We start from the raw sequence: 110,016 nt of genomic DNA on the forward strand, positions 1-110,016 counted from the left end.
TCAGTGGGGTCGCATTATAGGGAGCCGCGAATTTAACGCAAGCCTTTTTTAGCTAAAAAAGTGATTTAAATTGCACCCCAAGCAAGCGCACACCCTAAACACAAGTTACTCACAAAACCCTGTGCATAACTTTACTTTTTAAGCTGATTTTCTCTGCTTTAACATCTAAGAGTCATCAATAAAAAAGCACCTTTAATAAAGGTGCTTTTATTTAGCCGAACTTATAATCAGCTTTTAATATAAAATACTGTATAGCTTTCTACGGTATTTAGCTGCGAGCGCATCGCCATCTGGTAGAGAAGCTATTATAGCTAAAAAGCTTGGTTTAGCTTCGTTATAGTTAAGGTCCTTTTGTAGTACTTTGAATAGCACTTCTAATGCCTCTTCTTTTCTTCCTGCTTCGTTTAATAAAGCACTGAGCTCTTCTTTAAGTTCTAAATCGTTCGGATACTTATCTACTTGCTGTTGCTTTTGTTGTATCTCTGGAGAATCTTTTGCATCTAAAGCAGCTTCGCATTTTGCTTTGATGTTATTGAAGTACGCATCTTGATCTTGCGAATCAATCGTTTCTATTAATGCTTGAGCTTCATCTAATTTGTGAATTTGAATACAAATATCTGCAAGCACTAATTTAATACGTACATTAGTATTATCTATTTCGTATGCTTGCTTTGCATAATTAAACGCTGCATTGAGGTCTGATTTAAGTAGAGCCTGCTTAGCTTGTTCTAATAGCAAATCCTGTTGAGCAGGTAAGTGCTTAGATAGGGCTTCCCGTATTTGTGACTCAGTTTGAGTACCTGCAAGCAAATCGACAGGGGCAGAGTCTTTTAATAGCACAAGCGTAGGCAGCGTTTGTAAGCCAACCTGTTGTGCTAATTGTGAAGCTAATGCTTGCTCTGCATCACAATCTAAATTCGCTATTACTATATGGCTTGTATATTCAGCTGCTATTTTATCTAAAATTGCAGCCTGCCCAATACAATCAGGACTTTGAGGTGAGAAAAAGTTAAGTAATACTAATTTTTGTTGTGATGTTTCCCCAAGGACCTGTTGAAGGTTTTGTGCATTAATACTTACTATATTACTCATTGAATTGATTGCCATACTTATCTATTTAGGGTTTTATATGGTGATTAACATAATAAATACAAGTCGTATAACTAAATCACTCGGCATACATTACCAATTAATGAGGCAAATCATGAAACTATCTTACCTTAGCGCTGCATTTTTATTTGCAGCTCCGCTTTTGCAAGCCAAAGGACTTGACCTAGACCTAAACAAAACAATGCCTAGTATTGAAAAGTTTTACCTCGATTTACATCAATCGCCAGAACTTTCATACAGCGAAAAAAAGACAGGTAAAAAAATAGCTAACCAACTTAATATGCTTGGATTCGAGGTTACAGATAATGTAGGTGGGTATGGTGTTGTTGGTATTTTTAAAAATGGCAATGGCCCAACAGTTATGATACGCACTGATACGGACGGTTTACCTATTACCGAGCAAACAGGTAAACCCTACGCTTCAACTGTAAAAGTTGTTGACGAGCATGGTGCAAAAGTTGGTGTTATGCATGGCTGTGGCCATGATATTCATATGAGCTCATTTATAGGCACTGCCGAGCAACTCATTACTCATAAAAATAAATGGAAAGGTACATTAATGATGGTTGCACAACCTGCAGAAGAGGTTGGAGGTGGAGCTAAAGCGATGTTAAATGAAGGTTTATTTAGTAAATACGCAAAGCCCGACCACGTTATTGCATTGCATGTTAGTGCCAGTGTCCCTGCTGGTAAAGTAACTATGAAAAATGAATATACCATGGCAAGTGTGGATTCTGTTGATATTAATATAAAAGGTAAAGGTGGCCATGGCGCGTACCCTCATACCACTATTGACCCGGTAGTTATTGCTGCGCGCACAGTACTTGCTTTACAAACGATTACAAGTCGCGAACTTTCACCTTTAGAACCATCTGTTATAACAGTCGGTTCTATACATGGCGGCTCTAAACATAATGTTATTTCTGATGAAGTGAAACTGCAACTTACACTGCGTAGTTACAACCCAGATGTACGCAATGCGCAAATAGCTGCAATAAAACGCATAACCGCAGGTATTGCGCAAAGCGCTGGGCTTGATGAAAGTGATTACCCTGCTGTTATAGTCCATGAGGATGAATCAATTCCATCTACTTATAATAATCCTTCGCAGACTAATATAGTGCGAAGTGCTATTAAAAATGCGATAGGCGACACAAACGTACTTGAAACCCAAGCCGTAATGGCAGGTGAAGACTTTGGTCTTTATGGCCGTACCGACGAAAATATCCCAATTACATTATTTTGGTTAGGCGGAGTTAACCAACAACAATATGCAAAAGCGATGAAAAATAACGAAACACTTCCTTCATTGCACTCAAGTAAATTTGCACCAGATTACAAAGTAGCTTTACCTACTGGTATAAAAGCCATGAGTAATGCGGCAGTTGCATTATTTAATACAAAATAAATCCCACTTAAGGGCTCAGCCATTAAACTTTTGTTGAGCTCTTTTTATAATTAGATTTTTTAAATGGTGCTTTTTTACTGCGCTTGGCAAAACGATTTTTAGGCGGTGTTTGGGGCAGTTTTGAAAATACATGGCTATCGCAATTAGCTGCTTGCATTACAAAGCCTTCAAGCTCCACCAGCAGCGGTTGTAAAAATTGTTGGTAGCTCATTGCTTGTTGAGCAATGCTGCCTAAACTCGCCTCCCACTTTGCTGTTAAGTCAGGACTTGCTAAGCCTTCAGGCAAAACACTAATTAATGCAAGGCCTGTTTCGGTGGCTTTGATTGTTTTGCCTTCACGCTTTAAAAAACGCCGTTTAAATAGCAACTCTATAATGCCTGCACGAGTAGCCTCTGTACCTAAACCATCAGTATCTTTTAATATTTTTTTGATATGTGGATCTTTTACATAACGGCTAATCCCCGTCATAGCACCTAGTAAAGTTGCATCAGTAAAATGAGCGGGAGGTGAAGTAAGCTTTTCTACTACATCACCTTGTGTACATACCAGGTCCATCCCTTTTTCAAGGTAAGGTAAAGTAGCCTCTTCTTTTAATTCTGATTTACCCATTAATACCTTAAACCCCAAACTGACTTCTTGTTTAGCGTTGGCTTTAAATAACCCACCAGCAATTGTCACCTCTGCTTTAGTTTCGTTATAAATATAGTCTGGGTAAAACTGGATCAAATAGTGCCTACAAATAAGCTGATACACTTTTGCTTCATCCTTGGCTAAGCTAGCTGACTTTAATTGCTTTGCCGTAGGTACTATAGCGTGATGCGCAGCTACTTTTGAGTCATTAAAGCACTTACTGCGCTGCTTAGTATTTGCACCATTTACTAACTCCACTTTTTGACCGTCATTAGTTGCAATTGCTTTTAAAATTGAAGGTGCATCTAAATGATGTTCTTTAGGCAAATATCGATTATCTGAGCGAGGATAAGTAATTAATTTATGGCGCTCATAAAGTGTTTGGCAAATATCAAGCACCTGTTGGGCAGCCATACCAAATGCCTTTGCTGCATCTATTTGCAGTGCTGATAGATTATAAGGTAGAGGTGCACTTTGCTTTTTTTGTTTTTGTTCAAGCGATGTCACCTCTCCTGTTTGATTAGTGATACGCGAAGCCACGTTTTCGGCCAATGCTTTATTTAGCACTCGCCCCTCTTCATCTTGATAAGGTTCGCAAGCTTTACTCGGTACCCACTTTGCTTTAAATACCTGCTTCTCAGGAGTAACTAAACTAGCTAGCACCTCATAAAATGGTTTTGATATAAAATTAGCTATTTCTGTGTCACGATTTACCACTAAGCCCAAAATTGGCGTTTGTACGCGCCCAACTGATAGTACATTACCAAACCCTGCTTTTTGTCCCGCTAAAGTATAAGCCCGAGTGAGGTTCATACCAAAAAGCCAATCAGCTCGTGAACGTGCAAGTGCTGATACACTTAGTGAAATAAATTCCCGATTAGAGTGCATACTACCAAGCGCTTTTTTAACTGCAGCTAAGTTTAAATCGCTTATAAGTAGACGCTGAATACCTTGCTTTTTAGCTTTGCTTATTTTGGCTTGTTCTATCACTTCATCTACAAGTAACTGCCCTTCACGGTCGGGATCGCCAGCATGAACTAACGTTGATGCCTGTTTGATTAGCTTTTTTAAAATAGTTAATTGCTTACGAGTTTTAGGTTTAGCTTTTAACTGCCATTGCTCAGGTACTATAGGGAGATGTTCTAATTGCCATTTTTTATAGCGTTCATCGTAATCATCAGGTTCAGCTTGTTCTAACAAATGGCCAATACACCACGAGACACAATCACCATTTGCGACTTCAATGTAACCGTCGTGTTTTTTATGTGGTTTTGGGAGCGCATCTGCAATTGCACGTCCAAGTGATGGTTTTTCTGCGATGTAGAGTTTCATGCGCCGGCCTACAACTGGTTATATAAACAGTATTTTAGCATAACTATTTTAAAGAGGGGGAGTTTTTGATTTATTGTCGGTTCAATAAATAGAGACTGGTAATAATTTGTAAAACTCAAAGCTGGGCTACTAATTAAGCCCAGCTTTATAATTTGAGAATTACCTCACATCAATAGGGTCAGACTCTTTTGCTTTACCTTGTAATATAGATATTTCAACTCGGCGATTCCTGCGCCGGTCTTCATTTGTCTCGTTAGGCACAAGCGGCCGAGTTTCAGCCCGCCCTACAACCATCATTCGTGTTTTATCAAACCCTTGAACTGTTTGCAATTCGCTAGCAACAGCCACTGCACGCTTAGACGACAAATCCCAGTTATTTACGTATAACTCATTTGATACCTGAAAATCATCTGTATGCCCTGATACTGTAATTTCACCTGGTACGTCTTTTAAAAGTTCGCCAATGTCTTGGATAATCGGTTTAAACTTAGGTTGTAAAAAAGCACTGCCCGAAGGAAACGAGCCATTTTCTCTAATACGAATAATAATTTGCTGACCTAATGATTCAAGTTCTATTGCACCATCTATTATTTGCCTTTCTAACTGCTGCGCTATTTTTTTAACTAGCTCATTTGTTTGCTCTTGATCTGCAGCGGATATTGCTTGCTCTGATGATTGCTCTTGTGAGGTACTTCTAGATTCACCACCACGTTTATCGCCTCGCTGTTCTTGCCTGCCGCCCGCTGAACTTTCATCACCAGCCTGAAATTCTAGCATTTGTTGTGTCATTTCAACGGTTTGCTGTTGAATAGTTTCAATGGGTGTAGGCTCTGGCTTACCTGGGGTAAATTCCATAGCGATAACCGATGTCCCTTTTGGGATATCTTTAACTTCGATTTTATTTTGCACACCAAAAGCAAACTTCATAGAACCTGCAATTTGCTTGAATTTAAGTACATCCATTTCTGAGAATGCCAATAAGAGTACAAAAAAGCACATCAATAGCGACATTAAATCAGCAAATGTACCCATCCAAGCAGGCAAACCCGGTGGTGGGCATTTGCACTCTTCATCAGACATGGTTACTCCTCGGTATCAACTTTACGCTTAGACTCAGCCAAGTAGTTTTTCAAAATACCTTCAATAACTTTGGGGTTTTGACCATCTTGAATTCCTAAAATAGCATCAAGAATCAAACGTTGATTCATCGCTTCTTCGTCTTTACGCAGCTCTAGTTTTACCTGAATCGGAATTGCTACTACATTCGCCAAAAATGCACCATATAGAGTGGTCAATAGTGCCACGGCCATTGCAGGTCCAATAGCTTTGGGGTCGTCCATGTTTGATAACATGGCAACGAGGCCTATCAATGTACCAATCATTCCCATTGCGGGAGCTATGTCGGCAAGTGCTTTAAATAAGCCAGCACCTAGTTCATGACGGGTCGTGGTTAGGGAAATATCTTTTTGGAGTGTAGCGCGCACAACATCTGCGTCATGACCGTCAACAAGCATGTCAACGCCTTTACGCATAAATGGGTTTGGGATTTCAGCTTCTTCGAGCGCTAAAAAGCCACCTTTACGAGCAGAGTCCGCAAGCTCTACTGCTTTTTCTATTAACTCTTCAGGCGACTCAATTTTAAACATGAATGCCTTACCAACCACCTTACCTATCCCTAAAAACTGAGACATAGTGAAGTTTGATAAAACAATAAACAGCGAGCCACCAAATACAATTACACTTGAAGGCGCATCGGCAAACATGCCCATTTCACCGCTACTACTCATAAACATAGACATGACAATTAAGCCTATTGCGCCTAGGATCCCTATTATGGTTGCTAAATCCACATTTCCTCCAGAGATTTCATGTTTAAATGCCTTATCATAAACTTTTTATTATTAACTGCTTATCGGCAACATACTGAATTGCTTAAGTCATTTTTGAAAATAAACATAAAAGTTATATTTATTATTTTATATCAAGTTAGACGCTCTGCCTAATTATCGAGTTTTCCTGACTAATAACACTGATTAACACGCGATTAATCGTGCTAAATGTAAAAAACTCATATCATCCTTTGACCTAGTTTAGCATTCCCCCTAAAATTGGCTCCTAAATTTATCATGTAAGCTGAAATAAAGATGGCGACTAAAAAACCTGAAAACTTAAGTTTCGAAAAAGCACTAGAAGAATTATCAACAATTGTTAGTGAAATGGAACAAGGTGATTTATCGCTTGAACAATCATTAAAGCAGTTCGAGCGTGGTATTGCACTCGCTGGTGCGTCATCTGAAAAACTACAGCAAGCAGAACAAAAAGTATCTATTTTAATGGGTAATAGCGAAAAGTCAGCACTTACAAACTTTAATAATGATATGGAATAGTTGTGAGCATAAAAGACTATATTGAACGTGCTCAGATAGATGTAGCTACTACACTCAATAGCTACTTTGAACAACCGCTCGATAGCGATAAAACAATAAAAGAAGCCACTCATTACAGCTTATTTAATGGTGGAAAAAGGCTGCGCCCTTTTTTGGTGTACGCTGTTGGTGAAATGCTAGGCGCTAAAAAAAGTGACTTAGACGTTTTGGCTGCAGCCATAGAATGCATTCATAGTTATTCATTAGTACATGACGACCTACCAGCTATGGATGATGACGATTTACGCCGCGGCTACCCCACTTGCCATATTGTGTATGGCGAAGCGCAAGCCATTTTAGCGGGTGATGCATTACAAACTCTCGCCTTTGAACTTATAGCCACACATAACTTTAATTGCTCAGCGCAATCACAAGTAAAAATGATTGCTGCACTTGCACATGCATCAGGTATTGAAGGGATGGTGGCAGGACAAGGTTTAGACATTGCCGCAACTGACAAAGTTGTTTCTGTACAAGAGCTTGAGCGCATCCATAAGCTAAAAACCGGTGCACTAATTAACTGTGCTATAACACTAGGTGCACTGTGCAGTGAAAAAGCAGATGAACAAACTTTAGAAAACTTGAGCGTTTTTGGGTATGCTATAGGGCTGGCATTTCAAGTACACGACGATATTTTAGACGTGGAAGGTGACACCTTTATACTAGGTAAACCACAAGGCTCAGATATAGAAGCGAATAAAGCGACATACCCGGCGTTATTAGGTATGCTAGGCGCTAAAGAAAAGGCGCAAAATTTAATAACACAAGCCCACGAAGCGTTAGCACTTATTGATGCAGATACTACGCTTCTTGCGTCGCTGGCAAATTACCTTATTGAACGTGACCACTAGTCACAGTTTAAGCGTATTGCAAATAGCACTGACATTATTACTTAACATTCGTTGCTCACTCCCATTTGAAAGCGAATGTGATCGAAGGATATAAAAAAGCCATGACACTTGATAGTAGCAAGTATCCATTACTTAACTTGGTTGACAAACCAGCTCAATTACGAGACTTAGCGCAAGATAAACTTCCCGAGTTTAGCAATGAGCTACGTGAGTATTTACTTAACTCTGTATCGCAAAGTAGCGGTCATTTAGCGTCTGGTTTAGGCACAGTTGAGCTTACAGTTGCACTTCATTATGTATATAACACACCAGAAGATCGTGTAGTGTGGGATGTTGGGCATCAAGCCTACCCGCATAAGATCTTAACGGGTCGCCGCGACCAAATGCATACTATTCGCCAAAAGGATGGTCTGCACCCATTCCCATTTAGAGATGAAAGTGACTACGACACATTCAGTGTTGGCCATTCTAGCACCTCAATTTCTGCAGCTTTGGGCATGTCAATTGCTGCGCAAAAAGAAGGCGCAGGGCGTAAAACGGTTGCAGTTATTGGTGATGGCGCTATTACTGCGGGTATGGCATTTGAGGCGATGAACCATTTAGGCGATGTAAAATCAGACATGCTTATTATTCTAAATGATAACGAAATGTCGATTTCAGAAAACGTTGGCGCATTAACCAACCACTTTGCGCGTATTCTATCTGGGAGCTTTTACACCAACATTCGCGAAGGAAGTAAAAAGTTACTGTCTGGCGTACCGCCTGTTAAAGAGCTTGCCAGCAGAATGGAAGAACATCTTAAAGGCATGGTTATCCCTGGTACGTTTTTTGAAGAACTTGGCTTAAATTATATTGGCCCAATTGATGGGCACGATGTAAACATGCTGGTTGATACATTACGTAATATGCGTAATTTAAAAGGCCCACAACTTCTTCATATAAAAACGCAAAAAGGTAAGGGTTACAAGCCAGCTGAAGCCGACCCTATTGGTTACCACGGCGTTCCTAAGTTTGATCCAAACACATCTAGCTTGCCTAAATCAAAACCGGGCGCCCCTACTTTTTCAAAAGTATTTGGCGACTGGCTATGCGACATGGCGCAGCAAGATGATAAGTTAATGGCTATCACTCCTGCCATGCGTGAAGGCTCGGGCATGGTGCGCTTTTCAAAAGAACATGCTGATAAGTATTTTGACGTCGCGATTGCTGAACAACATGCCGTAACCCTAGCCGCAGGTTTTGCATGTGAAGGCTTAAAGCCTGTTGTTGCTATTTATTCAAGCTTTTTACAGCGCGCATACGATCAACTCATTCACGATGTTGCATTACAAAACCTCCCTGTATTATTTGCCATTGACCGAGCCGGTATTGTTGGTGCCGATGGCGAAACACATCAAGGCGCATACGATCTCAGCTTTATGCGTTGTATACCTAATATGGTTATTATGGCACCTAGCGATACTAATGAATGCCGCCAAATGTTGTACACCGGTTACAAAGCTAATTGCCCGGTTGCTGTTCGTTACCCTCGCGGAAGCGCTGGTACGGCAGATATTCAGAGCGATATGCAACTTTTCGAAATTGGTAAAGCAAATACAGTAAAAGAAGGTTCAAAGATTGCCATTTTGTCATTTGGTACATTGCTTGAAAACGCACAACTTGCTGCAAATGAACTTAATGCAACGCTTGTTAACATGCGCTTTATAAAGCCGCTTGATACTTCACTGTTAAACGACATTATTAAAAATCATGATGTCATTGTTACACTTGAAGATAATGCCATTGCCGGTGGTGCAGGCTCTGCGGTTAACGAATACTTAGCCAGCCAGCAGGCCAATGTTAAAATACTTAACTTAGGTATTCCTGATGAGTTTATTAAGCACGGCACGCAAGACGAAATGCACGATGAAATGGGCTTAGGCGAGCAAGGTATTTTAAGTTCAATAAGGTCATTTACTGCTTAGTTAATTATTTTAACTGTTTATAAAAAGGAGCCTGTTGGCTCCTTTTTCGTTTTTATCATTATTTTTGCATCCAATTTAACTTTTAAGCCGTTATTGCTGTGAGGTTAACATGTAAATAATCAGTGCTGCTTAGTCTGTGCTTTATAAGCAAGCCCTTTATTTACCTAAATTTAATGGAATATTTAGAAGGTAAAAATGATGAATAACGCTAATTTAACAACTCATTCAGCACAAAAAAACGCATTGAAACATACGCTTAGTTTTTCAGCGTTAACACTTGCAGTATTAATTGGCATTACAGGTTGTAGCTCAGACGATGGTAAAAACGGCGTAGATGGTATTGCAGGCACCGACGGACAAAATGGTACCGATGGAACAAATGGCAACCCAGGCTTTGCATCAGCCACTTTTATTTTGGCAAACAATGGAGAAACCAACACGGGTACCATTGATTTAATTGACCAAAGCGCTTCTAAATTAAAAACTTTTAACACAACAGCTAACGAAGGCGTCGCTTTTGATAGCTTAGGTAATTTATTACAAGCAAGCGACAGCGAAAGTGGCAGTATTAAAACTATCTGTCAGCTTGCTAACCGTGCTGATGGCAGCAGCTATGATGCAAATACTGATCGCGAAATAACAGGTGCTAACACTACGCTCGTAAACCCTAAAGGAATTGCCGTAGCACAAAAAAGTGGCCTTATTTTTATTGCTGACTTTGGCGCGATGCAGGTAACGACTTTTGGCGCTACAGCCGCAGGTAACGCAATGCCATTAGGCACAACCATAACAGAAGCTGCACCGTGGGATGTTGATTATGATGAAACAAATGACCGTCTTTATGTAGCACTTACAAATGGTGATGTAGCCGTTTACGATAATTTTGTTGGTGGTGAATTTGCCGCTATGCCAAGTCGTACAATTACCCCTAGCAATAATGATGGTACGCAAATATCTGTAAATATTCATGGCATTGTTTATGATTCAAATACTAATAAACTTATTTTATCTGATGTAGGCAGTGCCTCAGATGCAACCGATGGTTCGTTATTTGTAATCAATAATGCATCAACCGCAGACGGCTTAGTGAGCGTTGCACGCAGTATTGCCGGACCAGCAACAATGCTTGGTAACCCGGTTGATATTAGCCTTGAAGGGAGTGATTTGCGTGTAGCCGAAAAATCAAATGATGCTGTTCTTGTATTTAGCAATATTTTTTCAGGTGAAAGCGGCGATATTACTCCTGACTTAATCACTTCAACTATTAAACCTGAGTCAATTACTAAAGTGGGTATGCAAAATGTAATAGCTGACATTTCAGATAGCGATACCGCTAATATGACGCTACTTGGGGTTGCAGTTAGCAGTAACCCGGGTACTACAGGTGCAACAACTGGGCAAATTAGTCGATTAAGCTCTCAACTTAACACTGAAATTGGCAACTATAATGCGGGTCAAACTATCGAGAGTGTAACTTTTGATAAAGCGGGTAATAGCTATACAACGTTCGATAACAGTACAACTTCTATTGGCGGTATTGTCATTTCAAATAAAGTGGCAATAAACAGAGATGGGCAAGCGTATAATACAAACCAAGACAGTATTATTACTGGAGCAAATACAGGCCTTATATCTCCTAAAGGTCTTGATGTAGCTTCTGATAGCGGTATGATTTTAGTTGCAGAAAATAATGCAGATACACCAAGTATCTCAATATTTTCAACGTGTACCACAGGAGATGCAAGCCCATTAATGACGCTTACTTTTGCTAACGGTGCGCGTCCTTGGGATGTTGATTACGATGTAAACACTGACCGTGCTTTTGTCGCACTCACAAATGGAACCGTTGCTGTATTCGACGAAGTCAAAAGCAAGCTTATGGCTGGAAATGTAAATATTGCTGTTGAAGATAGGCTTATAACACCTGCTAATGCTGGAACCGCGGTAGAAGCGCCAAGCAATATACATGGCATCGATTACGACTCGCTTAGTGGCTCGTTAATTCTCTCTGATGTGGGTAGCGCCGCGGTTGCTGACGATGGAAAAGTATATGTATTAAATAACGTGGCAATGGCATCGGGGTTGGTAAACATCAGCACCACGATTAGCGGCCCAAATACCCTACTGGGTAACCCTGTCGATATTATGTATACCGGGACAGATTTATACGTAGCTGAAAAATCAAATAATGTAGTTATGCGTTTTAACAATATTTTAAGTATTACCGGAGGCGACATTAGCGCCGATGCAAGCACTGCATTTACGGCACCTGAGTCAGTTGCAATATTACCAGCTTGGCTTAATCAATAGCGTTAACCTCACCATACCTGACCAATCACTTTGGTCAGGTATTATCGCATCCACACTTTTATATCGGCCAAACCATTTCTCTGTAGCATACCCAGTTGCTGCTCTACATTAGAGTTTTGTTCAAACTCAAATGCATCTAGCTGCTCGTCGAAAGTAATATGCGCTACACCGTCTCCACCGCGTTTTTTAACTTGATGAAGCGAAATGTCAGCTAAATTAATAGAGGTTTCCCAACTAATTACTTGCCCACCAAGTAAGGGTAATGGGTAGAAAGACCAACCAATTGAGGCTGTTATATTTGTCATATTTCCGTTAGGTAATTGGAAAGAATACTCTGCAATCGCTTTACAAAGCTCTGAAGAGTAACTGTCTATTTTATTGCACTTAAAGTCACGTAAAAGTAATAAAAACTCATCACCACTCCAGCGCGCTACGTAGTCAGAGCCCTGCGTACGCGAGTTTAATAGCGCAGCCATTTGCTGCAAACAGCTGTCACCAGCAATTGGACCAAAGGCATCATTTATACGGCTAAAGTTATCTAAATTAATAATAACCAGTACAAGTGATTTGCCTTGAGCCTGTAATGACTGTGAATTACGTTGAAAATGCTCAATATCTTTGGGTAATTGATCAAACAAGAAACGACGGCTACGCAAACCTGTAAGCTCATCAGAGTGGCTTACAAGTTTAAGTTGTGAGTTAACTTGCCCAAGCTTATCATTCGCTTGTCGAAGCTCTAACGTACGCTCTGTAATTAAACCTTCAAGCACTTCTTGTTTTCTGCGCTCTTGCGCTTTAAGCACCCAAAATACTAAGTAAAGAAGTAAAATAAAGCCACTGGTGATCAGTAATCTAAAGTAAATCGTTTCATCAAACCGCTCTGGCACAATAAACTCATACTCTACGTATTGCGCCTTTGACCAATCTTCACCTTGGCGTTTTGCCTCTAACTGAAATAAAAATGCCCCAGCTGGTAAATTGGTATAAATAGCCTCGCGGCGCGTGTTTGCATAACGCCAATCATTGTCCAAACCACTTAACTGATACCTAAACTCAATACTGTTTGGCGCATAATAGTCTATCGCCGTATAGGTTAGTGTTATGTCTCGCTCGTCAGTTTCTAAAGTCGGCTTTTTACCTAGCGCAGCCGTTGTTAAATTACGCTCAGGAGTTGTAATTGTTTCAATAGTTGGTTTTAACGACAACACCCCAAATAGCTCTACATTTTTAGGTATCTCAACAACACCTTGTAGGCTCGGATACCACATTGAGCTGCCCATATTGACAACTGCATCATGGCCTAAACCACTACAACACTGGTTAGCTTTGCCGTCAAGCTGGCGATCGAATGACGAAATCACCTCTTCTACTTTTAAACTTTCTATGTTTGTTTTGAACTGCTCCGCTGGCATTCTGTAAACACCTTTCATGGTGCTCACCCACACGTTATTTAATTTTTCGTCGTACTCCAAGCTAAATATAGAGCCATACGGTAACCCATTTGCGGCATCAAGCTGTCGCCATTGGCCCTGCGTGCTTCGGTAAAATAATCCATCATTAAGCGAGCCTATTAAAATACCCACGCCATCAATATGCAAAACACTTGTAATATAAGCACTTTCAAGTGAAGTTTGATCCCCGACCTTTTCGATACCGCGATCAGTAAAGTAATACGCACCTTTACTGGTACCTATGACACCAAAGTTTCCTTTGTCTAGTACATAAGTTATAAATTTACTGCCTAAAAAGGCGTTATAAGCAAAGGGAGTTAAACCTGCAAAGTTGAGCCTGTAAAGCCCACGGCCGGTGCCAATCCAAAACCCGCCTTTACTAGAGCGACTTATAGCAAAAACGGGATTATCACGCAGTGCGCGCCCAGGCACACTAAAGAGTTTATCGTCTTCGTATACGAACAACCCTCGCCCTGTGGCGATGTATACGCGCTCTCCATCAAACTGTAAATCGTGTACTGAGGCACGCCCATACTGACTACTTGGAATTAAGTTAATATAACTTTTATTCAAGTCAAAATAACCAACACCACTTTTATTAGCGACCCATAATTTACCATCTGGAGCTTGGCTCAGCGCCATAACCGCTTCAGTCATTTGTGAAACAGCAGCGTGCCTTTCTACTCGCCCTTCGTGAGCAAGCCACAACCCTTCACTGAAGCTTGCTAACCAAATATTATTTTTATCATCTCTAAAAATATCAGCAAACCAAATACTTTGATCTAGCTGGCTCGGCTCAACCCATTGCCATTGGCTGGATTTATCTCTGAATAACAAGCGCCCATAGGTGGAAATCCATAAACCACCATCGCTGTCACTCATAAATTTATACACAGCAGAGTTATTCGCGTTGGGTAATGGAAAGGGCCTTAGCTCGTCGTCTAAATCTAAAAAGTAAGCGCCTAGCTCCGAAGCTAAATATAAATTCCCATTTAAAAATGCAAGATCATGAACGATCGTTTGAGCTAAACGCTCGGGTAACGATATTTTAGCAGTAAGTTCTAAACGCAGTTTGGCAAAATCGGAGGAGTTTTTAGTTAAGCGTAACAAGTGACGATCGTTTACAAGCCAAATACCTTCTGGCGAAAGCGCCATTTGGCTCACTGAACCCACTATTTGAGTTATAACGGTTGCATTAGCCGTTGGTAAAATAGCTTTAGATTGACCGCGTAAGTTAACTTGACCACGACCAACGTAATATAACCCGTTTGCGGCTATCCAAGTGCCCCCTTTGGAGTCTTCTAGAATATCCCTTACAGGGCCTTTAATGTTAAATGCCTGCGCTGCAAAGGTCGCTGGGTTAATAACCACTAAACCACTTCTAGTACCAACCCAAAGTAATCCATTCGAATCGATTAAAAGCTTATTAATGCCATTGCTTGGTAAAAAAGCGCTATTTTGGGTATTGTAGTTTGTAAACGTAGTGCCATCAAAGCGGCTCAAACCAAACTGTGTGCCTAGCCAAATGTAGCCTTGCTGATCTTGCACTACGCTTTTTAATGATTGTGACGGTAAGCCGTCTTTAATATTCCATTGTTTAACAACATAGTCAGTAATTGAAGCCCCACTTGGCATTGCGCACAACATCAGTACACACACCAGTAAAAATCGCATCATACGCTGCCACCTAGTTAAACTAATCAAATATAAACACTAAAAGGGTAGTAAACCTGCTTTTATTAATGCTTGCAAACAAATCAATGAAAAAATACCCGCTAACACGTCATCCGCCATAATACCAAAACCACCATGTACGCGTTTGTCTAACATACGAATCGGGCCTGGTTTTGCAATATCAAAAAAGCGAAAAAGTAAAAAGCCAACTAATAAAGTTTGCCAATTTAATGCTGCACCTATCATGGTGATGTAGTAGCCAGCGACTTCATCCCACACAATAGCAGGATGGTCATGCACACCCAGATCATCAGCTGTTTTACCGCATGCCCAAATACCAAATACACTGATCACAACTGCAAATACTATTTGTAACCAGATTGGATAATGCATTGTTATAAATATAAATGGCAATGCTGCAAATGTGCCAAATGTACCCGGCGCTTTTGGTGCAAGGCCAGTACCAAACCCTAAACCAAAAAACTGGTGTGGGCGTTTTAAGTTAAATAATCGGTTCTTATTCAAACCTGCTCCTTTGTAAAATGCTCAAAGCCCTGTTGCTCAAAGTTAAACATTTCACCATTTTGTAAAAGCTCAATCTTACCGTTACCACTTTTTATCTGCCCAATACAGGTAATATCCACACCATATTGGCTTAGCTTTAAATCAAGCATACCTTTATTGTTATCGGGAACAGTAAAAATTAATTCATAGTCATCGCCGTAGCTAAGAATAAACGGTAATTGCTTATTAAAATCTAAGCTTGCTTTCATTGCCTCTGATGTAGGAATACTCTCAACATTAATCTCTGCATTTACTTGGGACATTTCAAGAATATGTGTTAAATCGGCAAGTAATCCATCTGATACGTCAATAGCTGACGTTGCAAGCCCACGGATGACCTGACCCGCAGCAACGCGCGGTGTTGGGTAGTCAAATCGATTGTTTAAGTATTCTAAATGCGTAGGATCTATATTAATACCTTGCTTCCGTGCTTCAATAGCAAGACCCGCGTCCCCTAAAGGACCCGTAACATAAATCCAATCACCTACTTTTGCACCACTTCTGCGTAGTGCCTTACCTTCCGGCACGGTACCTTTTGCACAAATAGTAATGGTAAGTGGCCCTTGAGTGGTATCGCCACCAATAATTTGTACATTAAAGTATTCTGCAATTTCATGCATGCCTTCAGTAAATTCTGCAATCCACTGAGAATCTATTGTCGGTAACGTTAGTGCAACAGATACCCACGTAGGTTCAGCACCCATTGCAGCTAAATCACTTAAATTAACAGCAAGCGCTCTATGCCCCAATGCGCGAGGAGAAATATCTTCAAAAAAGTGCACGCCTTCAACCAAAGTATCGGTTGTGACTGCAAGTTGGCAGTTTTGTGGAACAGTGACAAGCGCGCAATCATCCCCTATACCTAGGTTAACATCACGACGAGAAATACCGCGACCTTTAAAGTAGCGGTTAATTAATTCAAATTCCTTCATACACAAAAAAGCCGACCTATGCCGGCTCTCCTTTTAACGGTTATATAAAGTAAATCTCTGAAAGCAAAGTCAGAGAAAAATACTATTACTTGCGTAAATGCTTTACAGCTTTATCAAGTACACCGTTTACAAATTTATGACTATCCTCTGCGCCAAATATTTTGGCAAGCTCAATACCTTCGTTGATAGCAACTTTGTAAGGTACATCTTCACGGAACTTAAGTTCGTAGCTGCTTAAACGTAAAATTGCTCGCTCAACCATATCTAAGTCATCAAATGGACGCGTTAAATGAGGTGATACTGATTCATCAAGTAGCTTATAATTTACAGCTACACCTGAGGCTAAATCTTTAAAGTATTCAACATCAATTTTAGTAACGTCGTTTTCGATCAACATTTGTTGCTCGATGTCGGCAATTGCATTACCGCTTAATTGCCAAGAATAAACGGCTTGAAGTGCTAAGATACGTGCTTTACGTCTTGCTGCTGGTTTCACAAAAATTCCTTAAACTTAAATTTTATCTAACACATTAACCATTTCAAGCGCACCCAAAGCAGCTTCGCCGCCTTTGTTACCCATTTTGGTACCTGCGCGCTCAATAGCTTGTTCAATGCTTTCAGTGGTTAATACGCCAAATGCAACCGGTATATCATACTCAAGTGATACTTGCGCAAGACCTTTGTTTGACTCGCCAGCAACTAGGTCAAAGTGTGGTGTTCCACCTCTGATCACTACGCCTAAAGCGATGATTGCATCATACTCTTTTTTTGCTGCAACGCGTTTTGCCGCTAAAGGTAATTCAACTGCACCCGGTACATAAATCACAGTAATGTCGTCATCAGATACACCACCTGTACGTTTTAGCTCATCAACAGCACCTTCAAGTAGGCTGCTACCAATAAAGTCATTAAAACGAGAAATGACAATGGCAAATTTTTTGCCCGGTGCGTACTTATTACCTTCAATAATTTTCATTTGATAACCCTAAAAATAAGTTCAAGCGGTTGCGATTGCGCAAAAATTGCTGCGCATCATACCATAATAATAATAAAATAGCCTAGTTTAAGCGTTTGCCTATTGTGGCTCAATGTAATCAATAACTTCTAAATGAAAGCCCGAAAGTGCATGGTATTTTTTAGGGCGGCTCATTAATCGCATTTGCTCAATTCCTAAATCTGCAAGAATTTGTGAGCCTACACCAACAGTACGAGAAGTACCTTGAAATTTACGCGGTGTAACATTTTCACCAGCGTCTGCAGCAGCAAATGCTTTAACTGTTGATTCAAGCTCTTCAGTACTTTCTTGTTTACCTAAAATGACTAGCACACCGTCATTTTTAGCTATATATGCCATTGCATCCGATAAGCCCCAGCTTCTGTCTGCGCTTCTATCAGAAAGTAAAATATCGTTAAATGTACTTTGTAAATGCACACGCACCAAGGTTGGTTCTTGCGCTTTAATTTCACCCTTGAGTAGTACGTAATGTAACTGACCGTCAATCGTGTCTTTGTACGTGACTAAGTCAAATTCACCATGCTCTGTTGGCAGTTTACACTTAGCCACTTTTTCGATTGTGGTTTCGTTTAAATTGCGGTATTCAATTAAATCAGCAATTGTGCCAATTTTAATGTCGTGCTCTTTAGCAAAAACTTCTAAATCAGGGCGGCGTGCCATGGTGCCATCAGCATTTAAAATTTCAACAATAACAGAAGACGCTTCAAGCCCTGCTAAACGCGCTAAATCACAACCGGCTTCTGTATGACCTGCACGTGTTAATACACCACCTGGCTGTGCCATAATCGGAAAAATATGACCCGGCTGTACAATATCGCTAGGAACAGCACCTTTAGCGATAGCTGCTTGTACCGTGCGTGCTCTATCTGCTGCTGATATACCTGTGGTTACGCCTTTTGATGCTTCTATCGACATAGTAAAGTTAGTTGAAAACGCAGCGCCATTATTTTTAACCATTAAAGGCAAGTCTAGTTGCTCACAACGCTCTTGTGTCATCGTTAAACAAATTAAACCACGGCCATGAGTAGCCATAAAGTTAATTGCTTCTGCGCTAATATGTTCCGCAGCAATGATTAGATCACCTTCATTTTCTCTGTCTTCATCGTCCATTAAAATAACCATTTTACCGGCTTTAATGTCATCTATAATTTCTTGTGCGCTGTGTAAATTCATAAATTCGCTCGTGTAAGTTGTCAGTTTCGTTATTTAATAAAGCCCGCTTTTGCGAGTAAGCTCATTGATATATCTGCGCCGGTTGGCTGCTCTGCGCCTTTGATAAGACGCTCTAAATAACGTGCAATTTGATCGACTTCTAAATTAACTTGAGTGCCTACTTTAAAGTCAGCAATCGTTGTTTGACCGCTGGTGTGCGGCACAATTGTTAATTTAAATTTATTACCTTCAACAGCGTTAACTGTCAGGCTTATACCATCAATACATACCGACCCTTTGTACGGTATGTATTTCATTAAATTTTCATCGGTTGTCAGCCAATATTCAGTAGCTCTTGCATTAGCTGTAATTGCCGTTATTGTTGCAATACCATCAACATGGCCAGACACTAAATGTCCACCTAAACGCGAAACCGGTTGCATTGCTTTTTCAAGGTTAACTGTTTGCCCTATTGAATAATGTGCAAAACCAGTTAAATGAATTGTCTCGTTAGATAAATCAGCGCTAAAACCATCAACATGTTTATCAACTACCGTTAAACACACGCCATTTGTTGCAATACTGTCACCCAGCTTTACGTCACTCATATCAAGGTCGGCGCTTTGGATACGAATGGCTAAATCGCCTTGTTTTTTTTGTAATAAAGCAATTTTGCCTGTGGCTTCTATTATCCCAGTAAACATAGCGCTACTCTTCTTTGTTAAATGATTTTAATGCGTGCGTTTTTAACGCGTTGATACGTAAATCGTCACCAATGCGAACACACTCATTAAAAGATAAATCGATAGTATCTTGCATACTCGTCAATTCAGGGAAGTTTACTAAACTTTTAGCATCATAACCCATCAGTTTTGGTGCGATATAAAAAACATACTCGTCAATTAAATCAAGCTCGGTCATTTTCCCCGCAAGGGTTGCCCCAGCTTCCAGCCATATATTATTAAACTGATGCTTTGCTAGTGTTTGTAATACATCGGTTAAATCAACCTTACCCTGTTGCTCGCGCACCGCTATGTGCTTAACAAAATGCGGCCACTGCATTGAATTATCAACCTTGGTAGTAAATATAATTATCGGGTGCGCTATTTTAAATAGCGCAAGGTCAGGTGTTAATCTGTTTTGCGAGTCTATTATAACACGCACCGGCTGACGTAGCGGTAAGTTGGTTGGTAATGAATACGGTAACTCACTTGGTCGAACATTGAGTTTTGCATTATCAACAAGAACCGTATCGGCCCCCGTTAAAATGGCACAGCTTTGAGCGCGGTATAGCTGCACATCTTTTCGTGCAGCAGGGCCTGTGATCCACTTACTTTTTCCGTTTTTTAGCGCTGTTTTACCGTCTATACTGGCTGCTAATTTACAAGTTACGTAAGGAAGCCCCTGCTCCATACGCTTAAAAAAGCCAAAGTTTAATGCGCGCGCCTCTTGTTCAAGCAACCCATGAGCAACTTCTATTCCGGCGTCACTCAATATTTTAAGGCCTTTACCTGCCACTTGCGGGTTGGTATCAACCATGGCTGCAATCACCTTTTTAATACCAGCAGCCTTGAGTCCTTCAGCACAGGGGGGCGTGCGCCCGTAATGGCTACAAGGTTCAAGTGTTACATAGGCAGTTGCACCCTGTGCTTTTTCGCCGGCTACAGCAAGTGCATTTACCTCTGCATGTCCTTGCCCTGCTAACTGATGAAACCCTTCACCAATTATTTGATTATCTTTTACAAGTACACAGCCAACATTCGGATTAGGTGTTGTGGTAAACCGACCTTTTTTAGCAAGCTCAATAGCACGCGCCATATATAGTTTATCGTGCTCAGTAAATGCTGATTGGCTGCTCATGCTTATTCCCCTAAACGGGCAATTTCTTCGCCAAACTCTCGTATATCCTCAAACGAGCGATATACTGACGCAAACCTTACATAAGCGACTTTATCTAACTTTTTAAGCGCTTCCATAATGCATTCACCCACCAAATGGCTTGAAATTTCTCGCTCACCCGTTGCACGTAATTGCGACTTTATTATATTGACTACTTCATCAACTTGTTCTGTACTGACGGGGCGCTTCTCAAGCGCACGATTTAAACCATTTAGTAACTTATCTTCATTAAATGGTTCGCGACTGCCGTCTTGTTTTACAACACGCGGCATAACCAGCTCTGCCCCTTCAAACGTGGTGAAACGTTCATGGCAATCGTTACATTCACGACGGCGGCGAACTTGATGGCCACCGCCAACAAGGCGGGAATCTATAACTTTGGTGTCTTTTGCTGTACAAAATGGGCAATGCATAACTAAAGGTATCCGTTTTAAAAACAAAAAAGCCGCTAAAAAGCGGCTTTTATAATAGCATGATTGCTTATGTGATCTAAATTACCGTTTTACTTTATTAAGCGTAAACAGGTAGTTTTGCACAAATTGCTTTCACTTTTTCTTTTACTTGTGCTTGAACAGACTCATCAGCAATGTTGTCTAGTACATCACAAATCCAGCCAGCAAGCTCTTTAGATTCAGCTTCTTTGAAACCACGGCGCGTGATTGCAGGAGAACCAATACGTAAGCCAGACGTTACAAACGGAGAACGCGGATCATTAGGAACTGAGTTTTTGTTAACCGTAATGTTCGCATTACCTAATGCTGCATCAGCATCTTTACCCGTAATATCTTTATCGATTAAATCAAGTAAGAACAAGTGATTGTCTGTTTTACCAGAAACAACTTTGTAGCCACGCTCTTGTAATACGCTAACCATTGCTTGCGCATTTTTAACAACTTGTGTTTGGTATTCTTTAAACTCTGGTTGTAAAGCTTCTTTGAATGCCACTGCTTTTGCAGCAATAACGTGGCATAAAGGACCACCTTGGCCACCAGGGAATACAGCACTGTTAAGCTTTTTGTAAATTGCTTCGTCGCCACATGCAGAAATAATTAAACCGCCACGAGGGCCCGCTAATGTTTTATGCGTTGTTGTAGTAACAACATGTGCAAATGGTACTGGGCTTGGGTAAACACCCGCAGCAATTAAACCTGCAACATGCGCCATATCAACAAACAAGTAAGCATCTACTTTGTCTGCAATTTCGCGAAACTTAGCCCAATCAACAATACCTGAATAAGCAGAAAAACCCGCGATAATCATTTTTGGCTTGTGCTCTAGTGCTAACGCTTCAACTTGTGCGTAATCAATTTCGCCAGTCTCTTCGTTTAGGCCATACTGAATTGCGTTATATGTTTTACCTGAAAAGTTTACGTGTGAACCATGAGTTAAATGGCCACCGTGTGCTAGGCTCATGCCAAGTACTGTATCAAGCGGGCTTAATAAGGCTTGGAAAACAGCGGCATTGGCTTGCGAACCTGCATGCGGCTGAACGTTTGCGTAGTCAGTACCAAACAATTCGTTTGCACGGTCAATAGCTAATTGCTCAACCACGTCTACGTGCTCACAGCCACCGTAGTAACGCTTGCCAGGATAACCTTCCGCATATTTGTTAGTAAGTTGAGAACCCTGTGCTTCAAGTACGCGTGGGCTACAGTAGTTTTCAGATGCAATTAACTCAATGTGCTCTTCTTGACGTGATGTTTCTTTACTCATCGCGTCAAATAACTCTGGATCAAAGTCCGAAATATTCATGCTACGTTCTAACATTGGGGGCTCCTGGGCAACGTGTATGGTATTTTTTAGAGGCTATATTGTACGCTTAAAACCGCACTTTGCCTACGTTCTTAAGTTGAGGATATTTAATCAGGGATTGAAACTATTTCACACCCTTTTTAAGATGATATTTTTAAATAACTTACATAATTATTTTAAATGTTTTTTATTTATTACATTTAATTAGTTAATTAAAAAAGCTATTTCACGGTTTAAAATGTGCAAAAAAGCGGCCATAGCCGCTTTCGTGTTTACTTAATATTTAAGCTAACTTAGCCAGTATTTCTGTACGCAAAGCGTCGTAATCGGCGTTTATGTCGCTTGCAAGACATGGTTTAGCCAAAGCGTCGCTCAATGGCTTTGGCATATCAAGTTCAATATTTAGTATACCTTCTACACTTTCTTTAAACTTAGCTGGATGTGCAGTTGCTAAAAAGATGCCCGCAGCACCCGGAGCTCGGTTATTGACTAAACCTTGGTAGGCAATTGCTGTATGTGGCTCTGCAACATACCCTGTTTGATGAATATTTTTCATCACCGTTTGAGTGTTTTCTTCGTCAACACTAATTGAGTAAAAGTTGTCGTAACTAAACCAGTTGTTGTCCAACATAGTTTGCACACGTGGCCAGTTATTCGGCTTACTCACGTCCATCGCATTTGAAAGCGATTCAAGCGTTGCATTAGGCAACCAATTTTTATCAAGTATAAAACGAGGAACGGTGTCGTTTTGGTTGGTTGTTGCACTTAACTTTCCAACTGGCAACCCTATTACAGCGCCAATCATTGCAGCGCATACATTACCAAAGTTACCACTTGGTACAGAAATATGCGCTGTTGCACGCTTTTCTTTTGGCAGTTGTGCAATCGCTTCAAAGTAATAACACACCTGAGCGACTAAGCGGCTTATGTTTATTGAATTTGCTGAATTTAAGCCAAGTGTAGACTTAACTTCTTCATCTAAAAACGACTTTTTTACAAGTTCTTGGCAATCGTCAAAACTGCCATCAACCGCGTAGCAGTGAATATTGCCACCTAATGTAGTAAATAGCTTTTGCTGAGCAAGTGAAATTTTTCCTTTGGGATAAAGAATAACCACATCAATGTTTGGTTTATTGTAAAATGCATGTGCAACCGCTGCACCAGTATCACCTGATGTTGCTGTTAAAATAGTCACCTTTTCACCTTGGTTAAACTGCGCTAAGCATTCAGCCATAAAGCGCCCACCAAAATCTTTAAAGGCAAGCGTAGGACCATGAAATAGCTCCAAACAATAGGTGTTTTCTTCTACCTCGACTAACTTAACAGGAAAATTAAACGCATTTTTAACCATGTCGGCAACAGTGCTACTTGGCAACTCATCACCAATTAAATGTGATAAAATTTTGCTACTGCGCGTAACAAAATCCATATCAAGTAATGCGTCAACATCAGTCATAGGCGCTAACGATTCAGGAAAAAACACACCTTGGTTACGTCCAAGTCCTGTTTTTACTGCTTCAACAAACGACACTTTTTGTGAGTTATCTTTTAAATTATGTAATTGCATGACTTCTAATCCTATAAAACATTTAATTGACGCGTGCCGTCGTTATCTAACTTACAAATATGGCAAAAACCTTGCTCATTTATATAATTATCTTTTAACCATTTAGCGCATTGCTCGGCCGCTTCAAGTGTTTTACATACAGTAAATAAGGTAGGCCCTGCGCCTGAAATACTAACTACCTCAGCTCCAAGAGCGGGTAAACTTGCTTTCGCCTCGCTAAAACCAGTAATAAGCGGTGCACGGTAAGGTTCTGCTATTTCGTCTTTCATTATGCTTAATGCATCGTCAAAACGTGCTGTTAATAACAAGCTACTAAAAGATGATAAACGCTGCGCAAACTCAACGCTTGCATGCATGCTAAGATCTTTTGGCAAAACAGAACGCGCTTTTGCCGTATTAAGTGAAAAGCCTGGAAACGCCGCAACGTAATACCAGTTTTCATCAACCGGTAGTTCTATAGATTTATTAGGAATTAAATCGCCAGTTAGCTGCAAACCGCCCAAATAACAGGGCGTAATGTTATCGTAATGGCGTCCGCCACTTACAACTGCTTCAAAATCTGCCATCAACTCAATTAGCTGTACTTGACTTAACTGTGTTTTTGCAAATTTATCAAGCGCTGCAAATGTAGCAACCACCGAACAAGCGCTCGATCCTAATCCAGAACCAATTGGCAGGTTTTTTTTAAGCTCTAGCTTTACCGTTGGCATATCTGGGGCGACATGAGCTCTAAAGTGCACTAAACACTGATATGCTAAGTTTTCTTTCGCATCGCTTGGCAATTTATGAGCATATTCACCTGAACAAACAAACTCATCACAATGGGCTGCGCTAACAAGTGCTACATCCCCCAATAAACTACCATCAATTGGCGCAAGAGCAGCACCTAGCGCATCAAATCCAACTGCAAAATTACCAATAGATGCAGGCGCATATACTTCAATCATTTTCGACTCCTAGCGCGATAATGTTTTTAAAACGTCTGCAAATACACCTGCAGCAGTTACTTCAGAGCCAGCGCCGTAACCACGAATAACAAAAGGACGTGGTTGGTAGTATTGACTTAAAATTGCAAGCGCATTTTCACCATCGCGAATAACATTAAGCGCATGTGATGAATCAACAGCCTCAATACCTACTTTACAGTGGCCTTCTTTAATTGTGCCAACGTAACGAAGAACTTTCCCTTCACTTGCCGCTTGCTCAATACGTGCGTTAAAGTCAGCGTCTAAGCTAGGTAATTTTGCCATAAACTCATCAATACTGTCTCCTTCGGCAAACCCTTGTGGTAATACCGACTCTACTTCAATGTCGGTTAGCTCTAATTTCATACCGGCTTCACGTGCAATAATTAACAACTTACGCGCAACATCAGTTCCCGATAAATCATCACGAGGATCTGGCTCTGTAAAACCACTTTCTTTTGCTTTAATGGTTGCCTCTGACAGTGATAAACCATCTTGCAAAGCGCCAAACATGTATGACAATGAGCCCGATAAAATACCGCTAAATTCAAGTAATTCATCTCCTGCACCAAATAAAGACTGCAAATTATCGATAACAGGAAGGCCTGCACCTACGTTTGTCTCGTATAAAAACTTGCGGTTATTTTTTTGTGTAGCAGCAATCAAATCTTGGTAATACGTATATGAGCTGGTTGTTGCCTTTTTATTGGCTGCAACAACATGAAAACCCGCATTTAAAAAGTCAACATATTGCGCTGCAAGTGCATCAGACGATGTACAATCCACCAGCACAGGATTAACTAAGTGATTTTGCTTAACAAATTGCTCAACCAGTTTTAGGTCAAATGACTGCTCTGATACTGCTAATTTTTGCTGCCAATCACTAAAGGCGATACCCTCGCTATCAAGATGTAACTGACGAGAGTTAGCAACGCCGTACAAATTAAGTTTAATGTTACGCTTTTCAAGCCATGCTTGTTGGCGCTCTAATTGAGATATCAGTTCTTGCCCTACTAAGCCACACCCTAGTAAAAACACATCAATTGAAGGCACATGCGTGAAAAAGTTCTCATGGCATATTTTCACTGCGTCGTTACATAACTCACCGTCAATCACAGCTGAAATAGCACTTTCAGTAGAATCTTGTGCAATTGCCACAATATTTACTTGTGCTTGAGAAAGGGATGCAAAAAACTTAGCGGCTAAACCACGGTGTGCGCGCATGTTATCACCCACAAGCGTTACTATGGCTAAATTACGCTGTACTTGAACAGGCTCAATTAAACCTGCTTGAGATTCAAGCTCAAACGCTGTTTGTAAAGCAGTTAAAGCAAGGGCTAAGTCGCTCTCATGTACACAAAAGCTAATGCTAAATTCACAAGACGATTGCGTGATCAACACAATAGATACGTTATCGTGGGCAAGCGCATTAAAAACTTTAGAGGCCATGCCTACTTTGCCTTTCATTCCTGGACCCGAGACAGTCAGCATAGCTAAATCTTGCAGGCTTGAAATTGCTTTTACGGGCTCGTCTGATGAATAATCATTTCCGATTAGCGACCCTTGGGCATCAGGGTTATGCGTATTTTTTATTTCACACGGCACGCCAGCTTTGGCACAAGGCAAAATAGTTTTTGGGTGAAGTACTTTAGCACCAAAGTAAGAAAGTTCCATTGCCTCTTTGTATGACAAAAAGTCAACTTTAGTGGCTTTTTTGATATAACGAGGATCTGCGCTGTAAACACCATCAACATCAGTCCAAATTTGGCAAACATCTGCCTCTAAACACGCCGCTGCAATAGCCGCTGAGTAATCAGACCCATTGCGCCCCAGTGTTGTAAGCTCGCCTTTATCATTGCTTGCTGTAAAACCGGGCATAATATAAATCGTGGCTGGCTTTTCTTTTAATGCCGCTTGAAAATGCGCTTTACTTGCAACTAAATCAACTTCAGCATCAATAAAACCACCTGTTGATGCAACGCAACTTGTCGCCTCTAAATAAACCGCCTTATGTGAGTTTAATAAGCGCTGCATAAGCGACACACTCACTCGTTCGCCAAAGCTTATAACAAACGCACGCACTTGATCGGGGCAGCACTTAATTAAAGATACACCATCAAGCTTATTTTTTAGTTCTTCAAAATTTGGCCAGTGGTCAATTGGGCCATACCCTTTTTCCACGGCTGCTTTTAGCTCGTTACAACGACTCGTTAAAGCCTCCCATAAAGAGCTAAAGTCTTGGCCTTGTTCTGCCGAACTCGCTAGAGCAACTAGTGAGTCGGTCATTCCACCGGGCGCCGATAATACCAAAAGCATTTCATCTTTTAATTGTGCTTTAACTAATTGAGCTACCTGCTCAAGGCAGGCAAAGTCGGCAAGTGATGATCCACCAAATTTTAAAACGCGCATTGTTTATGTTCCTCATCCCATAAAACGAAAAAAGGCCTGTGCTCTAAGTGAACACAGGCCTTTAAATTTGTTGCACCGACCTATGCCACTATCCAGAAAGAATGGTGGTTGTAATAATAATGGTCAGTACGCGATTAATTGTTTTCATGGGGTAAGACTGCCTTAACAAAGGCTATGCTGTCAAGTGCAAATTAAAAGATAAAACAGCCTTTTTCGATATAAAAAAACCTAATGAATGCCAAATTTATGCAAAATATTGTCCATTCTTGTTTTATCTATTGGTTTATTAATAAAATCGATAGCACCTAACTGGGCTACACGTAATTTCATTTTCTCTTGTATATCAGCAGAAATTACAAGTACAAAACACTCAATCTTGTTTGTTTTTATGTATTCAAGAACGCCAACGCCGTCAATCTCAGGCATAGTTAAATCCAAGCATAACAAATCAAAGCGGTTAGTTTTCAGTAATTCAATAGCTTGTGCGCCATTTGTAGCTTGCTGAATATCTGCATCTATACACTGTTGCAAACATCTGATTACTTGTTTTCGTGCAACTGTTGAGTCATCACACACTAAAATAGAAAAATTCATATTATAAAACTACTAAATAAGCATAATTAATGTCGTTAAGAGCGGCTGTCGTTGGTAAGCTCATATCCCGGGTAATAGTACCTATATTTACAACATAATACCTGGGCTTTTTGTCCACATTTTGTAACAATCTATTATTGAATAAACTTAACAAGCCAAAAGGGATAGTTTATTATTACTTAAAAGTATAAAAAACAAACAAAAACCAGTTAATCAATAATATACAAACACTCTTAAGCAGTTAGTATGTGGCAAATAAAAGCAAAAATCAGCCCTTATTTATCATAAAATAAATCATTTATTATTTGTTTTTAAGCATTTATTGACTAAATTTTAAATAGTAGTGTAAATACTTAATTATATCTCAAGGAATTGTTGACCTCTCATGCTACAGAAAAGCCTTTCTAAAAGATTACTGACCAGTGTGTTATCGGTCTATTTTTTGCTTACCTTTGTAGTGACATGCGGGCAGGTGCTTGCTGAGTATTTAAACACTAAAGATTACATAAAAGATGAATTAGCAACCTTACAAAAAACCTTCAGCCGTAGCTTAACACGAGCTATTTGGGAGCTTAATACAAAACAAACAATCACCACCGCAGAAGGGCTACTCGCTATCCCCATGATAGAAGGGATCATAGTGCGTGATGACAGTGGTGAAGTTATTTCGCAGCTTGGTCGCTCTTTAGATATTCATAAACTTTATAGCCAGCAACTTGTCCAAGAAGAAGCCATGCTAGAAGACTCTAAATCAGGCTTGTTTGGGTATACATTCCCACTCATATTCGAATTTTCAGGACGAGCCACACAAGTCGGTGATGTTACGTTATTTTCAAGTCGAGAAGTTGTATTAAGTAGAATAATGGTTTCAATCTACTTTTTGATTGGTAATGCCATGATTAAGACTACATTTTTAATTATCTTATTTTTAATGGCCTTTAGAAAGCTACTTACCGACCCGCTTTATCAGCTCACCGAACAAATTGAAAACCTGCAACTCGATGAGCTAGAAGGGCAACACATCGAAATTGAGACCGAAGAACACAATGAGCTTAAGGTAATGGAACACTCGTTTAATAACTTAATCGATAAGGTGGTTCAGTACAGAAAAGAGCTTGAACGAACTCAAAATAAATTAATTGTTAGCAACGAGAAGTTAGACCAACATAACATACAATTAGAGCAGGATGTTGCGCGTAAAACGTCTAACTTAAGTCAAGCAATGATGGAATTACAACAGCAAAAATATGAATTAGAAAAACAAAAAATAGTATTAACAGATGAGGTAGACCTTCGCCGCAGTACCGAAAAAGAACTGATCACCAAACAAGCGGAATCTCAACGCTATATTGATGAATTAAAACTGGCTCAAGAGCGACTCGTTGGTACAGAAAAAATGGCGGCATTAGGCGGCCTCGTTGCAGGTATTACACACGACATAAACACGCCTATTGGCATCGGCGTTACTGCAGTATCATTTTTAGAAGAGCGTTTAAATAAGTTAGAAAGTGCCTATGCTGAAAAAACACTTTCCCCTAAGGCGTTGGAAGAGTTTATTAACGAAGCCAAACAAAGCACAAGCTTGCTTACAACAAATTTAGATAGAGCCTCTGACCTTATTGCAAGTTTTAAGCAAATTGCTGTAGACCAAGCCAGTGAAGCTGTGCGTACCATAAACTTTAAAGATTATGTAAATGAAGTAATTCGATCGCTTCACCCTAAATTGAAAAAAACATCGCACACTATTAATCTACAATGCCCTGATGACCTAGTATTAAATTTGCCAGCCGGCGCCATAAGCCAAATATTTACTAATCTCATTGTTAACTCACTCATTCATGGTTTTGAAGGTAAAGACAATGGTGTTATGGACATTAACATCACAAGTGACGAAACCAACCTAACCATTAACTACAAAGACAACGGCAACGGAGTCACCGCTGAGCAGCTTGAAAAATTATTCAATCCGTTTTTCACCACAAAACGAGATGAAGGTGGCAGTGGTTTGGGCACTCACATAATGTTTAATTTAGTTAAACAGACACTAAGCGGCTCAATTGAAGCGACAAGCGAGCCTGGCCAAGGACTGCACTATTTTATACAATTTCCTAAAAACATGGCTAAGCCTCTGTCTATATTCAATCAAAGCTAATTTAAATAGTCGTTAATCAGTCATTTCGAGGAACGACTTTTATTGCTATGATTGAGCAAATTTTTCAGATGGATTATCTCCCCTATGTGGTTTAGTAACCTTATTTGTTACCGCTTTAAACAAGATGTTTCGTACACACAAGAAGACTTTGATAAAGCATTAGAACAAGATCTATTTCGTCCTTGCACAGGTCAAGAGCTCTCTACGTTTGGCTGGACGAAAGCATTTGGAAAGCATAGCGAAGCACTTTCTCACTTCTCTCAAAAAAGTATTTTAGTGTGTGCTAAACGCGAAGAAAAAGTATTACCCGCATCAGTCATCAACGAATTAGTTGCCGAAAAAGTTGACCAAATCGAAGCTGAAGAAAACCGCCCCGTTAAAAAGAAAGAAAAAGACGAACTTAAAGAAAATATTCTTCACTCCCTACTTCCGCAAGCATTTAAAAAGTCGAGCTTACAATTTGCATTTATTGACCAAGAAAACGGTTGGGTTGTGGTTAATAGTGCAAGCTTTAATAAAGCTGAAGAGCTGTTAGCACTGTTACGTAAATCGTTAGGTACGCTTCCAGTTGTGCCTGCATTTGCAAATTATGACCTTGATGTATTTTTAACTGATTGGCTAACTAACTTCAGCACACCTGAAGGCTTTGCAATTGGTTCTGACGCTGAGCTTGAAGAAGCTGATGATAGTGGCGCGCAAGTTAAATTAAAAGGCCATGACTTGTCATGCGATGAAGTTAAATCACATCTTGAAAGTGGTAAACGCGTTACTAAGCTTGCACTTGATTGGCAAGAACGTGTTAAATTCATGCTTCAAAATGATGGGTCAATTAAACGTCTAAGTTATTCAGATACACTGAAAGAAGAAAACGCTGACATACCTAAAGAAGATATGGCAGTAAAACTTGATGCTGACTTCATTTTAGCATCAGAAGAAATTAAACAGTTGCTAGAAGAGCTAACCCAAGGTTTAGGTGATGCAGATGATTTAGCCAATCCATAACCGACAGTTTAATAGCAATAAAAAAGCACGATTAAATCGTGCTTTTTTATTGCGCTAAATTTAAGGCTTAATTAGCTAAACATGTCTTTTACATCTGCGAGCATTTCATTGTATTCATCGCTTGAGAACAACTGCATAGATGAAATAACACCTTTATCTATATACGTTTGTAAAGCAGCTGATTTATCAGATACCTGTAAAGTCCCCTCTAAAATAGCCCCAATTCGAATAAAATCTACATAACTTATTTGTTCTGGTTTATAGCTTGGATCTGCCCAACTTAGTGCTACATCGGAGAACTCTGCAGGAAATTCCCACGCATCCATGATTGATGAGCCAATTTTACCACTTAGTTTTTGAATGGCATGTGCTAAAAAGCTAGGATTTGCAAACACTTCAGGGTGACGCTCAGCCTCAGTTAAAATAGGCAGCACACCAATATTATAAACTAAGGCAGCTAAGGTAATTGAGTCGCGATTTAACGAGGTACGTTTATTATTTTGTAAGTAAAACTCCATTAGCGTAATGGAATGACTCGCCACAGTTAATGTTTTTTGCCACGCCTTACCCATATAGCCTTTAATAAGGTCGTTGTTAGAAACAAATAGTTGTTCCATTGCCATCGCTGTCGCTATATTTTTAATTTGGCGCAATCCAATACGGGTGACTGCTTGATGTAAGGTAGATACCTTAACCGCACGTCCCATGATTGCACTATTAGCCACTTTGATCATACGAGCAGATAACGAAGGGTCTTGTGAAATAACTTCCGACATTTGCATCAAATTAACTTCAGGATCGTCTGCAGCTTGGCGAACTTTAATCGCAACCTCAGGGAGTGTAGGTAATACAAGCGTATCGTTATTTATTCTATCAACTAATATTGTTAATAATGCATTCTCTGTAGACATAAAGCAGTCATCCTTTTTAGTTGTAATATTACTACACGCTACAACAGTTAATTTTTATAATAATGAACTTATAATCAGTATTGCCTAAGTTACCGTTAAAGTTAAGAAAATTTTATAACTTTATTTCTCTCTCTTATTTTCAACGACACTATTGCCCATACACCGCCTAATACTTGCTATTTACTGTTTAGGTTTGCTTTAATGCTGGCATAATATAGTAGCGTGCCGTCAACTAGCCTCCCAACAAGCATCTACTTATCATTAAATTAACTTTTAAATAGGCAAAATAATGATCTTAAATAAAATTAGCCAAGCCATTTTACTCTCTGGTATTGTTTTTCTGAGTGCGTGTTCAGATAAACCTTCGTCACCTGCCGAGACCACATCGCAAACACCCGTAAAAGTAATGGGGCCTGAGCTTATTAATGTTGATGAACAACGCTTAAATATATACACCGACTTTAGCTTACAAAGCGATTTATCACACTTAAGTGACAATCAAAAAGCAATGATTGCCATCCTTATAGATGCATCAAAAATAATGGATGCCTTATTTTGGAAACAAGCATTTGGTGAAGATAAAGAGACATTTTTAGCAAAGCTAACCGATCAACAAATTCGCAAATTTGCTGACATAAACTACGGCCCGTGGGATCGTTTAAATGGCGATGAAACGTTCCTTTCAGGTTATAAAGAAAAGTCATTAGGTGCGCAGTTTTACCCAGCGGATATAACTAAAGAAGAGCTTAACAACGCAGACGTTGAAGACAAAACAGGCTTATACTCAATTATCAAACGCGACGAACAAGGCAAGCTTTACAGCGTGCCTTACTCAAAAGAGTACGCAACAGAACTTGCAAAGGCAGCCGACCTTCTTCGCCAAGCCAGCAAACTTGCCGACAATAAAGAATTTGCAAATTACTTAAATCTTCGTGCGGACGCGCTGCAAAAAGATGACTTTCAGGTCTCTGATTTTGCGTGGATGGACATGAAAAATAACCCCATTGATGTTGTTATTGGACCAATTGAAACTTACGAAGATCAACTCTTTGGCTACCGTACTGCCTATGAATCTTATGTATTAATCAAAGATTTAAAGTGGAGCGAACGTCTTGCCAAGTTTGCAGCCTTTTTGCCTGAACTTCAAAAAGGTTTACCTGTTGATGACAAATACAAACACGAAGTACCTGGTTCAGATGCTGACTTAAATGCCTACGACGTTGTTTATTATGCAGGTCATTCAAATGCAGGCAGCAAAACCATTGCAATCAACTTACCTAACGATGAACAGGTACAGTTAGAAAAAGGCACGCGCCGCCTACAACTTAAAAATGCTATGCGCGCTAAATTTGATAAAATTTTAGTGCCTATTTCAGAGCAGTTAATCGTGCCTGAACAACGAAAGCACATTACCTTTGATGCTTTTTTTGCAAACACCATGTTCCATGAAGTAGCGCATGGTTTAGGTATTAAAAATACCATTACGGGTAAAGGAACGGTTCGCCAATCATTACAAGAGCACGCAAGCGCACTTGAAGAAGGTAAAGCCGACATTTTAGGTTTATACATGGTTGAGCAATTATTAAATAAAGGCGAAATCAGCGAAGGAACCATTGAAGATTACTACATTACTTTTATGGCCGGTATTTTCCGCTCAGTGCGCTTTGGCGCGTCAAGTGCACACGGTAAAGCAAATATGATTCGCTTTAACTTTTTTGCACAAGAAGGCGCATTTTCTAAAAATGAAGAAGGCTTTTACCGCGTTAATATGGAAAAAATGAGTATTGCTATGGCGAAGCTTTCTCGTCTAATTTTAACTTTGCAAGGTGACGGCGATTACCAAAAAGTCGACCAGCTGATTGCAACCCACGGTGATATTAAAGAGTCTCTCACCAAAGATTTAGAAAAACTAAGCCAAGCAAACATCCCTGTAGATGTGACCTTTAAACAAGGTAAAGACGTACTTGGTCTTAACTAAAACTAAAAGGCGTTACAGTTAACCTTGTAACGCCTTTATTTTTATTTGCTTATAACATCACGCACTTTAGATTCAAGGCTTTTCATCCCCCAACGTCTTCCTTTATCGAGTGCTTCGTCAACGCTTAATCCGTCTTCATGGGCTGATATAGCGATTAAAGCACCGACCCGATTACTACTTGCACAATGAACCAAAACTGGCTCACCGTTTAGCTTTTTAAGTAAACTGGCTAAGTTGCGGGCATTTTCTACTGTAATATCTTGCGCGCCAGAAATAGGTAATGCGTGATAATCCATACCAAGCGCCTGAACAAACTCGCCTTCATCCCAATCTTGTTCATTTGCTCCACGTAAATTTATAACGTGCTTCACATCTGCTTTAGACAATTGCTTTAATTGATCTTTACTAGGCTGCGCAGCCGAATACACAAGGTTGCTATGAGCAGCAAAGTTCTTAATATCTGCCTTTTTTACAACCTCAGTATTATTTAGCGGCTCAGTAGCTGTAACATAACCGCCCGATAGCGCAATAATAAATAAGCTAGTACTCAGGGTTTTAAGTAATTTCATATTAATCCTCACTTGTGTAAATGTTTTGGCTTTTAAAAGCGTGCTTTTATTTTTTCTATTTGTTCTTCAGTGTAAGGGACTGCCGCAAACTTACCCCATATTGGCGCAGGCCACGCTTTATCAGTTTTAAATCGTGCAATATGATGAATGTGTAATTGCGGCACCATATTCCCCAAAGCCGCGACGTTTAATTTATCTGGGTTAAAAACCTCAATAAGTAACTTACTTAGTTTTGCAGACTCTTTTAAATACACTACTTGATCGTCTTCAGATAAGTCGATGATTTCTTTTAAACCAGCTTGCCTTGGCACTAATACAAACCACGGGTATAGGCTATCGTTTAATAAAAGCACCTTGCACAGTGGCCAATCGGCTAACTCTATACAATCTCGTTTAAGTTCAACGGCCAGTTCAAAGTCGCTATCTGTCATTGTGTTTTTCCTTGTTAATCTTTAATAATTGCTACTTTATAGCATTTAGTTGCAGTTGCACACGCTTGGCTTTACCATTCAAAATAATATTTATACTGAGCTAAGGTAACCTTGTGCTAAAAAAAATAAAACACCTCTCACTCGCTGTACCACTGATTGTGGGCGCTATCAGTGTTCAAGCAAAACCTTTATCGCTAGAACGCATTTTTGATGATCCAAGCCTATCAGGTAAATCTCCCGTTCAACTTAAATTCTCACCTGATGGAAGCCGTGTAACTTACCTACAGGGTAAAACTGACGACTACAACCGCTACGATTTGTGGGAATACAACCTAGAAGATAACACTAATCGTGTATTGGTCGATTCAGCCGAATTATTTTCTGGCCCTGAAAACCTATCAGACGAAGAAAAAGCACGCCGCGAACGCCAACGTATTTTTGGCAAAGGTATTCTAGAGTACACATGGTCAACCGATGGCAAAGCACTTTTATTTCCGCTTAATGGCGATCTGTACTACTACGACTTAGCCTCAGCTAAAAGTAAAAAGCTAACTAACACAGATGCATTTGAAACCGATGCTCGCTTTTCGCCAAAAGGAAACTATGTATCGTTTATACGCGAACAAAACCTATACGCATTAGCTCTTAATTCAGGTAAAGAAATTCAATTAAGCCAAGACGGTGGCGGCGTTATTAAAAATGGTATGGCCGAATTTGTAGCGCAAGAAGAAATGAGCCGCATGACTGGCTACTGGTGGTCGGGCGATGAAACTAAAATTGCTTATACACGTGTTGATGAGTCACCTGTTAAAGAAGCTATTCGCAACGAAATATACGCTGACGAAGTAAAGCTCTTTAATCAACGTTATCCATTTACCGGTACCGACAACGTTAAAATTCAACTCGGTGTGGTTAAATTAAACGATCAACATGTTGATTGGATTGATTTAGGTAAAGACGAAGATATATACATTGCTCGCGCTAAATGGTTAAAAGACAGCAAAACACTTTCTTACCAATGGCAAAACCGTTCGCAACAAACACTCGAACTTCGCTTTTATGACTCTGAGTCTAAAAAGCAAAAAGTAGCCCTAACCGAAAACAGCGATACATGGATCAACCTACATTTTGACCTCGTTTTTTTAAAAGACAAAAAACACTTTGTGTGGGCTTCTGAGCGTGATGGATTTAAGCACCTTTATCTTTACCGCACAAATGGACAGTTAGTTCGTCAAATTACATCGGGTGACTGGGCTGTTGATAGCCTAAAAGGCATTGATGAGAAAAAAGGCATTGTGTACTTTGCTGGCAGAAAAGACACACCACTTGAAAGCCACTTATACAGCGCACCTTTATTTAAAAAAGGTGACTCTAAACGTATTACTGAAGAAGGCCAGTACCACAACGTAGTGCTAGCAAAAGATAATAAAACCTTTATTGACACAAGTTCTTCTGTTAAAGAGCCTAAGTCGGCAGCACTGCGTAAAGTTAACGGCGAATTTATTACTTGGCTTGAAGAAAACAAGCTAGATAACAGCCACCCACTTACACCTTATTTGAGCAATTTAGCAACACCTGAGTACGGCACGTTAAAAGCCGACGATGGACAAATAATGCATTACCGCTTATTCAAACCAACCAATATGAGTGCGGGTAAAAAGCACCCAGTCATTGTTAACGTATACGGCGGCCCGCATGCTCAACGCGTTACAAACAGCTGGCGCAGTAAAAATTTATACTTTCAATATATGGCGCAGCAAGGTTATGTAATTTTTCAACTTGATAACCGTGGTTCGTACAACCGTGGTAAAAAGTTTGAAGACGCTATATATAAAAACCTAGGTGACGTTGAAGTAAGCGACCAAATTAAAGGCGTTGAATTCTTACGTACACTTGACTACGTAGATGCTAAACGCATTGGTATTTACGGCCATAGCTACGGTGGCTATATGGCGCTTATGACCATGTTTAAAGCTGGTGACTACTTTACTGCCGGTGTATCAGGAGCTCCGGTAACTGATTGGGCATTATACGACACTCATTACACAGAGCGTTATTTAGGTCACCCTGATACGAATGCAAAAGGTTATGAAGCTAGCGCAGTATTTCCATATACCGATGGTCTTAAGGGACCACTAATGATTTATCACGGTATGGCAGACGACAATGTATTGTTTACTCATGCAACTAAACTATTTAAACAACTACAAGACAGTGAAAAACAGTTTGAAATGATGACCTACCCAGGTTCAAAACATAGCTTGCGCGGTAAGCAAGTTCAAACTCATTTACACCAAACTATTACAAATTTCTTTAACCGTCATTTTGATGTTAAATAACAAACAGTAACTAACTTATTGAGGCTGATTTTTAATCAGCCTTTTTTATTTAAAAAGAGTCTTAAACTCAGCCTTAGTTAAATGCCTCAAATACAGCTTTAAATTTAACCTCGAAATATAAACTAGCCCTAGATTAAACGCATATTTTTACTAAACTTATTTGGTGCACTTTTTTGTGCAAATAATTAAAGGATACGCACATGCTTAATCTTCGACGTTTTAGTATTTTTCAGCGTTTTGCTATGTTGGTTGGCATTGTTATTTTTGGCTTGATTGTATTGAGTGTTTCTAGCTTAAACAACCAATATAAAGCCCTTAAATACGAACAATACCTAAAAACACAAAATGTAGTGGAAACCGCTTATAGTATTATTGAACACTTTCACACACTTGAACAAAACAACACACTCACACAGCAGCAGGCACAAACGCAAGCAATGAATGCAATTCGTGCTTTACGCTATGACAAAACTAATTATTTTTGGATAAACAACTACCAACCAGAAATGGTAATGCACCCAATAAAACCCGCCCTTGAAGGTAAAGATTTAACTAACAATAAAGATCCAGACGGTAAAGCGTTGTTTGTTGAAATGGTTAATATTACTAAAAAAGATGGCGAAGGCTTTATTCCTTACAAGTGGCCAAAACCCGGTGAAGAACAACCCGTTGATAAAGTTGCCTTTGTAAAAGGGTTTAACCAATGGCAGTGGATAATTGGCTCAGGTGTATATTTAGATACCATAGATGCTGCTTTTTCGTCTCAACGTAACCTTATTATTTTAAACGCCGTAGTGATGATCATAGCTGTTATTGTGTTTAGTTACTTTATAGGACGTAGTGTATTACTACCAACGCGACTTGCCGCCAACATGATGAAAGATATTTCGCAGGGTGAAGGCGACTTAACCCGCACTTTAAATGAAGAAGGTAACGATGAAATTTCGAAGCTATCACATTCATTTAATTTATTTGTTTCAAAAATGCGTGAATCGTTGGTACATGTATCGCAAAGCGCAAACGATGTTAACGAACACGCCCATACCGTTGATGACTCAACAAAAACTAGCCAATCATTCATAGAACTACAAAACGACAGCTCGACACAAGTTGCAGCGGCAATGGAGCAAATGACCCATCAAATACATGATGTGAGCAGCAACGCAGAAGCCGCAGAGCAAGCCGCTAATGATGCGGCACATAACGCATCAACGGGTAAACACGTAGTCGCAGAAACAATAACCGCCATAGAAACACTCTCGGCAAACATCGAGACAGTAAGTCGTGTAACAGAAGACTTAGCAAATGAAAGTCAAAACATAGGCTCTGTACTGGATGTAATTAGAAGTATTTCTGAACAAACAAACCTACTCGCGCTTAATGCTGCGATTGAAGCCGCACGTGCTGGTGAGCATGGTCGGGGCTTTGCAGTCGTTGCCGATGAAGTACGTACGCTTGCCAGTAGAACAGGACAAAGCACTGACGAAATTCAATCAATGATCAGTAAACTACAAGAAGGCACCCGAGCGGCTGTAGACGCAGTTAAAGCCAGCCAAACGCTTTCTGTATCAACCGTTGAACAGGCATCCTCTGCAAATAACTCACTCAATGAAATTGAACGACTCGTATCTGTTATCACTGAAATGAACAGCCAAATTGCACGTGCAACAGAGCAGCAAACTCAAGCTGCAGATGAGGTGAACCTGCGCATAAACGATTTATCTCAATCAACTGAGCAATCGTTAGATAATACCAAGCAGCTCAATAGTGCCAGTGACAAGCTCAAACAAAGTAGTACCGAACTTTCATCTATTGTTAATCGATTCAAATTAAACTAAGTAAAAAAAAAGCCCTGTTGAACAGGGCTTTTTCATTTAAGTAGTTAACTGTTTATAAGCAGTAACAGGCAAATAAACTAGCAACAGATGCGGCTGTTGGTTTGCCATGTTGCCAATCACCACCTTCAACACCACTACCGGCAATATCCATATGCACGTATGGCAACGGCTGTGTAGAGTCTGTTCCGTGCTTGTCTAACCCGCCAACAACAGCTAAAAACGCCATAGGGAATTGGTGACCACGTGCCGTTACTGCAGAAGCTGCGTTGTTACTTGAAAGCACATCATCCGCCAACGTACGTGGCTTTATAAAGTCGTAATCTTCACGGCGCGATCGCGATACTTCTGCACCATCAGCCCATAAATCGCCAAAATCAGCAATTTGGCGCGAAACTTTAGCAAGCCTTGCTGGGCCATTTTCTACATAGGCACCATAAGGGCCCATTGCCCGTGCGGCATGACCTGTAAGCGTTGCAACGGTAAATAATGTAGGGTTAACCTCTGTTTTAGCTAAATCTTTCATTTCGCTTAGTAGATCACCCATTGCCAAGCGCCCTTCAGCATCCGTGTTACCAATACGTACGCGCACACCTTCACGGCTTGTAATTATCTCATCTGGTACAAAACAGTCAGACCCAATTGAATTACGCACAACCGCTAGGTAAGCAATAACCTTCACACCTTCTGGTTGGTATTCAGCCACGGCTTTCATAAACCCTGCAACCGAGGCAGCACCGCCTTTGTCACGGCTCATACCCGCCATATAACCACCCACTTTTAGATCTGCACCGCCGGTATCGTAAACTAGGCCTTTACCAACAAACATAAGAGTACGGGTAACTTCGCCCTCAGGCACATACTCAAGCTTCACAACTCTAGGATGATGACGCTCAACCGCATAAGATGCACGCGCAACCGTACTTAACATGGGGTAATGTTTATCAATAGCCGTAATATCATCTATTACATCAACGGCTATATTTGTGCCTTTAAATAAATCAACACAATAATCAGCAAAGCGTAGTGGCGCCATGCGCTCAGGCTCGGTACCACATAAATCACGAGCAGCATACTGGCCAGCCGCAATAGCATTAACAGCTTTAACTGTTTGTGAACTGGCATTAATTAACCCAATAGTGGCTATCGGCTCAATCTCTTCGCCGTGGTACTCACGCGCTTCTAAAGGCTGCCAAAGTGCTTGGCACATACCTAAAAATGAAACTTCTAACGCATGCTGATAACGGCTATCGCCTGACAAACTTGGTAAAAACAAGGCTGGATTAACACTACCTGATAACTTGGCTTCATTGATTGCCAGTTTAGCGGCATCAAAATAACGACGAACATCGTCGTAGTCTCTATTTAGCGGCCCCGTTGGCGCTAAAATTACACGCTTATTTTCAATAACAAGTAAGGTTACCTGCTTGCCAATGCGCGCATCAATTTTTGACTGAGCTAAAACGGCATCGCGAAGAGAATTATTAGGTAATTTAGAAAAGTCATCACTTATGATGATCAGTGCGTCATGTGATGCACATTCAAGACTAGCGCTTGTTAATTGGGCTAACACAGCTTTAGGGTATGCCATAAATACAGATCCTGTTAAAAACATAGACCTTTATTATCGTCGATTTGTATATTGAAGACCAGTAAGATGCGATAAGCGTTTAATTTATCTAAAACGCTTTGTAAAAGCGTCACGCATCAATCCAAAATACTCAGTTGTAAGTTATGCTCAGGCTGGCTTTTAATACCGACGCCAATACCTAATAACCTAACAGGTTGCTGCAAACCACGTTGATACGCTTTAGTGAGTAACTGAACAAAAATTTCGGTATTTAATTGATGATAAGCCTGATCGGCTGAGGTCACCACAAAATTAGCAAACTTCACTTTTACACTTAATTTATTAATACGATTTTGTAATTGTTGCTTATCAAGCCTACGCGTTAATTCATCTATTAAGCTAGGGATCTGATCCAAGCATTCTTGCAGACTGGTTTTATTGTATTCGTAGGTATGCTCAACGCTTAAAGACTTACGTATTCGCTCGGTTGAAACGCTACCAATGTATTCTCCCGCACATTTTTGATAAAGCGACACACCAAAATTACCAACGTGTTGCTGCATCCAGTTCACCCCTTTTTCACGCACATCTTTCCCTGTATAAAGCCCTTTAAGATTTAATCTCTCTAATGTCACTTTACCCACACCGGGAATTTTTCCTAGCGGCAGCTGTTCTAAAAATGGGTCAACCTCATCAGGCAGTACAACAAATTGGCCATTTGGCTTATTTTCGTCACTGGCTATTTTGGCAATAAATTTAACTGGGGCCACACCAGCAGAAGCGGTTAGCCCTGTTGCGTTGTATATATCAGCTCTTATTTGCTGAGCAATGAGTGTCGCACTGCCTTTACATGCTTGGCTGTCAGTAACATCAAGGTAGGCTTCGTCAAGAGAAAGTGGCTCTACAAGGTGGGTGTAACGACTAAACACCTCGCGTATTTGGCTCGATATTTCTTTATAAACAGCCATACGTCCGGGCACAATAACCAAATCGGGACATAATTGCTTAGCATGGTAATTAGACATCGCAGAGCGCACGCCGAACTCTCTGGCTATATAGTTAGCGGTAGATAACACGCCACGCCGACTGTTGCCGCCAATAGCAAGCGGTACATTTGCGAGCTTTGGGTTGTCTCGCATTTCTACCGCCGCATAAAAGCAGTCCATATCTATGTGTATAAACTTTTTCATCACCACAATAAAGACTGTTTATTTATACAGTCATTATTATGTAATCCCTATTTATAATCAAGCTCAGTGGCAATTAAAAAAGACGTTTAGTGCTTTCTTGCTCTTTCATACTTCGTAGCCAAAGCAAAACTTCAAAAAAGAACCCTGCCAAAATAAGAATAATAGCACCAGAGGCGTTACCCATTGCATAACAGGTAAACGACGCTATAAAAACTAAACTAGCTAATAACCAATTAATTATATTTTGCATGTGTGTGCTCCTGTGTGTGTTTTTTAACTGTATACCAAAATCAATTGGTTACAAAGTTTTTTAAAACCACCTAATTATAAATTCCCTTGAGCTCACTAGTTCATATTGATAATCTAAGTGCTTTAAAGTTAAGAGCTATAAGTACATGCAAAGGTTCAAAGATAATCACCCTATTCATACCGACATCACTGTAGCATGGGCCGACATGGATGCCCTTCAGCACGTTAACAACGTGGTATACCTGCGTTATTTTGAAATAGCCCGAATAGACTTTTTAAATAAACTAAACTTATTCGACACCATTAAACCCGGTGGAGTTGGCCCTGTTATAAGTGAAAATACTATTCGCTATAAACGCCCTGTTACCTTTCCCGACACTCTAACTGTTGGGGTCACTATTTCAGATATTAAAACCGACCGGTTTGTAATGAATTACAGTGTATTTAGTCACGCACAAGGTGCGATAACCACCACGGGCACATCAAAAGTAGTGATGTTTGATTTTAAAACGGGTGCAAAAGCCCCCATTACAGAACCACTTTTATCAGCCTTACTAAAATACGCACAAGACGAGTCATAAGGAATTCCTATGCAATACAGCCCACTTGGTAGCAGCGGGGTTAACGTTTCAAGAGTCTGTCTAGGCAGTATGACTTGGGGCGTTCAAAACACTCAACGCGACGCAGACGATCAAATAGCCTATGCATTAGAGCGTGGCGTAAATTTTATTGATACAGCTGAAATGTATGCCGTACCTCCCTCGCCTGAAACCTACGGTAAAACAGAGCAAATTATTGGCGACTGGCTTTCTCGTAATCAACAAAAACGAAGCGACATAGTACTGGCAACAAAAGTAGCGGGTAATGGCCTATCGTGGGTACGAGAGGGTGGCGATATAACCCGCCAAGCAGTTATAGAGGCGGTTGATAATTCCCTTAAGCGCTTGCAAACCGATTATATTGATTTGTACCAATTACATTGGCCTAATCGTTCAACACCGCATTTTGCAAGACAGTGGCCAGGAATACTTAAATTTAGTGATGTAGATACACAAGCTCACCAAGCTGGCATGCTTGATATTTTAGAAGGCCTTAACGACTGTGTTAAAGCGGGCAAAATTAAACATTGCGGACTTTCTGATGATACACCTTGGGGGATCAGCCAATTTGTAAGTTTGGCAAAAGAGCACAACTTGCCACGCATGGTGTCGATTCAAAATGAATTTAGCTTAGCTCATGCTAAAGATTGGCCTTATTTGATTGAGCAATGTGTACATGAAGATATTGCTTACCTGCCTTGGTCGCCTTTAGCAGCCGGTTTGCTAACAGGTAAATACCTAGAGGGTGCTCGTCCTAAAGGCTCGCGGTGGAGCTTCGCACAACGTAATGGTATTTTTAGAGATACCCCTAATGCCCAACAAGCAACCAAGTTATATGCAGAGCTTGCACATGCAAACAATATGACGCCAGCACAACTTGCTCTTGCGTGGTGTAATCAGGTGGATGGAGTAACGTCTTCTATAATTGGCGCCACGACTATGGCGCAGTTAAAAGAGGACATAGACGCTTTTAATATCACTTTAAACGACGAAACCTTAACGAGCATAGGGACTATTTTCAAAAACTATCCTATGCCTTACTAACTTTAGTTTTTTAAAAGGTATAAAAGCAGGTAAATCACTACCTGCTTTTTTAACTAATAAAAAATGATTGTTTATTATTGTTAATTACTATCTATACTAAAAAGTATTACTTTTTAAAGAAAGTTTATGCAATGGTAAAATGCGTATTAATAATTAGTTTGTTATTCTCATCGTTCACAGCACTTGGCAAAACTAAGCAAGCAGAGGCCATTAAAGAAATAATTTGGCTACAAAGTTACACACCTCCTTTTCACATAACTAAAAGCGATAAAGCGCCACAAGGTGGGCTTTGTGACAACCTAACAGAGCAACTAATTAATACAATTACTGATGTAAAGCATACACGGCTTGTTGTGCCACAGCAGCGTATAAATAAATATTTAAATGAAGGTAAAAATGTATGCTTTCCATGTGTTATCTACAAAGAAAAAAGTAGTGATATATTCAAGTTTTCAAAGCCTACAACGGTATACCCGCCATTTTCCATATTAACAACCACAGAATTAGCCCCTAAATTGACCAAAAAACACGGCTCACCTATTAGCTTAATGAATTTATTAGCTGATCAGCATTACGTTTATGGCCAAGCCGCGGCGCGTAAATTTTCAAATAGAATTGACACACTTATAAAAAATATCATGCATGATAATAGCTCGTCATTTAGTTGGAGTAGCGAAAACGAAAGCCAAGCAGTGATTGCGCGCTTAAGCCGTGGCTTTTTAGACTACTCTATTGATTACCCATTTATGGCTGACTACTTTAATAAACAAGGAAGGTTTAACAACATAACCAGTATCCCTTTGGCTGAAGAGGAGACTGGCTTTATACGTGGTGCCATAGGCTGTGCTGTAAAAGCAAAAAATAACTTTGCAACCCAAGCAATAAAAAAGATTAACAATGCATTAAAAACAACCATTTTACAGTCACCTGAGTACATAAAAAGTCAGCATACTTTTTTAAACTCTAGTTTTGCTGACTTTAACAAACACTATCAACAGCAGGTTATTAACTTTAAGTTACCTGCCACTGATGCTCAATCAAACACTGTTCATTAGCGTATAGAGCAACAGAAAAAGTACTGTTTTCAGCCACTTCACCAACACCTGAAGGCGTACCAGTCATGACTACGTCACCATCGTCTAAGCTCATAAACTCGCTGATTTCTTGTAAAATAGCCTCTGGTTTATTTAGCATAAAGTGAGTATCACCTTGCTGAATAACTGCACCGTTAATTTTTAACTCAAACGTAAAGTCGTGTGCGCTGCCACTTAATGCAACAAACTCACTAAAAACAACAGAGCCATCAAACGCCTTTGCGCGCTCCCATGGTAATCCTTTATTTTTTAGTTTACTTTGTACGGTGCGTTTTGTTAAATCAAGCCCAAGACCAACACCTACAAACTTTCTGTTTTTTACTACAAAGCATAACTCTGTCTCGTAGTGCAAAACATCGCCATTGTGCTGAGCTCTTAGCGTGTGTGTAATTGCGCTGTTAGGTTTATTAAATAACACCATTTCATCGGGAGTTTCGTTATTTAACTCTGCAATGTGGGCCGTATAATTCCTGCCAACGCAGACGACTTTTGAAGGCGTTAATCTTTCAGAGTCTAGTGTTATAAACTGCATATAATTTAAACCTCACGCTTTAACTTATAAGTGTTTCTAATAAACCTAAATTAATAGGTTTTAATAAAACACGATCAATATTTAAATCTTTTATCTCTGTAGGATCCGGTTCCGCACCACTTACAATAACTAATCGCAGCTCAGGGTATCGTTCGTTAACCTGCTCACCTAAGTCAATTCCGCTGCCATCTGGTAAATGCATATCTAACAATACTTTATCAAATTGCTGATCGTGGTTAAGTATTTGCAAACACTGCGCACAGCTTGACGCTATAACCGTCTCTACTCCTAAGCTTTCTAAAAGCAACTGGGTTATTTGTGCAGCATCGTCATCATCTTCTACCAATAAAAAGCGCTGCCTTTTTTCATTTAGCGCTTTGACTTGAATATCTTTTGCCTGAGGCGCATTTTCAGGCGAAACTAAGTAATCCTGAAGGCATTGATATAGCGCACTGCTGTCAACTGGTTTTGGTATTACATCATTAAAACCAAGTGCTGCAAGCTCTTCATGTATCCCTTTCATGGTTGCTGCAGTAAGCGCTATTATTGGTCCTTTGTAGCCCATTTTTCTAAGCTCAATGGTTGCTTCTTTACCACCCATTATTGGCATATGAATATCAATAAAAATAATATCGTATGGCGCTTTATAGGCGTCGGCTATACGCACTTTTTCAAGCGCTTGCTGGCCATGCTCTGCGTAGTCTACTCGCGCACCGCAGCTACTGATCATATGCCCTACCAGCATTCGTAGGTCGCGCAAATCATCAACAACCAGTACTCGCCCGTGTACTTTACTGGGTGTTAATTTACTTTGTAGCTGTGGGGCACTGCTAAAGTTGAGCACTTGTCGCTCAACACCACTTATATCACCTGGGTATACCGAAATAGTAAAGGTAGAGCCTTTGCCTATTTCTGAATGCAAACTTATATTGCCCTGCATACGAGACAATAGCTCGGCACATATTGCCAAGCCCAAACCTGCACCGCCAACTGAACGCGACTCTACATCGGCTATTTGTTCAAATGGTTTAAAAATAAGTTGCTGCTTTTCAGGGGCAATACCCATGCCTGAATCTTTAATGCTAAAAAAGAGCATCTCTGTGCCGTCAACATGCTGCGTCCAAGCCTTAACAACTATCTCGCCTTTATCTGTAAACTTAACGGCGTTATTAATTAAATTTATTAGTATTTGACGAACACGCGTCGCATCAAGGCGGGCAACTAGCGGGAGCGCTTGGTCCGATTCAAACTTAAGTGCTAACCCTTTATCAAGCACTGATACACGCATTAACGTGTATACATCTGCAAGCATGCTATCGAGGTTTACTTCACTGGGTGTGAGCTCTAGTTTATCTGCGGCTATTTTTGATAAGTCTAATACGTCATTAAGCAGGCTAAGTAAGTGTTTACCATTTCTGTAAATAACCCCTAACTCGTTTTCGGCTTGTTGACTAAAGTCGCTTTGCATTAACAATTCTGTGTAACCTAAAATTGATGAAAGCGGTGTACGTAACTCGTGGCTTAAATGTGCTAAAAAACGGTCTTTTGAGCGGTTTTCAGCTTCCGCTTTTAAGCGCTCTACGCGCTCCCCCTCTACATCTTTTCGGGCAAGGGCGTAACGAATTGCACGGGCAAAACGGCTTGAGCTCATTTCTCCTTTAATCAAGTAATCAACAGCTCCAGCGTCAAGTGCCGCAGAATCTAGTTCATCATCCGATTGCCCCGTAAGCATAATAATAGGCCCGCTAAAGCCATTAGCTATCGCTTCTTTTAAAACATCGAGCCCATTAGATGCCCCAAGGCGGTAATCAAGCAAACAAATATCGTGCTCGTTTTTACTTAGCGTTTCTATTGCTTGCTCTGGAGAGCTTACCCATTGAACGTTAAACGTATGTGAGTCTAATTGCTCCAAATAGTCGCAGGTGAGTATGTAATCATCTTCATCGTCTTCTACAAGTAGCAACTGAGTCACTTTATCTAACATACTATCTCCATTAATCGTTAAACGTACTTGGCAACTCTACAAACTCAACCCAATATTTCCCAAGGGTTTTCATCAAATCAACTAAGCCATCAAAAGTAACAGGCTTAGTAATGTAAGAAGCTGCACCTAAGTTATACCCTTTAACCATATCTTCTTCTTGTTTCGATGTGGTTAAAATAACAACTGGAATCCCTTTTAAATTTGGGTTTGCTTTAATCGCCTCTAACGCCTCGCGGCCATCCATTCTTGGCATGTTCAAATCAAGTAAAATTAGCCCAGGACGCGGCGATACTTCTTTATCAGCAAACTTTCCTTTGCGCTCCAAATACTCAAGTAATTCAACACCATCTTCTACAAAGTGCAGCTCGTTAAGTACTCGGCTTTCAGCAAGTGCATCTTGCGTTAATAAACGATCATCTTCGTCGTCATCTGCCATTAAAATAGTAATTGGTTTAACTTTTGTGTAGGGCATTTAAGCCTCTCCTTGCAAAGTGAAAAGCGCAGCTTCCACTGGTAGTTTTATAATGAAGGTTGCACCTTCACCGTCTTTACTTTGAGCTGTAATAGTACCGCCATGGCGCTCTGCAATCCGTCTGCACACAGAAAGACCAATACCTGTTCCTTTATACTGTGAGCGACCATGCAAACGCTGAAACGGTACAAATATTTTATCAGCATAGTCTTGAGAGAACCCTATGCCATTATCCTTTATGGTAATTACTTGAAAGCTTAATTCCGCATTGTGATCTTCATTAAAAATAGCCTCATGTTCGTAACTAATTTTTATATGCGGACTCACATCTGGACGTCTAAACTTAACCGCATTTGAGAGTAAGTTTAAAAAAAGTTGCTGCATTTGGCTTTTATCTGCTTGAATAACAGGCAACTCTGCCACTTCAATTTGTGCATCTGACTCTTTTATTGCAATCTCTAAGTCGCTAAGAATATCGTCAACTACTTCATTTAAGTTAGTATCATCAAAGTCTTTACCACGCGTAGTAACACGCGAAAACTCTAACAAGTCGTTAATTAAGTTCGACATTCGCTGTGCGGCGTTTTTCATACGGCCAATATAATCTAAGCCTTTTTCGCCTAAATCATCTTTGAACATGGTTTCTAACCGGTCACTAAATGCTTGAATTTTACGAAGAGGTTCCTGCAAATCATGGCTTGCCACAAAAGCAAACTCTTCCAACTCCCGGTTACTTCTGCTTAACTCGTCTGAATACAAGGTTAGCTCTTGCGTGCGTTCAGATACTTTACTAGCCAATGTTTCGTTTTGTTTCTCAAGGTCAAATCGATATTGAGCGGCATTTCTGAGGTTTAAGCGTGTCATTACAAACATGCCTATAATCAGTATTGCACTAGTAATAGCGGTAATCGCAAACGTAATTTTGGCCTCGTTTTTGATTTGAGCAAGCTTTGAAAAATGGCTCACTTTAAACAGTAGTTCGCGGTCTTGAATATCATTAACGCGTTCACGAATTTGCTTGTAAAGCTCTCGGCCGTTGTGGGTATTTAAAATAGCTAAAGCACGGCGCTCTTTGTCATCAAGCGCTAAGTTAACTGTTTTTTTAAGCTCTTTAATTTTACTTTGTACTAAAACAAGCAGCTGGGCTATTCGTTCAGACTGACCATCAATTTCCGAATGCAGTGATTTAACATGGTCTGTTTGTGCTTCTAACTGGCCAATTGCATCGAAGTAAGGTGTAAGGTAATCATCTTCTTCCGTTAATAAATAGCCACGCTGCCCAGACTCGGCCTGTACAATAGATAAATGCAATTGCTCTATTGCCGAACTTAGCATGCTAGTGTTGTCTAAGCTTTTTTGTGTTTGGGTTAACCCTTGAATTGTATTTAATGCCAAAAATGCATTACCCACAATAATAGATAACACCACAACTATAAAAGCCGCCCACGTAACATTCGCTTTACCTTGTTGTTTTTGCATGCTTATTTAGTTTCCTGTTTGCGCATAAAACACGCTTTCATCATTGTGAATCAACAATTTTTTGTAAGCTTTCACTGCATTGTTGGCAATTGCTAATAATTTTATTTAGTGCCTCGAGTGCCTTTTCTTTTGGCATATCGTTTTCAAGTACTAGCTTAATTAGTTCAGCATTCATTGAAATACGATTTAAAGGGGCTCTTGCGTCATGAACTAATTTATTAAGCGGCTCCGGTTGATTGTTCTGTGTCATGTTACCTCTCAACTTATTTATACTCGCCAATACCACCGTAAGCATTAAGGCGGTTATAAAGTGTTTTAGTGCTTATACCTAGCATTTGTGCGGCAAGTGTTTTATTCCCTTGTACCTTGTCGAGCGTTGCATGAATGAGCTCTTTTTCAACTTCTTCTATGGTTTGTCCAGCCGACACTGCGTTATCAGCACTTTGATTATTTACACGTGAAAATGGCGACTCTAGATTATCTGGAAGTGTCACTTCGCCTGATTTAGGGTCACTCATGATAAAAGCGCGGTGAATAGCATGGCGAATTTCGCGCACATTGCCCGGCCACTCATAACTTTGTAGCTCTTTAAGCTGTGCAGCAGTCCAACTAAATGCGGTGCCATTCTCATCGTTTAGCTGATCTAAAAATGCTTTTGCTAACAATGGAATATCGTCTTTTCGATCTCTTAAAGGCGGTATATCAATAGGAAACACTGCGAGTCTAAAGTAAATATCTTCACGAATAACGTTGTTTTGAGCCAAGTCTTCTAACGTTCGGTTAGTTGCAGAGATTACTCGACAATTGGTTGGAATTTCTTTATTGCCCCCTACACGCGTTACTTTTTTAGTCTCAAGAACACGCAATAAATTAGGCTGCATATCAATTGGCATTTCGGTTACTTCATCTAAAAACAAAGTACCGTCGTTTGATTGCTCAAATACCCCTTCTTTACGCGCAATTGCACCTGTAAATGCGCCTTTTTCATGGCCAAATAATTCACTGCCAATTAGCTCTTTCGAAAGTGCACCACAGTTACTAGCCACTAATGGGCCTTCGCACTGGCTTGCATTGTGTATCGCCTGAGCCACAACTTCTTTACCTGCGCCACTTTCGCCCATTAACATGACATTGGCATTTGTTTTGGCTACTCGCTCAATCATATTGTACAGTTTGTGCATTGGCTCTGACTCGCCAATTAAGCTGCCAAAATGACGCGTAATACCACTGGTTTTTGCCTTTTTAACGGCTACTTTTTTAGGGCCATTTAAAACAAGCTCTAAATCTTCGCGTTGAAGGGGTTTTAGAAGGTGCCCAATATTAGGCTCACACATATCAGCCAATATTCCCTTCACTGAAGGATGGCCCGATATGAGTGTAATTTTTGGAGACTGGCCAATTATTTTTAAATGGTCAAGCAAATGAAGTCCACTTCCATCAGGTAACATGAAATCAAGTAACACATGATCAAAGGTGTTATTTTCAAACCATTGGTGTGCTTCTTTTAAACTGGTTGCGGTGCTTATATTGTGGCCGAGGAATTCGACTATGTGGCAAACAACGTCACTAAATTCAACGTCATCATCTACTAAAAGTATGTTTAACATGATAAATCCCTGTTCTTTTTTTTTATTCTACGCACCCTAAGAACTAATTTAAAGGTGCGTATTGAGCTAATCTTTTAAAATAACTTAAATGATTTATTGTCCTATTATATCAACCCTCTATTTACGTAAGCTGAAAGCATAACGATCACAATAAAAACAATTTTTATTTGCAAGTAACACTTATACAGCTGATATACTCGTATGTTAATAAAAGGAGATGAAATGCAGCAATTAAAAACCTTAATCCACTCTGGTATTAATTTAAACCAAGGCACTCATTTCACACGCATTACCGCTCGTGCCATTGTAATAAAAAACAATAAAATATTACTTATGTACACAAATCGTTATGAAGATTATAGCCTACCAGGCGGTGGCGTAGATGAGGGCGAAAGCATTGAACAAGGCTTAATTCGTGAGTTGAGCGAAGAAACCGGCGCTAAAAATATTACTGTGGTTAAAGATTTTGGTCTCTACGAAGAGTATCGCCCTTGGTATAAAAACGACTTTGATATTATTCATATTAAATCGTATTGCTACGTGTGTAATATTGCCGATGAATTTGGCAAAGCAAAATTAGAGCACTACGAACAGCAAAATGGCATGACCGCAAAGTGGGTTAATATAAACAATGCAATTGCACATAACGAACGCACATTAGCCAATAGTGAAAAACAAGGCCTTTCTATTTTACGAGAAACCTACCTGCTCAAACAAATTGCACAAACGCTATTTTAAAGCCAAGTATAATTTATTAATCAGTTTGTAAATTTTGCACTAACCAGTACTTTTTACTTTATCTAATTTACAAAATTATAAATTAAAAAAGTAAAACAAGACTTTAAAAATAAAATAACCAATAACAATCAATAATTTAAAGCAAAATCATTCGTGCGATTATATTGGCCTTTGATTTGCACCTATCTGCTTACATAAATTGTAAGGAGATAGGAATGAGCAATACAGTTAAAACGATTAATCCGGCAACTGAGCAAACCATCGATACCTACACGCTACTTTCTCAACATGAGGCTGAGCAAATAATCGAAAAATCTCACGAAACATATTTAAAGTGGCGTTTAACGTCATTTAGCGAACGCGCAAAACATTTAAATGCCCTAGCAACACTTTTTGAAGAACAAAAAGAAGCCATTGCTAAATTAATGACCGAAGAAATGGGTAAAGTGTATGAGCAAGGCTTTCAAGAAGTTGAACTATGTGCCGGAATTTGTCGTTATACTGCTGAAAACGGCCCACAAGTTTTAGCGGATGAAGAACGAGACATGGACGGTGGCCGCGCCATTATTAGTTACCAACCTACGGGCGTTTTATTAGGCATTCAACCTTGGAACTTCCCGCTTTATCAAGTTATTCGCTACAGCGTAGCTAACATTATGGCCGGTAACACGACCGTGCTTAAGCACGCAGGTAACGTTTTTGGCATGGCTGAAAAAATCGAAGCCCTATTTAAACAAGCCGGTTTCCCGGAGCATTGCTTTAGCAATTTACTTATTGATGGTAAAACAGCAAGCAGCCTAATTGCCCACAAAGCAATTAGCGGTGTAACCTTTACAGGCAGTGATGGTACGGGTAAAAAAGTAGCCGAAGAAGCCGGTAAACACGTTAAAAAAACAGTACTGGAGCTTGGCAGTAACGATGCTTACTTAGTACTGGATGATGCCGATTTAGAACTTGCCGTTAAAACCTGTGTAACAGGACGTATGATCAACAACGGTGAAACCTGTGTATCAGCAAAACGTTTTGTTGTAGTTGAGTCACTTTACGATGACTTTAAAGCACAAATTAAAGAACAATTTGAAGCGTTAAAAATGGGCGACCCCATGGCCGATGACACAGACCTTGGCCCAATGGCACGTGAAGATTTACGCGACGGTATTCATGACCAAGTCATGCAATCGGTTAAAGCAGGTGCAAATATTGTAACGGGTGGTGAAATTCCATCGCAAACGGGTTACTACTACCCGCCTACAATTCTCGATAACTTATCGCCGGGTATGCCCGCATACGACGACGAATTATTTGGCCCTGTCGCTTCACTTATTAAAGCAAAAGACAACGACGATGCTATGCGCATTGCCAACGACTCTCGCTATGGTTTAGGCGGTGGTATTTTTTCAAAAGATGAGAAAAAAGCCATCGAACTGGCTAAAAATCACTTTGATACCGGTATGATCAACATTAACGGTTACGGACTTGCACAGCCTAATCTACCGTTTGGTGGTGTTAAAGAAAGTGGCTACGGCCGAGAGCACGGTGGCTTTGGTATGCGCGAATTTGTGAATATTAAAAGTATTATGATTGCCAACGCATAATACAATGCAACATACCTGTTATTGAATAAAATAGTAGCAATAAATATTAAGCCTAAAAGCGAACTGCCGCTTTTAGGCTTTTTTATGCTTAACAAATAAAAGCTCGCTAAGCGCTAATAATCAAAAATAGTTTAGCAAACATACACTGTTACAAATTTAGGGTTTTAAGCCAGCTTAATGGCTGCTAACTTATTTACTACTTATTAAATATTTCATAAAAAGCTGAATGCCTTAACAGCAAAAGTCTCAATAAAGTGCAGCAGCATAAAGGATTAAACATGAATAAAACGATAAAAAAATTAGTCGTTATTGCAGCGGTAGCATTATCAGCAGGTGCTTTAGCACAAACCTACAATGCATATAACCACAAAAAAATGGCTGCAATTGAATGCGGTGGTGAACAAAACATAAAAAGCGTTACAAGTAAAAAGTTTGAATGCATTGAGCAAGCTAGAAAAACACTATAAATGCGACAAAATCAGAGCTTAAAAATCAGATAAAAACCCAAGGGTTGACCAAAAAGGCAACGATGAATTCACAATGCAAAGCAACCTTGACCTAGGTGAGCGCTAGTTTGGGAATAATAAGAGGAGACTTTCCTTTTTTCTACATGCTTAAATAACCTACATTAAGCATAATATTTATAGCTGGCAATAAGTTACACTATTTGCTAATAATAGAAACTCATAAAATAAGGACCTTTTTACGCAAATATGGGAAAAGTGCCCTTTGATTAAATTGTTAGGAGTACTGATGAGGCTGCATATTTTTCTACTATCGTTTCTAATGTCAGCTACGGTATTTGCAGTTGATAAAAGTAAATATGCACCAGAGTAATTGTTCGTGATCGGTACTGAGTTATTTAAAGAAGAAAGAAAGGAATTTAATCCTAATTTGGGACTTGAGTTTCTATTAGAATCAGCGAAGTTTAAATACGAATTAGCTCCTTTTGGTTTATGTGTTTCGTTATCAACTGAAAAACCAATACTAGACTTACAAGAAGCTTATGCTTGGTGTTATGTCGCCGAAAAGATAGGAAATAAATACTCAAATATGGCTTCTCAAAGAAGCGATGAAATTTTGGGTAAAATCCTTATAGATAGTGGTGTTTCAGCAGTCGATAAAGCTAAAGCACTTGCTGTTTCTAGATATCAGGAGTAAGTACTCCTAACAAAGCATTAAAGCAGGAAAATTTACAGTTGGCTGTTTTCACTGCGTTCAACATTTTAGCCAACTATAAATTTCCTCTTAATGAGGCTACATGGACTCCCCTTTGTCAAGCAATAGCATCTCTGACAACAAGAAGATCTGACAGCAGCTCTACATTCGGCGTTTATTAGCTTTGTTACGCTATCGCTCTGGTGATTTGCGCTTGAGCAATGCCTCATTCATTAAACAGAGTATTAATTAATAATCTCTTCCCGATTAAACAGGCTTTTTTGCTCTCGGTCTGACCGTGTTATCGTCAATTGCTAATGCACAGACTCGGTGGGGTTAACCTTTTGGTTTACCTTACTACTTTAAAAAATCATTTCACATAGTCAGCCTGATACTCTTTTTCTGAGTGTAATAGAGCCCATATTAGACGGACATTTTTAGCGGCCAGCGCAACAGTGGCACGTTTGAACCCTCGTCGTTCAATAAGGTCTTTTATCCACATACTCGTACGGTCGGTTTTGTTTTTACAGTTAGCAATAACAGCTCTTGCGCCATGAATAAGTGAAGTGCGGATATGTTTTTCACCGCGTTTGCTAATTCGCCCTAGGTGCGCTTTTCCGCCTGTTGAATATTGCCGCGGAACTAAACCAATCCATGCAGCAAATGATCTGCTGCTATTAAAATGCTTAGCGTGATTAACGGTCGCTACAACAGCTGTTGCTGTAATTTCACCAATACCAGAAATACTCATTAAACGTTTGGCATCTTTCATTTGTTTGGCTAACGCATAAAGTTTTCTATCGTATTTGAGTATTTCTTCATTCAGGGTTTTAATATTGAGCCATAAGTCATTAAGTAACTCTCTGGCAAGAAATGGAAGATTATTCTGGGCATCTTCCAGTATTTCAGAAATCGCTTTTTGTGCTGGGTAGCGACCTTTAGGCATGATAATGCCAAACTCAGCAAGCAATCCCCGTAATCGATTAATACGTGCAGTTCTGTCTTTTATAGCGCCTTGCCTAATGCGATGTAAACATAAAACGGCTTGTTGCTCTTCACTTTTGATACTGACAAAGCGTGTTTTAGGTCTGGTAGCGGCCTCACAAATAGCCTCTGCATCATTCGCGTCATTCTTTTCATTTTGACGATAGGGGATAACAAACTTAGATGCCATAATACGAACATCGTGACCAAGTTTGGTAAACTCTCTCGCCCAGTAATGCGCGCCAGAGCAAGCTTCCATGCCAATTATACACGGTGGTAATTTAGCTATTTCAGCTAATAGGTTGTTTCGTTTAACAGTTTTGCGAAATTTGCACTTGTCATGCTCATCAATAGCGTGAATACTAAACACTAACTTGGCTAAATCAATGCCAACAGCTTTAATTACAGACATATGGACTCGTCATATTTGAAGCTTATAATCAACTTCACTATGGCACATTGGTAAAAATGTGCTGAGTGGGGAGTCCATATCATTCGTTATGAGTTAGTCAGATTTCAATGGAGATTTTAAGTTTGAACGGAACTATTAATTTTTACTCTTTGCTAGCAATAATTTTTGCCTTTAATATTCTTGCAGGGTGCAAGTCTACAGATACAAAATCTAAAGATTGGAATATCGAAATGGGCGATTGTCAGTCTAGGATACATCCTACCAAAACCAATCCAACTGCTGACTATAAAGCTTGTTCTTTTAACTTTAATAAAGTCAAAGATGAAGTTAACACATGTATGCTTGATCAAGGTTGGTCTGAAATGCATGTAATATCATGTAATAAAACGAATAAGTTTTATTCGAGTGAACAGATTAATGGTTGTCTAAATTCTTCAAATGAAAACAATAAAATAAACCATGAAAAAATGAACTATTGTCTGGCTAAATTTGAAGAATACGAAGTAGACTCAGAGAAAACTAAAGCTACAATTAAGGAAATTCTGGATGAGCGTACGAATTAGCTCATAACAAGCTGTTAAACAAGGACAATGCTCCTCACCCGATTTAGTGGACACCTCCTCATCACTTTGAGGAGGCTAAAATGCCCAGATATACCCAATCTAGAAAGACATGTTTACCCCGTTAATTTCAAAATCAAAGCAGTCGAGCTAAGCTTACGAGACGATGTCATGTCAAAAGACGTTGCCGAGGCGCTAGATATTCATACGTTAATGCTTAGTCGTTGGCGCTTCGCTTATCCGACCTACACAAGCTAATAACAATTACTATTTTTCAAATCTGGGGACTTTTCGCTTATCGGCTTTGCTCATGGTAAGTTCTGCAACTTCCTCTTGCTTTAACTCGTCGGGTTTGTCCTCTAATGACTGCTGACTAGCATTTTCATAAGAAAGCTCGGTAAGCAGCGCAAAGTGGTCTGAGCCATATTTGGCTAAGCGCTCAATACGCTTAACCTTAAAACCTTGGCTATGAAATAGGTGGTCGAGCGGCCAGCGCATAAAAAAGTAACCCGCGTGGAATGTGTTATAAAAGCCGCGACCTTTACGGGGATCTAAAAAGCCACTTATTTGCATAAATAATCGCGTACTGCGCGACCATGCTACATCATTTAAATCGCCCGCTACGATTGTTGGACGAGTTGGGTTTTTAACTGCTTTGGCAACCATTATTAGTTCTGAGTCGCGTGGGCGCGATGAATCTTCTTCAGTTGGGCTTGGTGGTGCTGGGTGAATAAAGTGCCCTTGCATTTCAAGGCCTTCGTCGTTTTCAAATAAAATATGAATTGAAGGAATATCATCTTCAATGAGCTCACATATTTGCGCATCGAGTAATTTAAATTTGCTGTATAAGTGCATGCCATAGCGATTGTCTTTAGGGCATTCAATATAATGAGGGTAGTTTTTTTTAAGCACCGATAGCTTTTCTTCCCACCAGCTATCGCTTTCAAGTGTAATAAGTAAGTCAGGTTTATGCTGATTCACCAACGCTATTAGTTGCTCACTATTGTGGTTTGACATAAGCACATTAGCCGACATTATTCTTATACTGTGCTCGCTGTTTTTGCTCGCGCTTTGTACTTCTTTTTTTGCAAGCCAAGTATAAGGAAAGATCCACTTACCTTGTAAAACCATAATAATTACAGATGCGAGCGTAATATAAATATAGTGCGTATCACTATTTAGCCACAACAAAAATAGTGAACTAGCAAATATAAAACCAGCAATATATAACACTTGCAAACGAACAAAATCGCAACTTCTAACCAAGTAGTGCTGGCTGTATGACATGGGTAGTAAAGTTACCAGTAAAAAAAAGCCAGTAGTTACAGCCAACAATGTAAGCATTACTTAAATCCCTTTAAATTAATTTAGCGACTCAAAATTGATAAGATTTCTCGTGTATCGTGTACTAAGTGGATAATATTACGGTCGATTTCGATACTTACAGTACCATTATTTCTCGAACGTTCAACAACCCTACCACGTTTGTATATATCAACCTCTAGAATATCACCAGTATGGTAACGCTTATTTTTACCTGGCGGAGTCCACCCTGCACGAAGTAGCTGCTTTTTCTCTTTTTTAGAAAGAGAGTTATGATCATGATGCTTGTGCTTTTTATGGCCAACCTTTTTACCTTGGTGCTGGCCATGATTGTTTTTGTTTGGGTTAGCTTGTGCCCCAACAGATGACAGCGCAAGTGTGATGAGTGTGGCATAAATAGCTGCTTTCATAAGTATCTCCAGTGCTAAAAGTCATCTAAGACTAACAAGCTAGGATGAACATCAAATGAAATAGCGCTTAAATTTACGGTGTTAACGGTGTTTGTACTGAGTTTTACAATGACTGCGCATAATAGCGGGATCGCGTAACTTTAAGTGCTTAGTTTTACGCCCTGCGTGGCGCTTACGCCACACTTTAAAGCTCCCTTTAGAGATGTGCTCTCGCATAAAAACGACGAGCTGAGGGTATTTTAATCCGTATAGTTGTTCAATAGCCTCGAAGGGCGTTCTATCTTCCCACGCCATTTCTATAATGCGTGATTGCTGCTCTGCGTCAAACATGGTGTGTTCCAAAAAATTAAATTTATACGCGACTTAAAAGCGCGTAGATCATCAATTTCATCACTCACTTTAAAATTAAAAAATAGCTTATATACTTAAAAGAAAATGGATTTGATAGTCATGCGTTTTATTTTATTAATCTTCGCTTTAGTGGCGTCATCGTTAGCACTTGCCGAGTCAGGTAAAACATTACGCTGCGTTACAACTCACTACCCGCCTTATACTATTTTTGATGAGCAAAAAAACACATTTACGGGTTCAGACATTGATCTGATAAATTACTTAAATCAAAGCTTAGGCTTAAACATTAAAGTAATACACTTACCTTGGGCACGCGTAAAAAAAGAAATGACCCTTAACTATTACGACTGTTATTTCTCTTTAGCAACAAATACCCTACGTGAAAAGCATTTAGAGTTTACTCAGCACCCTACACATGTGACCAAATTTGGATTATTTGCTTTAGATAAAAGTACCCTAAATAACAAAGACTTTTCTAGCACTAGAATAGCTATGCTCCGAGGCGTTGCCTTACCTAATGAAATAGCTGATAAATACAATATATTGCCTAAAAATATAATGCATACACTTTCAACGTCAGATTCTTTCAAGTTATTAGAAAAAAAGCGTGTTGATTTTATAATCACTAATTATCAAGCTGGGCTTTGGTTTGCAAAAAACAGTGTCGGCATTCACGCTCGTCAGTTCCATGAATCCAGCTTACCTGTTTATATTGCATTTAAGCCGGGTGTAGTCGATATAAATTTAATTGATAAGCAAATAAAGCAATATTACGAACAATAATTTACGGTTATACATGCACTTTAACGCAACAAGTTTAAAAGCCTATAAAAACCACATATCATTTAACCAAGCTATTTCCCCAAACGTTTTAGGTATGTATGAAATATTATTGTTTGCCGCTCATTTTGCCGTTTAGCCAAGCTGTTGTTGCTGATCAGAAAAGTACAGACTCAATTGAAGTTATTACCACCACAGCATCAAGGGTCGAAGCGCTTTCTACACCCCTTCCATTGTCTATTTCTACCTTAACCGAGGCGCAACTTAAGAGCATTGCACCCACTCACATTGAAGAAGCCCTGCAACGCGTTGCTGGTGCTAATGTACAACGCGGCAATGGACAAGAATATTTGCCTGCGCTTCGCTCGCCAGTTTTGTCTGGGGCTGGCGCATGTGGTGGTGTGCTAACTTTAGAAGATGGTATTCCTCTTCGCGCTGCGGGCTTTTGTAATATTAACGAGCTATTTGAATCGCATAGTGAGATGGCCCAACGTATTGAGGTGTTAAAAGGGCCGGGTTCAGCTTTATACGGCTCAAATGCTGTGCATGGTGTTATTAATGTAATAACACCCGACACAACTCAAGGCGGCGGTTTATTGGGCGTAGATTATGGCTCATATGGCTATGCACGCGTTAAATTACGTGCAGGGCAAGACTATGGGAACAGCGGAATTGGCATAAACGCCAGTATTACTGACGATACAGGGTACCGTGATGATGAAAGTGTTAAACAACAAAAAGTAAATATACGCCATCGTCTAGAGCGCGATAATCTATTGCTCACATCGGGTATAACTTATACACATTTAGATCAGCAAACAGCTGGTTTTATTACTGGATTTGAAAGCTATAAAAATGAAGATATAGCACAGCAAAACTTCGATCCTGATGCATTTAGAAAGGCAACATCTTTTCGAGCGTGGAGCAATGCAACATGGCAATTAGCCAATAACGATGTACTTTCTACTACTGTGTATATGCGCGATCAAAGTATGGACTTTTTTAAGCACTTTTTACCAGGTACACCGCTTGAAAAAAACAGTCAAACAGGTATTGGGGTTCAATCGCTTTATAAGCACAGTATAAATAACAATGTAACTCTGAACCTAGGCTTAGATGGCGAGTACACCCAAGCCGACTTTTTACAAAGCCAAAACGAGGCAACGCAAGGCTCGGCATTTTTAGCGGCTACCGTGCCACAGGGTAAACATTACGATTACGACGTCAATGCCACACTTTATGCACCATTTGCATCCGTGAATTGGCAATTAAATAAATGGCTATTAACAGCCGGGGTTCGTTACGAGCACATGCAGTACGACTACACAAATAATATGCTTGCGGGCAGAACAAAAGAAGATGGTAGCGAGTGCGGGTTTGGTGGGTGCCGATACAGTCGTCCTGCTAGCACTAAAAATAGCTTTAGTAACGCCTCACCTAAACTTGGAATAAGTTACCAGTACAACAGTAATAACACGTTTTACGCTAACTTTTCTCGCGGTTACCGAGCGCCACAAGCTGCTGAGTTATATCAATTACAACGGGAGCAAACCACCGCTAATTTAAACCCAGAAATAGCTAACAACGCTGAGTTTGGTATAAAAGGATTATACAGTGCATTTAATTACGGCTTATCTGTATATGCTATGAGTAAACACAATACTATTTATCGTGATAGCGACTTTTTCACTGTAAATGATGGCAGCTCTCGCCATCGAGGGGTGGAACTTGAGCTTAATTATCAATTACCCAATAACGTGTCGGTTAATTTTGCAGGTACACATGCTAAACATAGTTACACTAACAACCAAGTTATTAACGGCCTAAACATAAATGGCAACGACATAGATACCGCACCACGCAACATTGCTAATATTGATATTACGTGGCAAGCACGTAACAACACCCAATTTGCACTTCAATGGCATCATGTTGGCCATTACTACACAGACCCTGATAACTTAAATGAATACGAAGGCCATTCGGTTCTTAGCTTACGCGCCCAGTGGCAAGCAACAAAAAATATTGAAGTTATGGCTCGTATTATAAATGTGACCAATAAAGCGTATGCAGAGCGAGCTGATTACACCAGTTTTACTGGCGATAGATATTTTCCGGGTAAACCACGCAATGCAATGATTTCAGCATCTTACTCTTGGTAAGCAACTATAAATAGAATGTGGGTTAATGTTAGTTAACCCATTGCTGCAACCACGAAAAAAAACCTTTTGATGACTTAATTTGCGGGTGCTTTTGAGCGTAACGGGAATTAGCAAGCTCCCGTTGCTCTCTGCGTTCTTGTGCTAAGTTAGCCTTTGCTGCAAAGCGTATACGTTGCTCTTGGGTAAGCTCGTCATTGAAATGAATGGCTGACTTTTTTACTGCTCGACTACTTTTTGGTGAACTGCACATGGTTGTATCCCAATAATGTTACTAATTATATGACACGTAATTAGCGACAAAACTTTCAACCTATTCCTAAATTGCGCCAATACATTCAACTTCTACCAAAGAATCAAGCGCTAACGCTTTTACTGCAAATGCACTACGCGCTGGATACGGCGCACTAAAATATTGCGTATAAATAGCGTTAAACGCTTTAAAGTCGTTAATATTGGTAAGCATAACGGTGCACTTTACAATATTGCTCATGCTGTAGTTATGCTGCTCTAAAGTGCGTTTAATATTTTCAAGTGTTTGTTTAGCTTCACCTTCAAAACCACCCGCTGCTAACTTACCGGTTTCAGGATTAATCCCTATTTGTCCCGACATATAAAGCGTATTGCCTGCTCTTACTATTTGCGAAAATGGTAAGTTTGAAGCCACTTTAGTGGTATTTAAAAATCAACATTGCTTGAACTAGCATGGGCACTCATGCATATTAATGCACTTATGTATAACGTGATTAAAGAAGTCGGTTTCATAGTAACTTAACCTTATGGTGTGGTGTCATAAGCAGGAATTTTATGTAAATCGGCCAACCACGTAAGTGCTGACTTTGACCAAATTTGTGCTGAAGGCTTAAATTGCTCTCGCTGATCAACAGCACCTAAACGCAACCCATATATACGATCGATAGGTGACTCATTAGTTGCATAAAGTGATGTACCACAATTGGCACAAAAACCTTGCGCTCGCTTATTGCCACTTTGCGCTGTTTTTACATACTCTTTCGGTTGTCCTTTTGTAAAATCAACCGAATTAGGATCTGCAATTACAACGGCTCTAAATGGTCCACTCGACATCCGTTGGCAATCACTACAATGACATACTATTACGTTGTTATTTTGTGTGGTGGCCTCATAAGTTATATCGCCACAAAAACAGCTTCCTGTGATTTTCATATAATAATCCTCTAACATAGGCCTATAGAGCCTTCATACATCTTTACGTACTACGCTTAAAATACATTGAGTTAGCTTATGACTTTTACTAACTCAATTGTTAGCAGCCTACTTTTTACTATCTAAGTAATCTACAGCGAGCTGGCTTAATGCCTTAGTCCCTACTTTAAACGATGATTCGTCAGCATAAAAATAAGGTGAATGATTACTTGGTACCGTTTTTAAATCTTGGCTTCTTGGCGTACCACCTAAAAATACAAAGACACTTGGGATTTCTAATGCATAAAACGAAAAGTCTTCTGCACCTGTAATCTTATTCATTTCCACTAGGTTATTTTTACCCGCCGCTTTTGCGAGGGTTGGCAGCATTTGCGCAGTAAGCTCAGGGTTATTCACCGTTACTGGGTAGCCTTCATGAATATGCACATCGGCAGTTGCTCCCGACGACTTAGCAATATGTGTAGCCGTTGTTTTTATTTTTTCAAAAATCTGTGCTCTATTATTCATATCAAAATTGCGAATTGTACCTACCATTTCAACTTTTTCAGGAATTATATTATTGCGCACTCCACCTGCTATTTTGCCAAACGACACAATTGCGGGCTCTTTGGTTATATTTACTTGGCGGCTCACAATATGATTAACACCCGTTACAATTTGTGCAGCCGCTGCAATAGGGTCAACCCCAGTCCACGGTGCTGAACCATGTGCTTGACGACCATTAACAGTAATTTCAAACCTATCAGAACTGGCCATAGCAGGGCCGCTTCTGTAACCAATTTTGCCGCTGTGTAAGCTCGATGTTATGTGAAGACCAAATGCCACGTCGGGTTTATATTTGGTAAATATCCCCTCTTTGAGCATCAATTCTGCACCGCCTTCCTCGCCAATAGGTGCGCCCTCTTCTGCTGGCTGAAACACAAACATAATATTACCGTGCAGCTCGCTTTTCATATCGGCCAATACTTGTGCTGCGCCCATCAACATGGCTACATGCGTGTCGTGCCCACAGGCATGCATTACACCCACATCTACACCGCGGAAATTTGTGGTTTTGGTTGATTTAAATGGCACATCTGTTTTTTCTGTTACCGGTAGTGCATCCATATCGGCGCGTAGCATTACCGTAGGACCAGGCTTTGCGCCTTTTAAAATACCCACAACACCGGTGTAAGCAATATCGGTTTGTACTTGCATACCTAACGACTTTAAGTGTTTAGCCACAATGCCTGCGGTACGTGTTTCGCGATTACCAAGCTCAGGGTTTTGGTGAAAGTCACGTCGCCATTCAATTACCTGCTGCTCTACATTTTTAACGTGTTGATCAAGGTTTGCCTGCGCGTTAAACGTACCAAGTGCAGCAAAACCTAATGCCACTGAAAGTAGTGATTTTTTCATCCTGTTTTCCTTTATTATTTTAATGAAGCCCAACAACCGATTTAGTATTATAGAAAAGTGCTGTTGAGTTATAGCCTACACCATTTTTAAATACAGTTTCCATATTACGGATAGCCGACACATTTTCTGCAATATTGTCATTTATAATTACTAACCCAGCTTGTTTACCTACTTCAATACTGCCTACTCTATTTCGCTTATTTAAATACAAAAGCCAGCTTAGCAGCTGGCTTTTACTTAACCTAAACCCTTAATTATTTAGCAATATACACGCTATAACTAAGCCCTTTTAAAGTGACCGTTAACTTGCCATTTTGTTGCTCAAGTTGCTCGGCAGCTACAAGGGGGGACAAGTGTTTATAGGGGCTATTAAACTCTATTGTTTGTGGCGTTTTTTCGCTATTAAACACAATAATATATGCCTGATCTGCGCCTTTTACTGTGCGTGAAAACGCAAACATGCCAGTGTTTTCAGCAAAAAATAAGTCGTTGTATTCACCGCGGCGAAGCCCTTCGTGATTTTTTCGTAACTTACTTAATTGAGCAATAGCTTTAAATAATGGGTGCTGCTGATTAAAGTTATCATCAGCCGTTGTTTGGGTAATGCCTATAAGGTTATTGTCGTTATAGCTTGCAACCTTTGATGCAAACATATCTTCGCGTGCATCAATATCGTGGCCATCGCCTGTAAAACCTTGTTCATCGCCATAGTAAATAACTGGTATACCGCGCGATAAAAACATAAACGCATGCGCTAATTGGCTGCGCTTTAATTTAAGCTCGTCACCTTCGTGATCAAATGTTTGGTTTATAAATAAGCCAGGTCTGCCCATGTCGTGGTTACCTAAAAAGGTCATAAGTAAATCGGCTTGGCTGTCTTCATCTTTGTATAGTGAGTCTTGTGCAAACAGCTCGCTAATGGCGCTTGGGTTCTCTCCTTTAAAAAACACATCGGCCGCTATTTTTTGAAATGCAAAATCAAGCACCGATGGAATTTTACCTTCTGTAGTAAATACACTTAGGTTTTTAGGATTTGGGTCGTAAACCTCACCAAACACATGAAAATTTGGAATGCCTTGCGCCTTAGCGTAATCAATAATAGCGGGTGTAAATGTTTGCCAAAACTCGAGATTTACATGGCGTACGGTATCGATTCTGAAGCCGTCGGGCTTAAACTCTTTTATTAAATTTTGATAAATATCGACCATGCCGCTCACCACCTGCGGATGCTCTGTTTTTAAATCGTCTAGGCCGTTAAAATCACCATTAAGTGAGCTTTCGCCACTAAAGGTGCTGTCGCCTTGATTATGATAATAATCGACATTATTTAGCCACTGTGGGTACTTAACATTTTTTAAGTGCTCTGGAATAAATGGGTTATATGGCTTAGGGTTATTTAGCGCTTTATATTCACAATGCGTTAAACCCGTTTTAAATTGACCGTCTGGCATGTGGCATTCATCGTAACGAATAATATCAGCAGTGTGGTTAGTAATTATGTCAAAAAATACTTTAATGCCTTTTTTATGAGCCGCATCAATTAGTTTTTTTAAAGAAGCATTACCACCAAAGTGCGGGTCAATTTCGCTAAAATCGACAATCCAATAACCATGGTGCGCAACACCCCCGAATTGAATCGCTTGATTGCGTAATAATGGCGTCATCCAAATGGCTGTAACCCCTAGTGCTTCTAGGTAGTCTAGCTTTTGTTCAATACCTGTTATATCTCCACCATGAAAACCACTGGTGGTTGTTAAATTTAACCCACCAGCCGAAATAGCATGCTCTTTGCTACCATTATCGTTTTGCGGATCGCCATTATAAAAACGATCTGGTAATACAAAATAAAATATATCGTCGCGTACATCGCGCTGTAAATAATTATTAGCACTTGCCGTGTTTGCGTTATCGGCCGGTGGTGGCTGATTACTTTTACAAGCCGTTAATACCACGACTGTGCTTAGTAAAAATGTTGTTAGTGTGTTTTTTATCATTTTAGTGCTCCTTTACTAAACTATGGCAGCTCGCAACCTTTTACACTTTCGTAAAGTGCATACCAATGAGCGGCCGTTAACTGTATTTTGCTTACTTGTGCACACGCTTTAATACGCGCTGTGTTAGTAGTCCCTATAACAGGTTGTATGTTTGAAGGATGCCTATTTAACCATGCCAGTACAATGGCTTCTGCACTTGTGCCGTACTGCGCAGCTAAGCTTTGTACTAATTGGTAGGTGTTTTTGATATGGGTTTCAGCGCTGGTTATATCAGCACCTGAAAACAACCCTTGGCTTAAACTTCCCCACGCCTGCAGCTGTATATTTTTGTGCTGGCAAAACTCTATTAAGCCTGGCGTAAAGTTAATATTTGCGCCTTGCGCGTTACCAGCATATATCCCCTCTTCAACCCAGTCATTTTTTAATAAGCTCATTTCTACTTGATTCAAAATAAGTGGCTCTGAAAGGGCTTGTTGAATGGCTTTTATTTGATGTTGCTGCATATTAGACACCCCTAAAAAACGTACCTTGCCTTGGCTTTTTAGTTTTTTATAAGTGCTAGCAATTTCCTGTGGGCACATGAGTGGGTCAGGTCTGTGCAAAATAAGTACGTCTAAGTAATCGGTTTTTAGCTGCGCTAAACTATTATTTACACTGTGTTCTATCCACTGCCCTGAAAGGTCATAACGCTTAGGGCCATGTTCATCTTCAAAGCGAATACCGCATTTAGATTGAATAATTAACTTATCACGGTCGGTACGCGTTTTTAAAACTTCACCAAATACCTGCTCTGCTTTACCAAAAGTATAAATATCGGCATGGTCAAAGTAGTTAATGTTATTTTCAAGCGCAGCCTCTACCACTGTGTGTGCTTGGTGTATGTCGGCTTTGGTTATTGGGTTGTTATTCCAGCCGCCACCCAGGCCCATACAGCCATAAATAAGTTCGCTAGCATTGGGTATAAATTGAGAAATCGGTTTATTGGTCATGAGTAATCGGTATTAAAAAAGAGTGACTTGTAGTTTACCGATTAAATTATTCAACTAAATACTAAAAATAAAACTCATTATTTGTTATAACAAACAATAAAAACACAGTGCTCATTTAAATGCTTAGAGAACATAAAAAATTTGAACGGTTATTTTTATTTAACGAAGTAGCCAAACACTTAAGCTTTTCAAAGGCAGCTTTAGCGCTTGGGATATCCCGGGGGTATTTGTCTGAGCAAATAAAAGCGCTCGAAAAAGAATACCAAAGAGCCCTACTCATTCGTACAACCCGCAGTGTAAAGCTCACCCAGCAGGGAGAGCATGTGCTTAGCTGTATGGGAAATATTAAAAGTACATTATTAGAGCTAGAACGCACATTAGCCCATGAACACGAGGCTATTGCTGGCAATATTAGAATTACCGCGCCGAGCCAATTTACCAATAGATACCTGCTCACTATTTGCGAACAATTTAATCAAGAGTACCCTGATGTTAAGTTTAATATAGACTGCAGCTACCCCCCTCACGACTTGATACAAAGCAATTACGATATTGCATTTAGATCAACCCTTAATCCACCACAAAACATGATTGCCAAAAAGCTATTTAGTTATAAGCAGGTGTGCTGCGCAGCCCCAAGCTATATCGCTAAAAATGGTGAGCCAGGCAGTGTTGAAGATTTATTAAAGCATAGCTGTTTAACCAGCACGCAATTTAGCCTTTGGCACTTTTCCGATAGGGCCATTGAGCTTGAGGGAAAACTAAGTATTAATGATAACCACATGCTTAAAAACCTCGCACTGCAAGGTCAGGGAATTATATACACCCCCGAGTATTTAGTAGATTTAGAAATTAACGCACACACTTTAAAACCGGTATTAACGCAGTTACAGTATCCGCAATCTGATGTGTATTTAATTCACCCTCAGCTAATTAACGAATCTGCACGTATTAGCCGTTTTATTAAATTCACCACCAACTGGTTTAGAAACTAGCTTACCAATTACTTTTATATTGAGATAAATGGTTTACTAAATAATCTACTCAAGCTTTAACAGTTGGGCTTAACAAACGTTGAGACGGATAAAGTAAATTAATAGGTTGTGGGCTTGGCGCGTATTCATTCAATACCTTTACCAGCTGTCCGCTTTTGAGTGCTGAGTTAACGTAAGGTAATTGCGCTATACCCCGGACTGCTGGAGCAAACTCCTTTAAACTTTGTAAGTCTTTAACCTCTATAATCTCCAAGAATTTTAAAGTCGTATTTTACCTTCAGGATTAACTCCAGCACCGCGTGTTAGCTTTAACTGTGTTTAGAGGACAATTAAATTTTTTAAATGTACCCATCTTAATAAAGGTTAGAGTCATAAAGCTATTTGAATTGATAAAAGGGAGGGTTAAACAAGCTCACTAATTTGGTACCAGAAAGGCTAGTTTTTTTACCATTGTGGGAGTAATTCCAGTTTGTTACATGAACGATTAAACCGCTCATGTAGCAATGTTTGCTTATTTTTTAATGCGCCAATTAAACTTAACTTTAGCTAAGCTTTATAAGCGTTTGCATTTTTAATGCTGTTAAAATCGTTAAACCGTACATTATGCTGGCGCATTACGTCGAGTATTTTTTTGCTTAACATTTGGCGTAAATAAAAAGGTTGGTTTGGTACAAAGTGATGAATAGTGTGCGTTTTACCAAAATTGAAGCAAAAAAGGTGAAACGGCATAAATAACCGGCTTGTAATTACGTGTGTTTGCTCAAGCATATTATTTACGCCACCGTAATAGTGCATGCTTGATGTGACAAAATTAAGCGAGCTTGAACGCACTATATTAGGCACAATTAACACAATCATCATAAATTCAAACACATTTAAAACCTCTAACGCTCGTGCCGGAGTGCTTGCTTCAATGGGTACAAAAAAGTTAACTGTGTGAAATATAATTACGCTATACAAAATAATGAAGTATGTAGTTGTTACTGGAAAGCCCGCATTAAATACGCTTAAAAAACTAAATCCTTTAATTTCTTTACTAAAACGTTTGGTATTAATAACTAAACCGAGTAAACCGTCCACAATAACAAGCGCACGCATAAATGGATTTTTAATGCCATTGCCCACTAAGCGCTCTTCGAGATCTTGCTTTGTACCTGATGTTTTATGATGATGTAAATGCATTTTGCGTCTATACCATGGGCTAATGGTGTTTGGCCTCATCAACCACACCGTCAACATCATAAAATTATGGATTAAAGGCTGGTTACTAAAATACTGTTTATGAATGAGATCATGCTCAAGTTCGTGAGAAATCGAAGCCGCCATAGCTGCCAAAATAATACAAGCCCATGCAGGTATAATGGCAAGGTAATACAAAACCCCAACACCAATTAAAGCACTCAACGAGAGCAATAATATAACAAGCCCAATGGTATTTTGATGAGCAAGCAAAGGGTATTTTTGGCGTAGAACTGCCTCTTCTGCTTTTATAGCTTTAACAATTGCTTGAATATTTTGTTTGGCACTTAGCTGAGTCATATGAACGTTCTTAAAACCGTGTTGTAAACATGATACTTAATTATATTGTACGCTAAAACATTAAAGTTGGATTTCATTGTATTTAAGCAAAAAATCAATTTTTAAATGTTAAGCCTAATTTCCTATCTAAAAGGGTTAAATACTTAATATATAAAGTGGTAAGCACTTCAAAAGAGCGTTAATTAAACGTAACAAATGTGGATTTACCTGCATTTACCCTATAATCTATATTATTAATAACATAGCTGTGCGGGAAAGCCTTTAAATTATGAACACTTTTCAATCTATTTATAAAGAAGGCAAATGGCAAACGTCGCTACCTAAAAAATCTGATGCTGCATTAGTATTTGCTTTTGGTGACAGACATGCCATGGCAACATCACACATGTTGTCTCAATTAAAATCATCTTTCCCTGAGGCTGAAATTGTAGGGTGCTCTACCAGCGGAGAAATTCAAGGTAGTGAAATACACGACGAAAGCATAGCGCTGACCGCCGTCCACTTTGAGAAAAGTCATGTTGTTGCCAAGTCAGATAACATTAGTAACTATGCCGACTCAAGCTCTTTGGGCGCTGCACTTGTAAATCAATTAGATCATAATGGCTTACGCTATGTGTTTGTTGTTTCTGATGGGCAGCTTATAAATGGTAGCGAGCTCATTGAGGGTATTACTGGCGCATTACCTAAAAACGTACTTGTGACCGGTGGCTTAGCGGGTGATCAGGCCCGCTTTAAAGAAACCATAGTATGGCACAATGATAACGTTACTAAAGGCTTAGTCGTTGTTGTTGGGTTTTATGGCGAAAAGTTAAATATTAGCCATGGCACCATGGGCGGGTGGAAACCATTTGGCCCTATACGCGAAATTACCAAATCAACTAAAAATACCCTTTACGAAGTAGATCACAGTCCGTCACTGGAGTTGTACAAAACGATGCTGGGTGAATACGCTGACGGGCTGCCAAGTTCTGCTTTATTATTCCCGCTATCTATGCAAGAAGTTGGTGAAGAACAATCCGTAGTCAGAACCATTTTAAGTATTGATGAAGATAAAAAAAGCATGACCTTTGCAGGTAATCTCCCAGAGGGTGCTAAATGCCAACTAATGCGCGCAAACTACGAAAATCTGATTGATGGAGCACAACAGGCAGGTGAAGCAGCCCTACAAATGATGGGCAGCAACCAGCCAAGTCTTGCGCTTTTGGTGAGTTGTGTTGGCCGACGAATGATACTCGACCAATTAATTGAAGAAGAACTTGAAACAATTGCAGACTTACTTCCCGAAAACTGTACTAGAACCGGGTTTTACTCTTACGGCGAGTTATCGCCTCATGTTCCTTTTGGCCCGTGTCATTTACATAATCAAACCATGACACTTACCTTGCTAACTGAAGACTAAGAGGTTTACAAGTTGCACAAACTGCTAGCACGCCAGTTAAAACGTAGTAAGATTAATGAAAGCTTTGTTCAAGAGTATACCGATATTATATCGCGGGTATCTGATGCTTATGAACTGAATGAGCGCGAAATTAATATTTTAGAGCGCTCATTATTTATTACGTCTAACGAATTAAACGAACGTAATGACTTACTTAAAAACCAACTTAATGAGCTTTCTGATACACAGCAACAATTAGAACATTCAATTAGTGTGCTTAACGCAACATTTGACGCTATAGGCGAACAAGTTACTGTGCTAGACCTAAAAGGTAACGTTGTGAGCGCCAATATAATGGCCAGAGAGTTCTTCGAGCGCTTTAATTTAAACGCATATAATTACTTTAGCCAAATAGATAAAGTAATAAAAAAAGGCAACAAAAGCGCCGATATTATCGCGCAATTAAAAGCAGACTCAAAACAGGCATTGAGTGGCGAGTTTGAATCTATCGACGACAAACATTATAGTTACCGCTCACTCCCTCAGCTTAAAAATGGCCAACTTATTGGTCGTGTATTTTGTATTCGTGATATCAGCGTTGAAAAAGAACATGAAGAAATCATTCATTTTCAAGCCTACCATGACGCCCTAACTGGATTAGCAAACCGTCAATTATTTATGGACCGTCTTGAGCATTCACTAACGCTTGCAAGACGCGATGATTCGATGACTGCTGTGCTCTTTTTAGACCTAGACAACTTTAAGCGAGTTAACGACACTGAAGGCCACAAAGGCGGCGACGAACTACTAATCAAAATGGTAGAGCGTATTAACCACCGTTTAAGAGAGCAAGACACACTTGCCCGAATAGGTGGTGATGAGTTTGTAATTCTTGTTGAGCTTGTTAAGTCAAAAAATAATATTGAAAACTTGTGCGAGGCGTTGTTAGAGACAATAAGTAAAGAATTTATTATAAATGGTCGACCTCAATATGTATCATCAAGCATTGGAATTGCGTTATATCCACAAGATGGTATTACGCCCGACTCCTTGCTTAGTAATGCCGACATGGCGATGTATGACGCCAAAAATAATGGCAAAAATGCCTACCGTTTTTATCATAGGAAATTAGAAGCTCATGCCCGTGAACAAATGGATATTGAGCGCGAACTTCGCAAAGCAATAAACAACCAAGAATTAGAAATATACCTACAACCTAAAATAGGTTTAGACTGCAATCAGATTTTGGGAGCTGAAGTGTTGATGCGCTGGTTTACGGCTAGCGGAGAGTCTATACCGCCCGATTTATTTATTCCTATTGCTGAATCAACTGGGCTAATAAAAAAAATAGGTGAGTTTGCTATTAGCTCGGCTATATCGCTATTAGAGCAATGGCAACTAGAGGGCATCGCGCCTTTAAAGCTTGCAGTTAACCTATCAATTATTGAATTTCAGGACGAACATTTTATTGATTACATTATTGAAAGTATTTCAAACTCATCAATTAGTGGCGATCAATTAATTATTGAGTTAACTGAATCTATTTTTATGGAAAATAAAGAGAAGATGAGTAAAACCATGCATAAGCTCAAACACTATGGTGTTGCGTTTGCATTGGATGACTTTGGTAAAGGTTACTCGTCGTTTAGTTATTTACAGTTATTGCCTATCGATTACTTAAAAATCGACAAATCGTTCTTACAAAATGTCATTACTGATGAACAAAGCGCTGCCATTGCCAAGTGTATTATCGATATTGGTCATAACTTAGATTTAGCTATTATTGCAGAGGGAATAGAGGATCAAGAAACGCTTGATTACGTATCAAAGACTCACTGCGAAATGGCGCAAGGATTTTTTATGTACCGTCCTATGCCCTCTGATTCATTTACAAAGCTAATACGAAAAAACAGCCACGCAAAGTGATATGACTATTTAGAATATCATCTTGAGTGCCGCTCGAGCCTATTAGTAAAAGCCCCATTACAGAGTAATTAATTCGTCCATGAAGCTACATCCATCGTTCATCCATGAACTCACTTCGAATAACTGCGAAACTTCGTTTCGGTTTACTCTCACCCAGCGGCCGGACTTTAACTTATACCTGCGCACTTGAGTGCCGCTCGAGTCCGTCATCACAAATTTTAGACATAAAAAAACCTCTGCTAAATCTAGCAGAGGTTATAAAAAGTGGTACCAGCGGCCGGACTTTAACTTATACCTGCGCACATGAGTGCCGCTCGAGTCCGTCATCACAAATTTTAGACATAAAAAAACTCCTGCTAAATCTAGCAGAGGTTATAAAAAGTGGTACCAGCGGCCGGACCTTAACTTATAGCAGCGCACTTGAGTGCCGCTCGAGTCCGTCATCACAAATTTTAGACATAAAAAAACCTCTGCTAAATCTAGCAGAGGTTATAAAAAGTGGTACCAGCGGCCGGACTCGAACCGGCACTCCTTTCGGAAGGGGATTTTGAATCCCCCATGTCTACCAATTTCATCACGCTGGCATCATTTTTCTTTAACCTTCTAAACACGAGAAGATAAAGAAAAACCACTTTAGAGCTTAGGATTATTTATGTGCCTTCGTCTCTATGCCAAGCATTATACAAACAATAGGGTTAGCAGCAAGCCTTTTATTACATAAGCATGATCAACCGCTTAACATTTAGGCAACTCTTAACATTTAAAAAAATTAAAGCGTCATGTAAATAAAGCACTTTAAAAATACAGATATTATTTAAACCAATAGTTAAATGATACCAACATACTATAGCGCTTAGTATTTTTGCGCTTTTTTGCTAAACTAGCCACACATTAACAGTGAGAGTATTTTTATGTCGGGTGAGTTTCCACGTGCTGGTTTTTGGCGCCGTTTTGCGTCGCTAATATACGACTCTTTAGTCGTCATTTCATTATCTATGCTAACCGCTATTTTGTACTTTGCTGCAATTCAAGTTTTAATTTCTACGGGCCTTATTGAACAAACCGAAGGTCAAGACCCTGCTGCATTTATAGAAAATTCACCTTTACTAGATGGCATTCGCAGTGCGTTGTTTGTGGGCGTAAATGTTATATTTTTTAGTTACTTTTGGACCAAAAGTGGTCAAACAATTGGTATGCGAGCGTGGCGATTAAGAGTACAAACTAACGATGGCAATTTAATTAGTTGGTCGCAATCAGTTATTCGCTGCATGGGCGCGTTACTTGGTTTAGGTAACTTAGTTGTGTTAGTTGATTTTAAAAACAAAAAAGCGTTACAAGATTACTTATCTAAAACAGAGGTTGTTGCTCTTTCAAAAGAAGAGAACAAACGTATATACCGCGAGCTCGATTAATATATACACAGTAATAAAACCTCTAAAAACAAAAAAGGGTGACTTACTAGTCACCCTTTTTTATTTTTAGATATAATCGCTTATACCCGTTTATTCATTAAGTAGGTCGCAAAGCCTATAAAAATAACACTAGGCAGCACGGCGCCAATTATGGCAGGTATTTGGTAAACCATTACCACGGGACCAAATATCTCGTTTGTTAAATGAAATACAATGCCTGTTACAACACCCATAATTATTCGTGCGCCCATAGTTACAGTACGTAATGGGCCAAATATAAAAGAAAGCGCAACCAATAACATAACCGCAACCGACACGGGTTGCATAAACTTTCGCCAAAGAGCAAGATCATAAGTACTGGTATCTTGCTCATTTTGCTCTAAGTAGCTTAAGTACGACCATAGCCCTGTAAATGACAGCGATTCTGGCTTTACAGATACAACACCTAACTTTTCAGCGGTTAGTTGCGATGGGTAAAACTCTTCTGGGTGTAGTTCAGTTGTAATTAACTCATCCGTAATAATGACTTTGTTTACATCACGTAAAAGCCACCCATCTTTTCGGCTAATTGCCTCTTTAGCTTTAGTAATTTGAGTAAGTTCAAGTGAGCTATCAAAATAGTACATGTGCAAACCGTTAAGCTTACCGCTTTCATCCACATCTTCTATATTTATGAAGTTATTTCCATCTTTCGCCCAAACCCCTTTTTGTGCGCTAAACACATCTCCGCCATGTATAGCTTGGTTTCGCATTTCTTTTGCACGTAACTGTGCCTCTGGTGCTCCCCATTCGCCAAGCGCCATCATACAAATGGCCATAAACATGGCGGTTTTCATCACCGAACCAATAATTTGCAACCGTGACATACCCGCAGCTTGCATAACCACTAATTCACTATTTGAAGCAAGCGCACCAAGCCCTGTTAAGCCCCCAATGAGCGCAGCCATAGGGAAAAACACCACTAAATCACCAGGAATACTGTACAGCGTATACAGCATGGCGGTAATCAAATCGTAACTACCACGCCCGACCGATTTTAACTGTTCAATAAATTTAATTAAGGTACTGATGCCAACTAAAACCAACAAAGCAAAGCCTGTTGTTTGTAAAATGCTGCGGCCTAAATACCAGTCGAGTGTTTTCATCATGAGCTTAACTCCCGCTTAGTGACAACAGCTTTAAGCAAAGCGCCTATTGGGCGGCCTTTAATAATTAATAAGCCACCAATAAATAAGGCACTCAAGTGAATCCACCAAAGCCCGATTGACGGTGGTATTTTGCCATCTTCTATCGCGAACTTTGCGGCATTTAATAAAATAAAATACCCAAGATACAAACTTATAGCGGGTACCAATTTAGCAAATTTACCTTGACGAGGATTAACCACACTTAACGGCACTGCTAGTAAAGTAAGCAGTGGAATAGAAAGAGGAATAGCAATACGCCACTGCCATTGAGCAATAGACTCAGGCGTATTAATAGCAAGCAACTGATTAGTCGGCACAGCTTCTAACTTACGGCGTTGGTGTTCTATTTCTTGTTCACGAATTTGCACACTGTAGCCATCAAACTCGGTCAGGTTTAATGCTGGTGTTGTTGCGTCGGTTTCGTATCGTTTCCCATCGGTTAACACTAACTGTTGCTCACCGTTTTGCGCTTCAATTACTACGCCTTGCTCTGCGTATACTAGTCGAGCTAATTCATCGTTATCACTATTTGGTAGCTGTGCAACAAACACTTTGTTTAGCTCTTTGCCACCATTTTCAATATTATGAATAAACACCACGGCTTTTTCGTTACCTGTTTCTTGGAAACGACCGGCTCTTAATGCTGACAGCCCAGCGTCAGCTTTAGCTTGTTCTTTTAATTGATACTCTTGCTCACTGGCCCACGGTGCTAGGTACATAGTTAATGCGCCAGCCAAAAGCGCTAAACCTGCGCTTGATATTAAAGTTACACGCACTACATACCATTCGCTCACACCACATGCTTTTAATACCGTCATTTCGCTGTCGGCGTAAATACGGCTATACGCTAAAATAATGCCTAAAAATATACTCAATGGAAGAATTAACGAGGCAAGTTGTGGTAACTTTAACGCAATCATCGACAGCACTAATTGAGCAGGAATGCTTCCCTCTGATGCGTCACCTAAAATAACCACCAGCTTTTGTGATAAAAAAATGGTCATTAAAGTTAAAAATACGGCGACCTGCGATTTTAAAACCTCAGCGGTCAAATAACGAAAAATAAGCAATGCTCGCCCCTGTTAAACTTAGTATTTCACTACAATAGTGAGTGTCGAATAGTTAAATAGCTATTTTGCACAGTTTATACCGACAAATAGGCTATTATTATAAGCCATCAAAATTAATTATCCTACCTAAGTGCAAGATATAATGTTGCATTAGTAGCCCTTAAGCATATAAAGTTCAATTACACAGTAAGAGTCGGTAAAAATCAGCTAAAATGAGTATTATCTCTACATAAGCTTAGCTACTAAGACTAGAAAATATTATTTTTGGCCTTATTTATTAGTTTAAATGACTCACAACCAGGAGCAACAATGGAATTTAGCGTAAAAAGTGGTAGCCCAGAAAAACAACGCAGCGCATGTATTGTCGTTGGCGTGTACGAACCACGCAGGTTATCCCCCATTGGTGAACAACTCGATAAAATCAGTGATGGTTATATTTCAAATTTACTTCGCCGTGGCGACCTAGAGGGTAAACCTGGCCAAGTTTTATTATTGCACCATGTCCCTAACGTGTTAAGCGAGCGTATTTTGCTTGTAGGTTGCGGTAAAGAGCGCGAGCTTGATGACAAGCAATACAAACAAATTATCTCTAAGACAATAAATACCCTAAACGATACAGGCTCTATGGAAGCGGTATGCTTTTTAACAGAGCAACACGTAAAAGGCCGAGATACTTATTGGAAAGTACGCCAAGCCGTAGAAACAACGCAAGATTGCTTATACACGTTTAATCAACTTAAAAGTAAAAAAGTAGACCCGCGTCGCCCACTTCGAAAAATTGTATTTAACGTACCCACGCGCCGCGAACTCACTATTGGTGAAAGTGCGATTGAGCACGGTTTAGCTATCGCTGCTGGCAGCAAGTTGTGTAAAGACGTTGCGAACATGCCACCCAACATTTGTAACCCTGCGTATTTAGGCGAACAAGCGCAAGAGCTAGCTACCAATTTTGATAACATCACCGTTGATATTATTGGCGAAGAAAAAATGGCTGAGCTTGGTATGAACTCGTACTTAGCGGTTGGCCGTGGTAGTGATAACGAATCTGTTATGTCGGTTATTAACTACAAAGGTGCAAGCGACGAGCAAGCGCCAATTGTGTTAGTTGGTAAAGGTTTAACCTTTGACTCCGGCGGTATTTCAATTAAACCTGGCGAAGCCATGGATGAAATGAAATACGATATGGGCGGTGCTGCAGGTGTTATAGGTGCAATGCGCGCTTTGGCACAAATGCAATTACCTATAAACGTAATAGGTATTTTAGCTGGTTGTGAAAACATGCCTAGTTCAAATGCTTACCGACCAGGTGATATTTTAACAACGATGTCGGGGCAAACGGTTGAAGTACTTAATACCGATGCTGAAGGTCGTTTAGTATTATGTGATGCGTTAACCTACGTAGAGCGTTTTGACCCAGATACCGTCATAGATGTAGCCACCCTTACAGGTGCATGTATTGTTGCATTAGGTGCTCATGCAACAGGCTTGCTTGCAAACCATAACCCCCTTGCCCACGACTTATTGAAAGCGTCTGAGCAAAGTGGCGACCGTGCATGGCAGCTACCACTGTGGGACGATTACCAAGACCAACTAGAAAGCCCATTTGCTGATTTTACTAACTTAGGTGGGCGCGCGGCAGGCACAATTACCGCAGCGTGTTTTTTATCTAAGTTCACCAAAAAATATAATTGGGCGCATTTAGATGTAGCGGGTACTGCATGGCGAAGTGGTGCAAATAAAGGCGCAACAGGACGCCCTGTTCCTATGCTAACTCAGTATTTATTGAACAGAGCGGGTGTAAGCGAAGCAGCACACGATTAATTACCTGTTTAGTTCAAAATAAGGCGCCACTAGGCGCCTTATTTATTTGTGTATTAATTGAAGCAAACCCCGTTATATGGCAAAATCTGCCTCTTAATTTATGTGTATTAATCTAGTACACATTCAATGCCATGGGAAAGCCCGATACAATGAACATGAACGCTAAATTTTTCGTTCTAAAGCAACAAGATGAGTCTAAAGCCCAGGCTGATGATCATTTTGCTTTGGCTGCACAAATAGCGGCCGATCAGTATCGTAATGGGCAACGTGTATTTATTTGTGTAAACGATAACGATACAGCCTGTGCCATTGATGAAATTATTTGGGCATTCGACCCAGACAGTTTTGTACCACACAATTTACAAGGTGAAGGCCCTAAAGGCGGAGCCCCTGTTGAAATTGGTATTACGCCACCTGTTGGCAACCGAAAAGTTTTAATAAACTTGGCCACTCAGCTACCTGATTATATTCGCCGATTTAACCAAGTTTTTGATTTTGTCCCCGTAGAACCTGTTGCTAAACAAGCAGCCCGCGAGCGTTTTAAAAAGCTACGCCAACTCGGTGCCAATCTCACCACGCAAGATATTAATAGCTAGCCACTCAGGCAAACTAACCAACTAATTTAAGTACTTATTTAAGGTTCTGTGTAATGGATAAAACCTACAATCCGCAAGATATTGAACAGTCTCTATATCAAGACTGGGAACAAAAAGGCTACTTTAAGCCATCTGGCCAAGGCGTACCGTATTCTATTATGATCCCGCCGCCAAATGTCACGGGTAGCTTACACATGGGCCACGCTTTCCAAGATACAATAATGGATACCCTTACGCGTTTTAAACGTATGCAAGGTAACAACACATTATGGCAAGTAGGTACTGACCACGCAGGTATCGCAACGCAAATGTTGGTTGAGCGTAAACTGCATGCTGAAGAAGGTAAAACACGCCACGATTTAGGCCGCGAAGATTTTATTAATAAAATCTGGGAATGGAAAAACGAATCGGGCGGCACAATCACTAAACAGCTTCGTCGTCTTGGCGCATCAGTTGATTGGGACCGTGAACGTTTTACGATGGACGATGGTTTATCTGAAGCGGTTAAAGAGGTATTTGTTCGCCTTCATAAAGAAAACCTAATTTACCGTGGTAAACGCCTAGTAAACTGGGATCCAAAATTACACACTGCTATTTCTGATCTTGAAGTTGAAAACAAAGACAAACAAGGCCACATGTGGAACTTACGTTACCCACTAGCCGATGGCGTTAAAACACAAGACGGTAAAGACTACATTGTAGTCGCAACTACGCGCCCAGAAACTATGCTAGGCGACTCAGGTGTTGCAGTAAACCCAGATGACGAGCGCTACACAGATTTAATTGGTAAAGACATTTTATTACCTATCGTTAATCGCCGTATTACCATTGTTGCTGATGAACACGCCGATAAAGATAAAGGCACAGGTTGTGTAAAAATAACCCCAGCTCACGACTTTAACGATAACGAAGTTGGTAAGCGTCACAAAATGCCAATGATCAATATTTTCGATAAAGACGCCGCTATTTTAACGCAAGGTGAAACTTACACCTTTGACGGCAAAGAGCTTGAGCTTGATGCGCCAATTCCAGCGCGTTTTCATGGGCTTGATCGTTTTGCAGCGCGTAAAGCGATTGTGGCTGAATTTGAAGAACTTGGCCTACTTGAAAAAATTGAAGATCACGGCCTAACTGTTCCTTACGGCGACCGCTCTGGTGTGGTCATTGAGCCACTACTTACCGACCAATGGTATGTACGTGTTGCGCCACTTGCAGAACCTGCTAAAGATGCAGTTAAAAACGGCGACATTCAATTTGTGCCTAAGCAATACGAAAATATGTACTTTTCATGGATGAACGACGTACAAGATTGGTGTATATCACGTCAGCTTTGGTGGGGTCACCGTATTCCAGCTTGGTACGACAGCGAAGGCAACGTATACGTTGGTCGCGACGAAGCGGAAGTTCGCCGCGATAACAACATTGCAGATAGCGTAGCACTTAGCCAAGACGAAGATGTACTTGATACCTGGTTCTCGTCAGCACTTTGGACGTTCTCAACGCAAGGTTGGCCAGAAAACACCGATGATTTAAAAACCTTCCACCCGTCTGACGTGTTAGTAACGGGTTTTGACATTATCTTTTTCTGGGTTGCGCGCATGATCATGATGACGCTGCACTTTATAAAAGATGAAAATGGTAAACCACAAGTGCCGTTTAAAACAGTGTATGTTACTGGCCTAATACGTGACGACAACGGCGATAAAATGTCTAAGTCAAAAGGTAACGTACTTGACCCGCTAGACATGATTGACGGCATTGAGCTTGAAGACCTAGTACAAAAGCGTACTGGTAACATGATGCAGCCTAAACTTGCCGCTAAAATTGAAAAAGACACGCGCAAAGTATTTGCAAATGGTATTGAAGCACACGGTACCGATGCGCTTCGCTTTACCCTTGCAGCAATGGCATCTACCGGTCGTGATATTAACTGGGATATGAACCGCCTTGAAGGTTACCGTAACTTCTGTAATAAACTATGGAACGCGAGCCGTTACGTATTAATGAACACGGAAGAGCAAGACTGTGGTTTTGCAAACGATGCACAAAAAGAGTATTCGTTAGCCGATCGTTGGATTTTAGGCCAATATGAAGCCACCGTTAAAACCTACACTGAGCACCTTGATAACTACCGCTTCGATTTAGCAGCAAACACGCTTTACGAATTCACATGGAACCAGTTCTGTGACTGGTACTTAGAGCTAACTAAGCCTGTATTATTTAAAGGCAGTGAAGCACAGCAGCGCGGTACACGTAATACACTCATTACGGTACTAGAAAGCCTACTGCGCTTAATGCACCCAATGATGCCATACATCACAGAAACTATTTGGCAACGTGTTGCACCACTTGCAGGCCTTGAAACAGCGGGCACTAGCATTATGGTACAAGGCTTCCCTGTTTATAATGAAGCAAGCGTTGATGCCAAAGCGATGGAAGACTTAGAGTGGGTTAAACAATTCATTTTAGCTATTCGTAACATTCGTGGTGAAATGGATATTAGCCCAAGCAAGCCACTGAGCGTATTACTTGCCAATGCATCGAGCGAAGATGTGCGCCGTATTGAAGAAAATAAATCGTTCTTGGCATCATTGGCTAAGCTTGAAGAGTTTACAATGCTTGAAAACAAAGACGACGCACCAGCGTGTGCAACCTCTTATGTTGGCAACCTTGAAATTATGATCCCAATGGCGGGCTTAATTGATGTTGAAGCAGAGCTTGCACGTATCAACAAGCAACTCGAAAAAGCAGAAAAAGGCCTAGCGCAAGTGCAAAACAAACTCGCTAACGAAAAGTTTGTAAACAATGCACCAGAAGCCGTTCTTGCAAAAGAAAACGCTAAGTTAGCTGAATTCACCGATGCTAAAACTAAGCTGCTTGAGCAAAAAACGAAGATTGAAAGCTTATAATTTTAGTCACCTGCCTGCTAAAGCAATTTAGCAGGCATTAAAAAGCCGCTCACTTTAATAAAAGTGAGCGGCTTTTTTTGTGCCTAATGATTAAGCTAAAAGCACTTTTACATTAAAACGTGTAGTTGTACTGCGCGCCAATAAGCGTAGCATGACCTTTAGATTCAAAAGACCACTGCGAGCCTAAGTTATCTTTTTCAGTGTAGTTTTGTGTTTTACCACGAATAATACTCACGCCTAAATCAACGTTTGAGTTTTTATCGATGATGTAGTTACCACCAAAAGAGAACCAAAAGCGGTCTGTGTCTGGAATCGAGATTGATAAATGCTGTTGTGATACAGGCGACTCGTCAAACGCAATACCTGCACGTAACAATAGGTTTTCGTTGTACTGGTAGTCAGTACCTACTGAGTAACGAAGTGCATCAGAGAAATCTTCTGTTTTTTCAAATGCGCTAAACTTATCACCCGTTGGTGCTGTTACTTGTGCTTCTAATGAATCAAAGCTGCTCCAGCCAGTCCACAATACACTGTAATGTAAGCCTAATTTTTCGTCTAACTGATGTGAACCAGAAAACTCAGCAATAGCAGGTAGCGTTATTTCAACCGAACCTGGAAGTTCAAGCTGTCCGTCTAATCCACCAGGAATAAATGCAGAAGGAAGCTCGTTTGAGTATTCACCTTCAAACGTGATGTCAGTTTCTGTACGGTAGTTAAAACCAAAACGACTGTTTTCGTCTAATTGGTACATTAAACCAACATTTAAGCCGTAACCAATATCATCACCTTCAAGGTTTACTGCATCCGTTGAAGCAGGGATTGGTAAAGCTGAAGCACCAAACTTGCGAATAATTTTAGCTTCTGCATAAATTGCATTTAAGCCAATACCAAAGCTGAACTGCTCGCTTACTTTATAGGCAACGCTTGCGTTCATATTTACGGTTACAATTTCTGTTTCGCCCGCAATTTGACCTGCCGCGTAGTCGTCATCAAATTTTGTTGCTAAACCAAAGTTAGCAAATGCGCCAAAACCAACTGATACTCTGTCGTTTACTGGCATAGTGAAATAAGTTGCTGGAATAACGGCGCTAGGCGCAATGCTGTCGTCATCTAATGCATTCGGGTCGATGCCATTGTTTGTACCAGTGCCCTCAAGGCTAACATCTGGAACAACGGCTATAGCAGCAACACTTAGTTGCTTATCTTTAAATAAAGTCATTAAAGCAGGGTTACGTGCAACAACAGACGCGTCGTCTGCGATAGATGCTTCACCAGCATAAGCACGGCCTAAACCTGATGCGTTTTGCTCAGCTAATTGAAACGCAGCTGCAAAAGAGTCAGCTGAAACAAATGCAAGCGAGGCTGCGATAAGCGTTTTAGAAAATTTCATTGTTGTGTCCTTAACCAAACTCACTGTTTGGGTAGCTATGTGTGTTGTTACTTATATTCAAAACCCGGCTACACTACATTAATTTTTAGAAAAAAACTTCATGATCACACCAAAAACACCTAAAAAACACGTTTTTTAACTACATTTTAACAACTATTTAAAACTCATCGGACAAGAAATGTGTTATTAGAGCAATTACTCTAAATGTAATTAATTATCATTTAGATTGACATAAATTACGCCGCATTTTAAACTCTTTTTAAAATAACCAACGGGTTAAAACTGTGCTGATTGTTCTAATTATGGTGGGTCTCATTTTTTGTGGAGCCAGTGTATTTTTCTTTTACAAGGCAAATTACTGCGCATGCACACAGGCCGGACAATGCGACAACCCTGTTAATCGTTACTGGCTAGGCGCTATGTTAAATGCTGTTGTATCGCTCATATTTTGCTGCACAGCTTTACATGTAGAGCTTGGCACTTTGTTGTGGTTGGTACTAATGGGAAGTTGTTTTTTAGGCGCGTTTATATCAGCTCAGGCAAACCAAAAGCGACAATGTATTAAGGCTAAACGAGAAGATGATCTTTTAACAAACGAGATAAGTTAATTTGATAATCCATGGGCTTTACACTCGCTAAAATTTTAAGCTCTTGGTTGTCGGTACTCAAATCTATATCTTTAGGCGTTACGTGATGATTATGCTTTGCATTATAAAATAATTTAACTTTTGGCTTAATAGGGTTTTGGGTATTTCCCTCTAACACGATTGCTAAACGCTCGTTAGTTAATTTAACAATACTTCCCACAGGGTGGACACCTAAACACTTTATAAAGCGCTGCACTAACTCAGCATCAAATAACTTGTTGCTAGCCAATAAGTAACGTAATGCATTAATAGGCTCATCGCCTTCTTTGTATAGCTTATCAGCGGTCATCGCATCATATACATCAACAATAGCCATAATACGGGCAGCACGACTGAGCTTTTGATCACTTACACCTCTGGGGTAACCTGAGCCATCTAATCGCTCATGATGATTTACTATCATGTCTAACATGAGTGGCGTTACACCCTCTTCCTCTTTTGCTAATATCAGCCCTTGAGATACATGCTTTTTTACCGCGCTCATTTCAAATTCGGTCAGCTTAGAGGGTTTTGATAGTATACCTTGTGGTATTTTAGCTTGGCCTAAATCATGGAGTAATGCGCCCATTGCCAATTGTTGAACAACCCCTTGCTTGTAACCTAAGTACTTAGCAAACACGGCGGTAAAAATGGCACAATTGATCATATGTCGCCAGTTATAATTGTGCTTGTCTTTTACGCGCGTAAGTATGGTCATAGCGTTGGTATTTCGAAAAACGGAGCTAACTATCTCACCGGCTATTTCATCAAGTACTTTTACATTAACGGCCATGCCTGCGGTTATATCTCCATATAGCGACTTTAATTTTTTACTATGGCGCTCGTAACCTTCACTGGCTGCAGCAAACTCTTGCTCAAGCGTTATACTTGCAGGTGTATTTACGAGTTTTGATTTATCCTTGGCAGGCTTTGCCTTTGTTTGATCACTTAGTCTTGTAGACGCTAAATTTTTATTTTTTACAGGGGACTTGGAAGTTGGCTTGTACTTAGCGGGGATGGCTACATCGCCTTTAGTAAAATCAATTAATAGCTCAAGCACGCCTTCTGTCGCTAAACGTTTTATAATCGATTTTTCACGAACCAAACCACTGGTTTTAATTTTTATTCCATTAACACCTTCATGTTGCTTAGTTACGCTATCGACATACATGCCGGGAACAAGTTCAGTGATAGGTAGAGTAATAAGCATAAAGGTATTTAAAATAGGTAATTAAACACCATTGATAGCATTTTACACCTGTACAAGTCTAACATTTGTTTCATTTACGTTAATAAATGACTATAAAGGATTGCTTATCACTCACTTAAAAAAGTACATTTAAATAAATTTACCACGCTATTAATTAGGTGGCTTTAATCTAGTTGCTCGAAGCTAATTATTTTAATAGTTCCTCTATTGGCTGTGGTTTATGTACAGCATAACCCTGCGCGTAATCTACGCCCATTTCTAATAGAGTTTGCTTAATTCGTGAAGTTTCGACAAACTCAGCAATAGTTTTCATACCCATAACGTGGCCAATCTCATTTATTGATTTCACCATTGCATGATCAATCGGATCAACCTCAATATCTTTTACAAAAATCCCATCTATTTTAAGATAATCAACTTTGAGGTTCTTCAAATATCCAAATGATGATAAACCACTTCCAAAGTCATCAAGTGCAAAACAGCACCCTAGCACCTTTAGTTGGGAAATAAACTTACTGGCAAGTTCTAGGTTTGAAATGGCGGCTGTTTCGGTTATTTCAAAACAGATCTTTTCACTATGCTCACCCAAAAGGGTAAGTTGCTCTGTAACAAATATTAAAAAGTCCTCATTAGTAAGTGACTGTCCTGAAAGGTTAATAGACAAGAAGTTAACCCCTTTGAGAAAGTTAGGGTTATTTAGAATCATCTTAAATGCGTTTTCAATCATCCAACTATCTACTTTAACAATCAGTTGATAGCGCTCTGCAGGAGGTAAGAAAGCACCCGGAGGAATTATACCTCCCTGATCATCGACCATGCGCAATAGCAATTCATAATGTTTATTTTTATCGCAAGCGAGTGGCTCAATTAATTGTGCGTATATTTTAAAGCGGTTTTCATCTATTGCATCTTGAACTCTATTTACCCACTGCATCTCGCCTTGGCGCACTGCGAGCTCTTCGTCATCATCATAATGAACATGGATTCTATTTCGTCCCTTCTCCTTTGCTATATAACAAGCAACATCAGCTAACTTTAGCACCTCTGTAAAATCCACATATTTATCGGTAATTTGGATCAACCCCATGCTTACACCTATACGAAAGCTGCGACCTTCCCAAACAAATCTATAATCCTCAATTTCTTTTTGAATTAGGCTAGTTACACGATGGGCGTTATCAAATGAGCAGTTTTCCATCAATACAGCAAACTCATCCCCCCCGAGGCGTGCTACCACATCTGTTTTTCTTACTACTTTTTGCAATAAAGAACCGAGCTGACGAAGTAATTCATCGCCAGCTAAATGACCACAGGTGTCATTCACTACTTTAAATTGATCAAGGTCCATATAACATAAAGCATGATCAACTCGTTTTTCAGCAGCTACTGACAATAAAAGCTCAACGCGACGCTTAAACTCTCTTCTATTTGCTAAACCAGTGAGTGAATCATGAGATGATTGGTAGCTGAGTTTTTCTTCTGATTTTTTTCTTGCTGTAATATCTACATGAGTGCCCACTAAACGAGTAATTTCACCTTCCTCACTTTCAACAACAAAAGCACGAGACAAAATATTTACATAGCTACCATTTTTATGGCGCATTCTAAACTCAGCTTCATAGTGCTTAGTTTTAGATTCCATAAACGAATGGATTTTAGCAACTGCTGGAGCTAGATCGTCAGGGTGAACAAGCCTTTCCCATGTAGCAAAACTATTTGTAAGCTCGTCTTCTTTATACCCCAACATCGATTTCCATCGCGGTGAGTAATACATTTTTTCGTTAGCAATATCCCAATCCCAAAGTCCATCATTAGCGCCCTTCATGGCTAAACTTAACCGCTCTGTGTTTACTGAGGCTTTTTGTTTTTCGAGTATGAGATCGTTTTTTTGCTGTTCTAAAGAAAGGGTTAATTCAGTAATGATATTAGATAGCTCACCTATTTGGCCATTTTCATACTCAAGTTCAGTAATATCATAAAAAATATTTAATGTAATACTGGCATCCCCATTTTTTAAAGGAACGGCACTGCCAAGTACAATACGTTTACACCCGTCTTTGCACTGTATAGTTAGCTGCATTGGCACAAAGCGAGTATTCATTTTTTTTGCATCGTTTAATTTTTTGTGCCACAAGTTCATCACACAGTCGCGATAATGGCTATTAGGAAGTACTATGCCCCACCATTCATCTAATGTGGGTATATCGCTTGCTCTATAACCAAACATATTAACGAACGTATCATTAGCATGGACAATAGTGTTATGAGCGTCATTTAAGACAAATGGGACAGGGGAAGAGTTAAATATATGTATAAATAAATCATTACAACAGGCGTTTTTTTCTAGCTCAGATATTTTGGCATCTGCCTTTGCCAGATCAAATTTAAGCTGCTCAATACTATCCATTCACTGTGTTTCCCGAAAGTACGAATGTATTAATACACCTTTGTTCTATTGATGTATTTGAGTAACACAAACACAACGCACCAATGGCATAATTAGATATCTATCATAATCAAAACAATAGGCAGTAAAGTCTATTTAAGCAAGGTGGTTAATAATTAGAAAGGGAGTAAAACACAGGTAAGTTTTTGGCCTAGTTAAATCAAATGGCGCTCTCGGTAGGGATCGAACCTACAACTCAGCCTCCGGAGGGCCACGTGATATCCATTTCACCACGAGAGCACATTTGCTGCCGCCACATCAACTCGCGATATCAATGTGTTAGCATGCGCTAATGATAAAGCCATCTTTACACAAATGCTAGCGACATTAGTTTATATGATTACTAATTAGGCACTTTTGAATAAAACATGTGACTATTTTATAAAAACGCGTTATTTATTAATATTCGATAAAAATAGTTACGCTTTAGCAACATTTTAACTATCATTGTCACAGTAATGAAAATATTTAAAAGAGGAATTAATAATGAGTTTGATGTCTACGGAGCAAGTTGCAGAATTTTTAGGTGTAAAAGAAGAGCGCGTAAAACGTCTTGCACGTGAAAGTTTATTAATCGCTAAGTCAGAAGATGAAAACGGCGAACCGCAGTTTGATGCAGATGAAGTAGCAAAATATAAAGAGTTAGCAGCGCGTTTTGGTGGCCTTTAAAAGCCACATGCTGCAATAAGTTTTAGCAGCTGCGCGCGTAATTTTTTTGCTGGAGCTCTTATGTCGCGCTGCTCATACCAACCAATACTTAAAACCAAAAATAACAGCTTATAACAATTAAGCTTATCGGTTGATGTTACAAACCCTACCTGTTTATCTTTATATTTAGCGTAACTATTTAATAACGCATCATCATTATTTTTATTTAGCTCAAAGCTAACACTTAGCGCCGCTAAATCAAAATACACGTCGTTAGTTTTAGCGTACTCAAAATCAATTAAGTAGCTGCCTGACTCATTCACTATTAAATTATCTTTAATTAAATCGTTGTGGCAAAAACCAAGATCGATAGGCATGGCCGTAATAAAGTTAACCGCTGCACTAATTTGCTGCTGATGCTCCAAATACACTAGTGAACATTTATAACAGCTTAGCTCTTGGGCTACGTTCATTGGCTCAGTGCTAACTGAGTAAGCATGGACAGTGGCAAGTTTTTTAATCACGTCGTCGATTGATAGACTATTTGCGGTACTACCGTCAAAGTAATTAAACACAGCCAGTTGATTTTGTTTATCAAGCCATACGGGGGAAGGACATATATTTGACGCACTCAGGCGACGCTGTGCCTCTAAGGCATATTCTGGCCAATGGTCTTTGTAACGCTTTAATAAATACTTCCCTTGAGTCGTATTTATTAACACATTTTCGTTACTTAAACCTTGTGATAAAGGCACGCATGAAATAACGCTACTTGGTGCTATAAACGCACGGCATTTGTTTATAAGTGCATTGTAATCACTCATAAATTAAAGCTGTGCGAGTGGCTTAGCTTGGCTTTGCTCGTATTCTTCATACCAGGTTTTAAATCCCCACCCTGCCATAATGGTGTAAAACACAAAAAGCGCTAATGTTGGGTAGTAGCCTTTTTCGTAATATAAATACATAGACGCTGCGTCTATGACTATCCAATACAACCAGTTTTCAAGGATTTTTTTGGCAACTAAGTAAGTCGTCACAACGGCAAAACAGGTTGTAAAGCTATCGAGGTAGGCAAAATCAGCATGCGTATAGTTAGTCATAAAATACCCAATGCCTGTTGCCGCAATAGAGGTAAGTATGATTAAAAGCGCATGACGTTCCATAGACCAAGAACTAATACTCAGGTTGTTATTATTAGCTTTGCCTTTTCGCCACACAACCCAGCCAAATACAGCCATATACATGTAATAAAAGTTGAGTAATGACTCCATTAGCAATGCGCCATTCCAATACATAATAGTATAAATTAGCGTACTAAAAAACGCAGCAGGCCAGCACCACAGGCTTTCTTTTATCGCCAACAATAAATAAGCAATTGATAACACAACCGCAATATATTCCCAGTGCGACATGGCAGTAAAACCGCTTAACGTTTTTGTTATAAATTCCATAGTGTGCTGTTACCGTTAAATTGTGGCGAAAAAACTACTGAGGCGATAAATCGCCAGACAAAAACTTACACACAAAAATAGCTTTGCCAAACTCTTCGTATGAACGTTTAATTTCGGTATTGAGTACTTGCATCACTAAATCATAATCGCCAAAAATTTGTGTCGATAGTGTATTAGTAATCACTTTTAAACCATCGTATTCGTTTAATCGATCAATAAAGCCTTTGATAAAAGGAATGTAATCTTGGTGAAGTGGGTACTTACTAATCTCTACTGATAATTTCATTATTAACCCTATGGTTTGAGTGCCTAGTTATATCGTGTCATTCAATGCTAGAGCCGCTACTAAATACAGTGTAAAATCGCTTTAATACTCAATTACAATGAGCGTAATATGGCACGCAGAATAACCTATAAATTTAAAAACCAACCGCGCGAAATAAATTTTGCTAAAGATAAATACCACGACATGTATCAAGCAATTGCTGCTGCCGAAGGCATTGATTTAACGAATTACTTAAGCATGGTACAGCAAATAGAAATGACCTCTAAAGGGTCAGCTTCTGTTCGTAACTTTCGTGATCAAGAATTTGCCCGCATGGGCTTTAGTGATATTTACTTTATTAAAGAGTAATTATCACTATCTAATTATGGCTGATACTCATAACTTACGCGCGGTGTAATATTACACAAAAGTTCGTAAGGAATGGTATCGGCACACTGTGCTATTTCTTCTACTGGTAGCTCTGGGCCCCACATTGTGACTCTGTCACCTACTTTTATGTCGTGCTCGTTTTGGCCTATGTCTACGCTAATCATATCCATTGCCACACTACCTACAATACCATAGCGCTGCTTGCCAATAACCACTGGTGTACCCTCTTTTGCATGTCGCGGGTAACCGTCACCATATCCCATAGCAACCACAGCTAATTGAGTCGCTTTATCGCTTTTCCAACGCCCACCATATCCTACGGCCTCGTTAGCTGGAACATGGCGCACTGCTATAACACGTGTCGTTAATCGCATAACGGGTTTAAGCTGGTGCTGCTCACCCAATGCGTTTGCCATAGGTGATACCCCATATAACATTAAACCAGGGCGTACCCAATCGCCATGAGCATTCGGCCAAGCAATAATGCCCGCCGAGTTAGATAAGCAATGTGCTTGGTTAATATTATTTACTAGGCAGTCAAACTGTGAAATTTGCTGTGCTGTCTTGGTGTTATTTACATCGTCCGCGCATGCAAAGTGGGTCATTAAATTAACGGTGTTATTGGCATTGGGTGTTTTTTGCAGGCGCTTATAAAATTCATCAAACTGCTCTGGGGCAATACCCAGGCGATGCATACCGGTATTTACTTTAAGCCAACACAATAAAGGCGCTTCAAGCTCAGCCTCTTCTAAAGCGGCAAGCTGATACTCATCATGAATAATAGTTTGAAAGTTATTGGCCAATAAAATAGGTAAATCGTCTTTATTAAAAAAGCCTTCAAGTAACACAATCGGTTTTGTTAACCCGCCAGCTCGAAGCGCTAAAGCTTCATCTATACGTGCTACTGCAAATGCGTCTGCATCATTTAAATGTTGTGCAATTTTAACCAAACCATGGCCATAAGCATTGGCTTTTAATACCGCCATAACTTTACTGTTTGGTGCAAAACGCTTTACCTGCGCTAAATTATGCGCAAGTGCCGTTAAATTAATTTCAGCAGTCGCTAAGCGCATTAATACTCGTCATCCATCGCAGGACCTGCGTAGTTATCAAAGCGAGAAAACTGCCCTTGGAACGTCAAGCGCACCTTACCAATTGGACCGTTACGCTGTTTACCTATGATGATTTCGGCGATGCCTTTTTCAGTACTGTCTTCGTTGTAGACTTCATCACGGTATATAAACATGATTAAATCGGCATCCTGCTCTATCGAGCCAGATTCACGTAAATCTGAGTTAATTGGGCGTTTATCAGCACGTTGCTCAAGCGTACGGTTTAGCTGCGAAAGCGCAACAACCGGACATTTTAATTCTTTTGCTAGTGACTTAAGAGAGCGTGAAATCTCTGCAATTTCAAGGGTTCTGTTATCCGACAAGCTCGGCACACGCATAAGCTGAAGGTAATCAACCATGATCATACTGATACCACCATGATCGCGCGCAATACGACGTGCACGTGAACGAACATCGGTAGGTGTTAACCCTGATGCATCATCAACGTACATTTTACCTTTTTCCATCAACAAGCCCATGGTTGATGAAAGACGCGCCCAATCATCATCGTCTAGCTGACCAGTACGTACCTTAGTTTGGTTAATACGACCAAGTGATGCCAGCATCCTCATCATGATTTGCTCAGAGGGCATCTCTAATGAGTAAATAAGCACAGGCTTGTCTTGTGTCATTGCAGCATGCTCTGCAAGGTTCATCGCAAAGGTGGTTTTACCCATTGAAGGACGTGCTGCAACAATAATTAAATCTGAAGGCTGTAAACCTGTGGTCATTTTATCTAAGTCAGCATAGCCGGTACTTACGCCTGTTACACCATCTTGCGGAGATTGGTATAGCTCTTCTATTTTATCAACAGTTTTTTCGAGTATGTTGTGTATGCTTTGCGGACCTTCGGTGCTTTTTGAACGCTGCTCAGCAATTTTAAATACTTTACTCTCGGCAAAATCTAATAAGTCATGGCTTGTACGCCCTTCGGTATTAAAACCGGCCTCGGCTATTTCATTTGCTACACCAATCATTTCACGCACAACCGCACGCTCTCGCACAATATTAGCGTACGCATCGATATTAGCGGCACTCGGTGTATTTTTGGCTATTTCGGCTAAGTAAGCAAAACCACCAATTCCTGCCAGTTTATTATTTTTTTCAAGGCTTTCAGAAATCGTAATTAAATCGATTGGATCACCCAACTCTGCAAGCTCTGTCATTGCTTCAAAAATAAGCTTGTGCGTACGAGTATAAAAATCTTGAGATACAACAAGTTCGGCTACGCGGTCATATGCTTGGTTATCAAGCATTAAGCCACCTAAAACAGATTGTTCAGCTTCTATTGAATGGGGAGGAACTTTAAGGGTATCGACTTGCTTATCTGGTTTGGCCATAACTTCACAGTACTAAAATTGAATGGCTCTATTCTATCGACTTGCCGGGGTTGTGCAAATAGCAAAGCAGGAAATCTTTTCCTGCTTTTTGTAACTCAAAAGTTTACGGTTTACTTTTTAAGCTCAATACGGCCACTTATAGTATCCATTTCAACGTCTGCATTGCCGCCATTAATAACAAACTCAAGCTCACTGGCTGGGCCATATTTGGCTTTTTTTACTTTGTCATTGCTAAGCTCATTAATAATTTTGCCATTGGCATGGGCTTCAATCTCAAATTTAGCCGATACATTAGCAGGGAAGAAAAACTCTGCATCGCCGCTTACGGACTCAAAACGTACATCTGCACTGTCTAGTAGCTCACCAATACGAACTTCAGCTTCACCATTTACAGTGTTTATACGTAGGTTTTTGATGCTAGCCAGCTTAAAGTTTATGTCACCGTTCACATTTTCAAGACGAACATCGCTCGCGCTTGATGACGACTTAATATCACCATTCACAGCGCTAAAGCGCAACTCACCATTAGACTGTTCATCATTTATTTCGCCATTTACCGTTTCAAATTGAATATTACCGCTCAGGCTTTGTGCATTCACATCACCGTTAACGCTGGTTAGCTTAATATTACCCGCTAAATTTTGTGCGGTAATTTCACCATTAACCACATTTACTTCTGCACCATTTTTAAGTGCTTTAGCTATTACCGATACATTAACACCACGAAAGTCTAATGCGCTGCTATGCGGCATAAAAATAGTTAGTTTAGAGCCATCGCCATTACTGCCCCAGCCCATTTTACGTGGCATTTTCACAACAAAATATGTATTGTCGCCTCTTGTTTCGAGCTCAAAACCTTCTGCCTTATCGTCAAGCTCGCCCACTACTTTAAACTCGCTTTTATCCCAACCAGCAATACTTACATCACCACGCTGATTCTCAATAAAAACAGTACCCTCTTTTGGCACCTCTATTTGTTTATCAATTTTTTCCCCTGCAAGTACAGCAAGTGGAAATAAGCTTAATCCTAGTAAAATTGCTTTCATGTTTTTCTCCTAAATACTTTGCCAACGAGGTGCATGCACCTTATTAATCAAATCAAGTTGTTGTTGATAAATCTGCGCTAACATTGTTAGCAATGCCTGGTTTTGGGGTTCGTTTTTAAGTGCTTGCTTAATGGCATACTCTGCCTCCTCAAGCTCTTGTAATTGTGTTTGCCAATTATCGGTTAGGGCGTCTTGATTTTTATACTGCACCAGTAAGCTTTGCTTTTGCTGCGCAAAATAGTCACTTATGGCCACAACCGGTTGTGGTTTAGGGTTGATTACAAACATATTGAGCGCCACTAGTGCAGCAACGATACATGCCGCCATTGCGCTTAACTTTGGCCATAAAGTAACGGCTGATTGCTTAGGCTCATTGGTATTTACAATGGCTCTTTCTATACCTGCCCACAGATCTTTTTGTGGCGTTATCTCTTTATCAAGCGTGTTTAATGATTTATCTAAAAAGTCGTCAAAGTTTGGTTTATTCATTTTCATACCACTCTTGTAATAACTGCCTTGCTCGATGATATTGTGACTTGCTTGATCCAACGGCAATACCCAATTGCTCTGCTATTTCTTCATGTCGATAACCTTCTACTGCAAACAATACAAATACCATCCGTGCACGCTCAGGTAACCTAACAATTAGCTTATCTAAGCCGTTTAAGCCTTTACAGTCTTTAGCCGATTGCTCATCCATACCGCCTTGTTCAATGCTAACGACTTTTTGTACCCAGCTTTTTTGTTTACGTAAGTAGTTAATCGCAATATTACTCGCCACACTGTATAACCAAGTAGAAAACTGCGAACGACCATCAAACATCGCTATTTTGTGCCACACCTGAACAAACACTTCTTGCGCAGCATCCTCAGCGTGCGACTGATCAGCTAATAAGCGCAAACACAAACCGTAAACGCGCTTTATATGCAATTGGTAAAGCATTGTGTATGCACTTTGATCACCCGACTTTACGCGCTCAATCAATGCATTTTCGCACTCAGCGGGTTGATCGGGTTTAACGTGTAACATCCGTGATATCACCTTTTAATTATTATGGTATTGGTACCATTTCAAGTGTATTGATAAGTTAGACGCAATAACAGCGGTAAAAGGTTTGAATGAAATGAAAATAAATTTAAAGAATTTAAATTCTAAATAAGAAGAGTATTAGGAGGCAGTACCACATTAATAATAAAAACACTGAATTTTAGGCACAAAAAAGCCGTGCTAAAAGCACGGCTTTTGTCGCTTAATTAAAAATTAAGCTTCAGCGATTACGATTACTTTGATAGTAGCCGTTACGTCTGTGTGAACAGAAATTGATACGTCAAATTCACCAGTCTCACGGATAGTACCTAGAGGCAAACGAACTTCTGACTTAGCAACTTCAACACCAACAGCTGAGATAGCGTCAGCGATGTCACGAGTACCGATTGAACCGAATAACTTACCTTCGTCACCAGCTTTAGATACTAAAGTAACTTCTGCTAATGCTTCTAGTTTTTCAGCGCGTGCTTGTGCAGCAACTAACTGTTCAGCGATTTTCGCTTCAAGTTCTGCGCGACGAGCGTCAAACGTTTCAATGTTAGCTTTAGTCGCAGGAACTGCCTTACCTTGAGGGAAAAGGAAGTTACGTGCGAAACCAGATTTAACTACAACCTGTTCACCTAGGCTACCTAGGTTAGCGATCTTATCTAGTAGAATAACTTGCATGTTTCTACACCTTTTAAAAACTGTTAATCCGCTGCTTACTTATGTAAGTCAGTGTATGGAAGAAGGGCTAAGTAGCGAGCACGCTTAATAGCAGTTGCTAGCTGGCGCTGGAATTTAGCGCTAGTACCTGTAATACGGCTAGGTACGATTTTGCCACTTTCTGTAACATAGTTTCTAAGAGTAGCTAGATCTTTGTAATCGATTTGTTGTACGCCTTCCGCTTTAAAGCGGCAGAACTTACGACGTCTGAAATAACGTGCCATGAGATTAATTCCTCAAATAATTCTTTCTATATGCTGAGCATGCAAAACCAATTGGCTAAGGCCGTTACGACCTTCGTGGCGATTTAAAAAACCACTCACTTGCAATGCCTGCCCAACGTGCAAATGTTGAGTCTGTTGTTGCATTTGCTTTCCACTGGCAACAACCTGAAGCTTTACATAACTATTACGGTTAAGGTCTGCTTCGGTTTGCATCGATTTATGTTCTAAAACAAAAATGCAATGCGGGATACCAGCAGGGCTTTGGCTTAACTTGGGTGTTTTACAAACTACCCCAGATAAAACCAGCTGATTCATAAAAGGGCTAACCATTTATATTTACCGCCAGTTAAACGCCATGCTTGGACTCAAAACAATTAAGCAGCTGGTGCTTCTTTCTTCTCTTCTCTTGCAAGAGGAGACGCTTCAGTTACTGCAGATTTAGTGCGGATAACTAAGTTACGAAGCACTGCATCGTTGTAGCGGAAAGTAGTTTCTAGCTCGCTGATTACTTCAGTAGGTGCTTCAACGTTCATAAGAACATAATGAGCTTTATGAAGCTTGTTAATTGGGTAAGCCAATTGACGACGGCCCCAATCTTCAAGACGGTGGATTGAACCACCAGCTTCAGTGATAGAACCAGTATAACGTTCGATCATACCAGCAACTTGCTCACTCTGATCTGGGTGAACCATGAATACGATTTCGTAATGACGCATGGATATTCCTTACGGTTAATAGAGCCTTCTACCGTTTCGGCCGGTCGGTTTAAGGCAAGGAATTAATAGTTTAAAAGCCGAAATGAGCGCGCATTTTACGCTTAGTAGGATAATTAAGCAAGCAGGTTTTTTAAGCTTTAATAGATAAGTGTTAAAGCTATTGGGTGATGGTACTCGATGCCCCGCTATCAATAAGTAAATTGAAAGTAAGTGCCTTCGTTTTTTGGAAGTCGCTGAGCTTGCTCGCACAAAAAAATCAAAGCTTTTAATTAATAAAGCCCTGTATGTGCTCCTAAAATATAAACGTTTACTCAAGCCTAAAGCCGTGCAATTATTAAGCAACACATTATTAAATAAGGATATTTATGAAGCTTTTATTATCGCTTGCCTTGATACTTACTTTTAGCACCTCTTTTTTTAGCTATTCAAACACCGCTACAACCGACATAACCGTTGGTAAAAAAGTTATTCTACAATCAAAAATACTTAACGAAGATAGGCCAATCAGCATCTTCATACCTGACACTGTAAAAGACGACCAGCCGCTTTATGTTATTTATTTACTTGATGGTATTGAGCACTTTCATACGGCGTCTGGCGTTATAAAATCCCTTGTTGATTACGAGCAAATACCTAATGCCATGCTTGTTGCTATTGATACAACTAACCGAGTTCGTGATTACTTACCTCAAGTAGAGGGTGAGCCTAAAACGGAGTTTCAAACCTTTGTTAAAAATAAATGGCCTGACGCTGGGCAAACCGACAAATTTTTAAAGTTTGTGTCTGATGAACTCATGCCATACATAAACAATAATTACTCAACTAACGGCTACAACACTTTAATTGGTCACTCTAACGCTGGTACATTAGCGCTTTATACTTTAGTTAATCAGCCTGAATTGTTTAACAACTACATCGCTATTAGCCCAAATAGTTGGTGGAGTGACGAAGAGTTAAAAAATAATATTATTAAATACACTAGAAACCCTAAAGGTGCTCAAGAGTTATTTATTAGTGTAGCGAGTGAAGGCGCACGTTTTTATACAGGCGCATTAAATACGTTAGTAAATTTAGAACAACAAATGCCCACACAGCTAAAGTGGGAATATAAGCATTACCCTACTTTAAGTCATATGGGCACCATACTTCCAGCAATTAGCGATAGCCTGATTCACTTGTTTAGCGACCTAATATTTAAAGTAACAGACGAGCATGGAAAATTTGCTGATGTATCGCTTATTACCGGTTACTACCAAGCACTGAGCGATAAGTACGGATTTGAGCTTAAAATTCCACAAGATGTGTACGTAGAATTTGCCCACCGCCAGCAAAAGTTTGGTAATACTAAAAAAGCGATAACGACGCTTAAACACTTTACTCGCGGTTACCCAAATGCAGCCTACTCCCACATGCGATTATCACAAGGGTACACAGCTGACAAACAATTTAAAGAAGCCGTTACCAGTATGAAACTCGCACTAAAACTTGCTAAACAAAATTCTCGCGACCAACTGTTAATTGATGCGCTCAAAGATATGGTCAATGAAGCCCAAGCCAATTTGTAGCTGATTTTACATAAAGCGCTTTTTAACTAACGATAGTAATCACGAGCTATGCTCGTCGCGCCGCCAAGCTAAACGCCTACAGGTGAAATTAAGCTCAGTGTTAAACTTTGCATGTAGGCGCTGAGATTGCTCGCGTGAAAAGCGCAGCTTTTAATCTGTTTCACACTACTTAAAAACAAAAACCGATGTTTAAATTAAACATCGGTTTTTCTTTGCTAAAAACTGACAGCTAAAAAACTAACCGCTTGTCTTTATCACTTCCCTATCGCTTCTTTGGCGAATAGGTGTTTTATTGGGCCTAGGTTATCAACGAGTGACAGCCCAACTCCACGTATTAGCTTTTTAACCGGGTTAGCACCTTCAAATAACTCTTTTAGCCCTTGCATCATGGCTATGTGCTTTTGCGCGTCGAGCTTGCGTGTACGCTCGTAATCACGAAGTGTGCGGGTGCTTGCAAATTCTTTACTCTCACTTGTAAGTAGCTCAATTAAATACGCGGCGTCTTTTAGACCTAGGTTCATACCCAGCCCTGCCAATGGGTGAATAGTGTGCGCTGCATCGCCCATTAATACTACTTTGCCGCTTACCCATTGCTGGGCGTAACGCATTTTAAGTGGAAATGCCGCGCGTTTACTTTGCACTTCACACAGGCCGCATTGGCCGTCTATGGCAGCCATTACGGCTTTATTAAAGTCGTTGTCGTCCATTGCCAGTAATTCATCACAATGGTGGGGGCTAGTAGACCACACTATTGAATGAGTATTGTCATCGCTTAGTGGTAAAAATGCTAATGGCCCCGTTGGTAAAAACACTTGTCGCGCAGTATTTGCGTGTGGCTCTTTTGTTTTTACTGTAGCAACCAATGCATGGTGATCGTAATCTTTAAAGGTCAGCGCCATATTAAATTGTTTACGAATAGCTGAATTTGCGCCATCAGCCGCCACCAGCAGCTTAGCAATAATAGGCTCGCCGCTTTTAAGGGTTACAAATACGTCTGATTCACTTTGGTGTATTTGCTGGTATTCGGTATCAAACATTAGCGTAGCATTGCTTTGCTGCTCTAGCTGTTTGATAAGTGCAAAGCGAATAATATCGTTTTCAACTATATGACCTAAATGGTCGAGCTCAAGTTGTTTGTTATTAAAGGTTATTTTACCAAAGCTGTCGGCATCGCGAACATCCATATGGGTATATGCACATGCACGCTGAGCAATAATTTCAGGCCAAACGTTTAATTGCTCTAATAACGTTTGGCTTGCAATACTAAGTGCGCTTACACGTAAACCGTATTCATCAGTTGGAGGGGCTTGTGTTGATGCTGCATCAAGTACCACGACACTAATATTAGCCTTAGCTAGGCCAAGGGCTAACGTTAGCCCCACGCAACCACCACCAACAATACACACCTGTGTTTGCTTCATAAACGTGAACCTTGTTTAACTTGCCCCATTAGTTGTTTTGCTAACGGAGCTTTTAATGCGGGGAATAAATCCATTGAAAACAAGCCAATGCTTCGCCCAAGCGCTAATACTCGAGATGAATTTGAAAATAACCTTACTAAGGCATCTGTTAAGGTCATCACTGTCTTTATATCTTGGCAGCGTAACTGACCATACTCGCGTGTAAACGCATAGCTCCCTAACTCATTAGGGCTATTGGCAATTAAATCACTCAGTACTTGTACATCACGCAGGCCTAAATTAAAGCCTTGCCCTGCAATGGGATGAATAGCATGAGCAGCATTACCAATAACCACCGTTCGATGAGCTATTAACGATTCGGCTTGCCCATATACCAGCGGGTAGCTTGCGCGCATACCCACTTTAACAAATTGCCCTGCGCGGTAACCAAAGGCTGATTGTAATGCACTTAAAAACTCGATTTCATTTAAGCCCATGTATGAATTAATTTGCTCTTTTTCCATACACCACACCAATGAATATCGGTTATTACTCATCGGTAATAGTGCCATAGGGCCATGCTGAGTAAAGCGTTCAAAGGCATGGTTATTATGCCCTTCGGCTACTTCTATATTGGCAATAATAGCGCCTTGCTCATAAGGCTGAGTATTAAAATTAAGGCCCAGCAATTGGCGTGTAGGAGATTGCGCGCCATCGGCTACAATAATTAGCTTGGCATTAAGTTGTTCGCCATTTTGTAAAGTCAGTGCATTGCTATGCAACGTTTGTTTTATTTCGATTACGCTATCAGGGCAAAATAAGCTAATGCTTGATTGCACTAACCGCTGATGAAGCGCGCGCCCAAATGGATTAACCTCAACTACATACCCTAAAGAAGGTTTTGCAAATTCAGTGCTTTGAATATGGGTTTTACCAAAATGACCTCTATCAGACACACTCACTTTTTTAATAGCAGAGGTGTAAGGGGCATTTTGATCAAATAAATTAAGTGTTTGTAAATACTCTACCGATTGCTGAGCAAGCGCAATACTTCTGTCGTCAAAGCTTGGGTGGTATTCATCGGTTACTTGGCTTGCTTCTACCACGGCAATGTTTATTGAGGGGTTTATTTTAGTAATGCTAAGTGCACAACTTGCGCCGACTAAACCACCACCAATTACTACAACATCAAATTGCTTAGCCATTGTGCTCTCCACCCGTTATGCGCTTTTAGTTTGTTGCATAAGTGCTTGAATATCGCCAATGGTTTTAGGCACGCTTAAAGTAAGGTTTTCATGGCCTGATTCGGTAACGAGTAAATTATCTTCTATACGAATACCAATACCTTTGTACTTTTGTGGCGCGTTTGAGTCTTCGCTTATATAGAGTCCTGGCTCTATGGTTAAAACCATACCAGGCTCAAATGCTCGCTCAACGTTATTTATTTTATAATCACCGACATCATGCACGTCTAACCCCAGCCAATGCCCAAGGCCGTGCATGTAATATTCTTTACAGGCTTGTTGCGCCATTAGTTCAGTAAAGTCGCCAGTTAAAATACCTAAATCAAGTAAGCCTTGCGTTAATACTTCCATTGCTAATTTATTAGCATGCGACATAAACCCGCCGGGTTTAATTTCTTCAAAGGCAGCCAGTTGTGCGTTAAGAACAATATTATAAAGCGCGGCTTGTTCTTCACTAAACTGGCCATTTACCGGAAATGTACGCGTTATATCGGCTGCGTAGCCTTGTAGCTCACAACCTGAATCAATAAGTACTAGATCGCCATTTTTAAGCACATCACTATTTTGCGTGTAATGCAGAATATTAGCGTTATCGCCGCTACCTACAATTGTGCCGTAAGCCGGATGAGGTGCGCCGTTCATTGCATAATGATGATGAAGCTCTGCTTCTAATTGAAACTCTGTTGCTCCTGCATGTGAAAAGCGCATAGCTCGCATGTGGCCACGGGCGCTAATTTCACAGCCTTCGCGCATTACCTCTATTTCGCTTGGCGATTTAAACAAACGCATTTCATGGATAAGGCCGCGAATTTCTTTTAACGTACTCGGTGCTTTAAGGCCTTTGCGAGCCCCGCCACGAAGTGTACCTAAAAGCGTAAACACTTTACTATCAAATGAATCATAAGCGCCTTGTGCAAAATAAATCGCATTTTTACCATTTAGTAGCTCAAGCAGTTGCTCTTCTAAATCACTTAATGGGTAAGCCTCGTCAAATAAGTAGTCGCTTTTGGCTTTATTAAAACCAACACGTCGGCCATGCCAAATTTCGGCTAATTTGTCTTTATCAAGGCAAAATAGGGTGCTGGGTGTATCGCTGTTGTTACAAAGCACCAATACAGCATCGGGTTCGTTAAAACCGGTTAAATAAAAAAAGTCGCTGTCTTGTCTAAAAGCATAGTCAGTATCACGGCTTCGCGTTACTTCGCTAGCAGCCGGAATAAGCGCAATGCTGTTATCGTCCATTTGTGCAAGTAAGCGTTCTCTGCGTGCTTTAAACTCTGACTTTTTTATTTCAACCATTATTAGCTAACCCGTTGTACTTTTTAATTAAGTTTAATGAAGCGTTTTTTTATCACTTTGGCTGCTTTGCTCTTTACCAAGCTCGGCAAAACAAAGTAGTGCCGATACACGTACATATTCAATAACTTCGTGAAGTGCGTTAGCATCTTCTTCGGTTTCTTCAAAAGTGGTATCTAGGCGTGTTATTTCGCTAAAGTCGCTAATTACTTCTTTCACGTCAGCCGACAGCTTACCGTAATCTTTTTGCTTTAAACCAAAACCAAGCATAAATCCCGATACCCATGATACGAGCCCATTAGCCTGATCGATGAGTGTCTCGTCATCACTTGGTAAAAATAAGTCAAACTGAAACTCTTCATCATTAAAGCTTGCAACAACTTGCTTATAAATAGTGCCAAAAAATGCTTTTAAACCATTACCGAACGATTCACCATCGTTGAATACATCGCTTAAAAGGCCTAGGTACTCCTTGTCGTCAATACTTAGTCCACATGCTAATAAACCACTAATAACACCATGCGCTTCGGCAGGAGAAACAAATATTTCGTTTTTTTCTAAAAGTAGTTGAGCTTTTTCGTAATCTGGTAAATCGTTCATAATCAAGCCTTCGCTTTGCTAGTTAAAGCAATGCTACCACTCGATAAAAAGCAACTCCAATTAATTGTATGATCACGCTCAAAAACTACGCAATAAAGTAAACAGCGAGTTAAAGGTGTGGGAAAACTAAGCGAACGACTTAATTTTTTACGTTTTGGGTTTAAGGATTGGCATATGTCTTATATACTTAATTTGTTCCCTGGGATACTGGAGCTGGGTTAAGTCCCTGAGCCGATAAATTTTATACCAGGGTTTCTGTTCGTTTACTATTGTGCAAGCTTGGCATGTACCGAGAAGCCTACGGTAAACCGCAGATTCCCGCCCTGAAACCTTCTGGTTTCAGGACTGAAACCGAGTACCGTATCTTGGGGAACACCATCATCTACTCGCGTTTTAACACGCACACTCACACCTCTTTATATATCCACGTATATCCATTTAACGCCTTAAATAACTTTCAATTTTGCATAGCTAAAAACAAAAAAGCTGCAGGCAATTGAATACCTACAGCTTTTGTATTATTTAAACCAGCCTTGAAATCGTTCCATCAACATATAATTGACTGGTACTAGCAATAAAGTAATAAAGGTCGCAAAAATAATCCCAAACCCTAAACTTACCGCCATAGGTATTAAAAACTGCGCTTGTGTGGCTTTTTCAAACAGCAGCGGCATTAAACCTATAAAAGTGGTTAAACTGGTGAGCATAACCGGGCGAAAGCGCGATGCACCAGCAAGTTTAACGGCCTCTATTAAATCGCCACCTTCGCTGCGTTTTTTATTAATAAAGTCAACCAGCACAAGCGAATCGTTCACTACGACGCCTATTAACGCAAGCATGCCTAGTAGGCTCATAATGGTTAAATCCATACCCATTATCCAGTGCCCTACTACTGCGCCAATCATGCCAAATGGAATAACACTCATAACAATAATTGGTTGCATGTATGACTTAAACGGAATAGCCAATAGCGCATAAATTATAAAAAATACAAACATTAACGCCCAAGCCAGTGAGCCAAACGACTCTCTTTGCTCTTTAGCTTCACCTTCAAGTTTATAATCAACCCCCGGGTATTGCTGCATTAGCTCGTCTAAGTATTGTGCGAGGTCGGCTTGAAGCACCGTCATGTTAGTGTTGTTTTTTTCTATATCAGCCGTCACGTTTAGTGTGCGGTAACGATCAATACGGTTTATAGTCGATGGGCTTTGCCCTGCCGTAAGCGTTGCCACATGCGACAATGGTACAGAACCGCCATCGGGAGTATTTATTAGTATATTTTGTAGATCAGCTATCGAGCGGCGCTCATCAATAGGTAAACGCACCATTACACGCACGTCATCTCGTCCGCGTTGAATACGTTGAACCTGCGAGCCAAAAAACGAATTTCGCACTTGCCCTGCTACATTTACACGATTTAAACCAAGCGCTAAACCTTGTTGTGTAAGCTCTATACGTAATTCTTCTTTACCATCAGACATACTATCGGCAATATCAAACACCGTTGGGTACGTTGCTAAACGGTTTTTAATATTATCAGCCACATCTTGCAGTATTGTTAGCGAGGTGCCACTTAATTGAACGTCTATTGGGTCTGAACTTCGACCAATTTCAGCTCTAAATGTTAAGCTTTCAGCGCCAGGGATCACACCTATTAAATCGCGCCACTCACTTGCAAGCTCGCGTGAACCTATGTCTGATTCACGCTTTTCTGCAGGTGTAATTTCAAAGCGTACCGCCCCAGAGTTGGATACACCACCGCGTCCGCCTGTAGTGGCGAGTATGTTTAAAATAACGCTTTCGCCTGTATCAGGGTCGCGATATTTATCTTGTAATTGCTGGGCCTTTTCAGACATATCAATCACGTATTTATTGGTTACTTCAAACGGTGTACCCGTTGGCAGTGTTAGGTTTACCCGTACGGTTTCGCTCGGAATTCGTGGGAAAAAGATAAACTTAGTCCAACCGCTGGTGATCATGGTCAAAATTATAAAAAATACCCCAACAAATAAACTGACCGTTGCTAATTTATGGCGTAAAGCAGTGTTTAAGATAGGTTGATAATACTTTAAAATTGCACTTTCAAAGCCATCTGCAAAGCGTTGTTGAATTGCTTCAAGCTTCGATGGTTCACCTTTTTGGTGGCGTAATTTTATGTATTTTAAATGTGCAGGCAACACAAATTTAGATTCAATTAGCGAGAACAATAACACTGGAATAACGACTACCGGAATTTGCGCAAATAAGGCGCCGCGTGCCCCTTCAATAAATGCTAAAGGTAAAAAGGCAGCAACCGTAGTCAGCACACCAAAGGTAACAGGAGTAGCCACTTCTTGAGTACCCAATATAGCAGCCTGCTCACCCGATTTTGCCGTTTTTAAATGGGTATACACGTTTTCGCCGGTTACTATGGCGTCATCTACTACAATACCGAGCACTAAGATAAAGCCAAATAAGCTCATTATATTTAGCGTTACACCAAATATCGGCATCGCGATAAATGCGCCCATAAATGATACTGGAATACCAATAAATACCCAAAATGCAATTGCTGGGCGCAAAAATAGCGTGAGCAGTGCCAAAACTAAAATACCACCTTGTAGAGCATTACTGGTTAAGGTTGCGATACGGCTTTTAACTAACTCTGAATCGTCATCCCAATAGCTTAGTTTAAAACCTTGTGGTAGCGTGGCCTGCTGTTCTTCAATATAGTTTTTAACATCGTCTGCCACGGTTATCGCGCTTTGCGGGCCAATTCGGTAAACGTCTATAAACGCCGCTTGCTTACCATTAAAACGGGTACGCACTGGCGTTTCTTCAAAGTCGTCTTTTATTGTAGCAATATCACCTAGGCGAATAATTGTTCCGTCGGCTTGGTTTTTAACTACTATGCTAGCAAATTCGTCTTTGCGGTAAGCCTGCCCTTTTGAGCTGATCAGTACATCGCCACCTTCTGTTTTTAAGTTACCGGCAGAAATATCAGAACTAGAATTAGCAATCGCACTCGATATTTGCGCAAGGCTCAGGTTATATTGGCGAAGTGTGTCTTGGCTAACTTCAATGGCTAGCTCGTAGTCTCGTACACCACTTAGCTCTACCTGAGTTACGTTAGGCAAACGCAGTATTTGATCTCGTACTGTTTCTGCGTATTCACGCGTTTCTTTTTCGCCGTAATCACTTGATACAGTAACAGCTATTACTTCTCTTTTGCGCTCAGCCAGCGCAACAATTGGTTTTTCGGCATCGCCAGGAAACGTATTAATCGCATCCACTCGGCTTTTAATGTCAGCCAACAGTTCACGAGGATCGTAACCACTTTCAACCTCAATGGTTACAGAGCCTGAGCCCTCTGACGAGCGGCTAAATATTTGTTTAATACCCTCTAGGTCTTGTACCGCTTCTTCTATACGAATTGTTACGCCCTGCTCTACATCTTCAGGGGTTGCACCTCGTAGGCTAACACCAACGCTTATCATGTCTGTTTCGAAAGACGGAAACACCTCAAGTGGTATTTTACTCGATAAACTAAATAGCCCCGACAACAACAAAGTTACTAACAATAGATTGGCAGCAACATGGTTTTTGGTAAACCAAGCAATCATGCTTTATCTCCTTGATTGGCTGCGCGACGTTTTTTTATTAACTCTTCAACACTGATACCAAGCTCTTTTGCTTTTTGCTCAAGTTGCTCTCGCGACGGGCGCATACCTTTAGATGCTTTTTCTTTTGGCTCTTCACCTAAAATACTCACTTTAGTGCCCGAACTCACTTGACCAAGTGGCGTGATAACCAACTTGTCGTTTGCTGTTAATCCTGTCTTGATCATTGCTTGGTTTGCGTTTTGCCATGCAAAAGTAACGTCTTTACGTTTTAGTACATCACCTTCAACTACGTAAACATAGGTGCCTTGATAAATTGTACTGTTGGGAATGATCAACGCATTTTGTAACGTTTTACCTGCAATTTGTGCCTTAATGTATTGGCCTATTTTAATTGGGTATTGGTTACTCTCGGTTGATTTATATGGGTCGTCTATTTTTGCTACCACGTAAAGTTGCTGCGCGTTTTCGTCTATTGCGCCTTCAGTGCGTGCAAGTTGGCCTTGCCATGTTTGTTCGCCCACTAAATCAGAGCTAAATTTAACTAACGAACCGGCCTGGTTTTTAGCACCATCACGGTATTGTTCTGGCAGGTTTACAAACGAAAGGTCTTTATTTTTTATTGGTAAACGAATTTCTACGCTATCAATAGCGTAAATAGTGGCAAGTTGGGTATTGTTAGTCACTACTTGGCCTAAATCGACACTGCGACTCAGTATGCGCCCAGCATAAGGTGCAGTAACCTTTGTACGCTCTAAATCAAGCTCTGCTTTTTCAAGAGTAGCTTGTGCTGATAAAACTTGTGCCTGCGCAGCTGCTAATTGCGGCTCACGTAATACCAAGCTGCTGGCTTGGCTTGAACCACCAAGGCGCTTCCAATCAGTCAGTGCTTGTTGCCCGCGGGCTTTTTCTTCTAGCAAGCTTTGTTCTGCTGTGAGTAAGTTAGCTTGTGCAGATTTAACCTCTGCCTGATGATCTCTATCATCAAGCTTTAGTAACACGTCGCCTTTTTCAAAAAAACCACCTTCTCTAAACTCATCACTCACGTCGATGATTTGCCCTGATGCTTGAGCAACAAGTAAGCTTTGTGTACGAGGCTTTACTGTACCGTAGCTGTCTATCATTACTTGGTAACTTTGAGGCACAATTTCTAGTACCGACACGCTGATAGCTGCTTTTGGTGCTGAGCCAAAACGCCTCGCTTCTGGCGGGTTACTTTTGATAAAAAACACAATTAAAAGAGCGGTAACAACAACCGCGGCTGGAATAATAATTTTAGCTGTTTTAGTTTTCATCGTTGTTACTCTTTAGGTCGCTTGATGGTTTTTCAAAATCACCACCAAGGGCAACATGTAGGTTGATTCTATTTGCAATTAATTGATTCTTAATTTGTATTAATGAACTTTGCGCATCGAATGAGCGATCTTGTGCATCCAATACTGTGGTGTAAGTGACTAAGCCACTTTGATATTGCTCAAACGATAACTGCTCGGCAGCAAGTGCATTTTTTTGCGCTTCAAGTGTGCTTGTATATTGAGCCTTTAAAGATTGCTGCTGCGAAATCGCGTTTTCTACATCACCAAATGCATCGTACAAGGTTTGTAAATATTGCTGTTCTTGCTTTTGCGTATTTAGGCGTGCAATTTCTTCATTGGCTTGTAAACGTCCCCCCTCAAAAATAGGTGCCGAAATACTTCCTAGCAAAGACCATGCAAGGCTTGAAGGAGAAAATAAATCACTCACTCTGTCTGTGCTATCACTTAAGCTTGCAGTTAAATTTAAACTAGGAAAGCGCTGTTTATGTGCGTAAGCCAATGACGCATCGGTCGCCAATAGTTCGTACCAACTAGCAAGTAATGCAGGCTTTCGGGTAATAAGTTCAGATGGAATTCCCAGTGGAATTTCTGTGTTAATAACCGGTAAATCATTACTTGCAGAAATTGCTCCTTTTGGGTACTCGCCTAATAAACGCTCCAGTAGCCTTGCAGCACTGGATAAACTCGCTGTTTGAGTAGCTATGCGTGAACGTTCGTTATTTAGCTCATTGCGGGCTAAATAAACATCGAGCGCTTCGTTTATACCTTGGCGGTAACCTGATTCAATTATATCGAGGTTTTGCTTAGAATTTTCTAAACGGCGTTTATATAAATCAAGCAGCTGCTGTGCAGACACAACATCAAACCATCCTTGAACAACATCCGAAACAAGCTGCTGTTTAGCCTGTTCAAAACGCGCTTTTTGAGCTAAATATGAAAGATTAGCTTCCCGTTTTGAATCTGACAGTTTGCCCCATAAGTCAACTTCATAATTTAAGTTTAAGCTTACGGAGCTAGCATTATTATAACTAACAGGCCGATTATCTTTACTTCGGCTAGTACGCGTAGATAAATCTAAGCTAGGCCAAAGGTCTGCCCCCGACGCAATAAGTTGCTGCTTAGTAATGGCAACATCGTAGCTGGTTTGTAATAGTTGCTGATTGTTTTTAAGCGCTTGGTTAACATATTTTTTCAGCAATGGCGTGTTTAGTTGCGTTAACCATTCATCATCCACTTGCAAAACTGAACTTGCTGCTTGTTGTTGCCACTGCTTAGGAACATTACTGGGTGCTTGTTGGCGCTCCTGTGGATTTATATTACTCGCACAGCCACTGAGCAGAATCACACTAAGTGCCAATAACGTTGGCTTGTATTGCCAAATCATAATTTAACCTGAATTACTGCTATTTATGAATGTAATTCAAGCACCTTGGCTAATTTTGCTCAACTTACTTTACATAACATTACATAGCTAGCGATGAGTGAACTAATAAGTGAGTTATACGGCAGGTATAGTTAAATGATCAGCAACTTTGTAAATATAAACACTATCAGATCACAACATTATTTATGTAGATTAAAATTAATTTATCAGGAAAAAATAAAGTGCTGTAAACGAGGTAGTGCAGCCTAACCAAATCGAATGGGTAACTTATACAGACTACTGATTCAGTGTTTTGATAATAGAAATAAGTTGATAAATGGTGCCGACTAACCGGGTCGAACGGGTAACTTGTACAGACTACTGATTTAGTGTTTTGATAATTGAAGTAAGTTGATAAATGGTGCCGACTAACCGAGTCGAACGGGTAACTTGTACAGACTACTGATTTAGTGTTTTGATAATTGAAGTAAGTTGATAAATGGTGCCGACTAACCGAGTCGAACGGGTAACTTGTACAGACTACTGATTTAGTGTTTTGATAATTGAAGTAAGTTGATAAATGGTGCCGACTAACCGAGTCGAACGGGTAACTTGTACAGACTACTGATTTAGTGTTTTGATAATTGAAGTAAGTTGATAAATGGTGCCGACTAACCGAGTCGAACGGGTAACTTGTACAGACTACTGATTTAGTGTTTTGATAATTGAAGTAAGTTGATAAATGGTGCCGACTAACCGAGTCGAACGGGTAACTTGTACAGACTACTGATTTAGTGTTTTGATAATTGAAGTAAGTTGATAAATGGTGCCGACTAACCGAGTCGAACGGGTAACTTGTACAGACTACTGATTTAGTGTTTTGATAATTGAAATAAGTTGATGAATGGTGCCGACTAACCGAGTCGAACGGTTGACCTACTGATTACAAGTCAGTTGCTCTACCAGCTGAGCTAAGTCGGCACACTAAACTATTTGAAAGGTAGTTTTGAACACGGGTCAAAAACAAAAAAGCCCTGCATAAGCAAGGCTTTGTATAAATGGTGCCTCGACCCGGAATCGAACCAGGGACACGAGGATTTTCAA

98 protein-coding genes, 3 tRNA genes, 1 other RNA gene and 1 pseudogene are annotated in these 110,016 nt (G+C 40.1%); 33 read left to right on the plus strand and 70 right to left on the minus strand.

The window, feature by feature from the left end:
• Positions 1-234: 234 nt before the first annotated feature.
• Positions 235-1,092, minus strand: coding sequence for a tetratricopeptide repeat protein (locus RF53_RS17370; RefSeq protein ID WP_006794254.1), 858 nt, complete (start codon positions 1,090-1,092; stop codon positions 235-237).
• Between the two features lie 112 nt (positions 1,093-1,204).
• Here RF53_RS17370 and RF53_RS17375 point away from each other — a divergent pair, with 112 nt between their 5' ends.
• Positions 1,205-2,518, plus strand: coding sequence for a M20 metallopeptidase family protein (locus tag RF53_RS17375; protein ID WP_039038403.1), 1,314 nt, complete (start codon positions 1,205-1,207; stop codon positions 2,516-2,518).
• Between the two features lie 22 nt (positions 2,519-2,540).
• On the opposite strand, the gene RF53_RS17380 is transcribed toward RF53_RS17375, so the two are convergent.
• From RF53_RS17380 to pomA, 3 genes are all read right to left on the minus strand, one after another.
• Positions 2,541-4,481: a DNA topoisomerase III gene (locus tag RF53_RS17380; protein WP_039038404.1), complete on the minus strand. Its 1,941-nt coding sequence runs from the start codon at positions 4,479-4,481 to the stop codon at positions 2,541-2,543.
• Positions 4,482-4,640: 159 nt separating this feature from the next.
• Positions 4,641-5,561, minus strand: coding sequence for a flagellar motor protein MotB (locus tag RF53_RS17385; RefSeq protein WP_006794258.1), 921 nt, complete (start codon positions 5,559-5,561; stop codon positions 4,641-4,643).
• A 2-nt stretch (positions 5,562-5,563) separates the two neighbouring features.
• A complete protein-coding gene (gene pomA, locus RF53_RS17390; protein ID WP_008132143.1) occupies positions 5,564-6,331 on the minus strand; it encodes a flagellar motor protein PomA in 768 nt (255 codons plus the stop codon).
• 294 nt (positions 6,332-6,625) lie between these two features.
• Here pomA and RF53_RS17395 point away from each other — a divergent pair, with 294 nt between their 5' ends.
• From RF53_RS17395 to RF53_RS17410, 4 genes are all read left to right on the plus strand, one after another.
• Positions 6,626-6,868, plus strand: coding sequence for an exodeoxyribonuclease VII small subunit (locus RF53_RS17395; protein WP_006794260.1), 243 nt, complete (start codon positions 6,626-6,628; stop codon positions 6,866-6,868).
• A 2-nt stretch (positions 6,869-6,870) separates the two neighbouring features.
• Positions 6,871-7,758: a (2E,6E)-farnesyl diphosphate synthase gene (gene ispA, locus RF53_RS17400; RefSeq protein ID WP_006794261.1), complete on the plus strand. Its 888-nt coding sequence runs from the start codon at positions 6,871-6,873 to the stop codon at positions 7,756-7,758.
• 101 nt (positions 7,759-7,859) lie between these two features.
• On the plus strand, positions 7,860-9,722 hold the full coding sequence (gene dxs, locus RF53_RS17405) for a 1-deoxy-D-xylulose-5-phosphate synthase (RefSeq protein ID WP_039038405.1): 1,863 nt from the start codon (positions 7,860-7,862) through the stop codon (positions 9,720-9,722).
• Between the two features lie 198 nt (positions 9,723-9,920).
• Positions 9,921-12,032: a hypothetical protein gene (locus RF53_RS17410; RefSeq protein WP_082014453.1), complete on the plus strand. Its 2,112-nt coding sequence runs from the start codon at positions 9,921-9,923 to the stop codon at positions 12,030-12,032.
• 41 nt (positions 12,033-12,073) lie between these two features.
• On the opposite strand, the gene RF53_RS17415 is transcribed toward RF53_RS17410, so the two are convergent.
• From RF53_RS17415 to RF53_RS17480, 14 genes are all read right to left on the minus strand, one after another.
• Entirely contained in the window at positions 12,074-15,160 is a 3,087-nt protein-coding gene (locus tag RF53_RS17415; RefSeq protein ID WP_006794264.1) for a ligand-binding sensor domain-containing diguanylate cyclase, read from the minus strand.
• 36 nt (positions 15,161-15,196) lie between these two features.
• On the minus strand, positions 15,197-15,682 hold the full coding sequence (locus tag RF53_RS17420; protein WP_006794265.1) for a phosphatidylglycerophosphatase A family protein: 486 nt from the start codon (positions 15,680-15,682) through the stop codon (positions 15,197-15,199).
• On the minus strand, positions 15,679-16,653 hold the full coding sequence (thiL, locus tag RF53_RS17425; RefSeq protein WP_006794266.1) for a thiamine-phosphate kinase: 975 nt from the start codon (positions 16,651-16,653) through the stop codon (positions 15,679-15,681). The genes RF53_RS17420 and thiL overlap by 4 nt, the downstream gene beginning before the upstream one ends.
• Positions 16,654-16,738: 85 nt before the next feature.
• Positions 16,739-17,149 carry a transcription antitermination factor NusB gene (gene nusB / locus RF53_RS17430; RefSeq protein ID WP_006794267.1) on the minus strand — a complete coding sequence of 137 codons (411 nt, stop codon included), beginning with the start codon at positions 17,147-17,149 and terminating at the stop codon, positions 16,739-16,741.
• Between the two features lie 15 nt (positions 17,150-17,164).
• Positions 17,165-17,629 carry a 6,7-dimethyl-8-ribityllumazine synthase gene (ribH, locus tag RF53_RS17435; protein ID WP_006794268.1) on the minus strand — a complete coding sequence of 155 codons (465 nt, stop codon included), beginning with the start codon at positions 17,627-17,629 and terminating at the stop codon, positions 17,165-17,167.
• A 99-nt stretch (positions 17,630-17,728) separates the two neighbouring features.
• Positions 17,729-18,841 (minus strand): bifunctional 3,4-dihydroxy-2-butanone-4-phosphate synthase/GTP cyclohydrolase II, encoded by a 1,113-nt coding sequence (gene ribBA, locus RF53_RS17440; protein WP_039038406.1) that lies wholly within the window; start codon positions 18,839-18,841, stop codon positions 17,729-17,731.
• A gap of 29 nt (positions 18,842-18,870) precedes the next feature.
• Complete coding sequence (locus RF53_RS17445) at positions 18,871-19,524, minus strand: riboflavin synthase (RefSeq protein ID WP_010557798.1); 654 nt, start codon at positions 19,522-19,524, stop codon at positions 18,871-18,873.
• Between the two features lie 4 nt (positions 19,525-19,528).
• Positions 19,529-20,680, minus strand: a complete 1,152-nt coding sequence (gene ribD, locus RF53_RS17450) for a bifunctional diaminohydroxyphosphoribosylaminopyrimidine deaminase/5-amino-6-(5-phosphoribosylamino)uracil reductase RibD (protein WP_039038407.1) — start codon at positions 20,678-20,680, stop codon at positions 19,529-19,531.
• 2 nt (positions 20,681-20,682) lie between these two features.
• Positions 20,683-21,132: a transcriptional regulator NrdR gene (gene nrdR, locus RF53_RS17455; RefSeq protein ID WP_006794272.1), complete on the minus strand. Its 450-nt coding sequence runs from the start codon at positions 21,130-21,132 to the stop codon at positions 20,683-20,685.
• A 97-nt stretch (positions 21,133-21,229) separates the two neighbouring features.
• Positions 21,230-22,486 (minus strand): serine hydroxymethyltransferase, encoded by a 1,257-nt coding sequence (glyA, locus tag RF53_RS17460; RefSeq protein ID WP_006794273.1) that lies wholly within the window; start codon positions 22,484-22,486, stop codon positions 21,230-21,232.
• A gap of 268 nt (positions 22,487-22,754) precedes the next feature.
• Positions 22,755-24,038 carry a threonine synthase gene (thrC, locus tag RF53_RS17465; protein ID WP_039038408.1) on the minus strand — a complete coding sequence of 428 codons (1,284 nt, stop codon included), beginning with the start codon at positions 24,036-24,038 and terminating at the stop codon, positions 22,755-22,757.
• Between the two features lie 11 nt (positions 24,039-24,049).
• Entirely contained in the window at positions 24,050-24,985 is a 936-nt protein-coding gene (thrB, locus tag RF53_RS17470) for a homoserine kinase (RefSeq protein WP_039038409.1), read from the minus strand.
• Positions 24,986-24,994: 9 nt separating this feature from the next.
• Positions 24,995-27,412, minus strand: coding sequence for a bifunctional aspartate kinase/homoserine dehydrogenase I (gene thrA, locus RF53_RS17475; protein WP_006794276.1), 2,418 nt, complete (start codon positions 27,410-27,412; stop codon positions 24,995-24,997).
• Between the two features lie 228 nt (positions 27,413-27,640).
• On the minus strand, positions 27,641-28,006 hold the full coding sequence (locus RF53_RS17480; protein ID WP_006794277.1) for a response regulator: 366 nt from the start codon (positions 28,004-28,006) through the stop codon (positions 27,641-27,643).
• A gap of 385 nt (positions 28,007-28,391) precedes the next feature.
• Between RF53_RS17480 and RF53_RS17485 the strand changes: the two genes are divergently transcribed.
• Positions 28,392-30,158: an ATP-binding protein gene (locus tag RF53_RS17485; RefSeq protein WP_010557802.1), complete on the plus strand. Its 1,767-nt coding sequence runs from the start codon at positions 28,392-28,394 to the stop codon at positions 30,156-30,158.
• Positions 30,159-30,242: 84 nt separating this feature from the next.
• The gene (gene rdgC / locus RF53_RS17490) at positions 30,243-31,160 is read left to right on the plus strand and encodes a recombination-associated protein RdgC (RefSeq protein ID WP_039038410.1); all 918 of its coding nucleotides are present in this window, start codon (positions 30,243-30,245) and stop codon (positions 31,158-31,160) included.
• Positions 31,161-31,231: 71 nt separating this feature from the next.
• Here the strand turns inward: rdgC and RF53_RS17495 are convergent, their stop codons facing one another.
• Positions 31,232-32,071 carry an HDOD domain-containing protein gene (locus tag RF53_RS17495; protein WP_006794280.1) on the minus strand — a complete coding sequence of 280 codons (840 nt, stop codon included), beginning with the start codon at positions 32,069-32,071 and terminating at the stop codon, positions 31,232-31,234.
• A 289-nt stretch (positions 32,072-32,360) separates the two neighbouring features.
• Here RF53_RS17495 and RF53_RS17500 point away from each other — a divergent pair, with 289 nt between their 5' ends.
• On the plus strand, positions 32,361-34,049 hold the full coding sequence (locus tag RF53_RS17500; protein WP_039038411.1) for a dipeptidyl-peptidase 3 family protein: 1,689 nt from the start codon (positions 32,361-32,363) through the stop codon (positions 34,047-34,049).
• Positions 34,050-34,090: 41 nt separating this feature from the next.
• On the opposite strand, the gene RF53_RS17505 is transcribed toward RF53_RS17500, so the two are convergent.
• Positions 34,091-34,618, minus strand: a complete 528-nt coding sequence (locus tag RF53_RS17505) for a fused DSP-PTPase phosphatase/NAD kinase-like protein (RefSeq protein ID WP_039038412.1) — start codon at positions 34,616-34,618, stop codon at positions 34,091-34,093.
• A gap of 32 nt (positions 34,619-34,650) precedes the next feature.
• On the minus strand, positions 34,651-35,049 hold the full coding sequence (locus tag RF53_RS17510; protein ID WP_008126549.1) for an HIT domain-containing protein: 399 nt from the start codon (positions 35,047-35,049) through the stop codon (positions 34,651-34,653).
• A gap of 113 nt (positions 35,050-35,162) precedes the next feature.
• Here RF53_RS17510 and RF53_RS17515 point away from each other — a divergent pair, with 113 nt between their 5' ends.
• Together RF53_RS17515 and RF53_RS17520 are read left to right on the plus strand one after the other, a co-directional pair.
• On the plus strand, positions 35,163-37,388 hold the full coding sequence (locus tag RF53_RS17515) for a S9 family peptidase (protein WP_039038413.1): 2,226 nt from the start codon (positions 35,163-35,165) through the stop codon (positions 37,386-37,388).
• A gap of 200 nt (positions 37,389-37,588) precedes the next feature.
• On the plus strand, positions 37,589-39,226 hold the full coding sequence (locus tag RF53_RS17520) for a methyl-accepting chemotaxis protein (RefSeq protein WP_006794285.1): 1,638 nt from the start codon (positions 37,589-37,591) through the stop codon (positions 39,224-39,226).
• A gap of 52 nt (positions 39,227-39,278) precedes the next feature.
• Here RF53_RS17520 and RF53_RS17525 read toward each other — a convergent pair whose 3' ends face one another.
• From RF53_RS17525 to RF53_RS19540, 3 genes are all read right to left on the minus strand, one after another.
• Positions 39,279-40,814 carry a M17 family metallopeptidase gene (locus RF53_RS17525; RefSeq protein ID WP_039038414.1) on the minus strand — a complete coding sequence of 512 codons (1,536 nt, stop codon included), beginning with the start codon at positions 40,812-40,814 and terminating at the stop codon, positions 39,279-39,281.
• Between the two features lie 116 nt (positions 40,815-40,930).
• A complete protein-coding gene (gene dinB / locus RF53_RS17530) occupies positions 40,931-41,983 on the minus strand; it encodes a DNA polymerase IV (RefSeq protein WP_039038415.1) in 1,053 nt (350 codons plus the stop codon).
• Positions 41,984-42,056: 73 nt separating this feature from the next.
• A complete protein-coding gene (locus RF53_RS19540) occupies positions 42,057-42,233 on the minus strand; it encodes a hypothetical protein (RefSeq protein ID WP_006793665.1) in 177 nt (58 codons plus the stop codon).
• A 145-nt stretch (positions 42,234-42,378) separates the two neighbouring features.
• On the opposite strand from RF53_RS19540, the gene RF53_RS17535 reads away from it, so the two are divergent.
• The 3 genes from RF53_RS17535 (at position 42,379) to RF53_RS17545 (ending at position 44,930) form a co-directional block, all read left to right on the plus strand.
• On the plus strand, positions 42,379-42,813 hold the full coding sequence (locus RF53_RS17535; RefSeq protein WP_039038416.1) for an acyl-CoA thioesterase: 435 nt from the start codon (positions 42,379-42,381) through the stop codon (positions 42,811-42,813).
• A gap of 9 nt (positions 42,814-42,822) precedes the next feature.
• Complete coding sequence (locus RF53_RS17540) at positions 42,823-43,875, plus strand: aldo/keto reductase (protein ID WP_039038417.1); 1,053 nt, start codon at positions 42,823-42,825, stop codon at positions 43,873-43,875.
• A 131-nt stretch (positions 43,876-44,006) separates the two neighbouring features.
• Positions 44,007-44,930, plus strand: a complete 924-nt coding sequence (locus RF53_RS17545) for an ABC transporter substrate-binding protein (protein ID WP_039038418.1) — start codon at positions 44,007-44,009, stop codon at positions 44,928-44,930.
• Here the strand turns inward: RF53_RS17545 and RF53_RS17550 are convergent.
• Genes RF53_RS17550 through RF53_RS17575 form a run of 6 tightly spaced genes read right to left on the minus strand, consistent with a single transcriptional unit; the run spans position 44,887 to position 51,043 of the window.
• The gene (locus RF53_RS17550; RefSeq protein WP_039038419.1) at positions 44,887-45,501 is read right to left on the minus strand and encodes a fumarylacetoacetate hydrolase family protein; all 615 of its coding nucleotides are present in this window, start codon (positions 45,499-45,501) and stop codon (positions 44,887-44,889) included. The genes RF53_RS17545 and RF53_RS17550 overlap by 44 nt on opposite strands.
• A 19-nt stretch (positions 45,502-45,520) precedes the next feature.
• The gene (locus RF53_RS17555; RefSeq protein WP_039038420.1) at positions 45,521-47,485 is read right to left on the minus strand and encodes a response regulator; all 1,965 of its coding nucleotides are present in this window, start codon (positions 47,483-47,485) and stop codon (positions 45,521-45,523) included.
• A gap of 10 nt (positions 47,486-47,495) precedes the next feature.
• A complete protein-coding gene (locus tag RF53_RS17560) occupies positions 47,496-47,957 on the minus strand; it encodes a response regulator (protein ID WP_008126515.1) in 462 nt (153 codons plus the stop codon).
• The gene (locus RF53_RS17565; protein WP_096801178.1) at positions 47,958-49,442 is read right to left on the minus strand and encodes a sensor histidine kinase; all 1,485 of its coding nucleotides are present in this window, start codon (positions 49,440-49,442) and stop codon (positions 47,958-47,960) included.
• 34 nt (positions 49,443-49,476) lie between these two features.
• A complete protein-coding gene (locus tag RF53_RS17570) occupies positions 49,477-49,686 on the minus strand; it encodes a hypothetical protein (protein WP_006793673.1) in 210 nt (69 codons plus the stop codon).
• Positions 49,687-49,699: 13 nt separating this feature from the next.
• A complete protein-coding gene (locus tag RF53_RS17575; protein ID WP_006793674.1) occupies positions 49,700-51,043 on the minus strand; it encodes a sigma-54-dependent transcriptional regulator in 1,344 nt (447 codons plus the stop codon).
• A 222-nt stretch (positions 51,044-51,265) separates the two neighbouring features.
• On the opposite strand from RF53_RS17575, the gene RF53_RS17580 reads away from it, so the two are divergent.
• The 4 genes from RF53_RS17580 to RF53_RS17595 all read left to right on the plus strand — a co-directional run bounded on the left by RF53_RS17580 (position 51,266) and on the right by RF53_RS17595 (position 54,537).
• Positions 51,266-51,781, plus strand: a complete 516-nt coding sequence (locus tag RF53_RS17580; protein ID WP_039038421.1) for an NUDIX hydrolase — start codon at positions 51,266-51,268, stop codon at positions 51,779-51,781.
• A gap of 215 nt (positions 51,782-51,996) precedes the next feature.
• Entirely contained in the window at positions 51,997-53,376 is a 1,380-nt protein-coding gene (locus RF53_RS17585; RefSeq protein ID WP_039038422.1) for an NAD-dependent succinate-semialdehyde dehydrogenase, read from the plus strand.
• A gap of 278 nt (positions 53,377-53,654) precedes the next feature.
• On the plus strand, positions 53,655-53,843 hold the full coding sequence (locus tag RF53_RS17590) for a hypothetical protein (protein WP_006793677.1): 189 nt from the start codon (positions 53,655-53,657) through the stop codon (positions 53,841-53,843).
• 376 nt (positions 53,844-54,219) lie between these two features.
• Positions 54,220-54,537, plus strand: a complete 318-nt coding sequence (locus tag RF53_RS17595) for a hypothetical protein (protein ID WP_039038423.1) — start codon at positions 54,220-54,222, stop codon at positions 54,535-54,537.
• A gap of 367 nt (positions 54,538-54,904) precedes the next feature.
• Here RF53_RS17595 and RF53_RS17600 read toward each other — a convergent pair whose 3' ends face one another.
• Positions 54,905-55,930: an IS110 family transposase gene (locus RF53_RS17600; protein WP_039038424.1), complete on the minus strand. Its 1,026-nt coding sequence runs from the start codon at positions 55,928-55,930 to the stop codon at positions 54,905-54,907.
• 122 nt (positions 55,931-56,052) lie between these two features.
• Between RF53_RS17600 and RF53_RS17605 the strand changes: the two genes are divergently transcribed.
• On the plus strand, positions 56,053-56,493 hold the full coding sequence (locus RF53_RS17605; protein WP_138740807.1) for a hypothetical protein: 441 nt from the start codon (positions 56,053-56,055) through the stop codon (positions 56,491-56,493).
• 80 nt (positions 56,494-56,573) lie between these two features.
• Positions 56,574-56,730, plus strand: a pseudogene (locus RF53_RS19330) (transposase); the annotation flags it as partial.
• A 27-nt stretch (positions 56,731-56,757) separates the two neighbouring features.
• Here the strand turns inward: RF53_RS19330 and RF53_RS17610 are convergent.
• From RF53_RS17610 to RF53_RS17620, 3 genes are all read right to left on the minus strand, one after another.
• Complete coding sequence (locus RF53_RS17610) at positions 56,758-57,834, minus strand: endonuclease/exonuclease/phosphatase family protein (protein ID WP_039038426.1); 1,077 nt, start codon at positions 57,832-57,834, stop codon at positions 56,758-56,760.
• A 23-nt stretch (positions 57,835-57,857) separates the two neighbouring features.
• Positions 57,858-58,223, minus strand: a complete 366-nt coding sequence (locus RF53_RS17615) for a hypothetical protein (RefSeq protein ID WP_039038427.1) — start codon at positions 58,221-58,223, stop codon at positions 57,858-57,860.
• An 81-nt stretch (positions 58,224-58,304) separates the two neighbouring features.
• Positions 58,305-58,553 (minus strand): TIGR03643 family protein, encoded by a 249-nt coding sequence (locus RF53_RS17620; protein ID WP_039038428.1) that lies wholly within the window; start codon positions 58,551-58,553, stop codon positions 58,305-58,307.
• 120 nt (positions 58,554-58,673) lie between these two features.
• Here RF53_RS17620 and RF53_RS17625 point away from each other — a divergent pair, with 120 nt between their 5' ends.
• The gene (locus tag RF53_RS17625) at positions 58,674-59,357 is read left to right on the plus strand and encodes a transporter substrate-binding domain-containing protein (RefSeq protein ID WP_039038429.1); all 684 of its coding nucleotides are present in this window, start codon (positions 58,674-58,676) and stop codon (positions 59,355-59,357) included.
• Between the two features lie 98 nt (positions 59,358-59,455).
• A complete protein-coding gene (locus RF53_RS17630; RefSeq protein WP_039038430.1) occupies positions 59,456-61,516 on the plus strand; it encodes a TonB-dependent receptor in 2,061 nt (686 codons plus the stop codon).
• A 28-nt stretch (positions 61,517-61,544) separates the two neighbouring features.
• On the opposite strand, the gene RF53_RS17635 is transcribed toward RF53_RS17630, so the two are convergent.
• The 7 genes from RF53_RS17635 to RF53_RS17665 form a co-directional block, all read right to left on the minus strand.
• Positions 61,545-61,766, minus strand: coding sequence for a hypothetical protein (locus RF53_RS17635; protein ID WP_039038431.1), 222 nt, complete (start codon positions 61,764-61,766; stop codon positions 61,545-61,547).
• Positions 61,767-61,832: 66 nt separating this feature from the next.
• Positions 61,833-62,126, minus strand: coding sequence for a Rid family detoxifying hydrolase (locus tag RF53_RS17640; protein WP_235420638.1), 294 nt, complete (start codon positions 62,124-62,126; stop codon positions 61,833-61,835).
• 164 nt (positions 62,127-62,290) lie between these two features.
• Positions 62,291-62,698, minus strand: coding sequence for a GFA family protein (locus RF53_RS17645; protein WP_039038433.1), 408 nt, complete (start codon positions 62,696-62,698; stop codon positions 62,291-62,293).
• 108 nt (positions 62,699-62,806) lie between these two features.
• The gene (locus RF53_RS17650; protein ID WP_039038434.1) at positions 62,807-64,096 is read right to left on the minus strand and encodes a M20 family metallopeptidase; all 1,290 of its coding nucleotides are present in this window, start codon (positions 64,094-64,096) and stop codon (positions 62,807-62,809) included.
• A gap of 19 nt (positions 64,097-64,115) precedes the next feature.
• Entirely contained in the window at positions 64,116-64,307 is a 192-nt protein-coding gene (locus RF53_RS17655; RefSeq protein ID WP_039038435.1) for a hypothetical protein, read from the minus strand.
• A 43-nt stretch (positions 64,308-64,350) separates the two neighbouring features.
• Positions 64,351-66,090, minus strand: coding sequence for an alpha-amylase family glycosyl hydrolase (locus RF53_RS17660; RefSeq protein WP_039038436.1), 1,740 nt, complete (start codon positions 66,088-66,090; stop codon positions 64,351-64,353).
• A 20-nt stretch (positions 66,091-66,110) separates the two neighbouring features.
• Positions 66,111-67,079 carry an aldo/keto reductase gene (locus RF53_RS17665; RefSeq protein WP_039038437.1) on the minus strand — a complete coding sequence of 323 codons (969 nt, stop codon included), beginning with the start codon at positions 67,077-67,079 and terminating at the stop codon, positions 66,111-66,113.
• A gap of 119 nt (positions 67,080-67,198) precedes the next feature.
• Here RF53_RS17665 and RF53_RS17670 point away from each other — a divergent pair, with 119 nt between their 5' ends.
• A complete protein-coding gene (locus tag RF53_RS17670) occupies positions 67,199-68,074 on the plus strand; it encodes a LysR family transcriptional regulator (protein WP_039038438.1) in 876 nt (291 codons plus the stop codon).
• Between the two features lie 49 nt (positions 68,075-68,123).
• On the opposite strand, the gene RF53_RS19160 is transcribed toward RF53_RS17670, so the two are convergent.
• Together RF53_RS19160 and RF53_RS17680 are read right to left on the minus strand one after the other, a co-directional pair.
• Positions 68,124-68,327, minus strand: coding sequence for a LysR substrate-binding domain-containing protein (locus RF53_RS19160; protein WP_052242911.1), 204 nt, complete (start codon positions 68,325-68,327; stop codon positions 68,124-68,126).
• 293 nt (positions 68,328-68,620) lie between these two features.
• Positions 68,621-69,613, minus strand: a complete 993-nt coding sequence (locus tag RF53_RS17680; protein ID WP_039038439.1) for a fatty acid desaturase — start codon at positions 69,611-69,613, stop codon at positions 68,621-68,623.
• Positions 69,614-69,881: 268 nt separating this feature from the next.
• On the opposite strand from RF53_RS17680, the gene RF53_RS17685 reads away from it, so the two are divergent.
• Together RF53_RS17685 and RF53_RS17690 are read left to right on the plus strand one after the other, a co-directional pair.
• Positions 69,882-71,012: an FIST signal transduction protein gene (locus RF53_RS17685; RefSeq protein WP_039038440.1), complete on the plus strand. Its 1,131-nt coding sequence runs from the start codon at positions 69,882-69,884 to the stop codon at positions 71,010-71,012.
• A 12-nt stretch (positions 71,013-71,024) separates the two neighbouring features.
• Positions 71,025-72,917 carry an EAL domain-containing protein gene (locus RF53_RS17690; protein WP_039038441.1) on the plus strand — a complete coding sequence of 631 codons (1,893 nt, stop codon included), beginning with the start codon at positions 71,025-71,027 and terminating at the stop codon, positions 72,915-72,917.
• 499 nt (positions 72,918-73,416) lie between these two features.
• Here the strand turns inward: RF53_RS17690 and RF53_RS17695 are convergent.
• Positions 73,417-73,501, minus strand: a tRNA-Leu gene (locus tag RF53_RS17695).
• Between the two features lie 327 nt (positions 73,502-73,828).
• Here RF53_RS17695 and RF53_RS17700 point away from each other — a divergent pair.
• Complete coding sequence (locus RF53_RS17700; protein WP_006793701.1) at positions 73,829-74,329, plus strand: RDD family protein; 501 nt, start codon at positions 73,829-73,831, stop codon at positions 74,327-74,329.
• Positions 74,330-74,409: 80 nt separating this feature from the next.
• Here the strand turns inward: RF53_RS17700 and lptG are convergent, their stop codons facing one another.
• Positions 74,410-75,477, minus strand: coding sequence for an LPS export ABC transporter permease LptG (lptG, locus tag RF53_RS17705; RefSeq protein WP_008131921.1), 1,068 nt, complete (start codon positions 75,475-75,477; stop codon positions 74,410-74,412).
• Positions 75,474-76,586: an LPS export ABC transporter permease LptF gene (gene lptF, locus RF53_RS17710; RefSeq protein WP_006793703.1), complete on the minus strand. Its 1,113-nt coding sequence runs from the start codon at positions 76,584-76,586 to the stop codon at positions 75,474-75,476. Before lptF ends, lptG begins: the two co-directional genes overlap by 4 nt.
• Positions 76,587-76,895: 309 nt before the next feature.
• Between lptF and pepA the strand changes: the two genes are divergently transcribed.
• The 3 genes from pepA to RF53_RS17725 all read left to right on the plus strand — a co-directional run bounded on the left by pepA (position 76,896) and on the right by RF53_RS17725 (position 81,912).
• A complete protein-coding gene (pepA, locus tag RF53_RS17715; protein ID WP_010557831.1) occupies positions 76,896-78,407 on the plus strand; it encodes a leucyl aminopeptidase in 1,512 nt (503 codons plus the stop codon).
• Between the two features lie 149 nt (positions 78,408-78,556).
• Positions 78,557-79,003, plus strand: coding sequence for a DNA polymerase III subunit chi (locus RF53_RS17720; RefSeq protein ID WP_006793705.1), 447 nt, complete (start codon positions 78,557-78,559; stop codon positions 79,001-79,003).
• 53 nt (positions 79,004-79,056) lie between these two features.
• Positions 79,057-81,912, plus strand: a complete 2,856-nt coding sequence (locus tag RF53_RS17725; protein ID WP_010557833.1) for a valine--tRNA ligase — start codon at positions 79,057-79,059, stop codon at positions 81,910-81,912.
• 112 nt (positions 81,913-82,024) lie between these two features.
• Here RF53_RS17725 and RF53_RS17730 read toward each other — a convergent pair whose 3' ends face one another.
• A complete protein-coding gene (locus RF53_RS17730; protein WP_039038442.1) occupies positions 82,025-83,302 on the minus strand; it encodes an outer membrane protein transport protein in 1,278 nt (425 codons plus the stop codon).
• 284 nt (positions 83,303-83,586) lie between these two features.
• Here RF53_RS17730 and RF53_RS19640 point away from each other — a divergent pair, with 284 nt between their 5' ends.
• Complete coding sequence (locus RF53_RS19640) at positions 83,587-83,910, plus strand: hypothetical protein (protein ID WP_082014454.1); 324 nt, start codon at positions 83,587-83,589, stop codon at positions 83,908-83,910.
• On the opposite strand, the gene RF53_RS17735 is transcribed toward RF53_RS19640, so the two are convergent.
• From RF53_RS17735 to RF53_RS17745, 3 genes are all read right to left on the minus strand, one after another.
• Positions 83,870-85,138: an HD-GYP domain-containing protein gene (locus RF53_RS17735; protein ID WP_039038443.1), complete on the minus strand. Its 1,269-nt coding sequence runs from the start codon at positions 85,136-85,138 to the stop codon at positions 83,870-83,872. The genes RF53_RS19640 and RF53_RS17735 overlap by 41 nt on opposite strands.
• Positions 85,139-85,325: 187 nt before the next feature.
• On the minus strand, positions 85,326-87,545 hold the full coding sequence (locus RF53_RS17740) for an EAL domain-containing protein (RefSeq protein ID WP_039038444.1): 2,220 nt from the start codon (positions 87,543-87,545) through the stop codon (positions 85,326-85,328).
• A 204-nt stretch (positions 87,546-87,749) separates the two neighbouring features.
• Positions 87,750-87,824 (minus strand) — tRNA-Arg (locus RF53_RS17745).
• 246 nt (positions 87,825-88,070) lie between these two features.
• Here RF53_RS17745 and RF53_RS17750 point away from each other — a divergent pair.
• Positions 88,071-88,253 carry a hypothetical protein gene (locus tag RF53_RS17750; RefSeq protein ID WP_006793710.1) on the plus strand — a complete coding sequence of 61 codons (183 nt, stop codon included), beginning with the start codon at positions 88,071-88,073 and terminating at the stop codon, positions 88,251-88,253.
• On the opposite strand, the gene RF53_RS17755 is transcribed toward RF53_RS17750, so the two are convergent.
• Genes RF53_RS17755 through RF53_RS17765 form a run of 3 tightly spaced genes read right to left on the minus strand, consistent with a single transcriptional unit; the run spans position 88,250 to position 89,969 of the window.
• Positions 88,250-89,056 (minus strand): phosphotransferase, encoded by an 807-nt coding sequence (locus RF53_RS17755; RefSeq protein WP_039038445.1) that lies wholly within the window; start codon positions 89,054-89,056, stop codon positions 88,250-88,252. The genes RF53_RS17750 and RF53_RS17755 overlap by 4 nt on opposite strands.
• 3 nt (positions 89,057-89,059) lie before the next feature.
• Positions 89,060-89,683 (minus strand): nicotinamide riboside transporter PnuC, encoded by a 624-nt coding sequence (gene pnuC / locus RF53_RS17760; protein ID WP_008131932.1) that lies wholly within the window; start codon positions 89,681-89,683, stop codon positions 89,060-89,062.
• Positions 89,684-89,717: 34 nt separating this feature from the next.
• A complete protein-coding gene (locus RF53_RS17765) occupies positions 89,718-89,969 on the minus strand; it encodes a YkoF family thiamine/hydroxymethylpyrimidine-binding protein (protein ID WP_006793713.1) in 252 nt (83 codons plus the stop codon).
• A 108-nt stretch (positions 89,970-90,077) separates the two neighbouring features.
• Here RF53_RS17765 and RF53_RS17770 point away from each other — a divergent pair, with 108 nt between their 5' ends.
• Complete coding sequence (locus tag RF53_RS17770) at positions 90,078-90,317, plus strand: DUF2960 domain-containing protein (protein WP_006793714.1); 240 nt, start codon at positions 90,078-90,080, stop codon at positions 90,315-90,317.
• A gap of 14 nt (positions 90,318-90,331) precedes the next feature.
• Here RF53_RS17770 and alr read toward each other — a convergent pair whose 3' ends face one another.
• The 9 genes from alr to rpsF all read right to left on the minus strand — a co-directional run bounded on the left by alr (position 90,332) and on the right by rpsF (position 96,529).
• The gene (alr, locus tag RF53_RS17775) at positions 90,332-91,411 is read right to left on the minus strand and encodes an alanine racemase (RefSeq protein ID WP_039038446.1); all 1,080 of its coding nucleotides are present in this window, start codon (positions 91,409-91,411) and stop codon (positions 90,332-90,334) included.
• Positions 91,411-92,790, minus strand: coding sequence for a replicative DNA helicase (gene dnaB / locus RF53_RS17780; protein ID WP_006793716.1), 1,380 nt, complete (start codon positions 92,788-92,790; stop codon positions 91,411-91,413). Before dnaB ends, alr begins: the two co-directional genes overlap by 1 nt.
• 110 nt (positions 92,791-92,900) lie before the next feature.
• Entirely contained in the window at positions 92,901-93,836 is a 936-nt protein-coding gene (locus RF53_RS17785; RefSeq protein ID WP_039038447.1) for a DUF4097 family beta strand repeat-containing protein, read from the minus strand.
• Positions 93,837-93,845: 9 nt separating this feature from the next.
• Entirely contained in the window at positions 93,846-94,331 is a 486-nt protein-coding gene (locus RF53_RS17790) for a hypothetical protein (protein ID WP_039038448.1), read from the minus strand.
• Positions 94,318-94,866 carry an RNA polymerase sigma factor gene (locus RF53_RS17795; RefSeq protein ID WP_039038449.1) on the minus strand — a complete coding sequence of 183 codons (549 nt, stop codon included), beginning with the start codon at positions 94,864-94,866 and terminating at the stop codon, positions 94,318-94,320. Before RF53_RS17795 ends, RF53_RS17790 begins: the two co-directional genes overlap by 14 nt.
• Positions 94,867-95,097: 231 nt before the next feature.
• The gene (gene rplI / locus RF53_RS17800) at positions 95,098-95,550 is read right to left on the minus strand and encodes a 50S ribosomal protein L9 (protein ID WP_006793720.1); all 453 of its coding nucleotides are present in this window, start codon (positions 95,548-95,550) and stop codon (positions 95,098-95,100) included.
• 35 nt (positions 95,551-95,585) lie between these two features.
• A complete protein-coding gene (gene rpsR / locus RF53_RS17805) occupies positions 95,586-95,813 on the minus strand; it encodes a 30S ribosomal protein S18 (RefSeq protein WP_006793721.1) in 228 nt (75 codons plus the stop codon).
• 12 nt (positions 95,814-95,825) lie between these two features.
• On the minus strand, positions 95,826-96,143 hold the full coding sequence (gene priB, locus RF53_RS17810) for a primosomal replication protein N (RefSeq protein WP_006793722.1): 318 nt from the start codon (positions 96,141-96,143) through the stop codon (positions 95,826-95,828).
• 44 nt (positions 96,144-96,187) lie between these two features.
• Positions 96,188-96,529 (minus strand): 30S ribosomal protein S6, encoded by a 342-nt coding sequence (rpsF, locus tag RF53_RS17815; protein ID WP_006793724.1) that lies wholly within the window; start codon positions 96,527-96,529, stop codon positions 96,188-96,190.
• 365 nt (positions 96,530-96,894) lie between these two features.
• On the opposite strand from rpsF, the gene RF53_RS17825 reads away from it, so the two are divergent.
• On the plus strand, positions 96,895-98,094 hold the full coding sequence (locus RF53_RS17825; protein ID WP_039038450.1) for an alpha/beta hydrolase-fold protein: 1,200 nt from the start codon (positions 96,895-96,897) through the stop codon (positions 98,092-98,094).
• Between the two features lie 254 nt (positions 98,095-98,348).
• On the opposite strand, the gene RF53_RS17830 is transcribed toward RF53_RS17825, so the two are convergent.
• The 4 genes from RF53_RS17830 to RF53_RS17845 are packed head-to-tail and all read right to left on the minus strand — an operon-like array spanning position 98,349 to position 102,634.
• On the minus strand, positions 98,349-99,515 hold the full coding sequence (locus RF53_RS17830) for an FAD-dependent monooxygenase (RefSeq protein WP_039038451.1): 1,167 nt from the start codon (positions 99,513-99,515) through the stop codon (positions 98,349-98,351).
• Complete coding sequence (ubiH, locus tag RF53_RS17835; RefSeq protein WP_039038452.1) at positions 99,512-100,699, minus strand: 2-octaprenyl-6-methoxyphenyl hydroxylase; 1,188 nt, start codon at positions 100,697-100,699, stop codon at positions 99,512-99,514. The genes RF53_RS17830 and ubiH overlap by 4 nt, the downstream gene beginning before the upstream one ends.
• A 15-nt stretch (positions 100,700-100,714) precedes the next feature.
• The gene (gene pepP / locus RF53_RS17840) at positions 100,715-102,037 is read right to left on the minus strand and encodes a Xaa-Pro aminopeptidase (RefSeq protein ID WP_039038453.1); all 1,323 of its coding nucleotides are present in this window, start codon (positions 102,035-102,037) and stop codon (positions 100,715-100,717) included.
• 33 nt (positions 102,038-102,070) lie between these two features.
• On the minus strand, positions 102,071-102,634 hold the full coding sequence (locus RF53_RS17845; RefSeq protein ID WP_008131954.1) for a UPF0149 family protein: 564 nt from the start codon (positions 102,632-102,634) through the stop codon (positions 102,071-102,073).
• Between the two features lie 193 nt (positions 102,635-102,827).
• Here RF53_RS17845 and ssrS point away from each other — a divergent pair.
• Positions 102,828-103,010, plus strand: a non-coding RNA gene (gene ssrS, locus RF53_RS19340) — 6S RNA.
• Between the two features lie 142 nt (positions 103,011-103,152).
• Here ssrS and RF53_RS17850 read toward each other — a convergent pair.
• From RF53_RS17850 to RF53_RS17865, 4 genes are all read right to left on the minus strand, one after another.
• Positions 103,153-106,236: an efflux RND transporter permease subunit gene (locus RF53_RS17850; protein WP_039038454.1), complete on the minus strand. Its 3,084-nt coding sequence runs from the start codon at positions 106,234-106,236 to the stop codon at positions 103,153-103,155.
• On the minus strand, positions 106,233-107,528 hold the full coding sequence (locus tag RF53_RS17855) for an efflux RND transporter periplasmic adaptor subunit (RefSeq protein ID WP_039038455.1): 1,296 nt from the start codon (positions 107,526-107,528) through the stop codon (positions 106,233-106,235). Before RF53_RS17855 ends, RF53_RS17850 begins: the two co-directional genes overlap by 4 nt.
• A complete protein-coding gene (locus tag RF53_RS17860; RefSeq protein WP_039038456.1) occupies positions 107,518-108,933 on the minus strand; it encodes an efflux transporter outer membrane subunit in 1,416 nt (471 codons plus the stop codon). The genes RF53_RS17855 and RF53_RS17860 overlap by 11 nt, the downstream gene beginning before the upstream one ends.
• Positions 108,934-109,817: 884 nt before the next feature.
• A tRNA-Thr gene (locus RF53_RS17865) sits at positions 109,818-109,893 on the minus strand.
• Positions 109,894-110,016 lie beyond the last annotated feature (123 nt).

Source organism: Pseudoalteromonas sp. ECSMB14103, from assembly GCF_000813065.1.
Taxonomy (GTDB): Bacteria; Pseudomonadota; Gammaproteobacteria; order Enterobacterales; family Alteromonadaceae; genus Pseudoalteromonas; species Pseudoalteromonas marina.

Bases quoted from the DNA above. Each gene is read 5' to 3' on its own strand.
- RF53_RS17575 (WP_006793674.1), bottom strand. From the start codon at position 51,043: ATGTTAAACATACTTTTAGTAGATGATGACGTTGAATTTAGTGACGTT.
- RF53_RS17590 (WP_006793677.1), top strand. From the start codon at position 53,655: ATGAATAAAACGATAAAAAAATTAGTCGTTATTGCAGCGGTAGCATTA.
- thrB (WP_039038409.1), bottom strand. From the start codon at position 24,985: ATGATTGAAGTATATGCGCCTGCATCTATTGGTAATTTTGCAGTTGGA.
- priB (WP_006793722.1), bottom strand. From the start codon at position 96,143: ATGGTTAGCCCTTTTATGAATCAGCTGGTTTTATCTGGGGTAGTTTGT.
- RF53_RS17670 (WP_039038438.1), top strand. From the start codon at position 67,199: ATGCTTAGAGAACATAAAAAATTTGAACGGTTATTTTTATTTAACGAA.
- RF53_RS17610 (WP_039038426.1), bottom strand. From the start codon at position 57,834: ATGCTTACATTGTTGGCTGTAACTACTGGCTTTTTTTTACTGGTAACT.
- nrdR (WP_006794272.1), bottom strand. From the start codon at position 21,132: ATGCATTGCCCATTTTGTACAGCAAAAGACACCAAAGTTATAGATTCC.
- RF53_RS17380 (WP_039038404.1), bottom strand. From the start codon at position 4,481: ATGAAACTCTACATCGCAGAAAAACCATCACTTGGACGTGCAATTGCA.
- RF53_RS17535 (WP_039038416.1), top strand. From the start codon at position 42,379: ATGCAAAGGTTCAAAGATAATCACCCTATTCATACCGACATCACTGTA.
- RF53_RS19540 (WP_006793665.1), bottom strand. From the start codon at position 42,233: ATGCAAAATATAATTAATTGGTTATTAGCTAGTTTAGTTTTTATAGCG.
- RF53_RS17735 (WP_039038443.1), bottom strand. From the start codon at position 85,138: ATGCTTATTACTCTACCTATCACTGAACTTGTTCCCGGCATGTATGTC.
- RF53_RS17725 (WP_010557833.1), top strand. From the start codon at position 79,057: ATGGATAAAACCTACAATCCGCAAGATATTGAACAGTCTCTATATCAA.
- ribBA (WP_039038406.1), bottom strand. From the start codon at position 18,841: ATGAATTTACACAGCGCACAAGAAATTATAGATGACATTAAAGCCGGT.
- rpsF (WP_006793724.1), bottom strand. From the start codon at position 96,529: ATGCGTCATTACGAAATCGTATTCATGGTTCACCCAGATCAGAGTGAG.
- pepP (WP_039038453.1), bottom strand. From the start codon at position 102,037: ATGGTTGAAATAAAAAAGTCAGAGTTTAAAGCACGCAGAGAACGCTTA.
- RF53_RS17730 (WP_039038442.1), bottom strand. From the start codon at position 83,302: ATGAAATTTTCTAAAACGCTTATCGCAGCCTCGCTTGCATTTGTTTCA.
- ribD (WP_039038407.1), bottom strand. From the start codon at position 20,680: ATGAGCAGCCAATCAGCATTTACTGAGCACGATAAACTATATATGGCG.
- dnaB (WP_006793716.1), bottom strand. From the start codon at position 92,790: ATGGCCAAACCAGATAAGCAAGTCGATACCCTTAAAGTTCCTCCCCAT.
- RF53_RS17520 (WP_006794285.1), top strand. From the start codon at position 37,589: ATGCTTAATCTTCGACGTTTTAGTATTTTTCAGCGTTTTGCTATGTTG.
- RF53_RS17680 (WP_039038439.1), bottom strand. From the start codon at position 69,613: ATGACTCAGCTAAGTGCCAAACAAAATATTCAAGCAATTGTTAAAGCT.
- RF53_RS17700 (WP_006793701.1), top strand. From the start codon at position 73,829: ATGTCGGGTGAGTTTCCACGTGCTGGTTTTTGGCGCCGTTTTGCGTCG.
- RF53_RS17370 (WP_006794254.1), bottom strand. From the start codon at position 1,092: ATGAGTAATATAGTAAGTATTAATGCACAAAACCTTCAACAGGTCCTT.
- RF53_RS17825 (WP_039038450.1), top strand. From the start codon at position 96,895: ATGAAGCTTTTATTATCGCTTGCCTTGATACTTACTTTTAGCACCTCT.
- RF53_RS17685 (WP_039038440.1), top strand. From the start codon at position 69,882: ATGAACACTTTTCAATCTATTTATAAAGAAGGCAAATGGCAAACGTCG.
- RF53_RS17545 (WP_039038418.1), top strand. From the start codon at position 44,007: ATGGTAAAATGCGTATTAATAATTAGTTTGTTATTCTCATCGTTCACA.
- RF53_RS17525 (WP_039038414.1), bottom strand. From the start codon at position 40,814: ATGGCATACCCTAAAGCTGTGTTAGCCCAATTAACAAGCGCTAGTCTT.
- RF53_RS17480 (WP_006794277.1), bottom strand. From the start codon at position 28,006: ATGAATTTTTCTATTTTAGTGTGTGATGACTCAACAGTTGCACGAAAA.
- RF53_RS17860 (WP_039038456.1), bottom strand. From the start codon at position 108,933: ATGATTTGGCAATACAAGCCAACGTTATTGGCACTTAGTGTGATTCTG.
- glyA (WP_006794273.1), bottom strand. From the start codon at position 22,486: ATGTTAGAACGTAGCATGAATATTTCGGACTTTGATCCAGAGTTATTT.
- RF53_RS17445 (WP_010557798.1), bottom strand. From the start codon at position 19,524: ATGTTTACTGGGATAATAGAAGCCACAGGCAAAATTGCTTTATTACAA.
- RF53_RS17600 (WP_039038424.1), bottom strand. From the start codon at position 55,930: ATGTCTGTAATTAAAGCTGTTGGCATTGATTTAGCCAAGTTAGTGTTT.
- RF53_RS17635 (WP_039038431.1), bottom strand. From the start codon at position 61,766: ATGTGCAGTTCACCAAAAAGTAGTCGAGCAGTAAAAAAGTCAGCCATT.
- RF53_RS17785 (WP_039038447.1), bottom strand. From the start codon at position 93,836: ATGAAAGCAATTTTACTAGGATTAAGCTTATTTCCACTTGCTGTACTT.
- RF53_RS17500 (WP_039038411.1), top strand. From the start codon at position 32,361: ATGATCTTAAATAAAATTAGCCAAGCCATTTTACTCTCTGGTATTGTT.
- RF53_RS17540 (WP_039038417.1), top strand. From the start codon at position 42,823: ATGCAATACAGCCCACTTGGTAGCAGCGGGGTTAACGTTTCAAGAGTC.
- RF53_RS17630 (WP_039038430.1), top strand. From the start codon at position 59,456: ATGAAATATTATTGTTTGCCGCTCATTTTGCCGTTTAGCCAAGCTGTT.
- RF53_RS17855 (WP_039038455.1), bottom strand. From the start codon at position 107,528: ATGAAAACTAAAACAGCTAAAATTATTATTCCAGCCGCGGTTGTTGTT.
- RF53_RS17845 (WP_008131954.1), bottom strand. From the start codon at position 102,634: ATGAACGATTTACCAGATTACGAAAAAGCTCAACTACTTTTAGAAAAA.
- RF53_RS17570 (WP_006793673.1), bottom strand. From the start codon at position 49,686: ATGACACAGAACAATCAACCGGAGCCGCTTAATAAATTAGTTCATGAC.
- RF53_RS17375 (WP_039038403.1), top strand. From the start codon at position 1,205: ATGAAACTATCTTACCTTAGCGCTGCATTTTTATTTGCAGCTCCGCTT.
- RF53_RS17485 (WP_010557802.1), top strand. From the start codon at position 28,392: ATGCTACAGAAAAGCCTTTCTAAAAGATTACTGACCAGTGTGTTATCG.
- rplI (WP_006793720.1), bottom strand. From the start codon at position 95,550: ATGCAAGTTATTCTACTAGATAAGATCGCTAACCTAGGTAGCCTAGGT.
- RF53_RS17770 (WP_006793714.1), top strand. From the start codon at position 90,078: ATGGCACGCAGAATAACCTATAAATTTAAAAACCAACCGCGCGAAATA.
- RF53_RS17755 (WP_039038445.1), bottom strand. From the start codon at position 89,056: ATGAGTGATTACAATGCACTTATAAACAAATGCCGTGCGTTTATAGCA.
- RF53_RS17560 (WP_008126515.1), bottom strand. From the start codon at position 47,957: ATGCCCTACACAAAAGTTAAACCAATTACTATTTTAATGGCAGATGAC.
- pepA (WP_010557831.1), top strand. From the start codon at position 76,896: ATGGAATTTAGCGTAAAAAGTGGTAGCCCAGAAAAACAACGCAGCGCA.
- RF53_RS17650 (WP_039038434.1), bottom strand. From the start codon at position 64,096: ATGAAAAAATCACTACTTTCAGTGGCATTAGGTTTTGCTGCACTTGGT.
- RF53_RS17795 (WP_039038449.1), bottom strand. From the start codon at position 94,866: ATGTTACACGTTAAACCCGATCAACCCGCTGAGTGCGAAAATGCATTG.
- RF53_RS17625 (WP_039038429.1), top strand. From the start codon at position 58,674: ATGCGTTTTATTTTATTAATCTTCGCTTTAGTGGCGTCATCGTTAGCA.
- RF53_RS17495 (WP_006794280.1), bottom strand. From the start codon at position 32,071: ATGTCTACAGAGAATGCATTATTAACAATATTAGTTGATAGAATAAAT.
- RF53_RS17750 (WP_006793710.1), top strand. From the start codon at position 88,071: ATGAGTTTGATGTCTACGGAGCAAGTTGCAGAATTTTTAGGTGTAAAA.
- RF53_RS17660 (WP_039038436.1), bottom strand. From the start codon at position 66,090: ATGATAAAAAACACACTAACAACATTTTTACTAAGCACAGTCGTGGTA.
- RF53_RS17765 (WP_006793713.1), bottom strand. From the start codon at position 89,969: ATGAAATTATCAGTAGAGATTAGTAAGTACCCACTTCACCAAGATTAC.
- RF53_RS17665 (WP_039038437.1), bottom strand. From the start codon at position 67,079: ATGACCAATAAACCGATTTCTCAATTTATACCCAATGCTAGCGAACTT.
- alr (WP_039038446.1), bottom strand. From the start codon at position 91,411: ATGCGCTTAGCGACTGCTGAAATTAATTTAACGGCACTTGCGCATAAT.
- dinB (WP_039038415.1), bottom strand. From the start codon at position 41,983: ATGAAAAAGTTTATACACATAGATATGGACTGCTTTTATGCGGCGGTA.
- thrA (WP_006794276.1), bottom strand. From the start codon at position 27,412: ATGCGCGTTTTAAAATTTGGTGGATCATCACTTGCCGACTTTGCCTGC.
- RF53_RS17720 (WP_006793705.1), top strand. From the start codon at position 78,557: ATGAACATGAACGCTAAATTTTTCGTTCTAAAGCAACAAGATGAGTCT.
- RF53_RS17830 (WP_039038451.1), bottom strand. From the start codon at position 99,515: ATGAAGCAAACACAGGTGTGTATTGTTGGTGGTGGTTGCGTGGGGCTA.
- RF53_RS17580 (WP_039038421.1), top strand. From the start codon at position 51,266: ATGCAGCAATTAAAAACCTTAATCCACTCTGGTATTAATTTAAACCAA.
- RF53_RS17395 (WP_006794260.1), top strand. From the start codon at position 6,626: ATGGCGACTAAAAAACCTGAAAACTTAAGTTTCGAAAAAGCACTAGAA.
- RF53_RS17615 (WP_039038427.1), bottom strand. From the start codon at position 58,223: ATGAAAGCAGCTATTTATGCCACACTCATCACACTTGCGCTGTCATCT.
- rdgC (WP_039038410.1), top strand. From the start codon at position 30,243: ATGTGGTTTAGTAACCTTATTTGTTACCGCTTTAAACAAGATGTTTCG.
- RF53_RS17505 (WP_039038412.1), bottom strand. From the start codon at position 34,618: ATGAAATTACTTAAAACCCTGAGTACTAGCTTATTTATTATTGCGCTA.
- RF53_RS17555 (WP_039038420.1), bottom strand. From the start codon at position 47,485: ATGTTAGATAAAGTGACTCAGTTGCTACTTGTAGAAGACGATGAAGAT.
- RF53_RS17510 (WP_008126549.1), bottom strand. From the start codon at position 35,049: ATGACAGATAGCGACTTTGAACTGGCCGTTGAACTTAAACGAGATTGT.
- RF53_RS17640 (WP_235420638.1), bottom strand. From the start codon at position 62,126: ATGTCGGGACAAATAGGGATTAATCCTGAAACCGGTAAGTTAGCAGCG.
- RF53_RS17385 (WP_006794258.1), bottom strand. From the start codon at position 5,561: ATGTCTGATGAAGAGTGCAAATGCCCACCACCGGGTTTGCCTGCTTGG.
- ubiH (WP_039038452.1), bottom strand. From the start codon at position 100,699: ATGGCTAAGCAATTTGATGTTGTAGTAATTGGTGGTGGTTTAGTCGGC.
- dxs (WP_039038405.1), top strand. From the start codon at position 7,860: ATGACACTTGATAGTAGCAAGTATCCATTACTTAACTTGGTTGACAAA.
- RF53_RS17550 (WP_039038419.1), bottom strand. From the start codon at position 45,501: ATGCAGTTTATAACACTAGACTCTGAAAGATTAACGCCTTCAAAAGTC.
- RF53_RS17645 (WP_039038433.1), bottom strand. From the start codon at position 62,698: ATGAAAATCACAGGAAGCTGTTTTTGTGGCGATATAACTTATGAGGCC.
- RF53_RS17850 (WP_039038454.1), bottom strand. From the start codon at position 106,236: ATGATTGCTTGGTTTACCAAAAACCATGTTGCTGCCAATCTATTGTTA.
- RF53_RS17620 (WP_039038428.1), bottom strand. From the start codon at position 58,553: ATGTTTGACGCAGAGCAGCAATCACGCATTATAGAAATGGCGTGGGAA.
- ribH (WP_006794268.1), bottom strand. From the start codon at position 17,629: ATGAAAATTATTGAAGGTAATAAGTACGCACCGGGCAAAAAATTTGCC.
- RF53_RS17415 (WP_006794264.1), bottom strand. From the start codon at position 15,160: ATGATGCGATTTTTACTGGTGTGTGTACTGATGTTGTGCGCAATGCCA.
- RF53_RS17585 (WP_039038422.1), top strand. From the start codon at position 51,997: ATGAGCAATACAGTTAAAACGATTAATCCGGCAACTGAGCAAACCATC.
- lptG (WP_008131921.1), bottom strand. From the start codon at position 75,477: ATGATGAAAACACTCGACTGGTATTTAGGCCGCAGCATTTTACAAACA.
- RF53_RS17740 (WP_039038444.1), bottom strand. From the start codon at position 87,545: ATGGATAGTATTGAGCAGCTTAAATTTGATCTGGCAAAGGCAGATGCC.
- RF53_RS17790 (WP_039038448.1), bottom strand. From the start codon at position 94,331: ATGAAAATGAATAAACCAAACTTTGACGACTTTTTAGATAAATCATTA.
- pnuC (WP_008131932.1), bottom strand. From the start codon at position 89,683: ATGGAATTTATAACAAAAACGTTAAGCGGTTTTACTGCCATGTCGCAC.
- thrC (WP_039038408.1), bottom strand. From the start codon at position 24,038: ATGCAATTACATAATTTAAAAGATAACTCACAAAAAGTGTCGTTTGTT.
- rpsR (WP_006793721.1), bottom strand. From the start codon at position 95,813: ATGGCACGTTATTTCAGACGTCGTAAGTTCTGCCGCTTTAAAGCGGAA.
- thiL (WP_006794266.1), bottom strand. From the start codon at position 16,653: ATGAAGGAATTTGAATTAATTAACCGCTACTTTAAAGGTCGCGGTATT.
- RF53_RS17410 (WP_082014453.1), top strand. From the start codon at position 9,921: ATGAATAACGCTAATTTAACAACTCATTCAGCACAAAAAAACGCATTG.